Here is a 113,828-nt window from a genome sequence, read left to right as displayed (position 1 = left end):
GATGGTGGCGGGCAGTGCCCATGGCGCCACGGCCTTCAGTTCCGGCTGGTTCGCCGACAAGGGCGCGTCCCAGGCCGCCACCGCCGCGCGCACCAACGGCCAGGTTCCGGGGATCCCACCGCTGTCCCAGCAGACCCGCGCCAACCAGCAGTTGCAGCGCTCCCTGAGCAACCTCAATTCCAGCGTTGCCGCCATCGCCGCCCAGCAAGCGGCCCAGGCTGCCGCACGCCAGGCCGCATTCGGCACGGTGAGCACCATTCCCGATGGCCTCGGCGAAGGCGGGCTGAAGGTCGACAACAGCCTGACCCAGGGCTGGCTCAATGCCAAAGGGCCGGTGCAGAGCCAGTCCGGCGGCAAGACCACGGTGACCATCGAGCAGACCGCCGACAAGGCCATTCTCAACTGGGAAACCTTCAACGTCGGGCGCAACACCACCGTCGACTTCCAGCAGCAGTCCAACTGGGCGCTGTTGAACAAGGTCAACGACCCCAATGGACGGCCCAGCGAAATCCAGGGCCAGATCAAGGGCGCCGGTACGGTGATGATCATGAACCGCAACGGGGTGATCTTCAGCGGCACCAGCCAGGTCAATGTGCGCAACCTGGTGGCAGCCGCGGCCACCATCAGCGACGAGCAGTTCACCCAGCGCGGGCTCTATGTGGACGCCAACGGCACCCAGCCGACCTTCAGCGATGCCCTGGGCAAGGTCCAGGTGCAGCGCGGTGCGCTGATCCAGACCCACCCGGCGGCCACCTCCACCGAATCCGGCGGCTATGCCTTGCTACTGGGCTCGGAAGTGGAGAACGCCGGCACCATCGTCACTGCCAAGGGCCAGACCACCCTGGCGGCCGGCGACAGCTTCTACATCCGCCGCGGGGTCGGCACCAGCGGCAACCAGCACTCCACCACCCGGGGCAATGAAGTTGCCACTTCGCTGAAGGCCGGCAGCAGCGCCGGCAAGGTCAGCAACAGCGGCCTGATCATGGCCTCCACGGGCGATATCACCCTCACCGGGCACCAGGTGGCGCAGAACGGCGTGGCCCTGGCCAGCACTTCGGTGGACACCCGCGGCACCATCCATTTACTCAACTCCGCCAGCGACAGCACCGGCAGCGTGACCCTGGGGCAGGGCAGCACCACCGCAATCCTTCTGGACAGCAGTGGCAGCAGCGCTCTGGACAGCCAGCGCAACAACGGCCTGATCAACCTCGACGGCACCCCGACCAACCTGATCACCGGCCAGTTCAACAACCTCAGCAGCGTGGTCGACCGCAGCGACCAGTCCCGGGTGGAGATCGTCAGCGGCGGCACCGTGGATTTCCAGGACGGCTCCATCACCCTGGCCACCGGTGGCCAGGTGGCGGTCAGTGCCGGGCAGCGCAGCCTGGTGCGCGATGGCGCGGTGATCGATGTGGCCGGCGCTGTCGGGGTCAAGGTGGCGATGGAGTCCAACAACATCAAGATCAACGTCCAGGGCAACGAGCAGCGCGATTCGGCGGGCAACCGCGACAGCGGCCAGTTGATCAACAACGACGTCTGGGTCGACCTGCGCGAGCTGGTGTTCGTCCCGGCGGGCACCAACGGCTACGCCACCGATCGCTGGTACACCGCCGGCGGCCTGCTGGAAGTGGGCGGCTACCTGGGCACCCAGGGCCACAACATCGGCGAGTGGATGGCCCAGGGCGGTACCCTGACCTTCACCGGCAAGGACGTGGTGACCCAGTCCGGCGCCCAGTTGAACCTCTCCGGCGGCACCGTCGATGTGCAGGGCGGCTACATCCAGCAGACCTGGCTCAAGGGCGCCGACGGGCGCTTGTACGAGCTCTCCAGGGCGCCGGGGGACCTGCTCTACACCGGCATCTACAAGGGCTATGTGGACAGCAGCCCGCGCTGGGGCCGCACCGATTACTACTACAACCCGCTGATCGCCCAGCAGCGCCGCTACGAGGCCGGCTACAGCGTCGGCCGCGACGCCGGCAAGCTGGTGATCGGCACCAGCAACGCCGTGCTCGAAGGCCAGCTGGTGAGCGAAGTGTTCAAGGGCGACCGCCAGACCCAGGCGCCGAACATCAACCTCGACGGCTACCAGCAATCGCACAAGGCCGCGGCCCAGCGCGCGCAACTGATCATTGGCAACTACACGCCGATCTACAACAAGACCAGCGGCACCCTGCGCTACGCCCTGAGCCCCAGCGTGGACAAGGTGCTGATCGAGGCCAACCAGCAGAAGATCGCCGACGGCCTGGACCTCGCCACAGCCCTGCCGGCCAACCGCCAGGGCCAGCTGGTGCTGGACAGCGACCAGCTCAACGGCTTCCAGCTGGGGGCGATCAAGGTCGGCGCCAGGCAGCAGGTCCAGGTCAACGGTGCGCTGAAGGTGGCCGATGGCGGCGACATCACCCTGTTCGGGCCAGAGGTCAAGATCAACGCCAACCTCACCGCCCACGGTGGCAGCATCAACGCCGGCAACGTGCTGAACCAGGTGGATGTGAACCGCAATTTCGTGGTCGGCGATGTGATCCTCGCGCCCACCGGCGGCGCCCAGGCCCGGGTCGATGTGGCCAGCGGGGTCAAGCTGGATGCCAGCGGGCGCTGGAACAACCTGGCCCTGGACCCCTCGGACAGCAGCGGCCTGGCCTTTATCAACGGGGGCAAGGTGTCGCTGCGCAGCAGCGGCGACCTCAACCTGGCCAACGGCACCCTGGTGGATGCCAGCTCCGGCGCCAGCATTGCCTATGACGGCAAGACCAGCGGTGGCAAGGGCGGCGACGTGACCCTGGCCGCCGACGGCAAGCTCGACCTCGATGGCGAGCTGCGCGGGTATGGGGTCAACGGTGGCGGCACCCTGGCCCTGCAGGCGCACAAGGTGCTGATTGGCGCCCATGATCCGGCCCCCGAGGCCGGCACCCTGCAACTGGCCGGGGATTTTTTCAACAAGGGCTTCGGTGCCTACGACATCACCGGCAACGAAGGGCTGACCGTGGCCGAGGGCGCCCAGGTCGAGGTCAACATGCCGGTCTACCGCTACGGGGCCCAGGCCAGCAGCAGTGCCACTGGCAGCGACCCGGCCACGGTGCTGGAGCGCTGGTTGCCGCAGCTGTACCAGCAGGATGCAACCAGGGGCGTGCTGACCCAGCGCCGTGGCGCCGGCCTGACCCTGAGCGCCGGCAACCAGTACTCCACGGCCGCCCAGTTGGCCACCACGGCGCTGAGCGTGGGGCAGGGCGCGGTGATCAGTGTCGACCCGGGGCAGGCCATCAACCTGCGCAGCGTCGGCCAGTTGACCCTGAACGGCACGCTCAATGCCTGGGGCGGCAGCGTCAGTCTGGGCGGCCTGACGGTGGCCAGTTCCGAGGCCGCCAATGCCGCCGGTCACGGGCGCTCGATCTGGGTCGGCGAGCAGGCGGTGATTGATGTGGCGGCGCGGGCGGTGAGCGCCGTGGACAACCGTGGCCGCCGTTACGGCCAGGTGCGCAATGGCGGCAAGATCGCCATCGGCGGCGAGATCGACCTGGCCACCGGTATCGCCAAGGCCAGCGACCTGTTTGTGGTGGTGCGCGAGGGGGCGCGTCTCGACGCTTCCGGCGCCCAGGCGGCCCTGGACATTCCCGGCCAGGGCCGGGTGCAGGTGGCCAGCAACGGTGGCAGCATCAGCTTCGCGTCCAACAACGGCCTGTACCTGGATGGCAGCTTCGTCGCCCGGGCCGGAGGCGCTGGCGCTGCAGGGGGCACCTTGTCGCTGGCCCTGGAAAGCCCGTACTACATCAAGAACGCGGTCAACGACCGGGTGCTCAAGGCCCGGGAACTGGTGCTCAGCCAGACCCACCAGGGCAGTGCGCTGCCCGCGAGCGCCGACGCCGCGGCCGCCAGCCTGGAGTATGGCCACGGCCGCCTCGGGGTGGATCAGGTCACCGCCGGCGGCTTCGACAACCTGGCACTGCTGAGCAACGGCCTGTTGAGCTTCGATGGCGATGTGTCGCTGAACATGGGCCAGAGCCTGCGCCTGTACAGCGGTGCCCTGAACCTCAGCGAAAGCGCTGCGGCCAATAGCCGGGTCGACCTGTCGGCACCCTACCTGCTGCTGGCGGGCATCCTCGCGCCGCTGGAAGCCAAGGACCAGTACGTGCGTCCGGTCTCCACCGGCACGCCGTCGCAACAGGCCACCCAGGCGCAGTTCAATGCCAGCGGCAACCTGATCGATGTGCGTGGCAACGTGGTGTTCGGCAGCAAGGGCACGTTGCGCCAGGCCGACAACAGCCTGCTCGGCGTCGAGCGCCGCGGGTTCGACCATGTGCAACTGACCAGCCAGGGCGACCTGCGCTTTCTCGCCGGGGCCGGGGCCGATGTGATCGCCAAGGGCATCAGCACCCAGTTGCTGACCCAGGGCGACATGACCCTGCGGGCCGCGCAGTTGTACCCGGGCACCGAGGTCGGGGCCCGAGTGATTGCCGGCTACCTCAACGATATTTCCGGCACCAGCATCAACTTCGACCCCACGCGCACCCTGGCCATCGGCCGCACCGGCCAGGGCGAGGCGCCTGTGCCGTACTCGGCCTTCGGCCGCTTGCAGCTGGGCGCGGCCAACATCCAGCAGGGCGGGGTGGTCCGTGCGCCCCTGGGGCTGATCGAGATCGGCAACCTGGGCGCGAGCAAGGTCGAGCTGCTGCCCGGCAGCCTGACTTCGGTCAGCGGCAAGGGCCTGGTACTGCCTTACGGCGGCACCGTCGATGGCCAGGTCTACAAGTACAACGGCAAGACCGTGACCTTCCTCGGCCAGGGCGCCCTGGTGAATGAGAACAGCGACCTGAGCGTCGGGGTGATCCTGGGCGGCAAGTCGGTGCAGGTACAGCCCGATGCCACCGTGGACCTGTCCGGCGGTGGCGAACTGCTGGGCGCCGGGTTCATTTCCGGGCGCGGCGGCTCCACCGATGCGCGCTACAGCCCGCTGGTGCAGATCGGCGCCAACGGCAGCTTCGTCCTCCCGGGCCTGGGCAGCAACCCGATCTACGCCATAGTGCCCGGGGTGCAGCCGGGCTATGCGCCAGTGGCACCGGAGGGTGGCGCGGTGGACCCGCTGATCGGCCAGCAAATCACCATTGGCGCCGGGGTTCCGGGGCTGGCGGCGGGCACCTACACCCTGATGCCGTCCACCTATGCGCTGATGCCGGGGGCCTTTCGCGTGGAGATCAACGGCCTCGCCGGGCTCGGCACCGAAGGCGCGACCCAGCCGTTGCGCAATGGCTCCTGGTCCACCGCCGGGCGCCTGTCGATCGCCCATACCGGGATCAGCAACAGCGTCGCCAGCCAGTTGATCCTGACCTCGGCCGACACCCTGCGCCGCTATTCCCAGTACAACGAAACCGGCTATGCCCAGTTTGCCCTGGCCGATGCCGCCAAGCTCGGGGTGCCACGGCCGATGCTGCCGGTGGACGCCAAGACCCTGAAGCTGGCCCTGGAGCCGGGGGCCGGTGCGGATGCCTTCTCGTTCAAGGGCATTGGCCGTTTCGATGCCGCTGCGGGGGGCTATGGCGGCACCGTCGCGGTGTTGAACATGGGCAGTGGCAACATCGAAGTGGTGGCGGCCGGCAAGTCGGCCACCCAGGGTTTCAACGGCGTTACCCTGGATGCCGACAGCCTCAACGCCATGGGCGCAGCGCGCCTGATGCTGGGCGGCCTGACGCTGGTCAAGTACGGCCAGGGCGGCAACTACATCACCGTGGCCGAAGGCGTGAACACGCCCAAGGGCTCGATCACCTTGCGCGAGGGCGCCAGCCTGGCCGCGCCGGAAGTGTTCCTGGTGAGCAACACCGGCGAGATCGTCCTGGAGCAGGGCGCCTCGATCAATACCCTGGGCCGAGGCAAGGCCAGCTATGACGCCCGTGACGGTTTCACCTACCAGGTGGCCAATATGCTGGCGGTGTCCAACGGCTTGCTCAACGTGATCAGCAAGGCCCAGGCCGGCGGACAGACCAGCGGCGGCATCCGGCTCGGGGTGTGCGCCAGCGCGCCGTGCAGCGGGCAGACCGCACTGTATTCCGATGGCAGCATCGTTGCCCTGACCGACAACGCCTTCGAGCTGGGTGACCAGGTGCGCTACGGCACCCGCCACCTGAACCTGGGCCTGAACAATATCAACGTCGGCAGCCCGGAGGCGCTGGCGGCAGCCGCGGCGGGCAATCGCCTGCCCAGCGGCATGACCCTGACCCAGCAACTGCTCGACCGCCTGCTGCGCGGCGATACCCAGGTCGGCGCCCCGGCCCTGGAGACCTTGCAGCTCTCGGCCCGGGACGGCTTCAACTTCTACGGCAGCGCCAGCCTGGACACCTACGACCCGGCGACCGGCAAGTCGCTGCTGAGCAACCTGATGCTCTCCACCCCGGCGATCTACGGTGCCGGGGGCGCCAATGATGTGGCCAGCATCCACACCGCCAACCTGATCTGGCAGGGTTCCGAGACCCCGGCAGGCGCGGTGGTGGCCGGCGGTGCCGGAACCGGCAGCGGCCGCCTGCAAATCAATGCCGAACGCATCGAGTTCGGCTACGGGGCCTTTGCCCAGCCCAGCACCACCAAGAGTTTCGACCGCCTGGCCCTGGGTTTCGCCAACGTCGACCTCAATGCCAGCCAGCGCATTACCGCCAACCACAAGGGCAGCCTGTCGGTCTACCAGAGCCAGGGCGCCTTCGATCCGCTCAAGGGCTTTGCCTACAGCGGCGGCAACCTGAATATCCTCACCCCACTGATGACCGGCGAGGCCGGTTCGGTGAACCGCATCACCGCTGGCGGCGCCATGGATATCGGCGCCTCGGCCGGCCCTCGTGGCCAGGCCAATGGCCAGGGCGCGGAACTGTCTCTGCAGGGCGACAGCATCCGCCTGGCCAGTGCCGTGGTGCTGCCCAGCGGCAAGGTGACCCTGGGGGCCCGGGGTGATGTCAGCCTGACCGATGCGGCGCTGATCGATGTGGCTGGCCGCACCATCGCCTTCAATGACCTGAGCAAATACGGCGCCGGCGGCGAAGTGCTGCTGCAGAGTGCTACCGGCAATGTGCTGCAGGCCACGGGCTCGACCATCGACCTTTCGGCCACCCATAACCAGGCCGGCAAACTGCGGGCGGTGGCGCTGGACGGTGCGGCCGGGCGGGTAGACCTGGCGGGCAAGGTCCTTGGCGGCAGCAGCGGCTACTACGATGCCGGCGGCACCCTGGTGCCGTTCCTCGGCGCCACGGTGGAAATCCAGGCCCAGCACCTGGGCAGCAGCGGCACCCTGGACGAGCAGTTCGCCGCCCTCAACCAGCGCCTGAACCAGGGCCAGGTCTTTGGCGCACGCAGCTTCCAGCTCAAGCAGGGCGACCTGACCATCGGCGACGGGGTCAGGGCCAGCACCGTCAACGTCTCGGTGGACAACGGCAGCCTGCGGGTTACCGGGCGAGTGGACGCCAGCGGCGAACGGGTCGGCAGTATCAACCTGGCGGCCGGCAAGGGCCTGACCCTGGACGGCAGCGCGGTGCTCGATGCCCACGGCAGCAAGCTGCGGGTGGACAGCTACGGCAAGATCATCGACTCACCGAACCGCGCCAGCGTGGTGCTCAGCTCGGGCCAGGGCCGCCTGACCCTGGCCGACGGTGCGCGCATCGACCTGCGCCACGGCACCGACGTGGCTGTGGGCAGCGCGGCGGGGCAGAACGACGGTCGCAGCCGCGGCACCCTGGAGCTGAACGCGCCGCGCCTCGTCCAGGCGGACCAGAGCAGCAACGACATCGACATCGATGCCCGCGGCCCGCTGGATATCCAGGGCGCGCGCTCGATTGCGGTCAACGGCATGCTCCGCTACGACGATGCTCCGGAAAAAACCGACGCCACCGCCAGCGGCCGCCCTTACCAGGAAATCACCCAGGCCTACCTGGATGCCAAGCATGCCCAGAGCACGGCCTTTATCAACGCGGCCCTGCAAAACAGCGACCTGCTGCAGAACAAGCTGGCCGGCCTGAACAACGCCAGCTATGCCGACGCCTTCCATCTGCGGCCCGGGGTCGAGATCGTCAGCAAGAGCGCAGACGGCGACCTGGTGGTGCAGGGCGACCTGGACCTGTCGGGCTATCGCTATGCCAGCCTCAACCCCCACAGCCAGAAGACCTCGGTCTACGGTTCCGGCGAGGTCGGCAGCCTGACGCTGCGCGCCGGGGGCGACCTGAATGTCTATGGCAGCATCAACGACGGCTTCGCGCCGCCGCCTGCCACCGTGGACGACAAGGGCTGGGTGCTGCTGCCGGGTGTGGACTTCACCGGTGGCACTATCATCGTGCCGGGCAACGGCGTGACCCTGGCCGACGGCACCGCCTTCCCGGCGGGCAGCACCCTCAACTACGACCTGCCGATCAAGGGGTTGACCGTGGCCGCGGGCACGCGCCTGCCGGTCACGGCGACCCTGGACCAGACCCTGGTACTGCCGGCGGGTACGGTACTGGCGGCGGCGATTCGCGATGCCTCGGGCAACCTGCTGTTCGCCGCCGGCACCCTGCTTGGCGAGCCCAGGACCCTGGTCGCCGGCACCCGTCTGGAGGCCGGGACGCTGTTGACCCAGGGCACCCAGCTGCGGTCCATGACCTGGCCCAAGGGCGTGCCGCTGCCGCAAGTACACCTGGCCAATGTGAACAACAACATCGTCATGCTCGACGGCAGCAAGGCCTTGCCCAAGGGCGGCCTGATCCCGGCCGGCACCAACGTCAAGCTGCCGAGCGGCGTCGACTCGGTGCAGTTGCGGCCCGAAGACGTCGGGCGCCAGGGCAAGCTCTGGGCCATTGCGCCGATGCTTGCCGAAGGCTCGCAATCCTGGTCCCTGCGCCTGGTGGCCGGGGCCGATACCAGCGCAGCCGACAGCCGCATCGTGCAGGCCAACCCACGCAGCGGTGACTTGCATCTGGCGGACAGCCATTACGGGATGTTCGCCAAGGAACTGCCCAGCCAGGTGGTGCGGACCTGGACCCAGGTGGCGGTGGATGACCTGGCCGGCGTAGGGATAGTGGTCAAGGCCGGTGATCCGATCGACGAACAACTGCTGGTGGATCTGGGGCAGACCTCGATCGAGCAGTTCTGTGCCGACAGCCCGGCCTATTGCGCGATCAAGGCCAGCTACGCCTGGACCCAGTTGGCGGTGGACGAGCTGGCGGGCGCCGGGGTGGTGGTCAAGGCCGGCGATCCGATCGATGAGCAACTCCTGCTGGACCTGGGGCAGTCGTCCGTCGCGGCCTTCTGTGAAGAGTCACCCGCCTTCTGCATGGCCCTGGACAGCAAGACCTATGGCGCAACGCCGTCCAGCAGCCGCTTCAGCGTGATCCGCACCGGCACCGGCGACCTTGAACTGCTCAGTGCCGGCAACCTGAGCATGGACTCGCTGTACGGGGTCTACACCGCCGGTACTTCCTCCACGGCGACGACGGCCGGCGATCCCTACAACCAGCCACGGGCCCTGGGAACGGGAGCCACGGTGCTCAATGACCCGGGCAGTTACTTCGAACAGTTCGTCAATGGCAGCGGCACCAGCCTGTACCGCGCCTGGTACCCGGAGGCGGGGGGCAACCTGCGGGTCAGTGCCGGTGGCGACCTGACCGGCAATATCAGCAGTACCGCCAACGACAGCCGTGCCTGGCCCAACCCCAAGGACAACGGCCAGGACTCGGCCGAAGTGGGCAACTGGCTGTGGCGCCAGGGCAGCGGCGATGTCGCCACCGGCGGTTCGGCGCAACCCGGTGCCTGGTGGATCAACTTCGGCACCTATGCGGCCAACGGCAGCGCCGACCGGATGCTGGGCTTTACCGGGTTCGGCACCCTGGGCGGCGGCAACCTGGAGCTGAATGTCGGCGGTGACGCGGGCATCCTCCAGCGCCTGACGGACAGCGCCGGCGCCTCCACCGTGGCGCCCCGCAGCCAGGGGCTGGTGCTGGCCGTGGGCAGTACCGGCCGGGTCGCCAGCGATGGCAGCCTGCAACTGACCGGCGGTGGCGACCTGCGGGTGAACATTGCGGGCGCCTTGAACCCGGCCAGCAACCTGGTCATCGAGCATCGCAACGGGGTGGTGGTCAACCTGCGTGGCAGCAGCCATTTGCAGAGTGCCTCCCTGGGCAGCATCGACCTGCACTATGGCGGCACCGCCGTCGACCACAACCCCAGCGAAGCCCGGGCCTTCGACCCGTTGCGCGCCACCCGTGGCCTGGCCCAGGGCGGCCTGACCCTGGTGCCCGGCGATGCCACCTTCAACCTGCAGAGCCGCAGCGACCTGGTGGTGCAGAACGTCGAGGACCCGGGCCGGGTCCGCCAGTTCAACACCGCGCTCTTCAGCCGTGGCAGCCAGCAAGGCAGCGGCCGGAGCTGGTTCACCCTGTGGACCGAGCGTACCGCCATCGACCTGATGTCCCTGGGCGGCAACCTGACCCCGCTCACCAGCCCTGGCAGCACCGATCTGGCAGTGGTCTATCCGTCGATCCTCAGGGCCGTGGCAGCCAGCGGCAGCCTTTACTATGGCAAGGCCGCCAGCGCGCAAGTCGGCGACCTCAACTACCGGGTGCCGCTGTTCCTGGCGCCGGGCGCCGCAGGGCAGTTGCAGTTCCTGGCCCAGGACTCGATCTACGCGGGCGGTTTCACCGTCAGCCAGTCGGGCGCCGCGGCCGCTTCGGTGGCCACGCCCTGGCGTCCGGCATTTGTCGGCAGCATCGAGGGTGAGGTGGTGGCCAGCAACCTGTCGGTCAACGGCAACCCGGTCATCGGCTCGATCCTGCCGTTGTTCGCCTTCGGTTCCGGCAGCGTCTCCGGGCTGGTTGCCGGCCCGGCCGATCCGGCGCGTTTCTATGCGGTGAACGGCGACCTGATGGGGGTCAACAGCGGCCGGATCATCACCTTCGGCCAGGCCGCCTCCCAGTTGCACTCGGGGCAGACCTGGTACGAGGGCAGCCGCCCGGTGTGGATGATGGCCGGGCGCGATATCGTCAGCAGTGGCCGGACCTTCGGCGTCGAGGACCCGGTCAATGGCTCGACCTCCCAGGGCAACCTGTTTGTGCACAACAACCCCAGCGACATCTCCGTCGTCAGCGCCGGGCGCGACATCCTCTACAGCAACTTCAACGTCGCCGGCCCCGGCACCCTGGAACTGACCGCGGGGCGCAACATCCTCATGGAGGACAAGGTCAGCGTCACCAGCATCGGCGCCGTGGCGCCGGGGGACCGCCGGCCTGGGGCGAGCATCGTGATGCAGGCCGGGTTCGGCCCCAACGGCCCGGACTACCGGCGCTTCGTCGAGGCTTACCTGGACCCGGCCAACCTCGCCCAGCCGGGCGAAAGCCTGTCGGGCGCCCGGGTGGCCAAGACCTACGAGGGCGAACTGCTGGACTGGCTGGCCGAGCGCTTCGGCTTTGTCGGCGACAGCGCCCAGGCCCGGGCCTATTACGCGGCCCTGCCCGCGGAACAACAGCGGGTGTTTGCCCGGAATGTGTATTTTGCCGAGCTCAAGGCCGCCGGCCGCGAGTACACCGAGGAAGGCGGCATGCGCCAGGGCAGCTATGCCCGTGGCCGTGCGGCGATTGCCGGGCTGTTCCCGAGCACCGACGTGGCGGGCAACCCGATCACCTACCAGGGCGATATCACCCTGTTCGGCGGTGCCGGGGTGCACACCGACTTTGGCGGCAACATCCAGATGCTGACCCCCGGCGGCAACCAGACCTTCGGCATCGAGGGCACGGCGCCACCGGCCTCGGCGGGGATCATCACCCAGGGCGCGGGGGACATCCAGCTGTACTCCCTGGGCAGCATCCTGCTGGGCCAGAGCCGGATCATGACCACCTTCGGCGGCTCGATCATGGGCTGGTCGGCGGCGGGCGACATCAACGCCGGCCGCGGTTCCAAGACCACCGTGGTCTATACACCGCCCAAGCGGGTCTACGACAACTGGGGCAACGTCAGCCTGTCGCCGTCGGTGCCCAGCACCGGGGCGGGGATCGCCACTCTCAACCCGATACCCGAAGTGGCGGCCGGCGACATCGACCTGATCGCGCCCCTGGGCACCATCGATGCCGGCGAGGCGGGGATCCGGGTCTCGGGCAACGTCAACATTGCCGCTCTGCGGGTGGTCAACGCGGCGAACATCCAGACCCAGGGCAAGTCCAGCGGGGTGCCGGTCACGGCGGCGGTCAACACCGGCGCCATGACCTCGGCCAGCGCCGCCGGCTCCGCCGCGTCCCAGGCCGCGGAAGATGCGGCCCGCAACCAGCAGGCGGCGGCCAAGCAGGGCCGGGCGTCCATCGTCACCGTGGAAGTGCTGGGCTTTGGTAGCGAACCGGTGCAACGCCCCCGTGAAGACGCCAGCCGCGCCCCGGGCTACAACCCCGACAGCCCGGTGCAGGTGCTGGGCGCCGGGCCCTTGAGCGACCAGGCCCGGGCGCGTTTGACCGACGAGGAGCGCGGGCAACTGACGCTGTAGGTTCTCTCGTGGTAGCAAGGCTTGGGGGCGATCGTCGATCGCCCATTTTTTTGGGAGCAGGGGAGGTTCTATTCCAGACGGGAATACAATGAATAAAAACAATGAATTTTAATTATCAAACCGCAGGGCCTAGCCTGTCCCGATCCTTTGAATGGAGCCCTGCCATGACCTCATCCTCGGTAAACCCGGCTGAAAAATTCGACCGCTCGCGAGCCGACGAATACGCCCGCCAGAGCCGTATCGCCCTGGCGGGCTACGACGCCTGCCATGACCTTGCCGCCTGCATGTTGGCGGCCAGCCTGGGTGAGGGGCGTGCGGCCCACATCCTGGCCGTGGGGGCCGGTGGCACGGCCCAGGAGATTATCGCCATGGCTTCCCTGGAACCGGGCTGGCGCTTTACCGCTGTAGACCCCTCGGCACCGATGCTGGAGGCAGCGCGCCAGCAGTTGCAGGCGCAGGGTTTGCTGGAGAGGACCGAAGTGCGTCTGGCCACGGTGGACGAACTGGCGGCGGACGAACCCTTCGACGGGGCCACGCTGATCGGCGTGCTGCACCATCTGCCCGGCGATGAAGCCAAGCGGCAATTGCTGCGGGCCATCGCCCGGCGCCTCCAGCCCGGCGCGCCGCTGATCGTCGCCGGCAATCATTACGCCTACGCCAGCCAGCCCCTGCTGCTGGCGGCCTGGGGGCAACGCTGGCGCCAGCAGGGCGCGACGGCGGATGAGGTACACGCCAAGCTGGGGAAAATCCTTCAAGGCGCCGACCCGCCCCATTCCGAGGCGGCGGTGCAACGATTGCTCGAAGAGGGCGGTTTCAGCGCGGGAACACGTTTCTTCAGCAGCCTGTTCTGGGGCGCCTGGCTGAGCCGCAAGAGTCGCTGAGGTCCGTTGGTCGCGGTTGTGTCTTGAACCGTCACTGGCGATCTCGGCAGCCCTGGCGCGGATCGCCGCGCGCCTGGGCCTGCCCCTTGGGCGATGATCACGTGCCGCTCCTGGCGGTGTTCCTCACGGACTCCAGGTTGGCCGCGCCCAGCCAGTAGAACAGCCCGCCGGCAATGATGAACGCTCCCAGCATGTAGAAGATCCAGTGCGCCGGGTGGCTGGCCAGGACCATGCCGCAGAGTATCGGGCCCAGGGCGCCGCCGAGGTTGGAGAGGTTCTGCGCGCCGTAATACAGGCCTCGCAGGTGTTCGGGGGCGATCAGGTCGATGAACATGTACTCGGCGGGAAACACGATGATTTCCCCCAGGGTGAACACCACCATCGACAGCACCCACAGCGCCAGGCTGGTGGCCAGGCCGAAGCCGCTGACCCCCAGCAGGAACAGGCCCAGCCCCAGCGCCAGCCAGCGGCTCAGGTGGCGCTGGGTAATCCTGCGGCCGATGGCGTATTGCAAGGCGATCACCAGCAGCGCATTGGTCGCCACCAGGGTGCTGATGATGCGGTAGGTGGCCTCGGCCGAGGTGGTGACCACCAGGTACTGCGACAGGTATGCCGAGAACTGGCCAAAGACCACGGCGCTGAGCAGGCCGCCCAGGGTGAAGCACACCAGGCGGTAATCCCGTAGCAGCTGTTTGCCCAGGGCCGCGAAGGATAGCGGCGCTGGTGTCGGGCCGGCGGCGCTCAGCTGTCTGTCGCCCCAGCGCACATGGATCGCCAGGAACCCGGCGCCCAGGGCGGCGGAGATCAGGAACGGCAGGCTGATGTCCAGGCGCGCCAGCCCGGCGCCGAGGAACGGGCCCACGGCGTAGCCGATATTGGTCAGGGTGTATTTGATCGAGAAGGCTTCGCTGCGCTGTTCCACCGACAGGCGCTGGGCAAAGCCGGCCTTGATCGCGATGTCGATCACCGCATAGGCCAGGTTGACCAGCACCAGGCACAGGTAGAACAGCCACAGCTGGCGGGCACTGAAGGCGCCGATGAAGCCCAGGGTGAACAGCGCGCAGCAGGCCAGGATCAGCCGGTAGCTGGGCGTGCGGTCCACCAGGAAACCACCGTAGAGGCTCAGCAGCGAGCCGAGGATCATGCTGCTGCCGATCACCAGGCCGATGTCGCTCACTTGCAGGCCGAAAGCACTGCTCAGGTAGATCACCAGGTAGGGCAGGGTGATTGCCCGGGCCAGGGTCAGCACCAGGGTGCCGGCCAGCAGCAGGTTGATTGCTTTCGGGTAGCTTTTCAGGGTGCGCAGCATCCGTGCCTCATCGGTCTGTAACGGCGTTTTTGAGAAAGGCAGCCAGCTTACTGGGGAATATGGTTCTGTTTTATGATGTTTTTTACCCAGTGAATGGAATCAGATTCATGAATAAGAGGCGCCAATGTTTTCTTCCGAACGCTTGAAGGGGATCGATGTGTTTGTCTGCGTGGCCGACTGCGGCAGCTTCAAGGCCGCCGCCGAACGGCTCAACCTTACGGCTTCCGCCGTCAGCAAGGCCATCGCCCGGCTGGAAGGGCGCCTGCAGGCGCGGCTGTTCCAGCGCACCACCCGCAGCCTGGCGCTGACCGATGCGGGCACGGCCTTCTACCGCACTTGCAGCGGGGTGCTGGCAGACCTGGAAGAGGCCGAGCTGGCGCTGAACGCGGAAAACTCCGAGCTGCGGGGGCGGGTGCGCATCGACCTGCCCGGGACCTTCGGCCGCTCCCAGGTGCTGGGCGCCGTCCTGCGCTTTGCCCGGGAGCATCCGGGCTTGCAGCCGCACATCACCTTTTCCGATCCCGGTGTCGAGCCGCTTGAAGCCGGTGCGGACATCGCCGTGCGCCTTGGCGGCTCGGGGCAGTGGCCGGCGGCGCTGGGGCACCGCTGCCTGGGCCGCGAATGGCACCTGTTCTGCGCCTCGCCCGACTACCTGCGCAGCCATGGCGTGCCGCTGACCGACCAGGACCTTGAGCGCCATCAGTGCATTGCCTATGGCTGGGTGGATGGCCGGGTCAGCCCCTGGAACTTCGCCAGCGGCCGCCCGGGCGAGAGTGAGCGCCGGGTGATGTCCGCCAGTTGCGTGGTGGGCGATGGCGAGGGACTGTTGATGGCGGTGCAGCAAGGCTACGGCATTGCGCAACTGCCTTCCTGGCTGGTCAAGCGCCAGTTGGAGGACGGAAGCCTGGTGGAGGTGCTGCCGCAATGGGCCAGCGAAGGGCAGGCGATCCATCTGCTGTGGCTGAAAAGCCGGCAGGGGTTGCCCAAGGTCAGTGCATTGCTGGAGATGCTGGAACGGAATCTGCGGGGATAACGATGAGAAAAAATGGCAGGGGCGGCTGGATTCGAACCAACGCATGGCAGGATCAAAACCTGCTGCCTTACCGCTTGGCGACGCCCCTGTAGCTGTTGCGACGTTACTTGCCTGAACTGCCGGCCCGGGGAGGGCCGCTGCAAGAACGGGCGCAAATTTATCAACTTATCGGCGGGCTGGGAAGCCCCCTGGTAAAAAAAATGAGTTTGAAAACAGCTGCTTAGTCTTTTTCAGGGCGATTTTATCCGTCCCGGGGTTCAAGGGACCAGGTAGCCGGGCTGTGAATCCTTAAGCGGCCGGGCCATGTCCAGTGCGCGGCGGATGGCCCGCAACTCCGCCCCTTCAAGGGCGCGCCGGCCAAATTGATAGTCGTCGCCCCCCGGGCCCAGGTGCACCGAAAGCAGCCCGAACAGCTGCTCGCCCACTGCTTCGATGAACATTTCCATATAGCTTTCGTAACGGCCGTAGGCGCACAGGTAGATCAGCCCCTGGACCTCGGCGCGCTCGCACTCGTGAATGTCATCCCAGGTCAGGCAACTGCCGTGTTCGCCACTGATCAGCGGCAGGTGCCAGGCGTTCGGTGCGAGCGGTTGGGCGCGCAGGGCCGCCGGTAGCGGCTGGCAGGACAGCACCTGGAAGCGGTACCTGAGCCTGCCGTGGTGGTTGGCATGCCGTGGCGCGGGCGGCTCGGCGGCCGGGCCGGTGATCCGCACGTGCAGCAGGTGGCTCAGGGCGATTTCCGAGGGTTGCTCGTTCCAGCCATTGAGGTCCGCCAGCGGCGGGCACCAGATCAGTTGCAGGGTTTCACCGAGCACGATGCCGTCCTGGCGTTGGAAGAAGGCTGAGCTTTGCTCGCCCACCACTGGCAGCAGGTCGCGCAGCTGCAAGGTCGGCGCGCCGTAGTCGATGCCAAGGTCGGTGGACCAGAACAGGGGGGTGCAGGTTCTCAGGGTTGCCGGCATGGACGCGAGCCTGTGATGGGGAGGGGGAGGATTCTTCGGTAACTGGCGCCCGATGTCACCTCTGTCTGACTCAATCGGCTACATCCGCTGGCTCAATGTGACCGTGACAGCCCGCTGCCGCGCACTAGTATAGGGAGCCTTGGGCAAGACCTATAAGAACAGCAGAAGGACACACACGCATGCGACGCTGGAACGGTTGGGGGGATGCATCCACGGTGGTCGAATTGCCGGCCCAGGGCGCGGGGTTTCTCGCCGAGCGCCTGGGGCCGGGACGCAGGTTGCCGGAGGCGACCCTGGAGCAGGCCCTGGCCCGGGTGCCGGCATCGCGCCTGCAAGCCCATGACTTGTACAGCATCAGTGCCGAGGACCGGCTGCTGCACGCCCGCGGCCAGAGCCTGGCGGACTGGCTGGCGCTGCGCGAGGGCGAGCTGGGGGCCTACCCGGACGCCGTGGCGTTCCCGGAAACCGCCGAACAGATCCGCCAGTTGCTGGCCCTGGCCGAGGACCGCGACCTGTGCCTGATTCCCTACGGCGGGGGCACTTCGGTGGCCGGGCACATCAACCCCGGCGGGTCCCAGCGGCCGGTGCTGACGGTGTCCCTGGCGCGCATGAGCCGCCTGCTGGACCTGGACGAAGACAGCCTGCTGGCGACCTTCGGTCCCGGGGCCAGCGGCCCTCAGGTGGAAAGCCAGCTGCGGGCCCGGGGCTACACCCTGGGGCACTTTCCCCAGTCCTGGGAACTGTCGACCCTGGGCGGCTGGGTCGCCAGCCGCTCCAGCGGCCAGCAGTCGTTGCGCTACGGGCGCATCGAGCAGCTGTTCGCCGGCGGCACCCTGGAAACCTTTGCCGGGCCAATGCCCATCGCCACCTTTCCGGCGTCCGCCGCCGGGCCGGACCTGCGCGAGGTGGTGCTGGGCAGCGAAGGGCGCTTCGGGATCATTTCCGAGGTCAAGGTGCGGGTCAGCCGCCTGCCCGATGACGAACGTTTCTACGGGGTGTTCCTGCCCGACTGGCAGCAGGCCCTGCAGGCGGTGCGCGCCCTGGCCCAGGCCCGGGTGCCGCTGTCGATGCTGCGCCTGTCCAATGCCCTGGAGACCGAAACCCAGCTGGCCCTGGCCGGCCACCCGACGCAGATCGCCTGGCTGGAAAAGTACCTGGCCCTGCGCGGCGCCGGGGCGGGCAAGTGCCTGTTGACCTTCGGCGTGACCGGCAACCGCCGGCAGAATGCCCTGTCCCTGCGCCAGGCGCGCCAGCACCTGAAGGCTTTCGGCGGGGTGTTCACCGGCACCCTGCTGGGCAAGAAATGGGCGCAGAACCGCTTTCGCTTTCCCTACCTGCGCGAAAGCCTGTGGAACGCCGGCTACCTGGTGGACACCCTGGAGACCGCCACCGACTGGAGCAATGTCGACCGCCTGCTGCAACGCATCGAGCAGAGCCTGCGTGACGGCCTGGCCGCCGAGGGCGAGCAGGTGCATGTGTTCACCCACCTGTCCCATGTCTATGGCGAAGGGTCGAGCATCTACACCACCTACGTGTTCCGCCCGGATGCCCAGTACCCGGCGACCCTGGCCCGCTGGCAGGCGCTCAAGCACGCTGCCAGCCAGACCATCGTCAACCACCGCGGCACCATCAGCCACCAGCACGGCGTGGGCAAGGACCATGCGCCGTACCTGCTGCGGGAGAAGGGCCCGCTGGCCATCGATGCGCTGCAGGCCCTGAGCCGCCACTTCGACCCGGCCGGGCGCCTCAACCCCGGCACCCTTTTGGAGCCCCGTGAACCATGAGCCAGGACTGGAATGCCCAGTGGCGCCAACAGGCGCTGCCCGGGCTGGCGGCGCAAGCCTGGGACCTGATCGTGATCGGCGGCGGCATCAGCGGCGCCGGCATCCTGCGCGAAGCGGCGCGGCGCGGCTGGCGCTGCCTGCTGCTGGAACAGCGAGACTTTGCCTGGGGCACCTCCAGCCGCTCCTCGAAGATGGTCCATGGCGGCTTGCGCTATATCGCCAAGGGCCAGTGGCGCCTGACCCGGGATTCGGTGCGCGAGCGCCAGCGCCTGTTGCAGGAGGCCCCGGGGCTGGTGGAGCCCATGAGCTTCCTGATGCCCCATTACCGCGGCAAGTTTCCCGGGCCCAGGGTGTTCGGCGGCCTGCTGAGTGTGTATGACGCCCTGGCCGGGCGGCGCAACCATCGCTTTCACGATGCCCGGCAGCTGGCTTTCCTGGCCCCCGGGGTCAAGGAGCCGGGGCTGTTGGGGGGGACCAGTTTTCTCGACGCCCTGACCGACGATGCGCGGCTGGTGATGCGGGTGCTGGCCGAGGCCCGGGCCGATGGCGCCCAAGTGTTCAACGGCGTTCGGGTCACCCGCCTTTTGCGCGAGAACGGGCGGGTCTGCGGGGTGCAGATCGAGGACAGCGAAGGCGGGCAGCCGCAGCAGGTGCGCTGCGCGGCCCTGGCGGTCGCTACCGGCGCCTGGGCCGAGCGCCTGCGCCCGGCGGACCGCGTGCGCCAGCTGCGGCCCTTGCGCGGCAGCCATCTGCTGCTGCCGGGCTGGCGCTTGCCGGTGGCCCAGGCCTTCAGCTTCATGCATGCCGAGGATGGCCGGCCGGTGTTCGTCTTCCCCTGGGAGGGCGCCACCGTGGTCGGCACCACCGACCTGGATCACCGCGATGACCTGGACCAGAGCGCCAGCATCAGCCAGGAAGAGCTTGAGTACCTGCTGGCCGCCTGCGCCCAGCAGTTTCCCCAGGCCCTGATCACTGCCGGCGACGTGCTGTCGACCTGGGCCGGGGTGCGCCCGGTGGTGGCCAGCAGCGACGGCCAGCAGGGCAAGCCTTCCAATGAAACCCGCGAGCATGTGCTGTGGCAGGAACCCGGCTGCGTGACCCTGGCCGGCGGCAAGCTCACCACCTTCCGGCCCCAGGCCATCGAAGTGCTGCAGGCCTGCGGGGCGATGCTCGGGCGTGAAGTGGTGGACGACGGCGCCCCGGTCTTCACGCCTGTGGCGCCCCTGGAGATCCCCGGCCTGAGCGGCGCCCAGGTGCGGCGCCTGGCTGGCCGCCACGGCCGCCATCTGCCGCGGCTGGCGCAGTGGGTGGCGACCCTGGGCGGCGATTGCGTCGGCGCCAGCGACACCCTGTGGGCCGAACTGGCGTTTGCCGCCGAGGCGGAAATGGTCCTGCACCTGGACGACCTGCTGCTACGCCGCACCCGCATCGGCTTGCTGCTGGCCGAGGGCGCCGCCCAGTACCTGCCGGCCATCCGCCGCCTGTGCCAGCCGCAGCTGGGCTGGGACGACGAGCGCTGGCAGGCCGAGGAACAGCGCTACCGGGCCCTGTGGCAACGCCATCACAGCCTGCCGCCACTCGCCTAACGATGCTCAACCAAGAGAGCCCCATGGATAACCACAACAACAATAAGCAGGACTACCTGCTGGCCATCGACAACGGCACCCAGAGCGTTCGTGCGCTGCTGTTCGACCTCAAAGGCAACCTGCTGGGCAAGGGCAAGGTGGAGCTTGAAGCCTATTTTTCCAGCCGGCCCGGCTGGGCCGAACAGCACCCGGACTACTACTGGGCCAAGCTCGGCGAAGCCTGCCAACTGCTCTGGCAGCAGACCGGCATCGACCGTTCGCAGATCCGCGGCGTGTCCCTGACCACCCAGCGCGGCACCCTGATCAACGTCGATGCCCAGGGCCGCGCGCTGCGCCCGGCGATCCTCTGGCTCGACCAGCGCCAGGCCGAGGTCGAAGGCAAGATCAAGGGGCCCTGGGGCTGGCTGTTCAAGTTGATCGGCGCCGAGGCCACGGTGGATTATTTTCGCGCCCAGGCCGAGGCCAACTGGGTGGCACAGGAGCAGCCCGAGGTGTGGGCCGCCACCGACAAGTTCCTGTTGCTCTCGGGCTTTCTCACCCATCGCCTGACCGGCAATTTCGTCGACTCGGTGGGCTGCTGCGTGGCCTACCTGCCGTTCGACTACAAACGCTTGCGCTGGGCCGCCCCCAGTGACTGGAAGTGGCAGGCCCTGGCGGTGCGCCAGGAGCAGTTGCCGACCCTGCTCAAGCCCGGGGAAACCCTGGGCCGGATCACCGCCGAGGCCAGCCGCCATACCGGCATACCCGAAGGCCTGCCGCTGATTGCCGCGGGTGCCGACAAGGCCTGCGAAGTGCTGGGCTCGGGCGTCCAGGACTCCACCACCGCCTGCCTGTCCTACGGCACCACGGCCACCATCACCACCACCCGTTCGCGCTACCTGGAAGTGGTGCCTTTGATACCGCCGTACCCGGCGGCGGTGCCGGACCACTACAACTGCGAGGTGATGATCTTTCGCGGCTACTGGATGGTCAGCTGGTTCAAGCAGCAGTTCGGCCTGCGCGAAGTGCAGCAGGCGGCGGAGCAGGGGCTGGAGCCGGAGCAGCTGTTCGACGCCCTGGTCCAGGCGGTGCCGCCGGGGTCCATGGGCCTGACCCTGCAACCCTACTGGTCGCCGGGCATCCGCGAGCCGGGCATGGAAGCCAAGGGGGCGATGATCGGCTTTGGCGACGTGCACACCCGGGCGCACATCTACCGGGCCATTCTCGAAGGCCTGGCCTATGCCCTGCGCCAGGGCATGGAGCGCATCGAAAAGCGCTCCAGGCTGAAGATCAGCCGCCTGCGGGTGGCCGGCGGTGGCTCCCAGAGCGACGCGGCCATGCAACTGACGGCGGACATCTTCGGCCTGCCGGTGGAGCGGCCCCATGTCTATGAAGCCTCGGGGCTGGGTGCGGTGATCGCCTGCGCGGTGGGCCTGGGGCTGTACCCGGACTTCGCCACGGCCATCAGTGCCATGACCCGGGTTGGCGCAGTGTTCGAGCCCCAGCCCCAGGCGCAGCAGATGTACCAGCGGCTGTACAGCGAGGTCTACCTGCGCATGTACCGCCAGCTCAAGCCGCTGTACCAGAGCATTCGCGAGATTACCGGTTACCCGGCGTGAGGGCGCGGGCCAGGAGGGGTAAGGGTTCCCGGTCGAAAAAAGCCGCTTGCGCGGCACGGCTCAACTATCGTCATCCAGGTGGACGGAACCCTACGACAACCTGAACCAGTGAGCCGAACATGAACCGCCAGGACGCGCTGAACATCCTCTGGAAGCGATTGTTCATCATCTTTGTGCTGCTGTTGGCGGCGTCCCTGGGGGCGGTCGCCCTGGCCGACGGTTACACCATTCCCTCGGTGGTGTTCATCGTCGGCAATATCGGCGGTTACGTGGGCTTTCACCGCCAACTGTCACACCTCAGCGAGGAGGAGATCGTCAGCCTGTGCAGCTCCTGGTTCAACGTGCTGTTGCCGTCGTTCATCGGCGGCATCCTCGCGGGCCTGCTGTATATCCTGTTCATCTCAGGCGTGGTGCAAGGTGAACTGTTTCCCCAGATCGTCGACGACAAGATCTGCCGGTACCCGGACAACAGTTTCTATGTGATTTTCTGCCAGCACGCGGACGGCTATGCGTCCTACGGCAAGCTGCTGTTCTGGTCCTTTGTCGCGGGTTTCAACCAGAACTACGTGGTCGATCTGATCGAGAACATCAAGGGCAGCAAAAAAGCACAGGGTGAAGCATGAGCAAAGGCCGCCGGGTAAAAGGGCCGGCGTCGTGCGGCCCTTCGATTGCTGGTCGCTGCGGTCACTCGATCTGAAGAATGCTAGGTGTGTGTGTTTTGTTGTGTGAGTATTTAATTATAAGTAGGTGTTGACACCTACTACTAGGTTAAATATTCTTCGTGACACATACACAAGAGATGCCTTCCAATGAATAGTCTCGTCAACGCCTACAAGGCGCTCGAAGTCCTCACCCAGGATGAGTTCAATCGTCGCTTTCCGCAAAAGCACACGCTGGGGGAAGTGGTGCTGGGCATGGGAGAACTGGTTGAGGTCTTGAAGAAAGACAACGGCCTGTCGCTGCGCAAGATTGCCGAAATCGCCGATGTTTCGGTGGCCGGTCTCGATCGCTGGCGCAACAACGGCTACGGCAGCAAGAAGCACTGTGAAAAACTCATCGCCTACTGCCAGCAATTGCTGGGCGAAACCCTCTTGCCACATCCGGTCGCCACGGCACCCGCTGCCAGTGTGGCGCAGAGCCTGCGCGCCTGTAGCCCGGCGCAGTTGGAGGCGGCCATTGAGCGTGCCTTGCAGGCACAGCTGGGGTTCCCCGATTCGCTGGAATGCACCCTGGTCAGGATGGAGGCCGGCGCTGACGGCCACCGTCTGGAAATTCTGCTTCGCTGAGCCACGGCCCCGGTGTTTCCCGGGCTGCGGCTGGCGCCATTGAGCTTCAAGGAGAGTTGAAGATGAACCCTATGCAAACTTCGGCCTGGGACCAGGCCGCCATCGCCCTCAAACAGAATGCGGCCAAGCTGCCTGCCGGGTACCAAGGCAAGGTTCGCCAGATCATTGGGGAAACGCTGTGGGAGCCTTTGCAACGCACGACCCGTCATCGCTTTGGCAAGCATGTACGAGCCAATCTTGAACACTATGGGTTGGTGTTCGTGGGCAAGGCGGGGACCATAGCGGTGTACAAGAAGTCGGCGGTCTGATCGGCCGGCTGACCGCGGGCCAAGCCTCGGTGAGGCCACCCGCCCTGTCCGCGTTGCAAAGCGCCGCCGCCCCTGGTCGGGCAGCGGCGTTTTATCTGTTTGAGCGCCGATTTCCCGCCGCCTGAATGACCTTGGCCAGATTGTCCTGTGCTCTGTTGGTTCTTTCCTGCGTCGCACCTTGCATTGCCCTCTTTCTGCCGGTCGGAGTTTTCTCGATGTCTTCCCCAAAATCCTTGCCCACGGTCCTGTTGGGCCTGGCCCTTGCCTGCCCGGCGCTTGCCGAAACCCGCGCTGTAGAGCTGGCACCGGCGCAGGTCCTGGGGCAGGAGCCGGTTGGCGAGGGGCAGGGCATGGAGGAGGCCGCGGCGCGGCTGGCCCAGGTGCCCGGCGGCACCAATGTGGTGGACATGCGCCGCCCGCTGCAGGGCCGGGTGGCCAGCAACCAGGATGTGCTGGCCTACCAGCCCGGGGTCTATGCCCAATCGGCGGGCAACGAAGGGGTGAAGATCTCGATCCGCGGCTCGGGCATCAACCGCGCACCGGGTGCCCATGCCTCGGGGCTGTATACGATGCTCGACGGCTTGCCCCTGACCGGCCCCGGTGGCACGCCCTATGAATTGCTGGAGCCCTTGTGGGTCGACCACGTGGAAGTGCTGCGCGGCGCCAACGGGTTCGACCGTGGCGCCCTGGCCCTGGGCGGGGCCATCGATTACGTCAGCCATACCGGCTATGACGCACCGCTGTTGCAGGTGCACTACGCCACCGGCAGCCACGGTTATCAGCAGCGTCAGGTCAGTTCCGGGCAAGTGCTGGGGGATTTCGACTATTACGTGTCACTGACCGACTCCAATGCCGACGGCTACCAGGATCACACCCGCAGCCAGAGCAAGGGGCTGATCGGCAACTTCGGCTACCGCTTCAACCCGAACCTGGAAACCCGCTTCTACCTGCGCTACCGCGAGACCGACAACGATCTGGCCGGGCGCGTGACCAAGCGCTCCATCGAACACGACCCGCGGGCGGCCAACCCGGCCTACGTCAGCCGCGACGACCGGCGCAAGCAGCCGGGCAGTACCTTTGTCGGCAACAAGACCACCTATTACCTGGACGACGATTCGAGTATCCAGGCCGGGCTGGTGTACCACGACTACCCCATGGACCTGCGCGAAGGCCCCAATCGCCTGAAGGTGGCCTACAGCGACGTCAGCGGCACCCTGGACTACAAGCGCCGCGACAGCCTCTGGGGCCTGGAAAGCCGCAGCACCCTGGGCCTGCGGGTGACCAAGCACCTGCCCAATGACGGTGCCAGCGAGTTCGTGCGCATTCCCACCGGCAATACCGCGAACTACGCGCCGGGCACGCGGATCCGCAACTTCACTTACCAGGGCTCGGACACCGTCCTGCACGTTGGCAATGACCTGGAGATCGCCGACGACTTGTGGCTGACCACCGGGCTGGCGGCCATCTACACCCGCCGCGAAAGCGCGGTGACTTACCCCGAGGGCGGCGGCAAGACCAGCCTTGGCGATTGGGACTACGCGCCGCGCCTGGGCCTGCGCTATCAGCTGAACCCGGATCTGCAACTGTTCGCCAACCTCAGCCGCTCGGTGGAAGCGCCACACCCCTGGTCGCTGATCTACAGCGCCAATCAGCGTTTTCCGGCCGGCAGCGGCGTCGCCACCGGCGCCCAGCGCGACCCGGTCAAGCTGCGCAATCAGACCTCTACCACCCTGGAACTGGGCGGGCGCGGCGACAGCAGCCTGGGCCAGTGGAGCCTGGCCTGGTACTACGCCCAGGTGCGCCACGAACTGCTTTCGGTGCTGCCGGACGCCAACGCCACCACGCCTTACGAGCTCAACGCCAGCCCCACCGTGCACCAGGGCGTGGAAGCCAGCCTGCAGAGCGAGCTGTGGTCGCGCCCGGGCGTCGGCCGCCTGAGCCTGCGCCAGGCCTATACCTTCAGTGATTTCCACTACCGCGACGATCAGCGTTTCGCCAACAACCGCCTGCCGGGCCTGCCCATGCACTACTACCAGGGCGAGCTGCGCTACGACTGGCCCCTGGGCTTCTTCGCCGCGCTCAATACCCAGCTGGTGTCCAAGGTGGCGGTGGATTACGCCAACAGCTACTACGCCGATCCCTATGCGCTGTTCGGCGCCACCCTGGGCTACAACGCGCCGAAGAACGACTGGCAGACCTGGGTCGATGTGCGCAACCTGACCGACAAGCGCTACGCCGCCACCGTGACCCCGGGCTATGACGACAAGGGGCTGGACGCGGCGCGTTCAACGCCGGGGGAAGGGCTGGGGGTGTACCTGGGGGTGTCCTGGAGCCTGCGCTGAAAGCAGGGCCGCGAGCGAGCCGACACCCCCCAATGAAAGTGCCCGCAGCAGCGGGCACCTGGTTCATGCCGGGCGGTGTCAGCCCGGGCGGCAGTGATTTACCACTGGCCCGAGAACACGCAGGTCAGCGCTTCGATGGCGCTGAACTTCCACAGCGAGTCGCCGCAGTCGCTGGCAAAGGCGTGGGCGTTGGAGGCGGTGAGGGCCAGGGCGATGGCCGAGGCATAGACGATTTTCTTGAGCGACATGGGAAAACTCCTTGTTATGAATCCGCACGTTCTTGTAGGCGCCGTCCTGAAGGGGGGGGCTGCTGCGGACTATAGGCCCGTGCTGCCCCCGGCACTATTAGCCCGAGTGTGCTAATGGCCCATGCGCATCACTGTGCCGCCCGGCCCAGGCTCAGTTGCGAAAATACAGCTCGTCCAGCTGCCGCCGGCGTATCACCAGGTACTCCTCCCAGACCTTGGGGAAATCCTCGTCCCGGGTCAGGGGGAAGGTCAGGTAGTAAGTCCGACCGCTGACACTGATGTACTCCCGCACCCGCTTGTACGCCGGCTGTTCCAGCAGCGAGATGTATTCGTCATAGGCGTAGTGGTAGTGGGAAATCGTCACCCGATGGGGCGCGATCATGCAGCGGGAGAAGTCGATCACCCAGCCATGGCTCATGTCGCTGCCCAGGTAGCCGTAGACCCCATCCTCGGAGAGGCTGATGGCTTTTCGTGCCTGTACCCCATCCTCATCGTTGACCAGCACGATCTGGCTTTCGAAGTAGCGGATGGCCTGTTGCTCGGGGCCGCGCAACTGCAGGTTCCAGCCGACGGCGCCCATGCGGAACTCGCCCTGCTCGGTATATTCGGCAGTCCAGCCGTTGGCAAGGGTAATGCTGTGTGTGGTCATTGTCGTCCTGGTGATGGCTGTCCCTGAAGGCTGGGGATTGTACGTCAGCCGCTGTGCGAAACGGCAGGGCCCGTGGCGCCCGGTCAGTCATGCCCGCATGCGAGCTGTCCTGTGGCTGTGGCCGTGCCCTGTGGCTAGTTCGCCAGTGCGTGGCGCAGATGCGCCAGGGCCCGGGTTTCGACCTGGCCCTGGTCGCTCCCCGGATTGAAGACCGCGCAGCAGGCGCTGGTGCCGGCGACGTTGGCGCGATAGACCGCCAACGTGCTGCCGGGGCCGCTGCCGGTGTGGCCGTAGAGCGTCAGGCCAGACTCGACAGTGCCCACCATCAGGCCCATGGCATAGCCGGGAGCGACCCAGGGCCGGCCGGCCATCGGCCCGCCCAGAAGCTGGGCCTGCTGCATGCCTGCCAGCAGTGCCGGGGGCAATAGCGCGCCGCTCAACAGCCGATCCAGCAGCAGCGCCGCCTCCGCCAGGGGCCCCACCAGCAGGCCGTGGTAGACCCAGCCGGGGTGGTAGTCGCCCAACTGGCCCAGGTCCACATCCCGCAGGTCTTCGCGGGTCACGGCGAGGCGCGTGCGAGACAGGCCCAGGGGCGCCAGTGCCCGTTGTTGCAGGGCAAGGTGCAGGGGCAGGTCCGTCGCCTGCTGGATCAGCTGCGCCACGAACAGGTAGCCCACATTGGAGTAGCGCCACTGGCTGCCGGGGGCGTAGCGCAGGCGGCTGGCGTCCAGGCGCTGCAGCATCTGTGCACCGGGCCATGCATCCTCGTTGCGCAAAACCGCGTCGTGGTAGTCGCTCAGCTCGCTGTAGTCCGCCAGCCCGGCCTGATGCCGCAGCAACTGGCGCAGGGTGAAGGGGCCCTGGGGCAGCGGCTCATCCAGCCCCAGCAGGCCGTCGCGCACCAGGGTCAGGGCCGCTGCGCTAAGCACGGTCTTGGTGAAGCTCCACCAGGGCACCAGTGGCTGGGGTTGCTGTGGGGCCAGCGGTTGGCCGTTGTGGATCAGGGCATGAAGCACGGAGGGGATGTCCTTGATGGGCTGTGTTGCCGCGCGCTGTTGGGCCAATCAGGTCGTGAGCGGCCCTGCAGGGTACGGCATAATGCGCGGCCGTTTGGCTAAACCTAGGAATTGATCAGGAGGATCAGGCTGGCTATGTACAGACTTGGGCACATGATAGACAACCAGTGGGTCGAGCACAGTTATCCGCCGGTATTCGTGGTGGCGCCTATTGGCGAGGGGCAGCGCGTGGTGGCGGGCGCCCCAGGCTCGGACCCGCAGGTCCTGCTCAGCCTGCTGGGCTGCCTGGCCGAGCCGCTGGTGCTGCTGTTCGTGCTGCACACGCCCCGGGACGAATCGCAAGCCGGACGCTACTGGAGCCCGCAGCTGTCGCGTGAGGACGTTCAGGATTTCATCTACGACTTCAAGCCACTGCTCTGTGGCGACAGCCGTTTCGACCTGTGGGTCCACTCGCCCGAGCAACAGGCCACCGTAGTCTGGGACCGGCACAACCTGATCTATGGCTACGGGCCGCTGGAAGACTACGCCACGGCCCTGCGCGCACTGGGCTTCGGCCATGGCGAGCCGCAGTTGCCCGTGCCCCATACCCACCACTACCACCCGCAGCTGGACGACCTGTGCCGGCAGTTGCTCACCCACTTCGATTGGCAGCACTCGCCATTGCGACCTGAGGATGAGCAGTGATGGTGCAATCAAGCCCACTCATGCTCGGTCAATCTTTTGAATTCAGTGCAGGCCTCGTCAAACTGTTGCCTGGAGAATTCGGCGCGTTGAGCGTTGCTGTTCCAGGCCACCGCAGTGACCAGTCCGTCGATCACTGTGACGGCTCGTCCAAAACGTTCCCAGATCAGCTTGTCTCCCCGTACCACCTGCTCGACCACGGCCACTGTGCAACTTAGATCCATGTCGTCGGGGCAGATCAGCAACGGGACGATGCTCGAGCAATCCTCGCTCGCGGGAGCCAGTAACTGCCAGGCAAGTTCTGCGTGCTCGTCATCGATCAGCCAGCCCTGGGCCGGTACCAACCCCTCGGTGCTGTCTGCCCCCGAGCCATCGTAGATGACCCCCTTGATCCAACTGTCCAGGGGGACGTCGTCGAGGGTGAAGACGGGGTGGGGGGCCTTGGTGTATTTCGATTGATGCATTGCAGCGCGAATGTGGTTCATGGGGTCTCGCCAACGGGTTGAGCGCAAAAGGTCATGCGCAAAGGGGACTCGAAGGGACGGCGTTGAGGAACGGGGCCGTTGCGGCCCCCGATCCGGTTTGTCACTGGCCGCTGTGCAAGGCCGGCGTGCGCGGTGGAATCAGGCGCTTGCTGCCGGTGGCCTCGAAGGCCGAAGCCAGGCCCAGCAGGCTCGAGTCGTCATAGGCGCGCCCGGCGAAGGTCAGCCCCACCGGCATGCCGATGTCCGCCATCACCCCCATGGGCACGGTAACGGTGGGCACCCCCAGGTGGCGGATGGCGAGGTTGCCGTTGGCCACCCACACGCCATTGCTCCAGGCGATGTCTGCCGACTCGGGGTTGATATCGGCATCGGCCGGGCCAACGTCGGCCACGGTGGGGAACAGCACGGCGTCCAGCCCCAGGCGGTCCATCCAGTCTTCCAGGTCGATGCGCCGGGTCTGCTCCAGGCCGCGCAGGCCGTCGGCCAGGGTGCTGATCTGGTCCCAGGTCTTGAGCCCGCGCTTGGCCATGTTCACGTATTCGTCCATGCCGGCGGCCAGGTCGTCTTCGCGGTTGGGCAGGGTGCCGGGGTCGTGGGGGAAGATCTGCGGCCCGTCGACATCCGCCAGGCGGTTGAGCTTGGGGTCGTCGTTGGCCCGCAGGAAGTCGTCGAAGGCCCAGCCCGAGAGCTCCCACAGCTCGTCGTGGAGGAACTCCTTGCTGACCAGGCCGCGGTTGTACACGGTCGGCGCGCCGGGGCGGTCGCCCTCGCAGTTGGACACCAGGGGGAAGTCCACTTCCAGCACTTGCGCGCCGGCGGCTTCCAGGGCCTGGCGCGCCTGCTCCCAAAGGCTGATCACCGAGGGCCGGGTATGGATGCGCTGGCCGGTGGGGCCGCCGATGCCCGGTTTTTCGCTGGTGCCGGCCTCAGGGTCGGCATTGATGTACATGCGCGGCACGCCAAGGCGCTTGCCCTTGAGCGCCGCGGCGCCGGCCGCCAGTTGCGGGTAGGAGGCCGGGCGCACCGAAGCGACGCTGGGGATCGGCACCCAGGGTTGCAGGCGCCACAGGTCGCCGCGGGTGTCCGGGTCTTCGGCCACCACCACATCCAGCACTTCCAGGAGGTCGGCCATGGTCCGGGCGAAAGGCACCACCACGTCCATGGTCGGGGTCAGCGGCCAGTTGCCGCGCACCGAGATCACCCCGCGCGACGGGGTGTAGGCGCACAGCCCGTTGTTGGAGGCCGGGCCACGGCCGCTGGACCAGGTTTCCTCGGCCAGGCCGAAGGCGGCGAAGCTGGCGGCGGTGGCGGTGCCGGCGCCATTGGACGAGCCCGAGGCGAAGGGCGCGGTCAGGTAAGCGGCGTTATAGGGGCTTTCGGCGCGGCCATACACGCCACGCTGCATGCCGCCGTTGGCCATGGGCGGCATGTTGGTCTTGCCCAGGCAGATGGCCCCGGCAGCCCGCAGGCGCTCGATGGTGAAGGCGTCGCGGTAGGCCACCAGCTCGGCGAAGGCCGGGCTGCCGGAAGCAGCCGTCAGGCCCTTGACCAGGTAGCTGTCCTTGGCGGTGTAGGGAATGCCGTCCAGCGGGCCCAGGGTCAGGCCCTTGGCGCGGCGCTCATCGGACGCCGCGGCTTCCTTCAGGGCTTCGGGGTTGCGCACCACCACGGCGTTGAGGGCGGTGGCGGTGTTCGGGCCGTCATAGGCCTCGATCCGCTCCAGATAGGCCTGGACCAGTTCCACCGAGGTGGTCTGCCCGGATTCCAGGGCGGCGCGCAGGTGGGCAATGGTGACTTCGGTGACTTCGATCATGCTGCTACCGCCGTTGGCTGGTGGGTGATGAGGTGCAGAGGGCGCAACGGGGCGCGGGTTTTCGGGTATTGGCTGTGCATGGTGATTCTCGTGGTACGGCTGGCACGACAAGGGTGGCATGGGAACGCTGGGGGCCTTTTTAGCATCTAGTGCCGGGCAGAGGAATCGGCTTGATGGATTATTGCTTCAGGCCAACTGCGCCAGGGCCTGCGGGCTCCACGTTGAACTCGCCAAGGTAGTCCAGGGTTGCCGTGCTTGCGGGCTGGCGTTGATTGGCGCCGCCGGAGATCGATTTGTGGTCACCGTAAATCGACTCGCAGCCAACGATGATGAAATGGCTGTAGCCGGAGTCGATGCGCGTGCGCAGCTGCTTTTTTTCGGCGTCGCTGCGGATTAGCGATTCCAGGTATTGCGGGCCGTCTTCACTGTCGATCAGCTCGACGAAATCGGAGTCCATGTAGTACCCCAGCTCCTGTTTGAGGCCCCAGCTGGGGTTGCGTGCTTCCCAAGCGCTGAACTCGGCGTCGCTGGCGTCGGCCGCGGGGGCGGGCTCCCACTGTTCGAAGGCAAACCGTTCGGCCTCTGCCTGGTCCGGGAACCGGGCAGCGAACAGGTAGAAAGGAAAGTAGGCATCGGCTTCTGACATGGACGGCTAGGCTCCTTGGTTCAGATCAGGCTGGCGCGCTGCAAATGGCTGACATGAGCATGGCCGGCGGCGCTCAAGCGCATGGCCAGGTCTTCCCGGGCCTGGGCCCCGCCGCTGCGCACGTACTCCAGCTCCGCGGCGGTGATCAGCACCACCGGCACCAGGGTCACGGGGGACAGCGGCATGTCTTCCAGGCGTGTCGGGAAGTCCGGGGCCGGGCCGCCCACCAGTACTCCGGCGCAGTCGTCGGCGCTGATGAAGTGCGCTGGCAGTTGCTCGCTCATGGCGCGGGACTGGCTGACGCCGGGCAGTTCCAGGGACAGCACCCCGTAGCGCTGCAGGCGTGCAGTGAGGCCACCGGCATCGGCCGTGGTGTTGGCCACGCAGCGCAGCAGTTCGAAAGCCCAGCTATCGGCGAACGGGTAGACATCACCCACCGCGCCCTGGGCATGGGGTGGGATGTCCGGGGTTTCGACGAACAGTTCCATCTCGAAACCATTGCCCAGATCATCGCCTGTGACCCCATCGAACGGATCGGACAGGCCCTCGGTGGCGAGAATGATGCCGTTGTTGCGACGCACGATGCGATAGGCCTGGCGCGTGGAGGGCCAGTGCGAGCCGCCCATGAAACTGGGGCTGATGGCGAAGCCCAGGACGTCTTGCTCACAGTGGCCGACTGCTTGCCAGTGGCGATCGAGGCAGGCGGCACCGGCCTCCATCAGGGCAATACCGGCCAGCTCTGCTTGGGTTGGCTGGTACTGGGCGTAGGGCTCTTCCGCGGCGGCCGGCTCGCCGGCGGGCAGGGTGGGCTCGGCCTTTTGTGGCGCCGGCTTTTTGAAGACGCTGAGCAGTTTTTCCAGGAAATTCATCGGGCGATCCTTGCGGGGCAAGTGCGTTGCACAAGGCGCACAGCACAGGGGTAGAGAGAGGGGGCACATTGTGACGGGTTTGCCGTGCCCATGGAAACCGACGGATGCAAGTTGCACGAAGCCTTGCCTTGCCGGTGTGGCTGCCCGAGAATCCGCCCCGGTCCGCTATCAAGGAAAGTGATCAGCATGTCTTACCCGAAGAAGCTAAGTCCGGAGTTTTCCGGGGCACTGAGAACCTTCAGTTTCTGGGTCGCCAACGGCACCTTGGGCTATCCGTTGCTGGAAGGCGTCGACTACCGCAGTTGCCTCGGGGACGAGCCGAGCATGCTGGAGATGGCCTATGCCATTTTTGCCAATGTGCTGGAGCTGGACGAGCAGGGCGTACCGGTGAATGCCAAGTACGCCGAGCACCGGGCGGCGCAGTACATCCGCCAGTATTGCGATCCGGGCTACCAGGCACGGCCGGCGTTCGAGGACTGGGAGCAGGAGCTGTACGGCCCACCCGACCGGGACGACAGCAAGCCCTGGCCAGCCGGCGTGGCCTAGGTTTTTCGACGGCTGGATACAAGCCTCGGGCACTACGGCTTCGAAACGACGAACCCCCTCATCAAGGATTATGAATGTCGCTGATTTCGCAACGTGTAGAACTGGCCCGACAGGGTGCCAACGACAAGGTGATTTGCCGCATGGCCTCGGGCTGGGCGGTGATGGGCGATGTGCAGTTTCTTGAGGGCTATTGCCTGTTGTTGCCGGACCCGGTGGTGGCCAGCTTGAACGACCTGGATGCCCAGGCCCGGGCCACCTACCTGCTGGACATGGCCCGCATCGGCGATGCGCTGCTCGAGGCCACCGGAGCGCTGCGCATCAACTATGAAATCCTCGGCAACTCGGAGCCTGAGTTGCATTGCCATATCTTTCCCCGCTACGCCTCGGAGCCGGAAGGCAAGCGCCGGATGCCGGTGTGGTTCTACGACTGGAAGACCGCGCCGCCCTATGTCGAGGCCGAGCACGGCCCATTGCGCCAGCAGCTTGCCCGGATACTGGCTGGCCAATTGTAGGAGCGAGCTTGCTCGCGATGCTCGTTAACGAAAAACGCCGCGTTCACTGGGGGAGCGCGGCGTGCTTGAGTGCTTCGCGAGCAAGCTCGCTCCTACAAGGGGCTGTTGATCAGCGGTTTGCTGCGCTCCACTTGGCTCGCGCTGCGTGCAGCTTCTTGTAGCTGTCGATCAGCCGCAGGTGGCGGTCCAGGCCTTCGAGCTGCAGGTTGGTCGGGGTCAGGCCGTAGAAGCGCACGCTGCCTTGCACCGAGCCGATCACCGCGTCCATCCGTTCGTTGCCGAACATGCGCCGCAAGTTGCCCTCGTAGTCGCCCAGCTCCAGCTCGTCGTCCAGCTCCACTTCCAGCACCGCGTTCAGGGCCTGGTAGAACAGCCCGCGCTCGACGGTGTTGTCGTTGTATTGCAGGAACATCTCCACCAGCTCCTTGGCCGGGTCGAACTGCCCCAGGGCCACGTGGATCAGCAGCTTCAGCTCCAGGATGGTCAACTGGCCCCAGGCGGTGTTGTCGTCGAACTCGATGCCGATCAGGGTGGTGATGTCGGTGTAGTCGTCCAGTTCGCTTTCTTCCAGGCGCTCCACCAGCGAGCGCAGGCCGTCTTCGTCCAGGCTGTGCAGGTTGAGGATGTCTTCACGGAAGAACAGCGCCTTGTTGGTGTTGTCCCAGATCAGGTCGTCCACCGGGTAGATTTCCGAGTAGTCCGGCACCAGGATGCGGCAGGCCGTGGCCCCCAGGTGTTCGTACACCGCCATGTAGACTTCCTTGCCCAGGCCCTCGAGGATGCCGAACAGGGTCGCGGCCTCCTCGGCGTTGGCCGCCGCTCTTTCACCGCTGCTGCCCTGGCTGGTGAAGTCCCACTCGACGAATTCGAAATCCGCTTTGGCACTGAAGAAACGCCACGACACCACGCCGCTGGAGTCGATGAAGTGCTCGACGAAGTTGTTCGGCTCCATCAGCGCCTGGCTTTCGAAGGTCGGCTGCGGCAGGTCGTTCAAGCCTTCGAAACTGCGGCCCTGGAGCAGTTCGGTGAGGCTGCGCTCCAGCGCCACCTCGAAGCTCGGGTGGGCGCCGAACGAGGCGAACACGCCGCCGGTGCGCGGGTTCATCAGGGTCACGCACATCACCGGGAACTCACCACCCAGGGACGCATCCTTGACCAGCACCGGAAAGCCTTGTTCTTCCAGGCCCTGGATGCCGGCCAGAATGCTCGGGTACTTGGCCAGCACTTCCTGAGGCACATCCGGCAGGGCCATCTCGCCTTCGAGAATCTGGCGCTTGACCGCCCGCTCGAAGATCTCCGACAGGCACTGCACCTGGGCTTCGGCCAGGGTGTTGCCGGCGCTCATGCCGTTGCTCAGGTACAGGTTCTCGATCAGGTTGGAGGGGAAATACACCACCTCACCGTCGGACTGGCGCACATAGGGCAGGCAGCAGATACCGCGCTCGATATTGCCCGAGTTGGTGTCGTACAGATGCGAGCCGCGCAGCTCGCCATCCGGGTTGTAGATGGCCAGGCAGTGCTCGTCGAGGATCTCCTTGGGCAGCTCATCCTTGCGCCCCGGCTGGAACCAGCGCTCGTCCGGGTAATGCACGAACTCGGCGTTGGCGATCTCTTCGCCCCAGAACTGATCGTTGTAGAAGAAGTTGCAGTTCAGGCGCTCGATGAACTCGCCCAGGGCCGACGCCAGTGCGCTTTCCTTGGTGGCGCCCTTGCCGTTGGTGAAGCACATCGGCGACTGCGCATCGCGGATATGCAGCGACCAGACGTTGGGCACGATATTGCGCCACGAAGCGATTTCGATCTTCATCCCCAGGCCCGCGAGGATCCCGGACATGTTGGCGATGGTCTGCTCCAGGGGCAGGTCCTTGCCGGCAATGTAGGTGCCTTCGCTGGAGCCCGATTGCGGCATCAACAGCGCCTGGGCATCGGCGTCGAGGTTTTCCACTTCCTCGATGATGAATTCGGGGCCGGTCTGCACCACCTTCTTCACCGTGCAACGGTCGATGGAACGCAGGATGCCCTGGCGGTCCTTGTCGCTGATGTCCGCCGGCAGCTCGACCTGGATCTTGAAGATCTGGTTGTAGCGGTTTTCCGGATCGACAATGTTGTTCTGCGACAGGCGGATATTGTCGGTGGGGATATTGCGGGTCTGGCAGTACAGCTTGACGAAGTACGCCGCGCACAGCGCCGATGAAGCCAGGAAATAATCGAACGGCCCCGGCGCCGAACCATCGCCCTTGTAGCGGATAGGTTGGTCGGCCACCACCGTGAAGTCGTCGAACTTGGCTTCAAGTCGAAGGTTGTCGAGAAAGTTGACCTTGATTTCCATGGGGGGCACCGGCGTGACGAGGCAAAAAAATGGGGGGCATTATCCGGGTTTTTACCGGGTTGTGGGGTGGTTTTTGTGCGGGGAGGGTGCATACGGTCGTTATGCAAAGATGATGGCGTATTAATATTTGATAGCCATCCTGCGTGGTGGCGGTTTGGCTTCTACACTGCTGTGGCGGATCGGCGGCGGTCTTGTGCTGAGCCTTCCAGGTACCTCGCTGGCGCGGCGCTGGGGGATCCTGAAAAGAGCATTCGGGGATGTTTCATGGCTCAGGGAGAACACAAATGCAGAAACGACATTCGCGTGTGGGTTGCCTAAGTGTGCGCATAGCGCTGTTCATGTCTCTCGTTGGATCCTCCACCATCGCCTCGGCGTATCAGATAGGCCCTCTGGAAAACAAATACTGGCAGTCCAACTACCGCTCTATCTCGGAGTTGGTCAGCGAGCCTGTGCATGAGGAAATCACCAATAGGGCACGCGCCTGTGCAGCGCTTGCTGTCAGTGTAACCACCGCGCCGCTGACCTGTATCACCGCCGGCCCGACACCGGCCGGTACGGCAAGGGGCAACAAGTACGACTCACTGATTCGTGGGGTGTGGTGGAACGACGATCCGAATCAGTTGCTCTTCACCCAGCCCATGACCTGGGCGGTGTGGATGAAGGACGCCAACCGCATCGCCAAGAGAGGCCAGAACCTCAGAGGTCAGGCCCGGACCATCACCCCGCACTACTACATGCAATATCGCAGTCATTACGGCGACCTGCAGTTCCTGCACTCGATGGCGAGTGCCGATGGCGATACTGCACACGCCACCCGCCAGAACATCCTGGGCTGGGCCGAGTTCGCGTATGCGGTTGCCACCCGTCAGATAGGTTCTCAGACCCTGCTGAACCAGGTGGGCACCAGCCATTTTCAGGATTACTTCAAGAACCAGTCGGGCTGGACAGTTGCCTATCTGTTCGGCCCGCAATACCGATTGACCAATGACCATCACTTTCAGGACATGGCGCTGGGCTCTCTGCTGCACCTGGTTCAGGACTCCTACTCGGCTGCCCATACGCAGCGAAGCCTGGATGCATCGGCGAAGTGTCCGGCCGGGCGGGTGACTCAATTCCATGCCTATGGCCATCAGGTATCCAGTCTGCACGGAGTTGCGGACACGCGCAGCTCCTGGAAGGAACAGACCTTCTCACAGGAACAGGACCCGGTGAATGTCAGTGCAACCCTTCTTCACTTCGCGCAGCAGCGCACTGCCTGGCCGGTGGTCGAGAGTTACCTGAGGGATACGGTTTTCTGTCTTGATGCTGACGCCCAAGGGGCGGGGCCGGGGCGCTATGTTCAACGCTAGCGCGCCACCTCGGGCGCCGGTAGATATCAAAGACAGGACAGGAGCTGAACCATGGGCGTTTACAGGATCGTTGGCAAAAAACTGGTACCAGAAGCGGATTTCCGCCAGTTGGGGGACGGAAAAGTAATACCCGCGCAGCCTGAACTCGCTCAAGCCGGAGGGATTACTCCGTTCGTACCGGTAGGCATCGGCAAGCCGCTGACTATCAAGATCCGGCACGTCTATACCGGTAGCTATCCGAAGCGACGCGCCTTCGGAGGATCGAAGGATGTCGCCGTTGTCTCGGGAGTGAAGGACTACTCGGTGTTCGCCGCCACCACTCGGGCACTCAATTTCATTCAGCGCGGGCATACCGCCCATACAGCGATCAGGACCCCTTCAGCCTTCACCGAAGGGACGTCAATCATCGCCTACTTCCCCTCGCTCACCGCTGAAAGCCTGACGCTGTCGCTGGAACTGGCGGTGGACGATTTTCCGCAGGAGTTCGTCGATAAGGTTGGCACTGCATTTCGCTCCCTTGGTGGGATACCGCTGTTGTTGCCCCATGCCGGGTATCTGTTGGCCGCAGGAGAAATTATCAGGTTGGCGGGTAGCCTCGGCAATGGTCTGTTCGACGGCAAACCGGAGTTTGAATTCACCGTCCCGCTCAATTTCGACTCGCCTGGCGACCTTGTGATCAATGCCGACTTTCGCCTACTGGCCAACTCCGAGACGCTGCGCCTTGAGTACGAATACGATAACGAGCGGGGGATGGTTCATCGCCAGACCCAGAAGGTCTATGACGGCGATGATCCTTATGTGGTGATCAGCCTCGATGGTAGGGTGCGCCCGGACCTCGCTGAATTTGCCCCGACGGCAGCCAGTGCATCGGTCCTCAAGGGCTTCTTCAATATGGGCGAAGACGTCAGTACTCGAATCGACACCCTGGTCGAAGGCATTCGGCTTTTGTCGGACATGCGCTTTCGCAACAAGGCGCTGGAAATCACCAAGGCCCTTGAGCATCTACCGGCAGACAGCCCCGATCGGGCTCGGTTGCAACAGCAGTACGATGCCTTTGTGAAGAATATTGTCAACGATCTGTTCAAGCCTGCATAACAGGAAAGCCAGGGTGCTGTCGCTTCGAATGCCCCAGCACCCGAAACGCCGCCAGCGGCTGCCCGCGTTCAGCGTAGAGGGCTGGGCAAGCTTCACATTCATGGTGATCTTTGCCGTGAACACCTTTACACCACCCTCGTCGTAGATATCCACCGGGACCCTCTTGTCACCGGCGCTTGTCCGATAAACGTCGCTACCGTCCGCTACCGCACGGATACTCGACTTGGCCTTTGCCAGATATTCCACGGTCATGCTTTTGGGGATTCACTTGGCGCCCGCAGGGATGGAGGCATCGGTCATGTACTGCTATACCGGCTGCCATGCTCGTTGCCGTACCTCATTCCACGTAGCGCAGCCACAGGTGAGTGCGACCGCGAACAGCCTCGACAACCGTTGAAACCACGGCTTGTCGATCCTCCTCGGGGGTGTCGTAGAGCGCACAAAAATCCCTCGCCACCGCGCTGGCGACGCAAAGGTCGGCAGGCCCTGCACGCAGGAAGCCGAGGTAGGACGCGCCCACCCCGATCAACTCATAGCCATGGGCCTGGGCGAAGTGGCGGGCCACCGCAAAGTTCTGCGCGGGGCCCAGGTCGCAACTGAAGTAGCCGTTGGGAAAAGCGGCGAGCGCCTGATAGGACTGCTCGACGGGCACCAGGAGTGCCGAGAGGGGCTGGTCGAGCAGTGATACCGGGTTTTGCTGATAGTCCACCCATTCGCGCAGGGCTGGCTCATCAAGGGTCAGGCCGTGGGCGCAAGCGTCTTCGAACGAGCTGCCTGCCACCAGGTCAGTGAAGTTGCGCAAGCAGATCGCGAACTCGGCCTTGGTGGTGGGGTAGCCCAGGTATTCACCCTGTTCGAAGCACTCTGCAGGTAGCAGGGCGATCTCCTGCTCCGAGGCATCGTCCAGCCCCAGGTTGTTGCGGGCATGCCCGGAGGTGTAGCGGGCCTGGGGCAGATCGTCCAGCGAGAGAAGGGGCTGGAAACCCGGGTGGTCGCCAGCGATCTTGCGGTAGGCGTCGATCAGCTCATCCAGGCTGGAAATGGCGCTCAGGCTGTATTCATCGCAGGTGCCAGCGGCGGGGTTGCCAGGCATTGCGTTACCGCGAAATTGGATATCCATCGAATGGCTACCGGCTCCATGTGGGTGTTCAGGCGAATGAGCAACGCTCGGTCGAACGTACGTGAGCCTGCTGGTGCTCTCGCTGTTCGTGCCAGGCCCGTGAGTTCATTTCAGGCCCGGGGCCTAGCTTAAAGAGAGCACATCCTGCCTGGGCATGAAGAAGCGTGCAAAGAGTTCGGACTGTGACTTGATGTTCAACTTGGCGTAGATGTTGCGGCGGTGCACTTTGATCGTCTCTGTGGAGAGGGAGAGCTTTCCTGCGATTTCCTTGTTGGAAAAGCCACTGAGCAGCAGCCTGAGCACATCACTTTCCCGCGTGGTTATCTGGGTACCAAACTGGGTGATCGTTTCCGGCCATTGCGGCGGTTCGCTGAGGCTTTTTTCCACATCGACTTCGAAGCACATGCGCTGATGCATGAGTGCCGTGACCCACGGCTTGATGATGTCCAGCATGGTGATGTGTTCCTGGCTGAAATGGGCGTTGCTGCCAATGGAAATGCACAGTGTTCTGTCAGCATCGAGCTGGATGTTGTATTGCACTTCATCTACGCAAATATATTGTGCAAAGTACTTGTGGTAGTACTCGGTTTCAACAAAGTACTCCGGCGCTATATCCAGTAGATGAAAGAAGCCGCTCTGCGGGTTTTCCCGGTTGGCGATATAGAAGGGGTCCAGCAAATACAGGCCTTTTACATAGAGGTGAATGAACGCATCCACTTCTTCTGCATCTGCCACCTCGGGCAGGCTGACAACTTGCACTTGTTGATTGCTGAAGATCAAAACCACCCAGTTATCAATCTGCACATATTCATTGAGTGTGCGGATAAGTGAGCTCCAGAACTCTGGGCGATTCAACTGCAGAATCAGTTTTCCAATCGAACGGTGCCAGGCCAGGCTATGAAGATCGAGTGGCATTTTCTACCCCTTTAGGGTTAGGGAATGGTCGGCCGGAGCTAAGTAATCGTAGGTATTTACTATTGGCTGATGCCCGGTATATTCGCTGGCACAGGTTTACGACCGCCATGAGGGCACGTCGTCTGGACAAGGATGTTGCATGAGAAAGTCACGTTTGCGAACCATTTTTTCGGCTGCGTTTCTCTATGCCGGAATAAGCACAACGGCGGGTGCCGCAGAGCCTGCCATGTACCTCTACAACTGGTTCGGGCTGCTCGCACCAGAGACTCCAAAGGAGTTCGAACAGGCCACCGGCACCCGTATCCACATGGATGCCTTCGACAGCGCCGATATCATGCAGAGCAAGGTCATGGCCGGGCGCACGGGGTATGACGTGGTGGTGGCGACCTCCAATGTACTGCCCAGCCTGATCCAGGCCGGAGTCCTGCAGCCACTTGATTCAGGTCAACTGAGTAACCTGTCCCATGTCGATCCCGCCATCCTGGCGCAACTGGCGGTCAATGACCCGGGCAATCGCTACGCCGTGCCCTACTTGTGGGGCACCACCGGCATTGGTTATGACGTGGATAAAGTCAAGGCAGCCCTGGGCGACAATGCCCCGGTCAACAGTTGGGACCTGATCTTCAAGGAAGAGAACATCAGCAAGCTGCAGTCTTGTGGTGTGGCCATGCTCGACTCTCCCAGCGAGATCATCTCGATTGCCTTGAATTACCTCGGGCTGCCCAGCAATAGCAAGAACCCGGATGATTACCAGAAAGCTCAAGCGCTGCTGTTGAAGATTCGCCCCTATATCCTTTATTTCGACTCCTCCAGAATCGACACCGACTTGGCGGGCGGCAACATCTGTGTCGTTGTGGGCTGGGCCAATGGCGCCCTGGCTGCGCAGGCCGCCAATGAAAGTGCCAATACCGGGCGCAGGATCAACTACAGCCTTCCTCGTGAAGGTGCGCTGGTCTGGTCGGAAAACCTGGTGCTGTTGAAAGATGCCCCTCACCCCAAGGAAGGGCTGGCCTTCATCAACTATATGTTGCGCCCGGAAGTGATTGCCAAGACCTCGAATCACACGCTTTATCCTAATGGCAATAAAGATGCCACCGAGTTTGTCGAGCAGAAGTTGCGCGATAACCCCTGGATTTATCCAGACAAGCAAACCATCGCCACATTGGTTCCGCTTGAGCCGCTGCCTTTGAAACTGGAAAGAATCCGTACTCGGGTCTGGACCAAGGTGAAGAGCAGTATCTGAACTGATTTGACTCTTCGCTTGCTGCTTCATGCACATCGTTATTGTGTGTGAGCGCATTGTTCAAACACTCGGAGACATGTATGCGTCTTGTGCAAGATGAACTTTTGCGCAAGGCGCTGCACGACCGTGCCCATTCAACAGGTTATGCAATAAGAGAACAGTGGATGTTCAGCCCAGCCAATGCACCCCGGTTCAGCCTGACAATCGACGGTTTTGCGCACGACTTAAAGGTGCGCGCGTTCACCGGAGAAGAGGCGATCAGCAAGCCCTATTTCTTCAATGTGGAGTGTGTGAGCGAACGGCCGGATCTGGATCTGCAATGCCTCTTCAATGTGCCGGCTTTTCTGGCATTCGACACTTGGGGCAATGGCATTCATGGGCGCATCTATCACATTGCGCGAGGCCCGGACGCTCAAGGCTTGACGCACTACAACCTGGCCCTGGTGCCGCACCTGTCCTACTTGCGTCACCGTATCAACAAGAGGATCTATCAGCAGTTCTCGGTGCCCGCTATCGTCGCCCTGGTCCTGGAGGAGCATGGGATTCTGGGGGATGCCTACCGCTTTGAGCTCGGGGCGAGCTACCCCGAGCGTGACTGCTGCACCCAGTACGATGAAACCGATCTGCATTTTATTCAGCGCCTGTGCGAGGAAGAGGGAATTCACTTCCACTTCCAGCACAGCGCTCAAGACCACGTGCTGGTCTTTGGCGATCAGCAGGCAGTATTCCCCCCGATCGGGCCGACCACGGCTTTTGCCCCCGGGCACGATGGGCTCGCCACCCTGTTACCGGTCGGTCACGGCACGCCGACAAGCCTGCGTGCCAGGGAGTCGCGCCAGGTTGAAGGGCAAGGTACGCAGAGCGGGCTGCTCAGTGGTCATGTCCTGGAAACCTCGGGCCAGGGCAGCGACCTCTGGCTACTGACTCAGGTCATTCATGAGGGCAAGCAACCACAGGTTGCGGATGAGAGCGTCGCCAATGGCCACACTGACAACCAGGATCAACTGCGCCAGGGTTATCGCAACCGTTTCACCGCGCTTGCGTTGGACCTTTGCTATCGCCCGCCTTTGGCTCATGAGAAGCCTCTGGCGCCAGGCAACCAGACGGCGCTGGTCATCGCCCTGGAAGACCAGGCGAACTCGCGTGGTCAGCGCTTCGAAAGGGTCAAGGTCAAGTTTCCCTGGGACCGCGAAGGTCGGTTCGACGACAAGAGCAGTTGTTGGCTGGCCGGTACTGCCAATTGGCGTTGTGAACTGACGCCGCTGCGACCCGGTGTGGAGGTCAAAGTCGCGTTTCTTGAAAACGACCCCGATCAACCGCTGATCAGCGGTTGCCTGTGTTGCGGCTGATACGCCATTGCCCTGAACGCGCATCAAGCCGCCAGGGAGAAGGCCCGGACCACACTCGATAGTGAATCGTCGGTTGCCATCATTGGCCTGATCCCAGGCCTCGGTCCTGACGCCAGGGCTTTCTCATGAGTGTCTGGCCGCGTAGGTCTGGCCCGTCAGCAGGATGACGCCTTCTTTCGAGCAGACGCGGGTGATGCTGTTGATCACGACTTCAAGGCCGCTTGAATGCGGGAACAGCGAAAACAGCAACTCGAAATACAGGTAGTCCTGGACCAGGCGCGCCGCCAGATCGGGATGGTCCTTCAACAGCGTCCTGAAGCTTGGGTAGCCCAGCTCTGCAAGCTCCGGGAGGTCGACAAAACCCTGGTCGATATCGTCGGTTTTGCATTCGGCGGCAAAGGTCTCCGCGGATTCAAGAAAGCGTTGCGGCAGATCGCCGTGGTGGATGCGCAGTTCATAGGGCGTTACCGGGATCGTCAGTGCCTCGCCAAAGCCCAGGCTGCGATAGCCGACGGTTCGTGGGTCGATGATTTGGCCGGCTGAGGTGAACTTCATGATGGGCTTCCGGGGTGCTCGGGGGGTGAAGGACTGTCGCTATCTTCGAGCGTGCGCGCTTGGGATCTAACGGTTGCGACGTAATAAAGGATATAGCCCGAATACACCAGCGAGCCTGCTGCCACTTCTTGGTCGAAGCACTGCTTTAGTTCATCCTCATCCGTAAAACCGTATTCCACGAGCCTGTTCTCGGCAAAACCGGCCAGCCTCGATAGGGTTACGCCGTCGATTTCGCCCTGCTCGCCAAAGTCAAAGCTCACCGTTGCCGTTGGCAGGTGAACGGCGCAGCCATAGCCGTGCTTGAAGTAGCGAATACCGCCAGCCAGTTCTCCTTGATCCGGGATATCGGTTCCCACCCAATCGGCGTTGCTGGCAGGGAGGGGAATGGCGGATTGTTGCATCAGTTCGACAGCCGTGCGGATGCTGGCTTGGTAGTCGGAAACAAGATGGGCGAGGTGCGGGTTCATGGGAATTGGCATCGTGGGCAAGGGGGCAGAAGATTTCAGAGATTGCGGCGCGATACAAGCGGCGAGTGTGCTGGATGCGCGCCAGTGCGTAGATATCGGTATATTCGCCCGGACAAATTTCGGAGCCGAAAACATGGGGTTTTCCACCACTGTCTGGGAATGGTACGGGCAGGATGAGTACAAGCGGGTGTTGGCGGTGGGCGAGGCGCAGTTGCGCCCCTTTCTGGAGGAACTGATGGTGGATTGTGGACGTGCGGTGCGTGGCGTGAAGTCTTGACCCAAGTATTGGCCAGAGGCTGTTAACGAATGCGGCAACCTGTGATGGAGTGGACAGAAACGGATGTTTGACGAGCTGATATTTACCGGTGAAACGCCTGCAAAAGAGGATGCCTATGCCGGTGGTGGGGCCTGCCTGCCCACGGAGCTGGCTTGGCCCTGTTCGCCTGATGGAGTGCCGCTGACACACCTGATGGCCTTTCCTGGACATTGGTTTTCAGAGGCCCTGATCGACAGGAGTTATTGGGTTTCGGTTTTTGTACCGTACTTGCCGGGCGAGGTCGGCCACTATCGAAAGTTGCGTGCCGTCCAGGGGCGCTCGCAAGCGGTTGTCATGGGCTATGTTCGAGCCGGTTCCGAGCGGAATGAGGCTGTTCAGCCGATTTCAGATCGCGGGGCGGTACGGCTGGGGGTGAACTGTGAGGTGGACGATGACGAGAACCTGGCCTCGAAGCTGGATGGCGTGGACGCTTGGCTGCAGGCGCCTGTTTTAGCGGGGACAGGGCGCAGAAGGGTATCCATTTATGGGGGCGATCTGGATAGAGCGCTGCCTGAGCACAAAGGCGTGCTCTCGGATGGCATGGGGTATCTGTTTCTGGATGAGGATTTTTCAGAGCGGATAGGCGCGGGGATTGGTCGGTTTTTTTTGCAGTTGGGGTAGGGGAGATGGCGTTAGCGTACGGAACTCAGAACGGCAGGATGGAAACGCGCTATCCCTTGGTCGGAGCTTTACCCAAGTGTCTGCGGCTCTTGGACGCTACCCGTTTGGATTCACCTGCGTCGGCACCTTTCACTGGGAGTAAGTTCCGGGAGATGTTGCTAGTGCGGTAATAAGCTGAAGTCTGTTTAGCCTTCGTCCGAACGGTTTCGAGTGGCGCCGCCTTTCCCGAGGCTGCCGATACGAACGCCCTAGGCTCCATCGAAAATCGCTCTGCCAGCGCGTATGCCATCTTGTGACTGATGGGGCGTTCTCCACTGAGTACCTTGGACACCGCTGTTTTATCGCCAATTTCAGGGAGGTCAGAGCCCGTGAGCCCGAGCGTTTCCATCAGATCCTTGATCAACTGCACGGGGGTGCAGGTCGCCTCAAATGCAGCGTTCGATTCGCGAAACTGCTCGGAGTGGCGCTGGTAGGCCAGGATTTCATCCTCGAGTTCGACAAGAACTTTCTCTTCGACCTTGCTCAGCTCGCGCCCGTCAGTGAGTTCATCGAGCAGGTTGGTCGCACGCTCATAGTCGGCGGGGGTCTTGATGCCGTGCACAAACTCACCACGCAGGCGCTCCAGTACCGCGTGCAGTTCGCCAAGCGTTGCGATCACGGTTTGAAGTTCGTTTCGGGCTGTGCTCATCGTTTTACCCCTTGGTTGCTTGCATACCAGGCGTTGGCAAGGTCGTAGTCAGCATGTGTGTAGATGTGTTTGACGTAAAACTTCTGTCGGGTGTAGTTGACGCCGCCGATCACCCTGAGATTGTTTCCGCCTACGTCGATCACGACCCAGTTCGCTGCGGCTCTCGGTTTGAACAAGTCGATCCCTTGCGTACCGAAAAGCTTTTGCAGGTCTGCGAATCCTTTTGGGCGTGCCATCCTCAAAATTCGCAGGCAACGATCGAGCCCGGCCTTGTCGTTCGGATACAAAATCGCAGCATCGGTAAAACGTGATGGCGTGAGAATGTCCATAGGCTTCCCTGTCTTCGAGCCAATGCTACTCTGGTTGTGTTTTTTCACAACTGCGGTTTGTCGACAGCTTGAGACTTAATGGTTCCTCCTTGCGAGGGGGCCATTCGGGCTATTCCTCCAGCAAGTTGCGACCGTCGCGCAGAGTCATTTCAGCGACCTTGGTGATGTGCTGCCGGTTGGTGTCGTCAGCATTTTTTCGGTGCGCGAGATGCGCTCGAAACGCGGGTTGGCGAACCGAGAGAGACTATGGGCGTTGGGTCCCGGAGGGGACAAGTCAGACGCGTCTGCAAGTTTTGTAGGATTGCGGAGGGGGACTTGGCGGCCTGCGAGCCAGCCAGTTTTTCTGGGTGGTTGGGTTCATATCCGCTGCTGCGGTAACGACCACTTAAGGTTTCACCCTTACGGCGAGTGCCTTTTTACAGTCGTCTGAAAAGTAACCAAAAACGCTTGCCCCCGCGTTCTGCCTTCGCGGCGCTCAGGTTCCCTCGCTCCGGTGCCCATCAGGGGGCATCGTTTCCAGCGATGGCCTCGACTTTGTCGAGGGACGCTGCGCGCCCGTCCCCTGATGAACACCTGCACTCAGCCTGCCGAGGGGCGGGTGGGTCAAGATCAACAGCCAAATCAACAGCAGAAGCAAAAGCCAGAATAATTTTGGTCATGTATTGAGGTGCCTGGCTGCGCTCTTTGCTTGGTCCAGCCAGCCCGGGACTGTTGCTTCTTGTGCTGCATCAAGTGGATTCAAGGGTTCTTCTGGCGCAGCGTTTGGTGCGTTGGCTTGTGCTGCCAGGGCTTGGGCGGCTTTGAGGATGGTTTTCAAGTCGTCGGTGGTGGCGGTCTGTTCGTTAAGCGCCGCAGGCATTGGCAGTGCCTGTGCTTGTTTCAGTACGCTGCCAGGATCGTGAGTGAAGACGCGCAGGGCTTCCATGCCTTCAAGCATCGGCAGGGCGAGGCCGGTAACGGTGTCGAATGCGCGGATCTCTGGTAAGCCGGCTTTGCCTCGAAGGACCGGGATGCCCAGGGACGGAATAATCAGCCCCACCAGCAAGCGTGGGTCGCGGCGTTTGATGCTCAGGCCAATGCTGCTCACAGCCACGGCTACGCCGATGACTCGGGTGGCGGTCGCCAGCAGCGACAGTTGCTTGTTCGATTCGTTGTCGAAAAAGACGCAGCGGTAACGGAAGTAGTCGCTGAAGAGTTCGCGTTCGTTGAGGTTGGAGTTCATGAACCAGGCACGGGAGTCGTGTACCTGCTCGTCGAACAGCCTGATGATTGCCTTGGCCTGTTCGTCCAGGGGCTGGCCATTGGAGTCGAACAGCATTGCGTAATGATGGTTTCCGGCGCAGCGCAGCTTGGCGTAGTCCTCGGCCTCGTCCTGGTCGTTGGTCATGTAGACGATGCCACCCAGGAGGATATTGGGCAGGCTGCCCAGACTGAAGCCGTCGCCTTCGCTCAAGCCCCATTCGGGGATGTAGTCGCGGCGAAAGTCGGTCATGGCGTTTTCCAATTGCCGGTGGTCCAGGCTCGGTTCGAACACTTTGCTGGTATTGAGCTCGACCGGGGAGGCGGCTCCTGTGCGGCGTTCGTACTCCTGTTTCACCCGTTCATGTTCTTGCCGGGTTTGCTGCTGGCGCTCCGACCATTCAGGCAGCGGTTGATTGGCCCGGACGGCGGCGTCTTCTTCGAGCTGCATTCGGTGCAGGGCTTCGAAGGATTCGATTTCCCTGGCGGTCATGTCGCCACCGCGGGGGTGGCCGCTCTTCATCACTTCGCCATAGGAGGGAGTGTGTCTGAGGCGGTAGTTGGCATAGCGGTTGATGCGCCAGCCGGTGATCAGGCCGGCCTGGCGTTCCATGACGTCTTCCAGTGGGCCATTTTCTACGGATTTGAGCCAGGTGTTGAAGCGCTTGATTGGGGTGGGGCCGATGTCGAATTCGTTTTCTGTTTCAACATCCATTTCCAACCAGGGCCACTCCTTCTTCCAGACACCGAGTGCCCGGGACGGTACCTGCAACGGCGCACCAACCTTGAATGCTTCGGCGTACATATGGTGCAAGGCAATCTGCGATAGCAGTTCATGGCTACCGGCGAAGGCTTTGCCCTGATCGCCAGGCGGGTAGCCGCCACCGACATCGGAGTGCATGCCGGGGTAGAGGTATTCAGCGGTGCCATTGCGATAGGTGGAAGGGCAGTCGGGGTCGTCCGGGTCGGCTTTGCGCCGGATCGAATCCAGGGGGAAGCAGCCCCGTTGTTCGTGGGCGGCGACCAGGTGCACACAGTGTTCGAGAAAGGCTTCGGAGTCCGGCAGGCGCAGCGAGCCGTCGGCCCAGCCCATGTGCCCGGCGGCGAAGGGCACTATGTAGGGAATGCCCACCGAAGCCACGGTGTCGAACAGACCCATGAACACGATCTTGATGGGCAGCCCGGCGAACAGGTAGCAGGTTTCGCCGTTCACCTCGACCCTGGTCAAGGCTTCGAGCCAGGTGGCGAAGGCCCGGGCTTCGGCGGCGCCACGGGAGAAGCCGTATATGAACAGGCGCACTGCTTTGATCCTGGCGATGGACTTGGCGGCGTGGGCGGCATCTATTTCGCTTTTCAGGGTTGCCAATGGCTCTTTCAGCGCTTCCTGACGGCGGGCGTGGCTGTCTTTGAACAGGGATGCGCCGAGCAGATCTTCGGTGAGGCTGGTGCCCATTTTTTCGACGAGTTGACAGGAGTCTTCTACCGTTAGCGGTTCTTTGCCGCAGGCTCTTTTGAGTGCATCTATAAGACGTGTCAGGCCCCAGTTAATCCGCTTTTCGCCGCCCATCGACATTTTTAGACCGTCAGCATCGGGCTTGAACTCACCTATTTCCTTGAACTCGGTGCCGACACCTTGCATGTAATATGCATAAAAGCCCTGCTGCTCTATTGACTCCTTTGAGGTGCGTCCCAGGCTCGCATGGTATAGGCGAGCCACATTGGTAGTGGTAGAAGGTCGGGCGATGCTATCGCTGGGCTCGTGGTTATTGGTGCCGTCAAAACACAGAGTGATGCTCAGAATTTTCATGCAGGGCGAACCAATGTAAACGTTTCCTGCGGCTTGGGCTGCGCGCTGCGCCGCGAGCTCAAAGGGGGCAAAGGCTTTGTGTTGTTCTCGGCGGTTGTGTGCCACTTGCTTGGGTGTCTCAGGTAGCAGTCCACCGTCTCTGAATTCGGGTGTAGGGGTGAGCCATTGTGCTTCTGGCCGGGAGTGAGGTGGAGTTAGGGCTTCGGGCATGTCTTGGGCTCCTGCATCTTTTCAGGGAAATTAAAGGGATAGTCCGGGCGGCTTGGATAGGTGGTCCCAGCCGACACTGCGACTTGGTTGCAAGGTAGAAAATGCACATTGACCAGCCCCAACTTTTCATATGGAGCTACAAGCACTACTGCACGGTGGCGTGTGTAATTGGCGGCATGTTTTTTGTACTCGGCTCTGTAACCATCAGTGCCTAGGGGAGGCCAATTTGCGGATGCATGAGGATCGGGATCTTTTTCCCATTCGACGACTACGGTTAATCCCGGATGCCACCTGACCGGAAGTGCAGCGCAACAGTTTTGTTTTCCTCCACCTCCATAAGGGCTGATGTTAGGACCTCCACTCCCATTGACTGAGAAGCGGTTAATGGCTGCCGAGGTATGGCTGAAGCCCTCTATCGGGGCTCCAAGTACGCGGGTTTTTGGTTCAGCGCAGCCTTGCACAGCGATGCAACTGATTAACACAAAGAGCAAAAAGCGAGTCATGGGACAGCCTTGTCGTGAGCGAGCTTCCGGGGAAGCGGAAGTTGGATCGTTACTTGTGGTCGTTAGCTGCTTCGCTAGCGGCCGATCAGGTGGAATGCGCAATTAGGGCTTCGGACATGCATTTGGCTCCTGCATTTTTTGAGGGAAGTTAAAGGGATACCCAGGTTGGCCTGGCAACTCCGCCACGGCGGATACCGCGACTTGATTGCAGGGCAAAAAATGAACGTCGATAGCTCCGGGTCGTTCATACGGCGCAACAGCCACCACCGCGCGATGACGGGTGTACTTGGCTGCGTGAATCTTGTAGGCCGCCCTGTAGCCATCAGTCTCTAGTGGTGGCCAATTTGCAGATGCGTGAGGGTCAGAGTCTTTTTCCCACTCTACGACCACGGTCAAACCAGGATGCCACTTGACCGGAAGTGGTGCGCAGCACATCTGGCTACCCCCACCTCCATAGGGGCTGATATTCGGGCCGCCATTGCCATTGACCGAAAAGCGGTTGATGGCCGCCGAGGTGTGGCTGAAGCCCTCGATGGGCAATCCAATCATGTCGGCTGTTTGTCCTGCGCAGCCTTGCAGGGCGAGGGCGCTGACCAATGCCCGGAGCAGCAGGCCATTCCTGCGCTGTGCCTTGCCCTGCGCGAGGCGTTGAACATCCATGGTTCCTCCTGTCGTAACAGTGTTTTGGCGTGGCCGTCCGCCACGCTGAAAGCTGCCGGCCTTATAGCCTGAATGCACTGCGCAAGGGCTTGCGCACCGGGCTGTAACGCAGGCTGGGGCTGGCGAGAATTAATTCACGACCAAATATTTCGCGAAGCAGCCCAGGCCTGCCCATCCGGTAATGGGCTGTGTGCACGCTCCACTTTCGGAGGTCGTGGTTTCACCGTCCGTTGGCCTTTGTGAATGAAGCTTTTATGACAAAAGTTCGGTAGCACATGGCCACGCGCGTCTTGGGTATGTAACGCGCTTGAGGGGGCCGCCAGGCCACTTTTTTAAGCCGAGGCGGGACGCCGGGAGTGAGGCTATGGGGACTATGGAACGCTACTCGAAAGTGGGCATGCAGGAGCTGGATCAACGGCTGTCGAAGATTGTCGAGGCCGCGCGCAAGAAGCCGGTGTCGGTCTATCGCTACGGCGCGCCGTGGGTCTGGATCGTCTCCCAGGATGACTGGCAGGGCGCCTTGAAGGAGGTGGCCAGCTATATCCCGCCGGGGCATTCGCTGGTGCTGCTGCGCCCGCAGATCGATGAGTTGCTGGATCAGCACCGCGACCTGCTCCAGGGCCTCAACGCCGAGCCGGGGATGCTGATTGCGCCGCGCACGGTGATGCACATTCTGTTGTTGCAGTTGCTGTATTCGGTGCCCAGCGAGCAGCAACTCTATGAGCAGCTCAGCTACAACCTGTTGTTTCGCTGGTTCATCGGCCTGGACCTGAATCAGAAGGTCTGGAGCTTCAGTGTCCTCAGTCGCGATATCGCCACGCTGTTGAACAACCCGCGGGCGGTGCAGTTGATCCAGAAAATCATCGGTGAAGTGTTCTGCGGTGCCTTGCTGCAAATGCCCGAGTTCTCGTTGAACTTCGCGCTGTTGCATACCTGGCTGGCTCGCCACGAAAACACCTCGATCACCAGCAATTGAATCGGCCAAACGCTGTGCAGACGGCGACGGCAATGCGCGCGTGCGCGCCAATTTTCAGACTTCTAGGGGGCGGTGTGGAGCATCTGGGCAAATCAGGGCGACCGGGCAGTGGCGGGCGCTGGTGGCCGTTGTGCGGCTGGTTGGCGCTGGCGGCGCTGGTGCCGGCGGTGCAGGCCGAGGAGGGCCAGCCGGCCCCGGTCGAAGCCTCGGCGGCGGCGCGGTTGGTGGACGTCAATGAATACTTCGTGCGCGGCAATACCGTGCTCGATGCCCGGGCCATCGAGGAGGCGGTGTATCCCTTCCTTGGCCCGCAGAAGGCCCTGGCCGATATCGAAGGCGCCCGGGATGCGCTGCAGAAGGTCTATCAGGAGCGCGGCTACCAGTCGGTGTTCGTCGAGCTGCCGGAGCAGAAGGTCGAGGACGGTATCGTCTACCTGCAGGTCAGTGAAACCAAGGTCGGCCGAGTGCGGGTGGTGGGGGCCAAGCATTATTCGCCGGTGGAGATCCGCGACCAGGTGCCGGCGCTGAAAGAAGGCCAGGTACCGGATTTTGCCACGGTGCAAAGCCAGCTGGCCGGGCTCAACCGCGGCGCCGGGCGCCAGGTCATGCCGCTGGTGCGTGAAGGCCAGCGCCCGGGGACCATGGACGTGGACCTGCAAGTGGAAGACCAGAACCCCTGGCATGCCAGTGTCGGCCTGAACAACGACTACAGCGCCGACACCGAGAAGCTGCGTACGGTGGTCAATGTCGGCTACGACAACCTCTGGCAACTGGGCCACAGCATTTCCCTGACCTATTTCACCGCGCCCCAGGACACCGACAACGCCAAGGTCTGGTCCGGTTCCTACACCGCGCCGCTGAGCGATCGCTGGGCCTTGCAGTTCTCCGGCTACCAGTCCGACAGCAACATCGCCACCATCGGCGGCAGCAACGTGCTGGGCAAGGGCCATTCCTACGGGGTGTCGGCGATCTACACCTTGCCCGCCGCGGGCAACTGGGCCAACTCGCTGTCGGTGGGTGTGGATTTCAAGGACTTCGACGAAGAGATGCGCTTTGGCCGCAGCAGCGACCAGATTCCGCTGAAGTACGCCCCCATGACCTTTGGCTACAACGGTTACCGCTACAGCGAAAAAGCCCAGCTGGGCCTGGGCCTGAACCTGATCGTCGGCACCCGGCGCTTCTTCGGCTACGGCAGCGATGCCGAGGAGTTCCAGTACAAGCGCGACGAGGCCAGTGCCAGTTTCTCGGTGCTCAAGGGCGACCTGAATTTCACCTACACCTTCGCCAACGACTGGCAGTCGGCGTCCAAGGCGGCGTTCCAGCTGGCCTCGGGGCCGCTGGTGTCCAACGAGCAGTATTCCGCCGGCGGCGCCACCTCGGTGCGCGGCTATCTGGCCGCCGAACGCACCGGGGACGAGGGCTACCTGTTTTCCCAGGAGCTGCGCACGCCGTCTTTGGCCAAGTTCCTCGGCAGTTACGTGCAGGAGTGGCGCTTCTATGCCTTTGCCGAAGGCGCGCACCTGTCGCTGCACGACCCGCTGCCCGAGCAGGAGGACGAATACAGCCTGGCCAGTGTCGGCCTGGGCACCCGCGCCAGTTTGAGCAAGTGGCTGTCCGGCAGCCTGGACTGGGGCTACCCGCTCAAGGACGGCCCTAACACCCAGAAATACGACCCGCGCCTGCACTTCAGCGTGCAAGCGACGTTCTGACTTTTTACGGAGACCCTTCACATGCAACGCTTATTCCTGAGCCTGTTGATCTGCCTGGGCTTCGTGCTCCCGGCTACGGCCCATGCCTGGTGGCAGGACGACTGGCATTACCGCAAGCAGATCAGCGTGGACACCACCCCGCAAGGCGCGGCCATCAACGAGGCCCTGGGCCGCACCGCGTTGCTGGTACGCCTGCACACCGGCAACTTCACCTTCGACGGGGTCAAGGAAGACGGCGCCGACCTGCGCTTTGTCGCCGCCGATGACAAGACCCTGCTCAACCACCAGATCGAAAGCTTCGACCCGCTGATGGGCATGGCGCTGATCTGGGTCGATGTGCCCAAGGTCGAGGGCGGCCAGCGCCAGGACATCTGGATGTACTACGGCAACCAGAAGGCCCCGAGCACGGCCAATGGCCAACTGACCTTCGACCCCAGCTACACCGCGATCTACCACTTCGACGGCAGCAACGGTACGCCGGCCAAAGACACCACCGCCTACGGCAACACCGCGCAGAACGCCACCGGCGCGGCGATCGACGGGGTGATCGGCCGGGCACTGCAGTTCAGCGGCCAGCCGTTGTTGCTGCCGGCCAGCCCGTCGTTGCAGCACAACGCCGGCGGCGCCTTTACCTTCAGCGCCTGGGTGCGCCTGGACCAGGCCAGCGGCGAACAACTGCTGCTGGCTCGCCGCGAAGGTACCGGCAGCCTGCTGATCGGCATCAACCAGGGCATGCCCTTCGTTGAAGTGGACGGCCAGCGCGCTGCCTCCACCCAGCCGCTGAACCCGGGGCAGTGGCAGCACCTGGCCCTGAGCGGCGAGGGCAGCCGACTGGCGCTGTATGTCAATGGCCGCGAAACCGCGAGCCTGGCCCAAGCCATTCCAACCTTCAATTCGCCGTTGGCCATCGGCGCCGACTTGCCAGCGGCCGCCGGGGCCGAGGCCAGTCACTTCCAGCCCTTCACCGGGGCCCTGGACGAGCTGCGCCTGTCCAAGGTGGCGCGTCCGGCGGCGCTGATCCTGGCCGATGCCAGCGCCCAGGGCGCGGAGTCGAAGCTGGTGGCCTACGGCGTCGATGAAGAACAGTCGGGTTTTGGTTTTGGCAGCCTGGGTTTCCTGCTCAAGGCGGTGCCGGTGGATGCCTGGGTGATCATCCTGGTGCTGGTGGGAATGATGATCCAGTCCTGGGTGATCATGCTGCGCAAGAACCGCATGGTCGGCCGGGTCAGCGCTGCCAATGCGCTGTTCCGCGAGCAGTTCGCCAAGGTCGGCACCCGCCTGGAGATGTTTGCCGACGACCAGGTGCTGGCCAGCCGCCTGGAGCATTCCTCGCTGTGGCGCCTGTACCTGGTGGCGGTGAAAGAGATCCGCACCCGCCGCGAGCAGGGCGCCGATACCTCGTCGGTGTCGGCGGCCACCATCGAAGCCATCCGCTGCTCCATGGATGGCGTGCGCACCCGGGAAAACCAGCAGCTGAGTTCCAAGCTCTCGACCCTGTCCAACGCCATTGCCGGCGGCCCCTACATCGGCCTGCTGGGCACGGTGCTGGGGATCATGGTGGTGTTCCTCGGCACCGCCATGGCCGGTGACGTCAACATCAACGCCATCGCCCCGGGCATGGCCGCGGCCTTGCTGGCCACGGCCATGGGCCTGTTCGTCGCGATCCCGGCGCTGTTTGGCTACAACCGCCTGATCACCCGCAACAAGGAAGTCGGCGCCGACATGCGGGTATTCGTCGACGAGTTCATCACCCGGCTGGCGGAGCTGCATGGCGAGAGCCAGCACAGCGAAAACGCCCACTGGCGGGTCAGCCACAGCAACGCGTCGGTTCCGGCCTGAGGAGAACTGCCATGGCTTCCGTGAATGCCTCCCATGACGACGAAGACGATGCCGCCGTCGACAGCATCAACATCACGCCCCTGGTGGACGTGCTGATGGTGGTGCTGGTGATGTTCATCCTCACCGCCACCGCCCAGGTCTCGGGCATCCAGATCCACTTGCCCAAGGCCAGCGCCTCGGTGTCGCTCTCCGAGGCCAAGACCAGGGCCATTTCGGTGAACGATGGCGGCCAGGTGTTCCTCGACGCCTACCCGGTGACCCTGGGCGAGCTGGAAGAGCGCCTGCGCATCGAGAAGGCGCAGAACCCGGACTTCCCGATCATCGTCCGCGGCGATGCCACGGTGCAGTACCAGAAGGTCATCGAAGTCCTCGACCTGCTGCGCCGCCTGGAGTTGTCCCAGGTCGGCCTGGTCACCGGCAAACCGAGCCAGGGCTGAGCCATGAGCGCACAACAACCCATCGAACTGCCTCCGGTGCAGAACAAACCGCGAGCCGTGCAGCTGCTGAAGTGGGGCGCCGGATTGCTGCTGGGAGCCGTGGCCGCCTGGTTTTTGTGGCAGTGGGCCAATGACATGGCCGGGGTGCGCCGGGAAGCGCCGAAGGTGCCGACCATCATCCCGCTGCCGCCTCCGCCGCCGCCACCCCCACCGCCGCCGGAACAACCCAAGGAGCCGGAGCCGGTGGAAGAAAAGATCCCGGAGCCCGAACCCACGCCCACCCCGGAGGAGGTCAAGCCGGAGGAGGAAGCCCCGCCATCGCCGGCGGACGATCTGGCCAACCCGATGCAGATCGATGGCGACGCCCAGGCCGGCAATGACGGCTTCAACGTCGGCGCCGGCAAGGGCGGCGGCATGGCCGGCGCCGGTGGCGGCGGGCTGGGCACCGGGACCTACAAGCAGTACCTGGCAGCGACCTTCCAGCGCGCGCTGCGCGAAGACCCGGAGCTGCGCAAGAAGGCTTATGCGCTGCAGGTGGACCTGTGGCTGGGCGCCGACGGGCAGGTGACCCGCGCCGAGCTGGCCGGCTCCAGTGGCAACCCCGAGACCGACCAGCAAGTGCTGGCGGCGCTGCGGGCCACGCCGCGCCTGAAAGAGCGCATGCCGGCCTCCCTGACTTTGCCGGTACGCCTGTCCCTCAAGGGCCGGCGACCGGAATGAGCAAACCCCTATTTGCAGTTTCTACAGGAGTTGTGTGCAGATGATTTCCACCGTGAATCGATTGACCCTGGCGCTCGGCATGGTCGCCCTGACCCTGGCCGGACAGGCCACGGCCGCCGCGGCCGCGCCCTCGGAGAACGCCACGATCAACCTGATCCGTCTGTTGGTGCAGCAGGGGGTATTGAAGCAGGAGCAGGCCGACGGGCTGATCGCCCAGGCCGAGAAAGAAGCCCAGCAGGCCCGCGCGGCCACCGCCGTGGCGGCAACCGGCCCGGCTGCGGCGCCCGGTGATGTGCGGGTGCAATACGTGCCGGCCATCGTCCGCGACCAGATCCGCGATCAGGTCAAGGCCGAGGTCATGGCCACCGCCAAGCAGGAAAACTGGGCCCAGCCCAACACCTTCCCGGACTGGATCTCGCGTATCAGCTTCGACGGCGACATCCGCCTGCGCGACGAGTCGCGGTTCTTCGCCGACAACAACAGCAACGAGATCGTCGACTACGCCAAGCTCAACGACAGTGGCCCCTACGACGTCAACAAGGACACCAACAGCAAGCTGCCGCCGCTGCTCAACACCCGCGAGGACCGCGACAACCTGTTCCGCCTGCGCGCGCGCCTGGGGATGAAGGCGGTGATCTCGCCGGAATGGACCGCCGGCATCCGCATCGGCACCGGCTCGGACAACAACCCGGTGTCCACCACCCAGACCCTGGGCGGCGGCTTCGGCAAGAAGGACATCTGGCTCGACCAGGGCTACCTGACCTGGAAGGCCACCCAGGACCTGACCCTGACCGGCGGGCGGATCGCCAACCCGTTCTATGCAACCGACATGCTGTACTCCAACGACCTCAACTTCGACGGCGTGGCGGCGATCTTCAACCACAAGCTGAGCAGCGACTGGGGCCTGTTCGGCACCCTCGGCGCCTTCCCGGTGGAGTACACCAACGACACCGCCACCAGCAACGGTTTCGACAAGAACGAGAGCGACACCAAGTGGCTGTTCGGCGGGCAGGTCGGCGCCAACTGGAAGATCAACCGCAGCAACAGCCTCAAGGGCGCCTTGGCCTACTATCGCTTCGATGACATCGAGGGCCAGCGCTCCAGCCCTTGCGCGCCCTGGGCCGGGGCCCCGGGCTGCGACACCGATGGCTCGCGGGTCGCCTTCATGCAGAAGGGCAACAGCGTGTTCCTGCTGCGCGACATCACCCCCAACCCGGCCACGCCGGGCCTGACCCCGCAGCCGCAGTTCGTGGGCCTGGCCTCGAAGTTCGACGTGCTCGACCTGAACCTGGCCTGGGACACCGAATTGCCGGACGACCTGCGCCTGCGCAGCCAGACCAACTTCATTCGCAACCTGGCCTACGACAAGGGCGAGATGCTCAAGCGCAGCGAGGGCGAGATCGTCAACAACATCAACAGCCAGGGCCAGTTCGAAAGCGGCGGCAACGCGCTGATGGTGCAGTTCACCCTGGGCAACGCCCTGGAAATGAAGAAGTCCGGGGACTGGAACCTGCTGGCCGGCTACAAGTACATCCAGCCCGACGCCTTGCCCGACGGCTTCAACGACTCCTCGTTCCACCTGGGGGGCACCAACGCCAAGGGCTATTTCCTGGGCGGCAACTACGGCATCGACAAGAACATCTACGCCACGGCCCGCTACATGAGCGCCTCGGAAGTCTACGGGCCGCGCTACGAGGTGGACGTGATGCAGCTTGAACTCAACACGCGCTTCTAAGTGCAGGGAGGAAGGTTATGAACAGCCGAGCGAGGGCAGGGGCGGCGCGCCTGTTGCTGGTCTGGGGCGTGCTGGCCAGTGTCGGCGCAAGCGCCGAAGGCATGGAGGAGCGCCTGCGCACCCAGTTGCGCAGCACCACCCAGCAGCTGCAGGCCCTGCAAAGCGAACAGGCCCAGGCCGCGGCGGCGCGGGTCGCCGCCGAGAACGCGGCCAGGGAGGCCCAGGCCCAGGTCAAGCAACTGACGGCCGAGCTGGCCAAGACCCGTGGTGTGGCAGAGCAGTTGGCCGGCCAGCAGCAGAGCCTGCACAGCCAGGCCCAGGCCCAGGCGGCCGCCAGCAGCGAGCAACTGGGCAAGTTCAAGAAGGCCTATGAGGACCTGCTGGTGCTGGCCCGGGGCAAGGAAGCCGAACGGGCCAGGTTGCAGGCGCAATTGAGCGAGCGTGACACACAAGTGCAGCAATGTGCGGTCAAGAATCAGCAGATGTACGGCATCGCCAAGCAGATCCTGGCGGCCTACGAAAACATCGACGTGGCCGAGGTGGTGAAAATCCGCCAGCCCTTCGCCGGCAGCGCCCGGGTCAAGTTCGAGGAACTGGCCCAGGGCTTTGGCGACGAGCTTTACCAGACCCAGTTCGACGCCCCGCGGGCGGCGAGCACCCACTGATCACCAGGGAAGAGATGACCATGACCTTGATTAACAGCGTCACCACCGAAAGCCTCACCGACCTGCTGCAAGGCGCCGGCTACCGGGTCAACCAGACCGAACAGAACGGCATCGTGCAACTGCTCAGCGCCAGCCAGGGCATCGGCTACGCCGTGCGCTTCGGTAACCCGGGCAGCGAAGCCGGGCACTACGTGGACTTCACCTACAGCTGCGCGCTGCGGGTGCAGGGCGAATTGCCGGCCGGGCTGGCGGAGCTGTGGAACGCCTCGCGGCGCTTTGCCCGGCTGTCGCTGCAGGGCGAATTCCTGGTGATGGAGATGGACGTGGTGGTGGCCGGCGTCGGCGAGACCCACCTGCGCAGCCAGCTGGAGCTGTGGGATCGGTTGCTGCAGGAGTTCATCGTCTACCTGCGCGAATACAGCCAGCAGGCGGCCCAGTTGCAGGCCCAGGCCGAAGCGCCCCAGGCGGCGCAAAGCCAACCCCGGGAAGAGGCGGCCACCCTGTGAAAAAGCCCACCCTGGTGGTCGGTGCCGGGGCACTGACCTTGCTCGGCCTGGCGTTGGGCCTGGCCCTGCGCCCGGGCAATGACCCGGTGGCGGCGCAGCAGCCGGCCCCGACCCTGCTGCAACAACAACTGGCGTCTACGCCCGCTGTGGCGCGCCTGGGCAATCAGCAGGTGGCGGCCGAGGAGCTCAAGAGCCTGTTCGCCAGCCTGCCCGAGGAATCCCGGGGGCAATTGCGCGGCAATCGCCCGGCGCTGGAAGCCTGGATTCGTTCACGGCTGGCGGAAAAGGCCGTGCTGGAGCAGGCCGATGCCCAGGGCTGGCGCCAGCGCCCGGAGGTGGAGCAGCAGACCCGCGCCGCCACCGAACAGATCGTGTTTCGCGACTATCTGCAGTCGGTCAGCCAGGTGCCGGCGGACTACCCCAGCCCGGCGGAGTTGCAGCAGGCCTATGACAGCGGCAAGTCGGCGTGGATGACGCCGCCGTTGTACCGGGTCAGCCAGATCTTCCTCGGGGTCGCCGAACCCCAGGCGGCCGAACAGGTACGCCGCCAGGCGCAGGAACTGAGCCGCAAGGCCCAGGCCGCGCCGGGGGAGTTTGCCGCCTTGGCGGCGCAGTACTCCCAGGACCGGGACAGCGCCCAGCGCGGTGGCGACTCCGGCCTGCAGCCCTTGCAGCAACTGCTGCCGGAGGTGCGCAGTGCGGTGGCTCGGCTCAAGGTGGGCGGGGTGTCCGAGGTGGTGCAGAGCGCGGCGGGTTTCCACGTGCTCAAGCTCACCGAACAGCAGCCAGCACGGACCGCCAGCCTGGACGAACTGCGTGATCGCCTGACCCAGGCCTTGCGCGCCCAGCGCCAGGAGCAGATCGCCAAGGCCCACCTGGAAGGCATGCTCAACACTGCGACCCTGAGCATCGATGGCGCGGTGTTGAACCAGGTCCTGGAGGACAAGCTGTAGGAGCTGGCTTGCCCGCGAAGGCGATCCCACGGCCCCGCCGTCCGCCCGCCAAGGAAGCAACATTCAACAAGACAGGGAGTCACCGATGTCATTTCTCGAACCAGCTCCACTCCAGGGCTTTGCGCCATACACCGCGCCCCAGGAACCCCGGGAAGCCTGGCTGGCCCTGGCCGCCGGCATCGAACCTGCGGTGGCCCAGTATTTTCTGGTCAGCGCCCGTTGCGGCTGCTTCATGCAGGCGGCCCGCAGCCTGAACATCAAGGCCACGCTGCTGCGCAAGCAACTGGCGCAGTTGGAGGAGCACCTGCGCCGTTCGCTGTTCTGCTACCACGGCAATGCCTTGAGCCTGAGCCGCGAAGGCCTGCAACTGCAGGCCCAGCTGATTGCCCTGGCCCACCAGCGGCGGCTGCCGGTGATCGAGCAACCCCTGATCCGCGTGGCCGTGGCGGAAACCATCCTCCACGACATCCTTGGCCGTGACCTGATCGCCTTGCTGCGGCGCAACGCCAGCGCCCGGCTGGAAATCATCTCCATCGACAGCGACCTGTCCCTGCAGGCCCTGAGCGCCGACCTGGTGCTGTGGCTGGCGGCCGAGGATTCACCCCTGCCGGGCCCCAGCTTCGCCACCCGCGAGCCCATGCCCCTGGCGCGCATCGACTACCTGCCGCACATCGCCAAGCGCTATTCCCGGGTCGCGGCCCGCCCCGACAGCCTGGACGACCTGGCGGACTACATGCTGGTGCAGTGGCAGCACGACCGTCATATCGAGCCGTTCCGGCCCTGGAACAGCCTGGTGGAACAGCGCCTGGCCGGGGTGGTGCAGGTGCATTCCTATGAACTGATGCTGGAGATGATCCGCTGCAGCGCCTGCATTGGCCTGCTGCCGCAGTACATGAGCCGCTTCGACCGCGGCCTCACCGCCTTGCCAGGCCTGTTCGAGGAAAGCATGCAACGCCGCGCCTGGCTGGCGGTCAATGCCCAGGTGGAGCATGAAGAGCAGGTACAGCAACTGGTGGAACTGATCCTCAACACCTTCAGCGAACGCCAGGACTGGTTTGTCTGAACGGACCCGCCCGCTCTTGCAGAGATTCACCCCCGCGCCCACGAGCGGGCACCCACCGCGACTCCATGCAGGAGCCGGCTTGCCGGCGAAAGGGCCCCGCAAATCCTGCGTCGGCTCCGGAAACGCCTTCGCTGGCAAGCCCGCTCCTACGGGTGTGCCTGCGCGACGGTTCCTTGGCGGCGAACGAGCACCAATCCCCTCGTCATCCAGAGCCGCATGCCTTTACACTCGATGGCCACTTCGACTTCAAGGATGACCTCGCCATGCCCAACGTCCATCCCACCATCGTCATCGAGCGGTGCAACGAAGCCCATATCGACGGCCTGACGGCGCTGTACAGCGAACCCAGTGTGGCGGCCCAGACCCTGCAACTGCCTTACCAGTCCCGCGAGTTGTGGCGCAAGCGCGTCGGGCAGGGGCAGGAAAACGAGGGGCTGGTGGCCCTGGTTGCCCTGCACCAGGGCGCGGTGATCGGCAGTTGCAGCCTGCTGCAGGTGGCGCGGGTGCGCCGGGCCCATTGTGCCGGTATCGGCATGGGCGTATCCCCGGCCTGGCAACGCGAGGGCATCGGCAGCCGCCTGCTGGCGGCGGTGCTGGAGGTGGCCGACAACTGGATGAACCTGCGCCGGGTGGAGTTGACGGTGTATGCCGACAACCAGGCCGCCATCGGCCTGTACCGCAAGTTCGGCTTCGAAACCGAAGGCCAGCTGCGCGACTACGCCGTACGCGACGGCGGTTATGTCGATGTGTTGAGCATGGCGCGCTTGCGTCGTTGAGGCCGGGTTCGTGTAGCCGCTGCCGCAGGCTCGGGCCGCGTTCGGACGATCGGCTCCGCAGCAGATGCAGGGCTCCTGAGGCCGCCCGAGGTTCGACAGGCGATCGCCATGCAAGGCCCTGCGGGCCCTGACGTTCACTCCAGCAAAGCGAAATCCACCGCCGCCCGGGCATGCAGTTCGGTGGTGTCCAACAGGGGCAGGGCGCTGTGTTCGGGCTTGAGCAGCAGGCCGATTTCCGTGCAGCCGAGGATGATCGCCTCGGCACCACGGGCCTGGAGCCCGTCGATCACGTGTTGGTACAGCCGCCGCGAGCTCTCGCTGACAACGCCCACGCACAGCTCCTCATAGATGATGCGGTGCACCGCCTGGCGCTGCGCTGCATCGGGCACCAGCACCTTCAGGCCCTGGTCTTCCAGGCGGCCTTTGAGGAACGCCTGCTCCATGGTGAAGGCTGTGCCCAGCAGCCCCACGCTCAGGGTGCCGGCTGCATGGGCGGCCTGCACCACGGGGTCGGCAATATGCACAAAGGGCACTCCAATGGCGGCCTCTATCTGCCCGGCGACCTTGTGCATGGTGTTGGTGCAGAGCACCACGCATTCGGCGCCGCCGGCTTCCAGGCGCCGGGCTGCCTCCACCAGGATCGCCGCCGCGTCGTCCCAGCGCCCGGCATGCTGGGCCTGTTCGACAGGCCCGAAGTCGACGCTGTACATTAACAGCCGTGCTGAACGCAGCGGCCCCAGTCGATCGCGAACCTGCTGATTGATCAGGCGATAGTATTCGGCGCTGGACTCCCAGCTCATGCCGCCGATCAGGCCGATGGTGCGCATGGGCAACTCCTCTGTGGTGCGGTTGGGTAAGGCTTAGTTTCACGCCGCCACGGGTGGCGATCTATCAGGAAATTTCACATGCCCCAGGTGCTCGAACATCGTCTGCTGGACGGCCGCCTGCTGCTGCAATTGCTGCCGGCCGCGGCCTACAGCGCACGGGATCCGGCCCAGTGGCAGACCTTGGGGGTGACCCTGGAACGTCAGCGCGGGGTGCATGCCATCGACTCCGACCGCCGCGAGGATTTCGATACCTGGCCCGGCACCCTGGCCCTGACGCCCGCAGGCATTGAAGTGTTTTCCGAATCCGCCATGGGCGGCGAATACCTGCTGCTGCGCTGGCAGGGCGCGACGCCGCTGGTTCCTGGCCAGCGCCGGATGCAGAGTCCGGGGCATGCCCGCGCCCTGGCCCTGGGGCGCGAAGCCAGGCGCCTGCTGCTGGCGCCCGAGGCCGATGAGCTGGCCCTGGAGCAATGCGCGCTGGCGTTTCTGGGGCTGGCCCAGCCCGGTCGGGCGGCGCCAGCCCCGGCCCCGGAGCTGGGGCAGGTGCTGCAACAGATGGCCGATGAATACGCCCGGCCCCTGTCACTGGCGCAACTGGCCCTGACCTACGGCCACAACGAACTGCGCCTGCTGCGCGACTTTCGTCGTGCTGTAGGCATCACGCCCCATGCCTGGATCACCGAGGTGCGTCTGCAAGCGGCCCGGCGGCTGCTGGAGCACACGGACCTGCCCCTGGCGGCGGTTGCCCAGGACTGTGGTTTTGCCCATCAGTCCCACCTGGGCAGCGCCTTGCGCCAAACCACCGGCCTGACGCCGCGTCAGTACCGGCTGCAGTTTCAGCGCCGAGCGGCGGATACCGCGCTGTAGATTTTGCCTGGTAATGCCTCGCCGGTGATCGCCGCCAGCGGCCCGCGGGATCATCATCGGTGGGCGCAGCTACAGGGCTCGGCGAGCCGGCGGGCAAACAACTCAACGCCCGACACCGGCATCTGCCATGCTCAGGGCCGGCGACCTGCTGTTCTCAAAGGTCGAAGCCAGGGACACAGCACAATGGACGATATCCAGCAACTGGGCGAGATGCTGCGCCACTACGCGGCCAGTGAAGCCCACAAGAAGCAGCTGTTCGACAGCCAGTCGGTGGTCTGGGCGCGTCGCATTCATCAATTGTTCGGGCAGATCGAAGACTGGCTGGCGCCGGTATTGCTGCCGGACCTGCTGGCGTTGCAGCGCGAGCCCTATGTGGCCTTCAGCCCGGCGGTGCCGCTGGAGGTCTCGACCTTCAAGAGCGAGAAGCTGACCATCCATATCGCCGGCAAACCGGTGGAGTTCGTGCCGGATGTGATGGGCCCCCAAGGGCAGATTTCCCTGGCGGTGATCGGCCTGACTGCGGCGCGGCTGGGCAGCGTGTCCCTGGTCGGCGAGGCTTCGGGCGGCTGGCAATGGCGCAAGACCAACGGCTTGAAGGACCCTGACGTCTTTGCCTTTGACGGCAATTTCCTCGCCGCTCAGTTGCAGAGCCTGATCCCCCGCGAGCGCGCCTGACCCGGCCAATACCCCCACTGTAGGAGCTGGCTTGCCAGCGAAAGCGATGCCCGGGATTGCGCGAGGCGTGCTGGCCCCTTCGCCGGCAAGCCGGCTCCTACAGGGGATTGCTGGCGCTGGCTTGCCAGCCAAAGCGCTCTACATATCCAGGTTGATCCAACCCGGCTTGGCTTCCTCCGGCGCCACGGCGTTGATTTTCTTGCCCGTGGCCAGCTCCACCCGGCGGGCTACGTCGGGGTCGTCGGCGAAGGGGATCAGGCTGGCGTCGTCCAGGCTCTTGGCACTCTGGTGACGCAGGCAGTACTCGATGCAGAGGTAGAGAAACGCCACCCCCAGCAGGTTGAGCAGTATATCCATGGGTTTTCAGGCTCCCTGAGACGCAACACGCCGGCCACGGGGGCCGGCGTGGGGCAGGTGGGTCAGGCGATCCGGGCGTCGCTCAGCGCCAGGCGCTCATCGGCAACGCGCACGGTGCGCCAGGTGTTGTAGGCCATCAGCAGCATGCCGCTGAGGAAGAACACGCCGCCGGCGAAACGCACCACGAACCCCGGATGGCTGGCCACCAGGGCCTCGACGAAGGAGTAGGTGAGGGTGCCGTCTTCGTTCACCGCCCGCCACATCAGGCCCTGGGTGATGCCATTGACCCACATCGAGGCGATGTACAGCACGGTGCCGATGGTGGCGAGCCAGAAGTGCAGGTTGATCAGCGGCACGCTGTACATCTGCTCGCGGCCGAAGACCTTGGGCACCATGTGGTAGATGGCCCCGAAGGTGATCATCGCCACCCAGCCCAGGGCACCGGCGTGTACGTGGCCGATGGTCCAGTCGGTGTAGTGGGACAGGGCGTTGACGGTCTTGATCGCCATCATCGGGCCCTCGAAGGTGGACATGCCGTAGAACGCCAGGGACAGCACCAGGAAGCGCAGGATCGGGTCGGTGCGCAGCTTATGCCAGGCCCCGGAGAGGGTCATCATGCCGTTGATCATGCCGCCCCAGCTCGGGGCCAGGAGGATCAGCGACATGGCCATGCCCAGGGACTGGGCCCAGTCCGGCAGCGCGGTGTAGTGCAGGTGGTGCGGGCCGGCCCAGATGTACAGGGTGATCAGCGCCCAGAAGTGCACGATGGACAGGCGATAGGAGTACACCGGGCGCCCGACTTGCTTGGGCACGAAGTAGTACATCATCCCGAGAAAGCCCGTGGTCAGGAAAAAGCCTACGGCGTTGTGCCCGTACCACCACTGGACCATGGCGTCGGTGGCCCCGGAATACACCGGGTAGGACTTGAACCAGTCCACCGGGATCGACAGGTGGTTGACCACGTGGAGCATGGCGATCACCAGGATGAAGGCGCCGAAGAACCAGTTGCCGACGTAGATGTGCTGGCTCTTGCGCCGCACCACGGTGGTGAAGAACACAATCGCGTAGGCGACCCAGACCACCGCCATCCACACGGCGCCGGCGAATTCGATCTCGGCGTATTCCTTGGTGGTGGTGTAGCCCAGGGGCAGGGTGATCAGCATGATCACGATCACCGACTGCCAGCCCCAGAAGGTGAAGGCGGCCAGGGTGTCGGAGTACAGCCGCACCTGGCAGGTGCGCTGGACCGCGTAGTAGCTGGCGGCGAACTGCGCGCTGCCGGCGAAACCGAAGATCACAAGGCTGGTGTGCAGCGGCCGCAGCCGGCCGAACGTGCTCCAGGGCAGGTCGAGGTTCATCTCCGGCCACACCAGCTGCGAGGCAATCCACACCCCCATGGCCATGCCGATCACGCCCCATACCACTGTTGCGACGACGAATTGGCGAACCACCTTGTAGTTGTAGGCCTGTCCGATTGTTGCTGAGTTCATGGTCAATGCTTCCACGGTTGCAAAGTCTTGCCAGGCCACCCGGTCTGGCACGGGGTGCACTGTAGGAATCAGCGGGGAAACAAAACAGGCTCAGAAAAACCACATTAATACGGATCAGATTTTCCTCATGCCTACGGTGGTGCAGCCTTGGCTGATATGGTTTTTTAGTTTTTACCTGAATCTGTAACGCTCTGCGCCGTACGCGCATAGTCGCCCCCTCACAACACGCGCCGTTTAGAGCACGATCAGCTTCGATGAGGTAGGGACATGTATCAGTACGACGACTATGACCGGGCCCTGGTGCTTGAGCGGGTGGCGCAGTTTCGCGACCAGGTCGAGCGCTTCATGGGCGGCCAACTGAGCGAGGAGGAGTTCCTGCCCCTGCGCCTGCAGAACGGCCTGTATATGCAGAAGCACGCCTACATGCTGCGGGTGGCGATTCCCTACGGCACCCTCAGCGCCCGGCAGATGCGTACCCTGGCCAGCATCGCCCGGGACTTCGACCGCGGCTACGGCCACTTCACCACCCGGCAGAACCTGCAGTTCAACTGGATCGAGCTGGCCCAGGTGCCGGATATCCTGCAGCGCCTGGCCGAAGTGGAGATGCACGCCATCCAGACTTCCGGCAACTGTGTGCGCAACATCACCACCGAAGCCTTTGCCGGGGTGGCCGGCGACGAATACCTGGACCCGCGCCCCCTGGCGGAGATCCTGCGCCAGTGGTCCACCATCAACCCGGAATTCCTATTCCTGCCGCGCAAGTTCAAGATCGCCATCTGCTCGGCCAAGCAGGACCGCGCGGCGATCATGATGCATGACATCGGCCTCTATCTTTACCGTGCCCGCAACGGCGAGATGCTCCTGCGGGTGATAGTCGGCGGCGGCCTGGGGCGCACGCCGATCCTCGGCCTGCAGATCCGCGACGGGCTGCCCTGGCAGCACTTGCTGTCCTATGTCGAAGCGGTGCTGCGGGTCTACAACCGCTACGGCCGGCGGGACAACAAGTACAAGGCGCGGATCAAAATCCTGGTCAAGGCCCTGGGCATCGAGGCCTTCGCCAGGGAAGTGGAGGAGGAGTGGCAGCACCTCAGGGACGGCCCGGCGCAGCTCACCGAGGACGAATTCCAGCGGGTGGCCAGCGCCTTTGTGCCGCCGATCTACGAGCGCCTGGCGGACACCGACCTGGAGTACGGCAGCCACCTGGCCGAGTCCCCGGCCTTCGCCCGCTGGGTGGCGCGCAACGTGCACCCGCACAAGGTGCCGGGCTACACCTGCGTGGTGCTGTCGACCAAGCCGGGCCCGGCCTCGCCACCCGGTGACGTCACCGGCCAGCAGATGGAAGCGGTGGCCGACTGGTCCGAGGACTACGGCTTTGGCGAGATCCGCATTGCCCACGAACAGAACATCGTCCTGCCGGATGTGCCCAAGTCGCGCCTGTTCGAGCTTTGGCAGCGGGCCTGCGAGCATGGCCTGGGGACCGCCAACGCAGGGTTGCTGACCGATATCATCGCCTGCCCGGGCGGTGACTTCTGCGCCTTGGCCAACGCCCGTTCGATCCCCATTACCCTGGCCATCCAGCAGCGCTTCGACGACCTGGACTACCTCCACGACCTGGGGGACATCAGCCTGAACATTTCCGGCTGCATGAACGCCTGCGGCCATCACCACATCGGCAATATCGGCATCCTCGGCGTCGACAAGAACGGCAGCGAGTGGTTCCAGGTCACCCTGGGCGGGGCCAAGGGCCGTGACAGCGCCCTGGGCAAGGTGATAGGCCCGTCCTTCAGCGCCGAGGAAATCCCCGAGGTGATCGAACGCATCATCGCCACCTTCGTACGCTACCGGGAAAGCGACGAACCCTTCGTCGAGACCCTGCAGCGCATCGGCCTGGAGCCGTTCAAGGAGCGGGTCTATCCCAAGGCCCTGGAGGCGCTGGCATGAACAACCTGCTGCGTTTGCACGAAGGCGAAGCCCAACGTGTGGAAGACGATGCCTGGAGCCTGGTGCGCGGGGTCGACGACGCATTGCCGGACGGGCCGCTAATTCTGCCCCTGGCCCTGTGGCTGATGCGCCGCATCGAGCATCACCCGGCCCGGGACGGCGTATGGATAGGTCCGGACGACGAGGTGGAAAGCCTCAAGCCCTGGCTCAAGCTGATCCCGCTGATCGCCGTGGACTTCCCCAGCTTTCGTGATGGCCGGGGTTACAGCCAGGCCTACCTGCTGCGTACCCGCCTGGGCTGGATGGGCGAATTGCGAGCGATTGGCGATGTGCTGCGCGACCAGTTGAGCCATATGCGCCAATGCGGTTTCGACAGCTTTGCCGTGCGTGAAGACAAGTGCGCGCTGGACGCACTCAAAGGGTTGGCGGGGATGAGCGTGCTCTATGGCCGCTCGGTGATCGAGCCGCGACCGCTGTTCCGTCGGCGCTGAAGGTGGCGCGCGGTTGCGCTGGTTAATGTAATTTCTAGAATAAATTGTCGTTTAAAATCAATAGATTAAAATTGATAGTTAATCCTGTTTGATTGGTTTTAGTGGGGCTCGGGTAACCGAGCCCTCCTTGCCACCCTGCCTATTGCAACGCCGGGTCCCCGGGGTTGAGCTGCTTCCATTGCTGCATCAGTGCCTGGGCCTTGGGTTCCTGGCCGCTCTCCAGGTAGTACTGGATCAGGCTCAGGCGCGCATTGCGCTGGGTCGGCTGGCGCTGCAGCAGCGCTTGCAACTGACGGTTGGCAGCGTCCTGCTGGCCACTGTCGTGCAGGGCCACTGCCAGCACATAGGCGTACTGAGGATTCTGCGGTTCCAGCTCGGCGGCCTTTTTCAAGGCGGCCATGGCCCGGGCAGTGTCGCCCCCACGAATCAGGCTCAGGCCCCGGGTGTGCTGCAGCAGCGCCGACTCCGGGTGCTGTTGCAGGGCCTGGGCCAGCAGTTGCTGCGCCTCCTGGCTGCGGCCATTGGCTTCCAGCCACTGCCCCAGGGTCACCAGGGCAGGGAAGAAGTCGCTGTCGCGGCGCAAGGCTGCGCGCAGGTAGGGTTCGACCTCGGCACCGCGCCCGCTGGCCTGGTAGAGCATGGCCAGGTTGAGGTTGGCTTCGGCCCGCTCCACGAGGCTCAACTGCACCGCTTCATATTCGCCAAGGGCTTTGTCCCAGGCCCCTTGAGCCGGGCCCAGGCCACTGCGCGCGGCGCCCAGCAGGTCGCGAGCCGCGGTGATCCGCACGGCCTTGACCGGGTCTTGCAGCAGGGGCACCAGCAGCGGGCCACGTTCGGCTGGCGGCACCAGGGCGCTGGTGGCTCGCACCGCGCTTTCGCGCACCTGGGGGTCCGCATGCCCGAGGGCCTGGGTAGCCAGTTGCAGTGCCTGGGCACTGGGATAGTTGGCCAGCTCGGCCAGCAGGGTGGCACGCCGGATCGGTGGCAGATCGCTGCGCTGCAGTTGTTCCTGCAACGCCTGGGCTGCTCCTGGGTGGCCGCCGCGGATCAACCACAGGCTGTCGTCGTAGCGTGGTGGCTGGGGTGGGCTGTTGGCGGTCCATAACTGGAACTGCCGGCTGATGCGTTCGCCGGCCTGTTGCCCCTGGTGGCAGCTCAGGCAGGCATCGGCCGTGCCAAGCTTCTGCGCCCGCAGCGGGTTGGGCAGGCTGAAGCTGTGGTCATGGCGATAGTCATTGCCCATGTAGACCTTGCCCGGCATATGGCAGTCCACGCATTGCGCACCGGGCTGGCCGGGGGGGTGCCGGTGATGGTCGGGGGAATCGTAATCCTTGGCCTGCAACCCGCGCCCGTCGATGCCGGCTGCCGCGCTCTTGCCGGCGGGGTTGTGGCATTGCAGGCATACGGCGTTGCCCGGGGCCTTGAGCTGGGTGCTGTGGGGGTTGTGGCAATTGCTGCAGCGCACCCCCTTGTCGAACATCTTGCTCTGGGCGAAGGAGCCGTATTCGAACACCTCGTCCTTGATCTTGCCGTCCAGGGCGTACAGCTCCCGGGTCAGGGCGCTGGGCAGGTAGTCATCCATCAGGCGCTGGCCGACGTGGTAGCCGTCGCCCAGGGGCGCGCGCCGGGCGTGGCAGCGGGCGCAGGTCTCGATCTCCTGGGTGGCGCTTGCGGCCTTGAGGTCCACGGCGAAGCCGGCGTTGGCCAGGGTGGCCTTGCTGGCCGTGGCCTGCAGATGGTTGGAGGCCGGGCCGTGACAGGCCTGGCAGCCAACGCCGAGGCTGTTCCAGCGGCTGTCGAAGCGCTCCTGGCTGGCGCTGAAATTGCGCTGGTAGCCGGTGGTATGGCATTCCACACACATGAAGTTGGCGTTCTGGCTGGGCTTGCTCCAGTGCAGCGGGTTCTTGAAGTTAACGCCCTGGCCCGGATACAGGTGGAACCACTGCTGCTTGCGGGTATCCCAGGCCACGCCCAGGGCCTGCAGGCGTCCCTGGCCGACCTCGATCAGGTATTGCTGCAAGGGCTCGATGCCGAAGGTGTAGGCCACCTTGAAGTCCGCGGGCCTGCCGTCGGCTCCGGGGGTGTTGACCCAGAACTCGGTCCCGCGGCGAAACAACCGGGTGCTTTCGCCTTCGGCCTTGAAACGCTGTTCATTGAAATTGCCCAGCACCGTCTGCGGGTTGGCCTCCTGCATCGCCAGTTGATGGTGCGAGCCTTGCCAGTCCCTGGCCTGGGCCTGGTGGCAACCCTGGCAGGCCTGTTCATCGACGTACTGGGCGGCCGGTAGCGCCGGCACGGCCTTGGGCTGGGCGGGGGGCGGGGCCGCAGCCACCTGCGGCGCCGCCAGCCGGGGCGGTTCGGCCAGCAGGAACCAGACGAGCCCGCCGAGCACCAGCAGCAACAGCAGGGCGCCGAAGGGGAACAGATAGCGGTGGGGCGAAGGTGCAGTTGAAGCAGGGGGTGTCGGGCGTGGGTTACTCTTCTTCGGCTTGGGCATTGCGACGTCCGTATCCAGAATGCGGTGCCTTGATCGGCACTCTCAGGCTCGATGGAGCTTTGACGGCAGCTGCCGGTCTGTCAAATCCGGGCTGTGAATCAGCCCGCAAGCCGTGACAAACAACCCGCGCCGGCGGGGCAAAGCGCCGGCTTTTGGCTATACCTTAATTTCCCCTAGCCAGTCCCTGGCTGCTGCACCTACAGGAGTTACACATGAAGCTTGCTCTGACCCTCAGCACGCTGTGCCTTGCCACCCTCGGGATGGTGGGCTGTTCCAGCAAAGTGCCCCAGCCTGACGAGTACTCCGGGTTTCTCAGCGACTACAGCCAGCTCAAGGAAGCCAAGTCGCCCTCCGGCGTGGAGGTGATGCGCTGGATCGATCCCAAGCTCAAGCTGAGCAACTACAGCAGCGTGTACATCGAACCGACCCAGTTCTACCCGCAGCCGCAGCCGACGGCGAAGATCCCCCAGAGCACCCTGACCGCCATCACCCGTTACTACGACCAGGCACTGCAGCGCGAGGTGAGCAAATCCCTGCCACTGGCCACCGGCCCGGGCCCGGGAGTGATCGTGGTGCGCGCGGCGATTACCGCAGTCACCAGCAAGACCGAGGGCCTGAAGCCCTATGAAATCATTCCCGTGGCCCTGGTGGCGGCGGCGGTGAGCACCGCCAGTGGCATCCGCGACCAGGAAACCACCCTGGCCACCGAGGCGGCGTTCCTGGATGGCAGCACCCACGCGGTGATTGCCGAAGTGGTCCGCAAAGGCACCGGCAAGCCCCTGGAAAACGACACCCAGGTGATGCAGGCCAGCGACGTGAAGAACGTCATCGACGGCTGGGCCTATGACATGCACCAGTCCTACCTGCAACTGAAGAAAAAGTGACCGACCGTTGATGGCCGCGGCATCTTGAAAGGTGCCGCGGCCATCGTTCGGTTTCAGTACTGGCTGCGCGCCAGTTTGTTGTAGTGGTAGAGCATCTGGTCGTAACCCTGGGTCACTGCGTGGTAGTCGTCGCTCAGGCGTTGCGGCTCGGCATGTTGCTGCCAGTCGCGGTGCAGGGTGTCCAGCGCCTTGAGGTACTGTTCGCCGGGCTGGGCGATCAGTTGCCAGAGGTACAGCACCTGCTCGGTGTTCTTGTCCGGCTGGCCTGTTTTCAGGTACTGCTGCCGAGCGTCCCAGGTCTGGCGCAACTGCCGGGTGACCTGCGTCAGTTGGTCCGGGGTCAGGCTTTGCTGGCGTACGCCTGCCTCGACAAACTCCACAGTGCTGCGGGCCTGGATCATGTAATCGAGCAATGCCCAGTGGGCATTGCGCCCCAGGCGTTGCTCCAGGCGCAGCAGTTGCTGGCTGCGCGGTTCGATATCCAGGGCCGGGAGCAGCCGGCGCACGGCATTGGAAGCTTCCAGGTAAGCCTCGCTCTGTTGCGCCAGTTGGCGGGCAAACTCATCCAGTTGCGCCTCGGTCAGGGGCCGCCCGATGCCCATTTTGCGCATGAAGGAATCCTTGGTGAGGGCCGCGAAGGGCCCGAGCACTTGCAGATAGCGCACGGTGGCGGGGAGCAAAGGGCTGTCCGGGGCCAGGACCTGCAATTTATCGGTGATCCTGCCGGGGCAGTTGAGGCGGTACAGCGCGTCGATGTCCTGGTGGCTGTAGGCATACAGGTCGTAGGCTTCGGGCGCCTTGGCCCGGGGCGCACCCTCGGCCATGAAGGCCTGGTGGGCCAGGCGCCAGGGTACATCCACCTGGTTCATGCAATTGACGATCGGTGCCAGGGCATTGGCCTGGGCGGTGCTCGGGCTGTCCTGGTGGTCCAGCCACAGGTCGAGGCGCCCCAGGGGCTTGCTGGCCCCGGCCAGGCCGACCAGCGTCAACCCCAGAACCAGGCCGATGGGCAGCAACCAATTGGGGTTCATGGCTGCCCCTCCTGGCCGTACCACTGGCGGGCGGTGGCCGGGGCCGCGCAGCCCTCGGCATTGGCGGGCATGCGCGCGCACAGGCGTTCGCTCCATTGCTGCAGGCCCTGGTTGGGGTTGAGCGCGCGCTGGCTGGTGAACAGCTGGAGGCTGCCCAGGCCTGCCACCAGCACCATGCAGCCCAGGCCGATCAACAGCCGCCGGCGCCAGGGAGCGGGTTTTTCCCAGGAAGCCTGGGCCTTGAGTTCGCGGCGCCGCAGGCTCGCCACCCCCAGCAGCACGGCCAGGTAAGTGGCGGCGCTGACCGAGCCGCAGAAATATCCCAGGGCACCGCTGATCAGCAGGGCCGGCAGCAGGTCGCGCAGGACCAGCACCTCACGATCCGGGTCGAGCCAGTGCGGCAGGCGTGCGCCGAGTGCCTGGTCGCGTACCCAGAGGCGGTGAGCCAGAGGCTGCCAGAGCCACCCCAGCAGGGCCCCGGCGCCGGCAAAACAGGTGCTCCAGAACAGCGTCACGCCAATGATTTCCCCCAGGCTGCCGGCTTGCGGCGCATAGCGGGCCACGGCCCCCGCCAGGCAGGCGAGGACAATGCCCAGGTACATGGGCCAGGCGTTGAAAGCGAACTCCCAGTCGCGCCAGAAGAACGGCGTGCCGCCGGGCATGCCGGCCGATACCTCGGGGTGATTGGCGTGCAGCCGCGAGCTCAGTTGGCGGCAGCAGGCCCAGTCATCGGGGCGCAGGCGCCGGGCGAAGTTGCGCCGGCGGGTGAAACTGATGGGCGCCAGCAGCAGGTAGGCGGCGCGCTGTTGCGGGCTGGCCGGCGCCTGGGTGGCCAGGGCCTGCTGGCGGGCAATGAATACCGGTGCTTCGTCACGGGCTTTGAGGCGCTCCCATTCCAGCGCCGGACAGGCGTTGTCCGCACCGTTGTGCCAGCCCTGGCCGGCACACACCGCGGCGAACCCCGGGCTGGACCAGTAGGGGCTGTTGAGCAGCAGCTCCACCAGTTGCAGGTTGAACCACTGGCCCTGGTCCAGGCTGTTCAGCCAGGGCTGCTGCTGGCGTTGCGCGTAGGCCTGGAGCAGAGCCTGGTCGTCGCGCTGGGCCAGGGCGTCCTGCAGGGGCTGCAAGAGCTTTTCCTGGCACTGTTCCAGCAATGCATCGATCAGGTACTCCGGCAGTTCCAGGCGCTGCCAGGCGCTGAGCCAGTGGAACGTGGCAAAGGCCCAGGCCAGCAGCTGTTGCGACTGGTCCGGGCGTTCCACGCAGTCGCGCAACAGGCCCAGCTCGAACTCCAGCAGGCAGTCGCTCTGGATCGCCTGCTGATAGCGCAGGTCCAGTTGCTCGATGCGGATGCCCTCCAGCAAGGGGGCGACTCGCTGCGCCGGCGACAGCGGCTTTGGGCCCTGCGGCGCCTGCCCGGCCAGCGGCATCGGGTCTTCGCTCGGGTGTGGCTCCTGCTCCTGCATGCCCAGCCACCGGGCTTGCTCCAGCGCCGATTCATAGGCTTCGCGCAGGCGCTGGAACGCCACCGGGTCTTCATCCGGGCGGGTCTGCTTGAGCAGCCTGGCGTAGTGGCGTTTGATGGTGCGGGTATCGGCGGTGGCCGGCAGGCCGAGCAGGGTCCAGCAACTCATTGGGCGGTACGACTCCATGAAAGACCGCCGCGCCCGGGCAGTGGCGCGCTGAAACTGCGCACCCTACCGGTTTCCTGAAAAAAAGTCCCAGGCCGCATGCAACGGCCCGGGATGGGCGCTTCAGCTCACTGGCCGACGAACCAGCGGTAGTAGGGGTTGCCGCCATCCACCTGGAGCAGTTCGCGGATCTCCCGGGCCCAGGCTTCGCGGTCGCCCTCATAGGCGTGCAGGCTGGCGCGGTAGAACTGCATCAGGTTGCGGCTTTCCTGGTTCATCCGCTGGCGAAACTCGGGGCTGACATTCACCAGCACCGGTGGATGGCGCAGGTTCAGCAGCTCCGGCAGAACCCGGTTGATCTCCCTTGGCCGCACCCAGGGTGCGTACTCGATGCGCGGCCGGTCATCGGTGACCGCCGGGGCATCGCCGGCAAAGCGCTGCAGGCCGTCGCGGTCGCTGACCCAGGTGGCCAGCAGCGCCTGGGCGGAATTGACCCCGACTTCCCCCAGGGCGCTGCGCACGCTGTCCTGGGCAAAGCGCCGCTCGATCCTGGCCGCGTCCAGCTCGATGGGGTCCGGGGAACCCACCAGCAGCATCTCGTGGAACTCGCTGGTCCACAGGGTGGCGTAGGGGAAGACCTCGAGGAAGCTCTGCACCAGGGCGCGGGAGTCTTCGGTGTTCTGGGTCGGCAGGGGCAGCCACTGGGCCACCAGGCCCTGGGTGTTGAGGCGCCGCGCGGCCAGTTGGTAGAAGTCCCGGGAGTACAGGTTGACCACCCCGGCAGCGGAGGGCGGCGGCGGTTCCAGGGTGATCAGGTCATAGTTCTGCGGGCTGCGCAGCAGTGCCTGGCGCCCGTCCTGCAGGCGGATCTGAATGCCCGGGTCGCTGGCGGCATTGAAGCTGCCCTGGAACAGCGGCGCGGCGTCCAGTACCGCCGGCAGCAATTCCGCCACCACCCGCTGTTCCAGCCCCGGGTAGCGCAGCAGGGCCCCGGCGGTGATCCCGGTGCCGAAGCCGATCACCAGCGCCGAGCGCGGCTCGCCGTTGTGGATCAGCAGCGGCAGCAGGGCCTGGATGCGCATGTAGCGCAGTGACGGCATGGCATCGCCGGTGTTCGACACGCCCTGGATATACAGGCGATGGAAGCGCCGCTCGGGCTGGCCCTGGGTCACCACCGCCACCGTGGCGCCGCGGCCTTCCTGGTAGAAACTCAGTTCGGCGTGGCGGGCCCCGGGCAGGAGTTGCGCCAGGCGCTGGGGCGGGGTCAGCAGGGCCACGGCCAGGGACAGCAGCCCCAGGGCAATCACCCCCTGGCGCCGGCCCTTGTTCACCCCGGGGCCCTGGCGCACGGCAAGCAGGCCCACCAGCGCTGCGATCAGCGCCAGCAGCCCCAGGGTGCGCACCAGCCCCAGCCAGGGGATCAGCACGAAGCCGCACAGGGCCACGCCAATGATCCCGCCCAGGGTGTTGCAGGCCAGCACGGCGCCAACGTCGCGGCCCACTGCGCGGCCGTCACAGCACAGGCGCAGGGCCAGGGGAAAGGCCGCCCCCAGCAGCAGGGTGGGCACGAACACGATGCACAGCGCGGCCACGGCAAAGCGCCCGCTCATGCCCAGCAGCGGGCTGCCCCCCAGGCTGAGGATGAGGGCTTCGACCTGGGTCTGGGCGAGGATCAGCCAGCGCCCCAGCAGCGCCATTTCCAGCAGGGCCAGCAGCCCGGCACCGGTAATCAGCAGGCCGAACAGGCCCCAGGGATCACGCACCCGGTCGGCCCGCGGGGCCATCAGGCTACTGCCCAGGAACAGCCCGCCCAGGTAGGTGGCCAGCACTACGGCAAAGGCGTAGGTGCGGGTGCTCATGAACGGCACGATGGACTGCGACCAGACCACCTCGTAGCCCAGGGCCACGCCGCCGGCGAGGCTGTACAGCAGCAGGGCCAGGCGTGCCGGTCGCGGGTTGCGGGCCAGCTTTGCCGGCGCGCTGGCGGGCAGGACCTGCTGTTGTTGCAGGGCCAGGGCACCGAGGGCCGCCAGCAGGTTCAGCAGCGCGGCGGCCAGGGCGCTGCCGCGCACGCCGAGGGTGGCAATCAGCACAAAGGCGCTGAGCAGGGTGCCGGCAATTGCCCCGGCGGTGTTGGCTGCGTACAGCCTGCCACCGGCGCGGCCCAGTTGCCCCGGGTCGGCCGCCAGGGCTCGCACCAGCACCGGCAGGGTGCCGCCCATCAGCACCGCCGGGGCGCCCACCAGCAGCAGTGGCAGGCCCCAGGCCAGCAGGCCCAGGTGCAGGGCCAGTTCAGCGAAGGGTGCGGCGGCGCCGGCCAGGGCCAGGGTCGCGCCCACGGCCGTCAGCGCCACCAGCAATTCCAGCAGCGCGTACAGGCGCCAGGGATTGGCCACCCGGTCGGCCAGGCGGCCGAACAGCCAGCCGCCCAGGGCCAGCCCGGCGAAGAAGGCGCTGATACCAGTGGTGATGGCATAGACCTCGACCCCCACCACCAGGGACAGTTGCTTGATCCACAGCACCTGGAAGATCAGCGCCGCAGCGCCGGAGACAAATAACAGCAGTGCCGGAAACCACTGCGCGCGGGTATCGAGGCCGTGGCTGGCAAGGTGTGGCCGCGAGAGGGGAGAACTCATGTTCCATGGCCTTATGCAGAAATCGAAATGCCCTACGGATGGGCAGGTGCCGGAGTCCCGGCGAATGCGGACTCAAGCGTAGTACAAGACTGGCGGACGTCTTCGTCGGCAAGCCGACTCCTACAGGGAATATGCGTACCCGTCCGTAGGAGCTGGCTTGCCAGCGAAGGCGTTGGCGAGGATGACGCAGGGCTTGCGGGCCTCTTCGTCGGCAAGCCGACGCCTGCTGTGTGGGGGGAGAGGCCGCCCGGTGGGCCGGGCGGCGTCGGGTCATTGGGCCGGTTGAGCCTTCATTTTCTCGGCGATCTTGGCATCCACCGCGGCGCGGATCTGGTCGATGCTGAAGCTCGCCGGTTTCTGGCTCGGTGGGTATTCGATGAAGGTCTCGAGGAACTTCGCCGACTTGGTCACCGCGACCCCGGCCAGGTAGACATTCTTGGTGTTCCAGTCATAGAACTGGTCGGACACCACGTCCGCCCGCTCGTAGGGGTCCATCCGCAAGTTGAGGATCTTCGGTACCCGCAGGCATACGAACGGCTCGCTCCAGACCCTGAACCCGCCGGGCTGGCGCTGCTCGCAGAACACCACTTTCCAGTTGTCGAAGCGCATCGACACCAGCACCCCGTCATCGTTGAAGTAGTAGAACTCGTGGCGTTCCCCCTTGGGCTGCTGGCCAGTCAGGTAGGGCAACTGGTTGAAGCCGTCCAGGTGCACCTTGAAGCTGGCGCCACCGGTGGTGGGGGCCCAGCCCTTGAGCAGCTTGTCCTTGACCCCGCTGTCGCCGGCCGCCGCCAGCAGGGTGGGGAACCAGTCGAGCCCCGAGAACATCTCGTTGGAGACTTCCCCGGCCTTGACCTTGCCCGGCCAGCGAACCATCGCCGGCACCCGGTAGGCGCCTTCCCAGTTGGAGTTCTTCTCGTTGCGAAATGGCGTGGTCGCTGCATCCGGCCAGGAGAACTGGTTGGGCCCGTTGTCGGTGGTGTAGACGACGATGGTGTTGTCGGCGATCTTCAGGTCGTCGAGGGTCTTGAGCAGTTTGCCCACATCGTTGTCGTGCTCGACCATGCCGTCGGCGTATTCGTTGCCGGGCATGCCGCTCTGGCCCGCCATGGACTCGCGCACATGGGTGAACACGTGCATGCGCGTGGTGTTCATCCAGACGAAGAACGGCTTGTCGGCCTTGGCCTGCTTCTCGATGAAGGCCTGGGCGGCGGCGGTGGTTTCGTCGTCGATGGTCTCCATGCGTTTCTTGGTCAGGGCGCCGGTGTCCTCGATCTTGCCGTCGGCAAAACTGTGGATCACCCCGCGTGGCGAGTTGGCCTTGACGAAGTCCGGGTCGTCCTTGGGCCAGTAGGGGCGCTCGGGCTCCTCTTCGGCGTTGAGGTGGTAGAGGTTGCCGAAGAACTCGTCGAAACCGTGGGCGGTGGGCAGGTACTCATCCCGGTCGCCCAGGTGGTTCTTGCCGAACTGGCCGGTGGCGTAGCCCTGGGATTTCAGCGCCTGGGCGATGGTGATGTCGCGTTTTTGCAGGCCCACCGGGGCCCCGGGGATGCCCACCTTGGACAGCCCGGTGCGCAGCGGCGTCTGCCCGGTAATAAAGGAAGAGCGCCCGGCGGTGCAGCTGTTCTCCGCGTAGTAGTCGGTGAACAGCATGCCTTCCTTGGCGATGCGGTCGATGTTCGGTGTCTTGTAGCCGACCACGCCCATGGAATAGGCGCTGATATTGGTCTGGCCGATATCGTCGCCGAAGATCACCAGGATATTGGGTTTCTCTGCCGCCCCGGCAGTTGCCGAGAACGCCATCACCGCGGTCGCCACCAGGGCGGCCTTGGGTAGCCACTTGCGTATGCGAGTCATCTGACTTGCTCCTTTTTCGGGTTCGCTCGCCTGGGGCGAGCCACGTTGAGTGCTGTCCTGCCTTGCGTCTGTTGTTGCTTCTCCTGTGGTCATTGCGCTTGCTCGGGTGCCAGGGGCTCGAAGGGGTAGATCCGCCGCCATTCGGCGGCCATGTCCACCAGCGTCCAGCCGTGCTGCTGTGCTTGATCCAGGGCCTGGTCCAGGCGCCCGACCTGGGACTTGCGGTCGTAGGCCCACTCGCGCGCTGCGTCGGTGTGGTGCACCAGGGCCATGAACCGCTTGCCACTGCCGGCGGCGGTCCACTGCAGCATCTGCAGGTCGCCGTCGGAGTTGCCGAAAGCCAGCAGCGGGCGCCGGCCGATGATCCCGTCGATGCTTTCCGGCTTGCCCGGGCCGTCGTCGTTGTGGGCCAGCTTGGCGGTGCGCAGGATCGACGGCTGGCCGTCCTGGAACTGCCACTGGGTGACGAAGTTGCTGCCGATCACCTGTTCCGGCGGGATGCCGTAGGCGCTTTCGGCGAAGGCGCGCATGAAGGCGGTGTCGCCGCCGGAGACGATGTAGGTCTTGAAATCCTGGCTGCGCAGGTAGTCGAGCATTTCCAGCATGGGCTGGTAGATCATCTGGTTGAACGGCCGCCCGGTCTTCGGGTGGCGGGCCTCGGCCAGCCAGCGCCGGGCATTGTCGATAAAGGCCTCGCTGCTGATGCCGGTATGGGTGGCGCCGATGATCTGCAGCAGGCCGTGCATGCCGCTGGCGGCCAGGGCCTGGTGATCACCTTCGAGCACGGCCTGGAACGGCTGGCGGGTCTTCCACTCGGGGTGCTGGGGCGCCAGGCGCTTGATTTCGTCGAAGGCGAACAGCACCTCGAAATAGGCCGGCTGCTCGCTCCACAGGGTGCCGTCGTTGTCGAACACGGCAATGCGCTCGGCGGGTTTCACGTAGTCCGGGCCGCCCTGGGTGGTCACCGCCTGGACGAAGGCGAGAATGCCCTGCTTGCTCGGGCCGTCCTTCCACGAGGGCAAGGGGTCGCTGTTGGCCAGGGCCAGCAGCGGGGCGGCCAGCAACAGCAGCAGGAGGGGCAGGTGGCGCACGCGCCAGGGGGCTGGAAGTGTCATGGGAAATCCTTCTCGTGACGGGGGTTGAGGGGGCGCAGGCCGTGGCCTTGAGGAGGGGCTTGCGGCGTACCTTCGGCGTGCAGCGCCGGCAGCGCCTGGCGCAGTTGCTCCAGCGCCGCGCCGGCGTGGGGCGCCGGGCCATAGCAGGCCTGCAGCAGGGCGCGCAGGCGCGGGCCCTGGCTGGCCAGATCGAGGCGGCCGCTGCTGCGCCGACACCACAGGTACAGGGCACCCAATTGCGGCGGCTGCTGCTTGAGCTGGCCCGGCACCTGTTCCCAGGCCCAGGCGGCGGAGTGCTCCCTGGCAGCCTGGCGGGCGGCCCGCCAGTGTTGCCAGGCCTGCTGCCCGCGTTGCCACCAGGGGCGGCCCAGGTACAGAGCCAACATGCTCAGCGCCAATAGCAGGGCCAGGCCGACCAGGTACTGGGAAATGCGCCAGGGGTTTTGCCGGCCCAGGGCCTGGAGATCGTCGCGGATGGAAAACACCGGTTGATAGCGGCTGGCGGCCGTGGCCTCGAAACTCAAGGCCGGCAACTCGCTGACCTGGGCCCGATGCGCCTGGCTGTTCCACCATTTGATCCGCAGCGCCGGCAGTTGGTAGTGCCCGGGGCGCTGGACCCTGAAACTCAGGCGATCGATGCGCTGGCCACCGCTGATATGCCCGCGACCGTCATCCAGGTTGCTGATGCGCGGAGCCACCGGGTAGGCCTCCAGGCCGGCCACGGCGGCCGTGTGCGGCGGCGGCAGGGACAACCCCGGCGGGCCGTCGGCCTGCAGGGTCAGTTCGCGGACCAGAGTGTCGCCCACCGCCGCTGGTGTCGTGGACAAGCGCAGGGTCTGGGTCAGGCGCAGATCATCGGCCACCAGCACCGTTTCCCCCGGGGCGAAGCCCGGCGGCTGGCTGGCGCTGAAGGCCAGGGGCGGGGTCTGCGCCGACTGTTCGGCGCTGGCCTGGGCCGGGGTGGCGCGCACCACCAGGGGCGGGATCTGGAACGAGCGGGCCTGTTGCGGGGTGATCCGGTAGCGGTAGCGCATGCCGAAGAACGGCTGCCCGTCGAGGGTCTGGTTCAAGTGCTCGGCTTCGCCGTCGGGTGCCAGCACCAGGGCCCCGGGCAGTTGCAGCTCCGGCAGGGTCGCGGCCTGGGTGAACCAGGTATTGGTCAGCACATCGACCTGCAACTGCAGGGTTTGCCCGACCATCACCGAGGTATCGGGCTGCAACTGGGCCTGCACCCGCAACTGCGGCTCTGCCGCCAGCGCCTGCCAGCCCCAGAGCATCAACCCAAGCGTCACTGCCCACAGACCTCTCAACGCTACAGGGTTCATGGCGTCACCTGCGGCGTGGTGTTGTCGAGATCCTGCAGGCTGAACTTCTGCCGCAGGAACGCCGCCGGGGAGGTGCTGAGGTTCTGCAGCCAAAGCTCGTCGCTGGCGGCCTGCTGGGTCTCGACCTTCTTGCTCTGGCCCTTGCCCGCAGGCTTGTCGAACTTGATGGCATCGGGCTTGACCTCGGGGGCGTTCTGCTGCGCGCTCTCGGTGTCTTTTTTCAGCGCCTGGGCCAGGGCCAGGTTGGCGCGGGCCTCGGCAAACCGGGGCTGCAACTTCAGGGCTTGCTGATAGGCGGCGATGGCCTCGTCGAACTTGAAGCGCCGCACATGGATATTGCCCAGGTAGAAATACGCCGCGGCGCTGTCCAGGCGGGCGAAGCTGGCCAGGGCCAGGTCGAAGTCCGCCGCTTTATAAGCCGCGATGCCTTTCCAGTAGGGGTCGGTGAACAGCGCGGCGGCGGCCGGGTAGTGGCCTTGTTCGAAGGCCCAGCGGCCTTGCTGGTCGGCGCTGAAGAAGGCGTCGGCCAAGGTATTGGCCCGGGCCGTCGGCGCTTGCAGGCTCAAGCCCAGGCCCAGCAGTAGGGCACCCAGCCAGTTCAGGCTCCAGCCGCGGCGCACGCAGCAGAACGCCAACAGCAGCAGTGGCCAGCACAGCCAGTAGCCGGCGTCTTTCCATTGCAGTTGCCGGTCGGGGGCGCTGGCCGCGGTGAAATGCTGCTGGGCATGCAACTGCACCCAGTCCAGGTCGTCGTCATTCAGGGTCAGGCTGCCCAGGGGCGCGTCGCTGGCGGCGGCCAGTTGCTTGAGCGCGGCGCTGTCGAAACGCCCCAGTTGCGGGCGGCCGTCACTGTCGGTGAGCGGCTGGCCGCTGGCGTCGCGGATGATCCCGCCGTCGCTGCTGCCGGCCGCGAGGATCAGTACCTGCAAGGGGCTGCCGGCCAGTTGCTGTTTGATCGCCGCCAATTGCGAGGTGTCGGCGCCGTCGCTGATCAGCAGCAGGCTGCCGGGGCTGTGCTCGGCCTGGAGCAGGCGCTGGGCTTGCCGGATCACCCCCAGCACATCCTTGCCCGGGCGCTGGATCAGCTCGCTGCCCAGCGCCTGGATGAAGCTGTCGAGCAAGGCCGGGTCGTCGCTGGCCGGCAGTACCAGGTGGGCGCTGCCGGCGTAGGCGATCAGCCCGGTGCGGGCGCCACGGCGTTGCTGCACCAGTTGCTGCAGCTTGTGCTTGGCGGCCTCCAGGCGGCTGGGCGGCAGGTCGCTGGCGTTCATCGAGGGGGACAGGTCGAGGGCGATGATCAGCGGTGCGCGGTTGTGCAGGAAATCCGGGCGGTCCTGTTCCCAGGTGGGGCCGGCAGCGGCCAGGGCGCCCAGCACCAGCAGCGCGCTGAGCAGATGCACCGGCCGCAGGCGCTGGGAGTCCTGCGGGGTGACCAGCAGGTGCGTCAGCAGGTGTGGGGCAATGGTGCCCCGCAGGCGAGCCTGCAGGTCATGCCGGCGCTGCCAGAGCCAGGGCAGCAAGGCCCCGGGAATGATCAGCAGCAGCCACAGTGGGCGCAGGAGGTGCAGGTCGCTGAGGTTGATCTGCATTTCAGGCCTCCTGCGGCGGGCGAACCCGGCTCGGGCGCAGGCGCGGCGCCAGCCAGGCCAGCAGGTGATACAGCACCAGCAGGCCCAGGGCCGCGCCCAGGGGCCAATGGAACAAATCGCGCTTGGGCTGGTGGCGCAGGGTCTGCACTTGATGGGGGGTGAGGCGGTCGAGGGTGGCGTAGACCTGGTCCAGGGCGCTGCGGTCCTCGGCGCGGAAGTAGCGGCCACCGGTGGTCCGGGCGATCTGCTCCAGGGCCGACAGGTCGACCTTGGCTTCACCTTCGGCGCTGGGGTCCCCGATGCCGATGGTATGGATCACTACGCCTCTGGCTGCGGCCATGGCGGCGGCGTGTTGTGGGGTGATGGCGCTGCTGGTGTCGTTGCCGTCGGTGAGCAGGATCAGCACTTTTTCTGGTTCATTGGCCTGTTCCAGCAGCTTGAGCGCCAGGCCGATGGCGTCGCCAATCGCGGTGTTGGGCCCGGCCATGCCGATCCCGCTGTCTTCGAGCAACAGGCTCAGGCTGGCGTGGTCCAGGGTCAGGGGCGCCTGGGCAAAGGCGCCGCTGCCGAACACGATCAGCCCCAGGCGATCGTCCTTGCGCCGCTGGATAAAGCCCTGGACCACTTCTTTCACTGCGCTCAGACGGTCGATCCGCTGGCCGTTGGCGTCGTTGAAATCCTGGGTCTGCATCGATTGCGAGAGGTCGATGGCGAGCATCAGGTCGCGTACCGGCCGCTGCTGTTCGAGGGGAGGCTCGACCCACACCGGCCGCGCCACCGCCAGCACCAGCAGGGCCCAGACCAGCAGGTTGAGCAGCAACTGCCCGCGGTTGCGGCGGCTGCCGGACGGTTGCGGCGCCTGGCCGACCGCGCGGCTCATGGCGGCGAAGAACGGTACCCGCACCGCGCTGCGGGCCTCGCGGTAGACGGGCAGCCAGCGGTAGCCGAACCAGGGCAGCGGCAGCAGGAGCAACAGCCAGGGAGAGTCAAGCTGCCACATGATGCTGCTCCACCCAGGTGCGGCACTGCTCGAACAGCTGTTGTTGCTGGGCGGGCGACAGGGCCTGCAATTGCGCCTGGGGGGCGTAGGCCAGCAGGGCCAGTTGCTGGCTGAAATCCTCGGGCAGCGGTAGCGGGCAATGCTGTTGCAGAAAGGCCTGCCAATCCGCCCCTCGCAGCCCCGTCACCCCCCGCGGGCCAGCAGGCGCCGGCTTGCCCGTGAAAGCGCGGGTGGCTGTGGCAACGGCTTCCCCGGCAAGCCGGCGCCCACGGGATGCGTGGGGGGCAGGGGGCATGGACAGGGCCACGCGCTTAAGCAGTTCGGGCAAGGCGCGCAGGGCATGGATGCGCTCGTCGCTGGCTTGCAGCCGGGCCAGTTGCGCCAGCGCTTCGCGCCGATAGGCATCCCGGCGCCAGCGCCAGTAGCGCCGGGCGCCCCAGGCCAGGGCGCCGAGCAGCAGCAGGGCCAGCAGCACGGCCCAGCCCCAGGTCTGCGGCAGGTAGGCGGGCGGTGGTGGCAGGGGCATTTCCTGCAACTGGTCGATGCTGGGGAGGGTCGGGTTCATCGCCGCGGCGCTCCCAGCCTGCCCAGCTCGCTGCGCAGTTGCCCCAGGGCCTCCTGGGCCGTGCTGAACATCATCAGCGGTACCTGGCTGCGGCGCAGCAGGCTGGCCACGTCCTTGAGCCGGCCGCTGAGGAAGTCCCCCAGGGGGCGGTGCACCTGGCGCTGCTCCACCGCCAGTTCCACTTGCAGTTGGCCCTGGGTCACCAGCAGCCGGCCGTTGTGCGGCAGTTCCAGGGCCAGGGGGTCGTAGACCTGCAGGGCGATCACGTCGTTGTGCCGGGCCAGTTGGCGCAGGTACTGCAGGGTGCGCGGGCTGGTGCCGGCGAAGTCGCTGACGATACAGACCAGGTGGTCGTGGGCGGCGAGGTTCAGGCATTGCTGCAGCACCCGGTCCAACTGCGCGTCGCCCTCATGGTCGGGGTTGCCGGCGTGCAGTTGCTGGTTGTGCTGGACGATCCGGCTGCACAGGGCTTCCACGCGCTTGCGGCTACGCAACGGGGCGAGGCTGTCGATGCCCTGGTCGTTGAACACCAGGCCGCCGACCCGGTCACCGGCCTGGAACACCATCCACGCCGCCAGCGCCGCCAGTTCTGCGGCCAGGGCCGACTTGAAGGCCCGCCGCGAGCCGAAGAACATCGACATGCGCTGGTCCACCAGGATCAGCGCCGGGCGGTCGCGCTCTTCGGTGAAGGTACGCACCACCGCCTTGCCGGTGCGCAAGGTGGCGCGCCAGTCCAGGTGACGCAGATCGTCGCCGGGCTGGTAGCGGCGCAGTTCGTCGAAGTTCAGGCCGCGCCCGCGCAGGCGCGAGGCGTGGTTGCCGGCGAGGATGCTGGCTTGTGGCTGGCGGGCGACAAAACTCAGGGAACGGGCCTGGAACTCCAGGGCCATCAGCTGGCTCAGGGCGACATAGACCTGCCCGTCGGCTTCGTGCAGTGGCGTTGCCATGGCGGTTCTCCTCAGGCCGGGATGGCCACGCTGTCCAGCAGCAGGTCCAGCACCTGGTCGGCGCCGACGCCGTCGGCCACCGCGTCGTAGCTCAGTTGCAGGCGGTGGCGCAGCACCGGGTGCAGCACCCTGCGCACGTTGTCCGGGCTGACGAAATCCTCGCCCTGCAGCCAGGCATCGGCGCGGGCGCAGCGATCCAGGCCGATGCCGCCCCGGGGGCTGGCGCCGATGGCGATCCAGCGCCCCAGGTCCGGGTGATAGTCGGCGGGGTGGCGGGTGGCGTTGACCAGGTCGATCAGGTAGCGGTCGATGGCCGGGGCCACGGCCACCGCGCCGACTTCGCGGCGGGCATCGAAGATTACCTGCTGGGACAAGGCAAAGCCCGGCACCCCGGGCGTGGCGCTGCCCAGGGCCTGTTCCTCGGCGCGCAGCAGGCGCAGCACCTGGCTTTCGTCCTCGGGCTGGGGGTAGTCCAGCAGCACCTTCATCAGGAAGCGGTCCATCTGCGCTTCCGGCAGGGGGTAGGTGCCTTCCTGCTCGATGGGGTTCTGGGTCGCCAGGACGATGAACAGCTCGGGCAGGGCATGGCTGGTGCCGGCCACGGTGATCTGCCGTTCCTCCATGGCTTCCAGCAGCGCTGCCTGGACCTTGGCCGGAGCGCGGTTGATCTCGTCCGCCAGGATCAGGTTGCCGAACAGCGGCCCGGGCTGGAAGCGGATCTGGTTCTGCCCCTGTTCCTGGTGCAGCACTTCGGCGCCGGTGATGTCCGAGGGCAGCAGGTCGGGGGTGAACTGGATGCGCCGCATGCTGGCCTCCAGGTGCCGGGCCAGGGCCTTGACCGTACGGGTCTTGGCCAGCCCGGGCAGGCTTTCCAGCAGCAGGTGGCCGTTGCCTAGCAGGCCGATGACGATCTGCCGGATCACCGCTTCCTGGCCCAGCACCGCTTCGCTGATGCTGGCTTGCAGGGCCTGTATATCGTTACGTGCGCTCATGCTCGGTTCCTTGTGCATAGCCATTACCAGGGGGCCGCCACGACCACGTAGCGCAGGCTGCCGCCGATGTATTGCGGCTGGTACCAGGTGTTGCCGCAGTGTTGGTAGGCCACGCCGCTGGCCACCACCGAAACGCAGTCCGGCGGCACGTTGTCGACCTGGGTGCCGATGGCGAATGCCGCGGCGGTGGTGGCGCCGACCACCGCCGCTGCGGCCCAGGGGTGGTACCAGTCGTCGCCGTGATCGGGTGGTGGTGGCGGTGGCCCGGGCGGCCCCGGATAAGGCTGGGGCCCTGGCCCTGGATAGGGGTGTGGCTCAGGGCCCGGGCCGGGATAAGGATGCGGGCCGGGCCCTGGTCCCGGCCCGGGATGGGGCTGCGGATAGGGATGGGGCTCGGGATGCGGCCCCGGTTGCGGTGGCTGGGGCATGGGGTGCGGCATCGGCCGCGGCTGGGGCATGGGCCTCGGCGCCGGGCCGCCCCCACCGTGGGGCACGACGAAGGTGCGGGCACCGCCGCCACCGCCGCGCAATTGCCAGGCCTGGGCCGCCGACACTTGCAGCAGGCCAAGGGTCAGGACGCTGCACAGCAACCAGTGATTGCGCTTCATGGCTGTACCTTCCCTTGTGCTGCGCTGCGCTCCAGGCGCCGCAATGGCACCTGCGTGGCGCCGGCCGGGGGCTTGAAGGCGAAGCTTGCGGCACTTGGCGCCGGCTTGAGTTGCCAGCGGTAGTCGACACTGTGGCGCGGCTGCTCGGGGCTGTCGCGGCGGCTGATGACCAGGCGGCAGGGCAAGGGCCGGGGCCCTTCGCGCAGCCACAGCTGCCAGTCGATGTCGCTCTGGCGGAAGGCGTAGTGGGCGCAACGCTGGTCGCCCAGGGTCTCGCTGGCGATGTACAGCGCCGACGTCAGGCCGACCTTCTGCGCGGTGTCGGCGTCCCAGCGGAACAGGTCCGCCAGGGGCAGTTCGATGCCGTAGCTGTCGCTCAGGCGCTGTACCAGAGCGTCGATGCTGGCGGGCGCCGGGGCTCGGGCATAGTAGGGGCCGCGGCTGTCGTAGAGGGTGAAGGCTTCGCCGTCGTAGTACAGGCTGCGCCGCGCGCCCTGGCTTTCGACACTAACCCGCAGCCTGTCGGGTCGCTGGGCCAGCAGTTCGGTGTGGTGGCGAAATTCCACGGCCTGGCCGCTTTCCAGCAACTGGTCGGTGACGCTGTCGGCCTGGATCGCGAACTCGCGCAGGCTGCGCAGGTAGCTGCCCATCTGCTGCAGGGCGCCGAGGGCACGAGGTTCCAGCTCATCGGCGGCGTGCAGCGGGGCACCGGCCCAGAGCAGGCCGAGCAGGGCGGCCAGCACAGTAGAGAATCGGGCACGGTCGGACATGGCGGGCTCCGTTCAGAACATGAAAGTGGGAATGACCGGGATAAAGGACAGGCGAAAATTCCAGCGGCTGCCGATCTGGTCGTCGGGGTGGATCGCCGAGTACTGGACTTCGCCGGAGATCCTCACCGGCAACTTGCCGACGTTGAAAATGCGCCCGGCACCCAGGCCGATGGGGAAGGTCACCTTGTTGCCGCCGTCGGCCTTCCAGTTGACGGTGACATTGGGGGTCATGCCGATCCGCCATTGGGCCGGCCCCGGCAGGGCGCGCTGGATGAAGTACTGGATGTTGCTCAGGCTGACGTCCTTGCGCCGTCCGTCGCCGGCCACCGACCACCAGTGCTGGGGAAACACCCCCAGGGTCCAGTCCGGGCCCAGGTAGGCGGCGACGAAGGCCGGGCCCAGGGAGTATTTGCCGGTGCCCAGCACGTCCTGCTCGGCGGTGGGAAACATCGCCGTCGGCCCCACGCCCCAGACCAGCTTGCCGCCGCCGGCAAAGCGCAGTGGCTCCTTGGGGGAGAACACCCCCACGTAGGCCAGGTCGCCGAAGCCGCTGGTGCGCTGGAAGGGGTCTTCGATCAGCGCTGGAAAGTCCCGGTCGCTCAGCACTTCATAGGGGCTCAGGCCCATCAGGTTGCCGGCCTTGCGGTTGACCGGGGCGCTGACATAGCTGATGGGCAGGCGGTTGATCAGGTTCCAGTCTTCCCCCAGGGAGATCGGGAAGGTGGGCATGAAGCTGTATTTGCCCAGGTAGCGCGTGCCGTTGCTATGGGGGCCCTTGAGGGCGGTGTAGTCGAACTGGTTGAACAGCAGCACCAGGTTGCCCACCGGGTTGTCCATCAGTTTGGCGATCTGCTCGGTGGAGGGTTCGCAGCCTGCCTTGACCACTTGCTTGAGGTCGATATCGAAGTTTTCCTGCAACTGCCGGCAGGTCTCGGGATCGCCCTTGGCCGCCGGGCGCTTGCCGTCTTCCCCCAGGGCTGGCAGTTCGCTGGCAAGGGCGGCGAGGCTGCCCAGCAGGGTGGAGCACAGGGCCAACTGGCAAGCGATACGCATTGGCGTGCTCCTAGAAAAAGGCCAGGGTCAGGTTGACGCTGACGCCGTTGCCCTCGGGGCGGTTCTTGGTGTCGAACTCGGGGATCCAGCGCGCGCTGATGTTGGCCTGGGCATCGGCGAACTTGCCGCTCCAGCCCAGGGTCGGCCCGGCGCCCACGGAGCGCCCGCGATAGCCGTTGAGTTTGTCTGCGGTGGGGCCCTGGTCGTCGCTGATCTGCTGGATGTAACCGACCACCAGCCCGGCGTTCCAGCCGCTGCCGAAGCCGTGGGTCCACAAGCCATCGAGGCGCAGGATGTCGCCGTTGCGGTAGTCGGCGGCGTCGTTGCGGGTGTAGAACTCCAGAGCGCCCATCAGGCTGAATTCGCCGCCCTTGCCGTCCAGATGGGTGAAGGCGATGGTCGGCATGAAGGTGTAGTTGTTCTGCCCGGGGTTGGCCAGGCGGTTGTCGTTGTAGGCCCCGGTGGGCACGTAGATCGGCAGCGACAGGGCGATATGGTCGCGCTCGTTGATGTGGTAGCCGGCGGCGATCGGCGTGACCAGCAGGTCGGCGAACTGGGTGCCGCTGTCCTGGGTGCCCACCGTGCGCCCGCGGGGGCCGGTGAGGCTGGCCTGGATGTCGGTGTACTGCACCGGCACGCCGATGGCCGAGGCGTAGTTCCAGCGGCCCTTGCCGGTGTCCCAGACCCGGGTGAAGTTGCCCATGGTGTAGGACACCTTCATTTTCAGCCCCGAGCTGAGATCGCCGATGATCGGCACCTGGCCGCTGCCCTTGAGCTCGCCGTCGTAGTAGATGCTGGTCAGGGACATCACCCAGCCCGGTTCCGGGGGGATGATCCCGGCATTGGAGTAGATCTGCTGGCCGGTGATGGGCCGGCCGACCCCGCCTTCGGCGGCATGCAGCAAGGGGCTGGCCGCCAGCAGGCAAAGGGCCAGGGATGAACGCAGGGGCGAAGGGCTGGGCATGACGGGCTCCGCTTATTGTTGTTCAGGGGCGACCGGCGTCAGCGGCGGCATCTTCCACTGGCCGTTGCTGACGTCGGGTTTGGGCAGGTAGATCCGCAGCACCCCGTAGAAGGGGCCGTCGGGGGCCGGCAGCCAGTTGCTTTGCAGCTCCTTGGCCGGCGGCTGGTGCTGCACATGGAGGGTCAGGCCGCCGTCGGCGTCGGTTTTCAGCGAGGGCAGCATGCGTGAGTTGATCAGGTAGCGTTGCAGCGGGTTGGCCACCAGCAGCTTGCTCTTGCCGTCGTACATCGTCAGCGACCAGAAGGCATTGGCCGGGGGCAACTGGCCCTTGGCGAAGTGCAGGCGGTAGCGGTGCTGGCCGGCGTTGAGCGGTTGGCCCTGGTCATCGACGAAGTAGCCGATATAGCTGGCCTCTTCGGCGGAGTTGCCGAAGATCCCCATGTTGGCCCCGGCGTAGCGGTACAGGTAGTTGTCCTGCAGGTGCTGGCGGCTGCCGAACAGGTCGCCACTGGTGATCTTGTGGGTATCGACCTGTTCTTTCTTGAAGGCGGCGAATTCGGCCTTGCCGTCGCTGATGCCGTCTTCCAGGGCCTGCTTTTGCGCGCTGCCCAGCTCTTTGAGGGGGAAGGGTTGGCCGGGAATGATGCCGATACTGGCCAGGCGTGCCAGCAGGTCCTTTTCCTCGGGCTGGGGCTGGGCGAAGGCCAGCATGAAGTTCAGGTAGCCGAACAGTTCCGGGCTGTCGCTCATGGTGGCGGTGGGCGGGGGCCAGTGGATCGCTGCCGGTGCCGGGGGCGGCGGCCGGCCGAGGAACTGGCTCAGCGCCTGGACCTGGTAGCTCTGCTGGATCTTCTGCACCTGCTCCAGGTCTTTTTCATCGAACAATTGGGTGCGGTACAGGGCGTAGACGATGTTGCTTTCACTGTGCAGCACCTTGTCGATACCGGCTGGCGTGGGGCCTTGCCAGTCAGGCCCGGCGATCAGGTAGTGGCCGCCCTGGTTGCCGGTGCTGCGGGTGCCCAGGTAGTCGAAGTTCTGGGTGTAGAGGTCGATCAACTGCACCGAGTAGTAGCGCTGGGCATCGATGGCCGGCAGGCTCAGTACCTGGGGTTCGGCCCGCAGGTCGAGCCAGGCGAAGGAGTAGGGGGTGTCCGAGTTGGGGGTGACGAAGGCCGTGTCCTTGGGGCTGAAGACCTGGGCGGTACCGCCGATGCGGTTGAACGGTGCCTTGAAGTTGGGCCCCCCCTGATCCACGGCCTGGGTGTAGAGGGTCTTGTACATCTCCACCACCGGAAAGCCGTAGAGGTAGGCCTGCTTGGCGATACCCCGGGCCTGCTCCGCGGTCGCGCTGAAGGCGCCCAGGGACGGGCCGCTGAGGGCCAGCGTCAAGACCCCGAGCAAGCTGGGCATCACAGCCTTGATGATCATCGTTCGAATCCTTGCGCCAAAGTCAGGGGGGCAGGCGTTACTGCACCAGGGTGATGTCATCGAGTTTCCAGCGCTTGTCGAAGTAGGCCTCGGTGGGGGCGTAGAGCCGGAAGTAGCTGAACCAGTGCTTGCCCGGCAGGGTCTGCACCCAGTTGCTTTCCAGGCCCTTGGGGGCGCTGGGGCCGAAATACAGGTCCAGGGAGCCGTCGGGGTTTTTCTTCAGGTCCTGGCGCGAGGACAGATCGGCCTTGCGCTGCGGGTTGTCGATCAGGCAGCGGCTGGCACTGTCGTAGACGGTCAGCGACCAGAACTGCCTGGCCGGCGGGTTGCTGCCCAGGTGCAGGCGATAGTGCTTGCCGCCGTCCAGCCACTGGCCGTTGTGGTCGGTGTAGGCGCCGAGGTAGGTCTGGCCCAGGCCCGGGGTCTTGGACACCATGCCCTTGGTGTTGGTGACCGCTTCGTAGAACCAGGCGCTGCGTTCCCACAACTGGTCGTAATAGGCCACGCGCTGGGACGGGTCGGCGATGTTCAGCACCTTGTCCCATTGCCGGTCTGGCCAGTACTGGGCATCGGCGAAGCGCTTGGCGAAGGTATTGGCCTGGGCGATCAGCTCACCCATGCGCGCGCCCTGTTCCAGGGCCTGGCGCTGGTGCTCGTTGGGGTTGAAGGGCTTGTCCTTCTCGATGCCGAGGCTGGCGAGCATGGCCATGTAGAAGCGGTCGCGCTCGTTGACCGGCTCCTGCTGGATGATCTGGTGCAGGCGCTCCCAGTAGGCCATGCCCCGCGGCTGGGTGCCGGACCAGGGCTTGCCGCCGGGGGACAGCAGGCGGGTCGCCGGCGGCGTCGCGCGCTGGGCGTAGGGGTACATCTTGAATTGCTGCACCAGCGCCTTGCCCTTGGCCGGGTCCGGGTCGAGCACGCGAAAGCCCACCAGCACGTTCATGGTTTGCGACTTGGCCAGGTAGTATTGGTCGGCGTCGGAAGGTTCCGGATGGCCCGGCGGCAGCACCAGGTACTTGCCGCCCTTGCCCTGGTCCGGGCCGGTCTGGCCCATGTCGGTGATCGCCCGTTGCCAGAAGTCGCCGACTCCACCGGCGGTGGGGCCGGGGGGCAGCTCGACGACCATCGGCCCGGTCTGGTTGAGGTCGACAAAACCCAGGATGTAGGGCGTGGTGGCGTTGGCGGTGATCACCCCGAGCTTGTCTTCGTAGCTTTCCAGGACCATCAGGTCGCCATTGCCGGCGTGCAGCTTGTCGCGAAACTCCCCCTGCCACTGGGCGTAGGACACCAGCGGCAGGGCCCACAGGTAGCTTTGCGTGGCCTGCTGGAAGTCCAGCTCGGCAAACAGCCCGGCAATGGCGGCCCGGGCCGGCAGTTCGCCATCCATCTTGATCGCCGTCAGGCGGCTGTTCTGCGGCTCGGTCTGGGCGCCGACCCCGCAACTGGCGGCCAGGAGCAACAGGCTGAAACCGGCAGTGCGCAGTAGTGGCTGCATGGCGCGTCCTTATTTTCCGAAAGTGACATTGATCCCGGCGAACAGGGTGAACTGGGGCAAGCCGTCGCCTTTGCGCTCCACGGTCCACTGCGGCTCGACGAAGGCGTTGAGAATGTTGTCACCGGCTTTCCAGGCCTTGCCCACCCCCAGGCCAATGGGGATGTAGTGGGTGTTGTTCTTCAGGTCGAAGGTCCAGGTGCCGGTGGAGCGCAGGTACCAGCCCCGGGGCAGGTTGTGGATGATGAAGGGCTGCAGGGTGGCGCTTTCGACATGGGCGCGGTCATGGTCGCCGGCAAATGAACTCTGGTACTGCACCAGGGCCCCCAGCAGGCCCCGGGGCGAGGCATCGATGGCCACTGCGGCCAGCCCGGCTTGCCATTTGCCGGTGCCCAGTTCGTCCTGTTCGGCGGTGGGTGCGGTGATCTGCGGGCCGATGCCCAGCTGCACGCCGTCGGTCTTGAGCAGAAAGATATCGAACAGGTTTAGGTCGCCGATGCCGGTGCTGTAGCCGTGGTGCGGATCGGGGCGGGTACTGACCGGCAGGGTGGCACGCAGCAATTGGGGGACGCCGATGAAATCCGAGGGGGCGATGGGCAGGGTGCCCCGCAGCAGGGTGTCGTTGGTGTGGGCATTGCTGTCGTACAGGCGCGGGGTGTAGTAATCCTGCAGGTTGAGGCCGGGTGCAAGGTTCAGCGGGTTGTTGCTTTTGTTGGCGGTTTCCGCGTTGTCGGCCAGGGCCGGCAGCGATGAGCTCAGGGCGACTACGGCCCAGACGGCGGGCGCAAAAAATGCTCTGGACATGCAGGTTCAATCCTTTTGCGAACGGTCACCGAGCGGCACTTCTTGAGCCGTGGGTCAACTGATAGTGTTTCTCTCTAATACCCGTAGGAATTGTTTGATGACGCTAGCAGCTAACTTTCGCTTAGCCAGTCGAAAGGATTAATTCGTTGGTTTTTGTGCACAGGATCACTGCCGGGCTGTGGACAGGCAGTGCGTGGCGGGCGGCCCTTTGAAGGTGAGCGCCGGCGAATCTCTCTTAAAGTGCTTTGTGATCATTTCAATGTAATTTGTATGGTTATAGTGATTAATTTTTTATGTGTATAAAAATTATTAAAAACAATAACTTATTTGTTTTTAATGAAGTGGTTTGTAGGTTTGTGTGGGTGCCTTCTCAACAGAATCAGCAAGGATGAACCAGAATGCCCGTGGTCGAACGCACGACTTTCCTGGCCGGATACAGCCCGCAGCAGGTGCTGGATTTCTGCCTCGAAGGCGCCAACTTTCCGAAGATTTTCCCCGAGCGTGTCACGCCCTTGGGGGGCCTCGATATCAATGACCTGCGCATCAGTGTCGGGCGTCAGTTCAGCTTCCTGCACTGGATGTTCGGTGTCATACCGGCGAAATGGACGGTGGTTATACGTGAGGTCGGCGATCGGCATTTTGTCGACGAGATGCTCAAGGGGCCGCTGCGGGCCTTTCGTCATGAGCACCGGGTCGAGGCCGCCGAAGGGGGCACCCTGTACACCGATCGGGTGACCTACAGGGCCATCGGTGGTGCACCTTTGGAGTGGTTGATGGTCAACGCCTACATGGCGCGGATTTTCGATGCCCGGCACCGCAACATGCTGCGGTTGCTCGGTTGATTGACGTGCCTTGCCCTGTTTTCCAATGCCAAGGAGCATGCCCATGAGCAAGAAGATACTGGTGGTCCTGACCAGCGTGGCCAAATACCCCAACCTGGCCCGCGCCACTGGCCTGTGGCTGGGTGAGGCGGTGCATTTCGTGAAGAAGGTCGAGGCGGCGGGCTTCGAGGTGGACTACGTCAGCCCCAAGGGGGGCTACGTACCCATCGACCCCCATAGCCTGGCCATGGCAGACGACACTGACTGGCAGTGGTACCAGGACAGCGCCTTCATGAGCCGCCTGGGCTCGACCCTCAAGCCTTCCCAGGTCAGGGCCGGGGACTATGTGGCGATCTATTACGCCGGTGGCCACGGCGTGGTCTGGGATTTTCCCGATAACCAGGAACTGCAGGCCCTGAGCCGGGAGATCTATGAGCAGGGGGGCTATGTCAGCTCGGTGTGCCATGGCGCGGTGGGCTTGCTCAACATCAAGCTGGGCGACGGTAGGCTGCTGATCGCCGGCAAGCAGGTCACCGGTTTCTCCAATGAAGAGGAGAAACTCGCCGAACTGGACCAGTACGTGCCCTACCTGACGGAAACCGAACTGGTCAAGCGCGGTGCCCTTTACCAGAAGGCCGCTGCACCCTGGGCGCCGTTCGCGGTGGAGGATCAGCGGGTGATCACCGGGCAGAACCCGGCGTCCGGCGGCCCGGTGGCCGATCTGCTCCTGGCGCACCTCAACAAATAACCGTAGGAGCCGGCTTGCCGGCGAAGGGGCCCTTGAGGCTTGCGCAAGGTTTGAAAGCGCCTTCGCTGGCAAGCCAGCTCCTACAACCGGTAATGCCGGTGTCGGGGCGGGTTGTTGGACAATTTCCCCCATAGGGCATAGGTGCCCGGGCCGTTTCATGCTTAACTTCGGCCTCTCAGGAATTTCTCATTGCTGTTCCATCATCACTGTTCAATAAGGACTCCGTTCATGGCTCAAGTCACTCTCAAAGGCAACCCGGTGCAGGTTAATGGCCAACTGCCGCAAGTCGGTTCCAAAGCTCCAGCGTTCACCCTGGTGGGCGCAGGCCTGGCCGATGTTTCCCTGAGCAGCCTCGCCGGCAAGCGCAAGGTGCTGAACATCTTCCCAAGCGTCGACACCCCGACCTGCGCCACCTCGGTGCGCAAGTTCAACGCCCAGGCCAACGAGCTGGCCAACACCGTGGTGCTGTGCATCTCTGCCGACCTGCCATTCGCCCAGGCACGCTTCTGCGGCGCCGAAGGCCTGGAAAACGTGCAGAACCTGTCGACCCTGCGTGGCCGCGAGTTCATCGAGAACTACGGCGTGGCCATCGCCGACGGCCCGCTGGCCGGCCTGACTGCCCGCGCCGTGGTGGTGCTGGATGAAAACGACAAGGTGCTGCACAGCGAGCTGGTCAAGGAAATCGCCGAAGAGCCGAACTACGACGCGGCCCTGGCCGTGCTCAAGTAACAGGTTTTACAATTATTCACGGCCTGGCTCTGTCCAGGCCGTTTTTATTTGTGCTTCAGTGGCTTAGCACCGCTCCTTGAAACGTCAGTCAAAGGTAAATTGCCGGTAAAGGCGCTTTGCTAAAACGGTTCCAGTGCTTATCTTTCAGCCTTCTCAAAGAAGCCTCCCACGCGCCCAATGGTTGATCACTCCATGCAATCCTCTGTCTCCCGCAACTCCCGTCGCTGGCTGTTCGGCCTGTTCGTCCTGCTGCTGGTCGCTGGCCTGTGCTGGAAATTCTGGCCGGCCAGTACCCACCAGGAGGCCGCCGGGCAGAAAGCCGCGGCCGGGCATACCGGGCGCAGCGGCAGCATGCGCCCCGGTTTCGGCGGCGCCAGCGGGCCGATCCCGGTGCGGGTGTCACCGGTGACCCAGGGGGATTTCGCGGTGTACTACAAGGCCCTGGGCACGGTGACGGCACTGAACACCATCAACGTGCGCAGCCGGGTGGCGGGGGAACTGGTCAAGGTCAACTTCGAGGAAGGGCAGATGGTCAAGGCCGGCGACCTGCTGGCACAGATCGATCCGCGTCCGTACCAGAACGCCTTGCTCCAGGCCGAAGGCACCTTGCTGCAGAACCAGGCCCAGTTGAAGAACGCCCAGGTCGACCTTGAGCGTTACCGCGGCCTGTACGCCCAGGACAGCATCGCCAAACAGACCCTGGATACCGCCGCGGCGCTGGTGGGGCAGTACCAGGGTACGGTCAAGACCAACCAGGCGGCGGTCAACGACGCCAAGCTCAACCTGGAATTCACCAACATCCGCGCGCCGATCGCCGGCCGCCTGGGCCTGCGCCAGCTGGACGTGGGCAACCTGGTGGCGGCCAACGACACCACCGCGCTGGTGATCATCACCCAGACCCAGCCCATCAGCGTGGCCTTCACCCTGCCGGAAAACAGCCTGGAAACCGTGCTCGCCCGCTACCACAGCGGCGCCAGGCTGGCGGTGGAAGCCTGGGACCGCGGTGACGTGAAGCTGCAGGCCACAGGCGTGCTGCAGAGCCTGGACAACCAGATCGACACCACCACCGGCACCCTGAAGTTCAAGGCGCGCTTCGATAACCGCGACCAGGGCCTGTTCCCCAACCAGTTCGTCAATGTGCGGCTGCTGGCCGATACCCTGAAGAACGTGGTGCTGGCGCCCTCGGCGGCGATCCAGTTCGGCACCAACGGCACCTTCGTCTACGCCCTGGATGGCGACAACAAGGTGAAGATCCGCCAGCTCAAGGTGGGCGCCAGCAACGGCGACTCGACGGTGATCCAGGACGGCCTCAAGGCCGGCGACCGGGTGGTGATGGAAGGCACCGACCGCCTCAAGGACGGCAGCGAGGTGGAAGTGGTCAACGACAGCATCGAGGTGCCCACCACCCCCACCGAACACCTGCAGGGCCAGCCCGCCGGGGCACCGGCCGCAGACGGCAAGCCGGATGATGGCAAGGCGCAAAAGGTCGGCGCATGAATTTCTCGCGGCTGTTCATCCTCCGTCCGGTAGCCACCACCCTGAGCATGCTGGCCATTGTCCTGGCCGGCCTGATCGCCTATCGCCTGCTGCCGGTGTCGGCCTTGCCCCAGGTGGACTACCCGACCATCCGGGTCATGACCCTGTACCCCGGGGCCAGCCCGGACGTGATGACCAGCGCGGTCACCGCGCCCCTGGAACGCCAGTTCGGGCAGATGCCCGGCCTGACCCAGATGGCCTCCACCAGTTCCGGCGGGGCCTCGGTGCTGACCCTGCGCTTCAGCCTCGACATCAATATGGACGTGGCCGAGCAGCAGGTGCAGGCGGCGATCAACGCTGCCACCAACCTGTTGCCCAAGGACCTGCCGGCGCCGCCGGTGTACAACAAGGTCAACCCGGCGGATACCCCGGTGCTGACCCTGGCCATTACCTCCAAGACCATGCTGCTGCCCAAGCTCAATGACCTGGTGGATACGCGCATGGCGCAGAAGATCGCCCAGATCAGCGGCGTGGGCATGGTCAGCATTGCCGGCGGCCAGCGCCAGGCGGTGCGGATCAAGGTCAACCCCGAGGCCCTGGCGGCCAACGGGCTGAACCTGGCGGACGTGCGCGCCCTGATCGGCGCCTCCAACGTCAACCAGCCCAAGGGCAACTTCGACGGCCCGACCCGGGTCTCGATGCTCGACGCCAACGACCAGTTGACCTCGCCCAAGGACTACGCCGAGCTGATCCTGGCCTACAACAATGGCGCGCCGCTGCGCCTGAAGGATGTGGCCGAGATCGTCGATGGCGCGGAGAACGAGCGCCTGGCGGCCTGGGCCAACGAGAACCAGGCGGTGCTGCTCAATATCCAGCGCCAGCCCGGGGCCAACGTGATCGAGGTGGTGGACCGGATCAAGGCGCTGCTGCCGAGCATCACCGACAACCTGCCGGCAGGCCTGGACGTCACCGTGCTCACCGACCGTACCCAGACCATCCGCGCTTCGGTCAAGGATGTGCAGCACGAGCTGTTGATCGCCATCGCGCTGGTGGTGATGGTGACCTTCCTGTTCCTGCGCCGGGCCAGTGCCACCATCATTCCTTCGATTGCCGTGCCGCTGTCGCTGATCGGCACCTTCGGGGTGATGTACCTGGCCGGCTTCTCGGTGAACAACCTGACCCTGATGGCCTTGACCATCGCCACCGGCTTCGTGGTGGACGATGCCATCGTCATGCTGGAGAACATCTCGCGCTTCATCGAGGAGGGCGACAGCCCGATGCAGGCGGCGCTCAAGGGCGCCAGGCAGATCGGCTTCACCCTGATCTCCCTGACCCTGTCGCTGATCGCGGTGCTGATCCCGCTGCTGTTCATGGCCGACGTGGTGGGCCGGCTCTTCCGCGAGTTCGCCATCACCCTGGCGGTGGCGATCCTGATTTCCCTGGTGGTGTCCCTGACCCTGACCCCGATGATGTGCGCGCGGCTGCTCAAGCGTGAGCCCAAGCCTGAAGAGCAGGGGCGCTTCTACCGCGCCAGCGGGGCCTGGATCGACTGGCTGATCGAAAGCTACGGGCGCAAGTTGCAGTGGGTACTCAAGCACCAGTTCCTGACCCTGATGGTGGCCATCGGCACCCTGGGCCTGACCGTGTTCCTTTATATGGTGGTGCCCAAGGGCTTCTTCCCGGTGCAGGACACCGGGGTCATCCAGGGCATTTCCGAGGCGCCGCAGTCGGTGTCCTTCGCCGCCATGAGCCAGCGCCAGCAGGACCTGGCCAAGATCATCCTGCAGGACCCGGCCGTGGAAAGCCTGTCGTCCTACATCGGGGTGGACGGCGACAACGCCACCCTCAACAGCGGCCGCCTGCTGATCAACCTCAAGCCCCACAGCGAGCGCGACCTTAGCGCAGCCCAGGTGATCGCGCGGATCCAGCCCGAGGTGGACAAGCTGCTGGGCATCCGCCTGTTCATGCAGCCGGTACAGGACCTGACCATCGAGGACCGGGTCAGCCGCACCCAGTACCAGTTCAGCCTGTCGTCGCCGGATGCCGAGCTGCTGAGCCTGTGGAGCAATCGCCTGGTGCAGGCCCTGGCCCAGCGTCCGGAGCTTACCGACGTGGCCAGCGACCTGCAGGACAAGGGCCTGCAGGTGTTCATGGTGATCGACCGTGACGCCGCGTCCCGGGTCGGGGTTTCGGTGTCGAACATCACCGACGCCCTGTACGACGCCTTCGGCCAGCGCCAGATCTCCACCATCTACACCCAGGCCAGCCAGTACCGGGTGGTGCTCCAGGCCCAGGCCGGTGAGCGCATCGGGCCCCAGGCCCTGGAGCAGATCCACGTCAAGACCACCGACGGCGGCCAAGTGCGGCTGTCGAGCCTGGCCCATGTCGAGGAGCGCCAGGCGCAACTGGCCATCGCCCATATCGGCCAGTTCCCGGCGGTAATGATGTCCTTCAACCTGGCTCCGGGCGTGGCCCTGGGCAAGGCGGTGGACGTGATCGAGCAGGTGCAGCAGGAAATCGGCATGCCGGTGGGCGTGCAGACCCGCTTCCAGGGCGCGGCGGAAGCCTTCCAGGCCTCGCTGTCGAGCACCTTGCTGCTGATCCTGGCGGCGGTGGTGACCATGTACATCGTGCTCGGCGTGCTCTACGAGAGTTACATCCACCCGATCACCATCCTCTCCACCTTGCCCTCGGCGGCGGTGGGGGCCTTGCTGGCGCTGATCCTCAGCGGCAACGACCTGGGCATGATCGCCATCATCGGCATCATCCTGCTGATCGGCATCGTCAAGAAGAACGCGATCATGATGATCGACTTCGCCCTCGACGCCGAACGCCACCAGGGCATGGCCCCGGAACAGGCTATCTACCAGGCGGCGCTGCTGCGTTTCCGGCCGATCCTGATGACCACCCTGGCGGCGCTGTTCGGCGCCGTGCCACTGATGCTGGCCACCGGTTCCGGCGCCGAGCTGCGCCAGCCCCTGGGCCTGGTGATGGTCGGCGGCCTGCTGGTGAGCCAGGTGCTGACCCTGTTCACCACGCCGGTGATCTACCTGTACTTCGACCGCCTGGGCCGGCGCTTCGGCAAGCGTGAAGACGCCCAAGAGGTGGAGGCATGAAGGGCCGCAGCCTGCCTCAAGCCTGGAGCGTGTCGGCATGAACCTCTCCGGCCCCTTCATCAAGCGCCCGGTGGCGACCATGCTGTTGTCGCTGGCGATCATGCTGCTGGGCGGCGTCAGCTTCGGCCTGCTGCCGGTGGCGCCGCTGCCGCAGATGGACTTCCCGGTGATCGTGGTCCAGGCCAGCCTGCCAGGGGCCAGCCCCGAGGTCATGGCCTCCACCGTGGCCACGCCCCTGGAGCGTTCCTTCGGCGCCATCGCCGGGGTCAACACCATGAGCAGCCGTTCCAGCCAGGGCTCGACCCGGGTGATCCTGCAGTTCGACCTGGACCGCGACATCAACGGCGCGGCACGGGAGGTGCAGGCAGCCATCAACGCCTCGCGCAACCTGCTGCCCAGCGGCATGCGCAGCATGCCTACCTACAAGAAGGTCAACCCGTCCCAGGCGCCGATCATGGTGCTGTCGCTGACTTCCGATGTGCTGGAGAAAGGCCAGCTCTACGACCTGGCCTCGACCATCCTGTCCCAGAGCCTGTCCCAGGTGCAGGGCGTGGGCGAAGTGCAGGTCGGTGGCAGCTCCTTGCCGGCGGTGCGCATCGAACTGGAGCCGCAACTGCTCAACCAGTACGGCGTGGCCCTGGACGACGTGCGCAATGCCATCGCCAATGCCAACCAGCGCCGGCCCAAGGGCTCGGTGGAGGATGACCAGCGGCTGTGGCAGATCCAGGCCAACGACCAGTTGGAAAAGGCCCGTGACTACGAGCCGCTGATCATCCACTACAACAACGGCGCGGCCCTGCGCCTGAAGGACGTGGCCAAGGTCAGCGACGGCGTCGAGGACCGCTACAACAGCGGCTTCTTCAACGACGACGCGGCGGTGCTGCTGGTGATCAACCGCCAGGCCGGGGCCAACATCATCGAGACGGTGAACGAGATCAAGGCTCAGTTGCCGGCGTTGCAGGCGGTGCTGCCGGCCAGCGTCAAGCTCAACCTGGCCATGGACCGCTCACCGGTGATCAAGGCCACCCTGCACGAGGCCGAGATGACCCTGCTGATCGCCGTGGCCCTGGTGATCCTGGTGGTGTACCTGTTCCTCGGCAATTTCCGCGCCTCGCTGATCCCGACCCTGGCGGTACCGGTATCCCTGGTGGGTACTTTTGCCATCATGTACCTCTACGGTTTTTCCCTGAACAACCTGTCGCTGATGGCGCTGATCCTTGCCACCGGGCTGGTGGTGGACGATGCCATCGTGGTGCTGGAGAACATCTCCCGGCACATCGACGAAGGCATCGCGCCGATGAAAGCGGCGTACCTGGGGGCCAAGGAGGTGGGCTTCACCCTGCTGTCGATGAACGTGTCGCTGGTGGCGGTGTTTCTCTCGATCCTGTTCATGGGCGGGATCATCGAGAGCCTGTTCCGCGAATTCTCCATCACCCTGGCCGCGGCCATCGTGGTATCGCTGGTGGTGTCCCTGACCCTGACCCCGATGCTCTGCGCGCGCTGGCTCAAGCCCCACACCCCGGGCCAGGAGAACCGCCTGCAACGCTGGAGCCGGCGCAGCAACGACTGGATGATGGGCAAGTACGCCACCAGCCTGGACTGGGTGCTGCGGCACAGGCGCCTGACCCTGCTCAGCCTGCTGCTGACCATTGGCGTCAACGTGGCCCTGTACGTGGTGGTGCCCAAGACCTTCATGCCCCAGCAGGACACCGGCCAGTTGATCGGTTTTGTCCGCGGCGACGACGGCCTGTCCTTCAGCGTGATGCAGCCGAAGATGGAAATATTCCGCCGCGCCGTGCTCAAGGATGCGGCAGTGGAGAGCGTGGCCGGCTTCATCGGTGGCAACAACGGCACCAACAACGCCTTCATGCTGGTACGCCTGAAGCCGATCAAGGAACGCAATATCTCTGCGCAGAAGGTCATCGAGCGCCTGCGCAAGGAAATGCCCAAGGTGCCCGGCGCGCAACTGATGCTGATGGCCGACCAGGACCTGCAGTTCGGCGGCGGCCGCGAGCAGACCACCTCGCAGTATTCCTACATCCTGCAAAGCGGTGACCTGGGCGAGTTGCGCCAGTGGTACCCGAAAGTGGTGACGGCGCTGCGCGCCTTGCCTGAGCTGACCGCCATCGACGCCCGGGAAGGCCACGGTGCCCAGCAAGTGACCCTGATGGTGGACCGCGACCAGGCCAAGCGCCTGGGGGTGGACATGGACATGGTCACCGCGGTGCTCAACAACGCCTACAGCCAGCGGCAGATCTCCACCATCTACGACAGCCTCAACCAGTACCAGGTGGTGATGGAGGTCAACCCGAAATACGCCCAGGACCCGATTACCCTGAATCAAGTGCAGGTGATCACCGCCGACGGCGCGCGGATTCCGCTGTCGGCCATCGCCCACTATGAAAACAGCCTGGAAGACGACCGGGTCAGCCATGAAGGGCAGTTCGCCTCGGAAAGCATTTCCTTCGACATGGCCGAGGGCGTGACGGTGGAGCAGGGTACCGCCGCCATCGAACGGGCGATCGCCAAGCTGGGCATGCCCGAAGACGTGATCGTCAAGATGGCCGGCACCGCCGATGCCTTCGCCGCCACCCAGAAGAGCCAGCCGTTCATGATCCTCGGCGCGCTGCTGGCGGTGTACCTGGTGCTCGGGGTGCTCTATGAAAGCTACATCCACCCGCTGACCATCCTCTCCACCTTGCCCTCGGCCGGGGTTGGCGCCTTGCTCTCGATCTATGTGCTGGGCGGTGAGTTCAGCCTGATCTCGCTGCTGGGGCTGTTCCTGTTGATCGGGGTGGTGAAGAAGAACGCGATCCTGATGATCGACCTGGCGCTGCAACTGGAGCGGCACCAGGGCCTGGACCCGTTGCAGTCGATCCGCAGCGCCTGCCTGCAACGCCTGCGGCCGATCCTGATGACCACCCTGGCGGCGATCCTTGGTGCGCTGCCCTTGCTGCTGGGCGGCGCCGAAGGTTCGGAAATGCGCCAGCCCCTGGGCCTGACCATCATTGGCGGCCTGGTCTTCAGCCAGGTCCTGACCCTCTACACCACCCCGGTGGTCTACCTCTATCTCGATCGCCTGCGCCACAAGTTCAACCACTGGCGTGGGGTCCGTACCGATGCTGCTCTGGAAACGCCGCTATGACCGACCAATCGTCCCGTCCCGTTACTCTGCTGTCCGCCCAGCGCCTGGCCATGGCCCGTGGCTCGCGGGCCTTGAGCCTGGGCCTGTGCGTGCTGCTGCTCAGCGCCTGCGCCATCGGTCCCGACTACCAGCGCCCGCAGGTGGCCGAGCCGGTGCACTACAAGGAAGCCGAAGGCTGGCGCCAGGCCAACCCCAGCGACGCCCTGGCCCGTGGCGCCTGGTGGGAGCTGTACGGCGATGCCCAGCTCAATGGCCTGATCGACAAGCTCAACAGTTCCAACCAGAGCGTGGCCCAGGCCGAGGCGCAGTTCCGTCAGGCCCGGGCCCTGGTGCGCAGCTCCCGGGGTTCGTTCTTTCCCAGTGTCGACCTGAGCGCCGGCAAGACCCGCGCCAGCCAGGGCACCGGCAGCAGCAGTTCGGCCCTGAGCAGTTCCAGCAGCGGTATTCGCGACACCTACAACACCCAGTTGGGGGTGAGCTGGGAAGCGGACGTGTGGGGCAAGTTGCGCCGTGACCTGGAAGCCAACGAGGCCAGCGCCGAGGCCAGCTTCGCCGACCTGGCGGCCATGCGCCTGAGCCAACAGTCCGAGCTGGCGCAGAACTACCTGCAACTGCGGGTGATCGATGAGCAGAAGCGCCTGCTGGAGGCCACGGTGGCGGCCTATCAGCGCTCCCTGACCATGACCCAGAACCAGTACCAGGCCGGGGTCTCCGGCAAGGACGCGGTGGCCCAGGCCCAGACCCAGCTCAAAAGCACCCAGGCCGACCTGATCGACCTGATCTGGCAGCGGGCGCAGTTCGAGAACGCCATCGCCGTGCTGATCGGCGTGCCGCCGGCAGAGTTCAACCTGGCCGAGAGCAAGACCATCCCCGTGCTGCCCCAGGTGCCGTTGGGCGTGCCGTCGCAACTGCTGGAGCGGCGCCCGGACATCGCCTCGGCGGAGCGTTCGGTGATTGCCGCCAACGCCAAGATCGGCGTGGCCAAGGCCGCCTATTACCCGGACCTGACCCTGAGCCTGGCCGGCGGCTACAGCAGCAGCACCTACGCCGACTGGATCAGCCTGCCGAACCGCTTCTGGTCGGTAGGGCCGAAACTGGCTATGACCCTGTTCGACGGCGGCCAGCGTTCGGCGGAAGTGGACCGCACCGAAGCGGTGTACGACCAGACCGTGGCCAAGTACCGGCAGACCGTGCTCGACGGTTTCCGCGAGGTGGAGAACTACATGGTCCAGCTCAAGGTCATGGAGGACGAGGCGGGGGTGCGCCAGCAGGCCCTGGATTCGGCCCGCGAGGCCCTGCGCCTGACCGAGAACCAGTACAAGGCCGGGCTGATCGCCTACCTGGATGTGGTCACCAGCCAGACCACTGCCCTGAGCAACGAGCGTAGCGTGCTCAGCCTGTTGCAGAGCCGGCTGATCGCCAGCGTGCAGTTGATCGCCGCCATGGGCGGTGGCTGGGATGGCCAGCTGCAGGCCAGCGAGCAGAAATAGGCCCTTGAAGGCCTTGCAGCAAGGTGGCTGCAAGGCCTGCTCGACAGCCGCAGGCAGGGCGCATCCGGAGCCGTTTGCAACTGCTCGCGACTTCCCGCAAAGCCCATGCCCACAGGGCTTGTAGGGGTATGAGACAGCCGAAAACGGCGTTCTGTCCGACTAATGGCTTTTTGCTAACTTTGTAGATGCGTTCTTCCACGCAATCAGTACAATCTGCGGTTTTGCCCGCCGCGCAGGGATGTCGGCACAACGGCCAAGAGACGCCTCATGCTCATCGGTAGCTACTCCTCCGCACTGGTCCTGATCTCCATTTTCGTGGCGATCCTCGCTTCCTATACTGCCCTCGACCTGACCGGGCGCATTGCCACCACCACCGGCCGTGCCGCTTATCTATGGATGATGGGCGGAGCCCTGGCCATGGGCGTCGGTGTGTGGTCCATGCACTTTATCGGCATGCTGGCCTTCAGCCTGCCCATCGACCTGGGCTACGACATCCAGCTCACCGCCTTGTCGCTGCTGATCTCGATCCTGTCCTGCGGCTTTGCCCTGTGGCTGGTGAGCCAGCCGCGGCTGCCGCTGTGGCAATTGCTGTTCGGCGCGCTGATCATGGGCTCGGGCATCAGTGGCATGCACTACACCGGCATGGCGGCCATGCGCATGCAGCCGGGCATCGACTACGACCCGAGCCTGTTCGGCGCCTCGCTGCTGATTGCCTTCGGCGCGTCGCTGGCGGCGCTGTGGATTGCCTTTCGCCTGCGCCAGAACACCCCCTACGTACGCCTGGCCCGGACCGGCGCGGCGATTGTCATGGGCTTTGCCATCGTCGGCATGCATTACACCGGCATGGCCGCGGCGCGTTTCGCCGATGGCAGTTTCTGCGGCGCCCTGGGCAACGGCCTGAGCGGCAAGGGCCTGGACAACCTGGTGCTGATCACCACCCTGGCGGTGCTGATCATCGCCTTGCTGACCTCGGTGCTGGATGCGCGGCTGGAAGCCCGCACCGCGGTGCTGGCGCAATCGCTGACCGAAGCCAACAAGGAACTGACCCAACTGGCGTTGCACGACACCCTGACCGGGCTGCCGAACCGCATTCTGCTGGCCGACCGCATTGACCAGGCGATGCACCGGGTCACTGCCCATGGTGGCTGTTTTGCGCTGATGTTCATCGATCTGGACGGTTTCAAGCCGGTCAACGATGCCTTTGGCCACCACATGGGCGACCAGTTGCTGCGCGAAGTGGCCCAGCGCCTGCGCGAGGATTTGCGCAGCGAAGACACCCTGGCGCGGATCGGCGGCGATGAGTTCGTGCTGCTGGTGCAACTGGCCGAGCCGGACGATGCCCTGCGCCTGGCGGCACGCCAGGTGGGGCTGGTATCGCGCTCGTTCCGGGTGGCCGAGCACGACCTGCAGATTTCCGCCAGCATCGGCATTGCGGTGTACCCGGGCAATGGCCTGAGTGCCCAGGAACTGCTGATGAACGCCGATGCGGCGATGTACCACGCCAAGGGCACCGGCAAGAATGGCTACAGCTTTTTCGATGCCTCGATGAACAGCAATGCCCGGCGCCAGCTGCAATTGCTGCAGGATCTGCGCAATGCCCTGGAGCATCATCAGTTCCGCCTGCACTACCAACCCAAGTTCGACGCTGCCAATGGCCTGCCGGTGGGGGCCGAGGCGCTGCTGCGCTGGGAGCATCCCCAGCATGGCCTGTTGCTGCCGGACAAGTTCATCGAACTGGCGGAGAAGACCGGGCTGATCATTGCCATCGGCGAGTGGGTGCTCAACGAGGCCTGCCGGCAGATGCGCGAGTGGTACGTCCAGGGCTACACCGACTGGCGCATCGCGGTGAACCTATCGGCCTTGCAGTTCTGCCATGCCGGGCTGGTCAGGAGCGTGGCCAATGCCCTGGAACGCTACCACCTGCCGGCCAACAACCTGACCCTGGAAATCACCGAAACCACGGCGATGAGCGACGCCGATGTCAGCATGCTTGTCCTGCAACAGCTGGCGGACATGGGGGTGGACCTGTCCATCGACGATTTCGGTACCGGCTATTCCAGCCTGATGTACCTCAAGCGCCTGCCGGCCAACGAGCTGAAGATCGACCGCGGCTTCGTCCGCGACCTGGAGCACGACAGCGACGATGCCGCCATCGTCTCGGCCATTGTCGCCCTGGGCCAGGCACTGGGCCTGCGGATCGTCGCCGAGGGCGTGGAAACCGGGGTGCAGCAGACCTTCCTCACCCAACTGGGCTGTGATTCCCTGCAAGGCTATTTCCTTGGCCATCCGCTGCCGCCCGAAGGTTTCATGCAGGGCATCCACCGGGGCGAAGAAAAAGCCTGAGCCTGGCGCCTTGCCGGCTGCGGTCGCGATCTGGCGGCAGTTCGCAGGGATATGGCCGCCGCCGTGTCCCCAGCCGGTTTGCGCCGTCGGTGCGCGGGGCTACCGTGCGCTTCTACTGGCTTGATGTGGCACATTTGCGCAGTTTTCATCGCCGCCCGCGCGGTGTTTAATGGCTCGCGTTGAAATGTTCAGTGAGGGAGTCGGCAGCATGGATAAAGTCATCGTCATCACCGGTGGCGGACGGGGTATAGGCGCCGCCACGGCAGTGTTGGCCGCGCAGCAGGGATTCAAGGTGTGCATCAACTACCAGGCCGACGAGCAGTCCGCCCTGCAGGTGCTCGAACAGGTTCGCGCCCTGGGCGTGCAGGCCATCGCGGTGCGCGCCGACGTCAGTATCGAGGATGAAGTGATCGGTCTGTTCCTGCGGGTCGACAGCGAACTGGGGCGGGTCACGGCCCTGGTCAACAATGCCGGGACCGTGGGCCACAAGTCGCGGCTGGATGAAATGTCCGAATTTCGCATCCAGAAGATCATGAAGACCAATGTCATGGGGCCGATCCTCTGCGCCAAGCACGCGGTGCTGCGCATGTCGCCGCGCCATGGCGGGCAGGGCGGCAGCATCGTCAACGTCTCCTCTGTGGCGGCGCGCCTGGGTTCGCCGGGGGAATACGTCGACTACGCCGCCTCCAAGGGCGCCCTGGACACCTTCACCATCGGCCTGTCCAAGGAAGTGGCGGGCGAGGGCATCCGCGTCAACGCGGTGCGCCCGGGCTATATCTACACCGACTTTCATGCCCTGAGCGGCGATGCCGACCGGGTCAGCAAGCTGGAATCGGCAATCCCCATGGGTCGTGGCGGGCGTCCTGATGAAGTGGCCGAGGCGATTGTCTGGCTGCTGTCGGACAAGGCCTCCTACGCCACCGGCACCTTCGTCGACCTGGGCGGCGGCCGCTGAGCCCCTGCAAGTCCGCGGCCTATCCCGTAGGAGCCGGCTTGCCGGCGAAGGGGCCCTCAAGCCTTGCGCCGCGCTTGCGAACGCTTTCGCTGGCAAGCCAGCTCCTGCGGTTTCCTCAACGGGCGCGGCGGCGGCCGGGGCCGATCTGCAGGGCCAGCAACAGCCCCAGTACGTTGATGCCAAAGCTCATCAACTGTGGCATCAGGAACCCCTGGGTTTCCCCCGGGCGGTTGCAGCTGTAGCCATATCCATCGCCTTGTTCATGGGCCCAGACGCCCGGTGTGGCGCTCACGTCCACGGGCGCCGAAGGTGCGGGTTCCTCATTGGAGATCCCCAGGTTCGAATGGCTCGCGCTGCGCCTTTCCAGCTGTTCGATGGCCTGCAACTGGGCGTCGTTGCAGCGGTTCTGCGCCCAATTGCCGACCACCACCAGGACGGACAGCAGAAGCAGCAGCGGCACCGGGTAATAACGCCGGGTCCGCAGCAGGGGCGCCACCACCAGCCCGGCCAGGAAACCCGCCAGCAGCAGATTGACCCAGAACCACGGGCCGCCTTCCCAGCTCGGTGGTATCAACTGCACCAGCAGCGGGGGCAGCACAACGCGGGCGAACAGCAGGCACAGGGCGGCTGCGAGCAGGGTGATCAGCAGGGTCTTGATCCAGGATTTCATGGGCAATGCATAACCTTTAAGAAGGAGCGGTAAACGGGGGCTATCAGTGCTGCGCCAGCTATTGGGGCATCGGCGGCGGGGTAAAGCGCCGGGCGTATTCGAGCATCTCCCGGGGGAAGACCATGTGCGTTACCGCGCTGTCGTCCAGGCCGAACAGGTAGGCCACTGCCGCGGCTTCAAAGGCCCAGTAGCCGAAGTAGGAACCCTCGTCGCCGTCCAGGTGGCTGTCGTGCCATGGGGCCTGTTCGAACGTCTCGTACCACTGGTTGCAGTACTCCACCAGCAGTTCCCGGGGTTCCTTCGGATCTTCGGTGTAGATGGCCCGGATCAGGGGCGTGGAGACGTCGTGGAACCACTGATCAACGTCTTCACGATCCGGCAGGTAGGCCTTGAGCAGGTCCTCGATCAGAGTGTCCTGGCCGCCAAAGCCGGCGCGGTCCTGCAGCAGCACCAGACGCGGCAGCAGGTCGCTGCGTTGCAGCAGGATGCACAGGCTGATCACCTGGACATATTCCTCGTACTCGTCGGGGTAGTCTTCGATGTTCAGCGGCGCGATATCCGGCCGTTCTTCATAAACCCCCATCTTGCGCTGGTAGTCCTCGTAGCCTTCGATCACCCCATCCAGCTCCCGGGCCAGTTGCTCCATGGGTGCACCGCCGGTGTAGCCCAGGATCAGGTGGTGCAGGCGCGCGCTGCGCACATTGGAAGCCTTGAGAGAGGCTTCCTGCTCGGGGCTGTCGGCCATCATCGAGTGGGTCTGCCAGTGGGCCTCTTCGCCGGCCAGGCTTTCGAGGAAGTCGTGGTACTGCTTGTGGCTGAGAAACACTTGTCTGCGGTTCATGTCGGTGCCTTGGCTCAGTACACGGGAATCAGGGTGAAGGGCGCCTTGCGCTGAGAAGTTTCCAGCAGCAGGGTCGGCAGGTCGACTTCGGCGGGCTCCAGGTCAAGCTGCTCCAGCTCTTCTTCCAACTGCTGTGCATCCGCGGGCAGGGCAACGATTGGCCGGCGCAGGTAGGGCCGTGGGTCTTCGCCGTAATAGACCTTCACCGGGCCCTCGGGGATGCCTTCCAGGCGGGCAAAACCTTCCTGGTCGAGGTTGCCCTCGGCTTGCGAGCCGTCACTGAACACCGCTCGGTAGGCGGCGCCGGAGACCGGCTCCAGGTTGGGGTAGTGCAGGTTCAGTTCCAGCCAGTGGCCCTCACCGGTGAGGTGTTCCAGGCCCTGGTTGATGTCCTGGGCGAGGCTTGCGGCGTCGTGGGCCCCGGGTTGCGGCGCGGCGGTGAGGGTCGTTGGGCGCGGTTCCAGGGACGACTGCGGCTTGGGCGCCAGGGCCGGGCCGCGGCTGTGGGCGGCGGCCGAGTTGTTGCGTTGCTCGGCGATCCAGGGGGCGATGCGCTCTTGCACCGAGACCATGAGGAACTCGGTGTGTTCGCAGGCTTCGTTGAGGTTGTGCAGCACCAGGCGCTGCTGCTGGGGCGTCAGGCCGTTGAAGGTGCTGGAGGCGCTCACGCCGCGGATGATCTCGGGCAGTTCCTCGGCCAGGCGCACGGGGTCCAGGCACTTTTCCAGCAGCTGTTCGGGGCTGGTTTTCAGGCGGCAGGCCAGCAGGGTGTGGCGGATCAGGTCGAAGAGCTTTTCGGCGTGGCGCTGGGGGGCGCGGTTGATCAGGCGCAAAAGGATCTTCAGGCCTTGCCCGGGGCCGGGAATCCAGCCGATCAGGGCCAGGGCCAGGTCGAAGAAGGCGTCTTGCTCGTCCTTGGGGTTGTTGATGGCGTCCAGTTCGAAGATCGCCTGGATGCAGTCGTAGGCGTTGAGTTCCTGGGTCAGCAGTGGCAGGCGGCCGCGTTCGATGGCCTTGATCAGTTCGGCCTTGGCCTCTGGGTAGTCGTCGTAATACAGGTCTTCGACCATGACGTGTTCCTTTCCCTGGAAAATTGGAGCGCGGATGCTGAATGAGTTGAGGGGAGGTGGCAAGGGGATTTGGTTCTGTCATGCGGCGCGTGGGATGGGGTACATATCCATTCCGGCGGGTGCGGCTACTTGCGGTTCCGCTCTTGCAGCGACTCACTCGGCCTGGAGATTGCGCGGTGTGTACCGCCCCGTAAGAGCTGGCTTGCCAGCGAAGGCGTCCGCTCAGGCGCTGCATGGCTTGCGGGCCTCTTCGCCGGCAAGCCGGCGCCTACAGGTGCGGGTGGTGCGGTTGTGCTTAAAAGGACCGAATGATCCGTCCCAGGGTTTCCATGGCCTTTTCCGCGGCTTCGTTCCACGGGCTGCCGTAGTTCAGGCGGATGCAGTTGCGAAAGCGCTGGGTCGGCGAGAAGATCGGTCCGGGGGCGATGCTGATGCCTTGGGCCAGGGCCATCTGGAACAGTTTCAACGAGTCCATCTGCGGCGGCAGCTCCAGCCACAGGAAGTAGCCGCCGGCCGGCTGGCTGACCCGGGTCTGGGCCGGGAAGTAACGGGCGATCGCCGCCAGCATGGCGCTCTGCTGTTCTTCCAGGGCATAGCGCAGCTTGCGCAGGTGGCGGTCGTAGCCACCGTGTTGCAGGTAGTCGGCAATCGCCGCCTGGGCCGGCATCGAGGCACACAGCGAGGTCATCAGTTTCAGCCGTTCGATCTTCTGTGCATAGCGCCCGGCCGCGACCCAGCCGATGCGGTAGCCCGGGGCCAGGCTCTTGGCGAAGGAGCCGCAGTGCATCACCAGGCCCTCGGTATCGAAGGCCTTGGCCGGTTTCGGCGCCTGTTGGCCGTAGTACAGCTCGGCGTAGACGTCGTCTTCGATCAGCGGCACCTGGTGCTGGCGCAGCAGCTCCACCAGCTCCTGTTTCTTCGCCTCGGGCATGCTCGCGCCCATGGGGTTCTGGAAGTTGGTCATGCACCAGCAGGCCTTGATCGGGTGCCGCTCCAGGGTCTGGGCCAGCACCCCGAGGTCGATGCCGTCGCGCGGGTGCACGGGGATTTCCACCGCCTTGAGCTTGAGCCGCTCCAGCACTTGCAGGCTGGCGTAGAAGGCCGGAGCCTCGATGGCCACCAGGTCGCCGGGCTCGGTCACCGCTTGCAGGCAAAGGTTCAGCGCCTCCAGGGCGCCGTTGGTGATCAGCAACTCCTCCATGGGCAGCATCAGCCCGGCCACCATGTAGCGCAGGGCGATCTGCCGGCGCAGCTGCGGATTGCCCGGCGACATGTCGGTGACCACCACCCGCGGGTCCATCTCGCGGCTGGCGCTGGCCAGGGAGCGCGACAGGCGCTGCAGGGGGAACAGGGTCGGGCTGGGGAACGCCGAGCCGAAAGGCACGGTGCTCGGGTCCTTGATCGAATCGAGCACCGAGAACACCAGTTCGCTGACATCGACTTCGGTGGATTCATTGACTTCGCTGCTGATCACCGGCTCCGAGAACGGGCTCGGCGCGTGGGCATTGACGAAGTAGCCGGAGCGCGGGCGGGCGCGGATCAGGCCGCGACGCTCCAGCAGGTAATAGGCTTGGAACACCGTCGACGGGCTGACCCCGTAGGTCTGGCTGGCGTAGCGCACCGAAGGCACACGCTGGCCCGGCCCCAGGACCCCGGAGCGGATCAGTTCGGCGATGTCATCGGCGAATTTTTCGTAGCGTTTCATCTGCGGTTGAGGATCCAGTCTGGTCATCGGGTCGACATATCTGCGGTGGCGAGGGAGTGACGAACGCCGCCAGCGGGCTGGCGGCGGGTGTCCGGTTCATTGGCTCCGGGGCCGGCCCCGGGGGGAGCCGGCTCCCTCGCCAGGGCATTCTAGAGGCTCAGCGGTTCATCGGCGCGACAAAACGACTCTTGGCCACGGCGTAGACGCCGGGGTCATCGCTGTCGCTGACCTTGAAACTGATGGCCTGGGAGCTGCTCTGCGCCTTGTCCTGGGTCATCGCCACGGACACCGGCAGGTCGGTGATTTCACCGGGGGCCAGGCTCAGCTCGGTCTTGCCCTGCAGCTCGAAGCCTTCGCCATCCACCAGGGCCAGGTGGTACTGCTGGCGTTCCTGGGTCTTGTTGATGATCTTCAGGCTGTAGATGTTCTCGATCTGGCCCAGAGCGTTCTCGCGGAACAGGCCGCGGTCCTTGCTCACGTCCAGGGACACCATCGGCCGCTGCACCAGGGCCAGGGCCAGGGCGCCGATCATCACCAGCAGCACCAGGCTATAGCCCACCAGGCGCGGACGCAGCAGGTGGGTCTTGCCGCCTTGCAACTCGTGTTCCGAGGTGTAGGCGATCAGGCCGCGGGCGTAGCCCATCTTGTCCATGATCGAGTCGCAGGCGTCGATGCAGGCAGCGCAGCCGATGCACTCCATCTGCAGGCCGTCGCGGATGTCGATGCCGGTAGGGCAGACCTGTACGCACAGCTGGCAGTCGATGCAGTCGCCCAGGCCGACATCGGCAGGCTTCACATCACGCTTGCGCGGGCCACGGCTTTCGCCGCGCACCGGGTTGTAGGAAATGGTCAGGGTGTCCTTGTCGAACATCACGCTCTGGAAGCGCGCATAAGGGCACATGTGCATGCACACCGCCTCGCGCAGCCAGCCGGCGTTGATGTAGGTGGCCGCGGCGAAGAACAGCACCCAGAACAGGCTCAGGCCGCCGATCTGCAGGGTCAGCAGTTCCTGGGCCAGGGGGCGGATGGGGGTGAAGTAGCCGACGAAGGTCAGGCCGGTGAGCAGGCTGATGCCCAGCCACAGGGTGTGCTTCATGGCCCGGCGGGCCAGTTTGTTCAGGCCCCAGGGCGCGGCCTGCAGCTTGATCCGCTGGTTGCGCTCGCCCTCGGTGACCTTTTCGCACCACATGAACAGCCAGGTCCACGAGCTTTGCGGGCAGGTGTAGCCGCACCAGACGCGGCCGGCGAACACGGTGATGGCGAACAGGCCGAAGGCGCAGATGATCAGCAGCGCCGAGAGGAGGATGAAGTCCTGGGGCCAGAAGGTTGCGCCGAAAATGTGGAACTTGCTTTCGGCCAGGTCCCAGAGCACGGCCTGGCGGCCGCCCCAGTTGAGCCACACGGTGCCGAAGAACAGCAGGAACAGGAAACCTGCTCCGCTCATGCGCAGGGTACGGAACAGGCCGCTGAAACTGCGGGTGTAGACGTGTTTGTCAGTGGTCTTCGTCTTCATCTGTGTAGGGCGTGAAGGTTCGAAGGTTTCTACTAATCGGACGGGGATTCTTTCGCTCATGGTCGTTCGCTCATCAGCCTCCATCAGGCCGGGCAACTATGACCACGGATCTGTTTGCATAACAGACTCAGGTATTTGATAAAAAACCGGATCAGATGGCCCTTTGAAGCGCCCCTGCG

90 protein-coding genes, 1 tRNA gene and 1 pseudogene (1 of these 92 cut by a window edge) are annotated in these 113,828 nt (G+C 65.1%); 44 read left to right on the top strand and 48 right to left on the bottom strand.

The features are described 5' to 3' along the window. Positions 1-12,463 carry the 3' portion of a filamentous hemagglutinin family protein gene (locus AC1RL5_RS05415; RefSeq protein ID WP_492588818.1) on the top strand. The gene continues 101 nt to the left of window position 1, outside the view, so 12,463 of the gene's 12,564 nt are visible here — the last part of the coding sequence; its start codon lies beyond the left edge, outside the window; its stop codon occupies positions 12,461-12,463. Positions 12,464-12,627: 164 nt separating this feature from the next. Beyond that, positions 12,628-13,344 carry an SAM-dependent methyltransferase gene (locus tag AC1RL5_RS05410; protein ID WP_492588820.1) on the top strand — a complete coding sequence of 239 codons (717 nt, stop codon included), beginning with the start codon at positions 12,628-12,630 and terminating at the stop codon, positions 13,342-13,344. A gap of 97 nt (positions 13,345-13,441) precedes the next feature. On the opposite strand, the gene AC1RL5_RS05405 is transcribed toward AC1RL5_RS05410, so the two are convergent. Then, a complete protein-coding gene (locus tag AC1RL5_RS05405) occupies positions 13,442-14,653 on the bottom strand; it encodes an MFS transporter (protein WP_492588822.1) in 1,212 nt (403 codons plus the stop codon). A 124-nt stretch (positions 14,654-14,777) separates the two neighbouring features. Between AC1RL5_RS05405 and AC1RL5_RS05400 the strand changes: the two genes are divergently transcribed. Then, entirely contained in the window at positions 14,778-15,686 is a 909-nt protein-coding gene (locus AC1RL5_RS05400; RefSeq protein WP_011061057.1) for a LysR family transcriptional regulator, read from the top strand. Between the two features lie 13 nt (positions 15,687-15,699). On the opposite strand, the gene AC1RL5_RS05395 is transcribed toward AC1RL5_RS05400, so the two are convergent. After that, positions 15,700-15,774: transfer RNA gene (locus AC1RL5_RS05395), tRNA-Gln, on the bottom strand. A 169-nt stretch (positions 15,775-15,943) separates the two neighbouring features. After that, positions 15,944-16,648, bottom strand: a complete 705-nt coding sequence (locus AC1RL5_RS05390; protein WP_072442041.1) for a hypothetical protein — start codon at positions 16,646-16,648, stop codon at positions 15,944-15,946. Between the two features lie 179 nt (positions 16,649-16,827). On the opposite strand from AC1RL5_RS05390, the gene AC1RL5_RS05385 reads away from it, so the two are divergent. The 7 genes from AC1RL5_RS05385 (at position 16,828) to AC1RL5_RS05355 (ending at position 25,552) form a co-directional block, all read left to right on the top strand. Then, complete coding sequence (locus AC1RL5_RS05385; RefSeq protein WP_103291136.1) at positions 16,828-18,432, top strand: FAD-binding oxidoreductase; 1,605 nt, start codon at positions 16,828-16,830, stop codon at positions 18,430-18,432. Next, positions 18,429-20,018 carry a glycerol-3-phosphate dehydrogenase/oxidase gene (locus AC1RL5_RS05380; RefSeq protein ID WP_103407829.1) on the top strand — a complete coding sequence of 530 codons (1,590 nt, stop codon included), beginning with the start codon at positions 18,429-18,431 and terminating at the stop codon, positions 20,016-20,018. Before AC1RL5_RS05385 ends, AC1RL5_RS05380 begins: the two co-directional genes overlap by 4 nt. Before the next feature lie 23 nt (positions 20,019-20,041). Continuing rightward, on the top strand, positions 20,042-21,616 hold the full coding sequence (locus AC1RL5_RS05375; RefSeq protein ID WP_011061061.1) for an FGGY-family carbohydrate kinase: 1,575 nt from the start codon (positions 20,042-20,044) through the stop codon (positions 21,614-21,616). A 119-nt stretch (positions 21,617-21,735) separates the two neighbouring features. After that, positions 21,736-22,239, top strand: a complete 504-nt coding sequence (locus AC1RL5_RS05370) for a hypothetical protein (protein ID WP_072450542.1) — start codon at positions 21,736-21,738, stop codon at positions 22,237-22,239. Positions 22,240-22,425: 186 nt separating this feature from the next. Further along, positions 22,426-22,902 carry a hypothetical protein gene (locus AC1RL5_RS05365; protein WP_047336647.1) on the top strand — a complete coding sequence of 159 codons (477 nt, stop codon included), beginning with the start codon at positions 22,426-22,428 and terminating at the stop codon, positions 22,900-22,902. A 62-nt stretch (positions 22,903-22,964) separates the two neighbouring features. Then, entirely contained in the window at positions 22,965-23,210 is a 246-nt protein-coding gene (locus AC1RL5_RS05360) for a hypothetical protein (protein ID WP_047336648.1), read from the top strand. Positions 23,211-23,425: 215 nt separating this feature from the next. Then, a complete protein-coding gene (locus AC1RL5_RS05355; protein ID WP_492588824.1) occupies positions 23,426-25,552 on the top strand; it encodes a TonB-dependent receptor family protein in 2,127 nt (708 codons plus the stop codon). A gap of 98 nt (positions 25,553-25,650) precedes the next feature. On the opposite strand, the gene AC1RL5_RS05350 is transcribed toward AC1RL5_RS05355, so the two are convergent. The 3 genes from AC1RL5_RS05350 to AC1RL5_RS05340 all read right to left on the bottom strand — a co-directional run bounded on the left by AC1RL5_RS05350 (position 25,651) and on the right by AC1RL5_RS05340 (position 27,483). Continuing rightward, positions 25,651-25,800, bottom strand: a complete 150-nt coding sequence (locus AC1RL5_RS05350) for a hypothetical protein (RefSeq protein ID WP_015635448.1) — start codon at positions 25,798-25,800, stop codon at positions 25,651-25,653. A gap of 151 nt (positions 25,801-25,951) precedes the next feature. Next, positions 25,952-26,449, bottom strand: coding sequence for a hypothetical protein (locus tag AC1RL5_RS05345; protein ID WP_019094881.1), 498 nt, complete (start codon positions 26,447-26,449; stop codon positions 25,952-25,954). Positions 26,450-26,583: 134 nt separating this feature from the next. Then, the gene (locus tag AC1RL5_RS05340) at positions 26,584-27,483 is read right to left on the bottom strand and encodes a serine hydrolase domain-containing protein (RefSeq protein WP_492589120.1); all 900 of its coding nucleotides are present in this window, start codon (positions 27,481-27,483) and stop codon (positions 26,584-26,586) included. Between the two features lie 135 nt (positions 27,484-27,618). Between AC1RL5_RS05340 and AC1RL5_RS05335 the strand changes: the two genes are divergently transcribed. Continuing rightward, positions 27,619-28,149, top strand: coding sequence for a hypothetical protein (locus tag AC1RL5_RS05335; protein WP_072450540.1), 531 nt, complete (start codon positions 27,619-27,621; stop codon positions 28,147-28,149). An 8-nt stretch (positions 28,150-28,157) separates the two neighbouring features. On the opposite strand, the gene AC1RL5_RS05330 is transcribed toward AC1RL5_RS05335, so the two are convergent. The 4 genes from AC1RL5_RS05330 to AC1RL5_RS05315 all read right to left on the bottom strand — a co-directional run bounded on the left by AC1RL5_RS05330 (position 28,158) and on the right by AC1RL5_RS05315 (position 31,959). Further along, the gene (locus AC1RL5_RS05330) at positions 28,158-28,631 is read right to left on the bottom strand and encodes a hypothetical protein (RefSeq protein WP_011061069.1); all 474 of its coding nucleotides are present in this window, start codon (positions 28,629-28,631) and stop codon (positions 28,158-28,160) included. A 100-nt stretch (positions 28,632-28,731) separates the two neighbouring features. Beyond that, positions 28,732-30,444 carry an amidase gene (locus AC1RL5_RS05325; protein ID WP_492588826.1) on the bottom strand — a complete coding sequence of 571 codons (1,713 nt, stop codon included), beginning with the start codon at positions 30,442-30,444 and terminating at the stop codon, positions 28,732-28,734. A gap of 178 nt (positions 30,445-30,622) precedes the next feature. After that, positions 30,623-31,090, bottom strand: a complete 468-nt coding sequence (locus AC1RL5_RS05320) for a hypothetical protein (protein WP_492588828.1) — start codon at positions 31,088-31,090, stop codon at positions 30,623-30,625. 20 nt (positions 31,091-31,110) lie between these two features. Then, positions 31,111-31,959, bottom strand: coding sequence for a Suppressor of fused protein (SUFU) (locus AC1RL5_RS05315; protein ID WP_375538543.1), 849 nt, complete (start codon positions 31,957-31,959; stop codon positions 31,111-31,113). A gap of 186 nt (positions 31,960-32,145) precedes the next feature. Between AC1RL5_RS05315 and AC1RL5_RS05310 the strand changes: the two genes are divergently transcribed. Together AC1RL5_RS05310 and AC1RL5_RS05305 are read left to right on the top strand one after the other, a co-directional pair. Continuing rightward, entirely contained in the window at positions 32,146-32,505 is a 360-nt protein-coding gene (locus AC1RL5_RS05310; RefSeq protein ID WP_015635455.1) for a DUF7677 family protein, read from the top strand. 74 nt (positions 32,506-32,579) lie between these two features. Further along, positions 32,580-33,017 (top strand): HIT family protein, encoded by a 438-nt coding sequence (locus tag AC1RL5_RS05305; RefSeq protein WP_011061074.1) that lies wholly within the window; start codon positions 32,580-32,582, stop codon positions 33,015-33,017. Between the two features lie 109 nt (positions 33,018-33,126). On the opposite strand, the gene AC1RL5_RS05300 is transcribed toward AC1RL5_RS05305, so the two are convergent. Continuing rightward, the gene (locus tag AC1RL5_RS05300) at positions 33,127-35,346 is read right to left on the bottom strand and encodes an OsmC domain/YcaO domain-containing protein (RefSeq protein ID WP_210456734.1); all 2,220 of its coding nucleotides are present in this window, start codon (positions 35,344-35,346) and stop codon (positions 33,127-33,129) included. Positions 35,347-35,630: 284 nt separating this feature from the next. Here AC1RL5_RS05300 and AC1RL5_RS05295 point away from each other — a divergent pair, with 284 nt between their 5' ends. After that, complete coding sequence (locus AC1RL5_RS05295) at positions 35,631-36,695, top strand: hypothetical protein (protein ID WP_492588830.1); 1,065 nt, start codon at positions 35,631-35,633, stop codon at positions 36,693-36,695. A 51-nt stretch (positions 36,696-36,746) separates the two neighbouring features. Then, positions 36,747-37,790, top strand: coding sequence for a hypothetical protein (locus AC1RL5_RS05290; RefSeq protein ID WP_492588832.1), 1,044 nt, complete (start codon positions 36,747-36,749; stop codon positions 37,788-37,790). Positions 37,791-37,874: 84 nt separating this feature from the next. Here AC1RL5_RS05290 and AC1RL5_RS05285 read toward each other — a convergent pair. The 3 genes and pseudogenes from AC1RL5_RS05285 to AC1RL5_RS05275 all read right to left on the bottom strand — a co-directional run. Beyond that, positions 37,875-38,090: pseudogene (locus AC1RL5_RS05285) on the bottom strand (DUF4442 domain-containing protein); the annotation flags it as partial. Positions 38,091-38,127: 37 nt separating this feature from the next. Then, a complete protein-coding gene (locus AC1RL5_RS05280; protein ID WP_492588834.1) occupies positions 38,128-38,910 on the bottom strand; it encodes a hypothetical protein in 783 nt (260 codons plus the stop codon). A gap of 123 nt (positions 38,911-39,033) precedes the next feature. Continuing rightward, entirely contained in the window at positions 39,034-39,825 is a 792-nt protein-coding gene (locus AC1RL5_RS05275; protein ID WP_011061102.1) for a response regulator transcription factor, read from the bottom strand. Between the two features lie 139 nt (positions 39,826-39,964). Between AC1RL5_RS05275 and AC1RL5_RS05270 the strand changes: the two genes are divergently transcribed. After that, positions 39,965-41,068, top strand: coding sequence for an extracellular solute-binding protein (locus AC1RL5_RS05270; RefSeq protein ID WP_015635473.1), 1,104 nt, complete (start codon positions 39,965-39,967; stop codon positions 41,066-41,068). A gap of 164 nt (positions 41,069-41,232) precedes the next feature. Continuing rightward, positions 41,233-42,417, top strand: a complete 1,185-nt coding sequence (locus AC1RL5_RS05265; RefSeq protein ID WP_492589121.1) for a contractile injection system protein, VgrG/Pvc8 family — start codon at positions 41,233-41,235, stop codon at positions 42,415-42,417. Positions 42,418-42,540: 123 nt separating this feature from the next. On the opposite strand, the gene AC1RL5_RS05260 is transcribed toward AC1RL5_RS05265, so the two are convergent. Then, entirely contained in the window at positions 42,541-42,972 is a 432-nt protein-coding gene (locus AC1RL5_RS05260) for a hypothetical protein (RefSeq protein WP_207239146.1), read from the bottom strand. After that, complete coding sequence (locus AC1RL5_RS05255; protein ID WP_072450532.1) at positions 42,969-43,439, bottom strand: DUF6896 domain-containing protein; 471 nt, start codon at positions 43,437-43,439, stop codon at positions 42,969-42,971. The genes AC1RL5_RS05260 and AC1RL5_RS05255 overlap by 4 nt, the downstream gene beginning before the upstream one ends. Between AC1RL5_RS05255 and AC1RL5_RS05250 the strand changes: the two genes are divergently transcribed. Both AC1RL5_RS05250 and AC1RL5_RS05245 read left to right on the top strand, forming a co-directional pair. Next, positions 43,438-43,716 (top strand): hypothetical protein, encoded by a 279-nt coding sequence (locus AC1RL5_RS05250; RefSeq protein ID WP_072441992.1) that lies wholly within the window; start codon positions 43,438-43,440, stop codon positions 43,714-43,716. The genes AC1RL5_RS05255 and AC1RL5_RS05250 overlap by 2 nt on opposite strands. Before the next feature lie 63 nt (positions 43,717-43,779). Further along, complete coding sequence (locus tag AC1RL5_RS05245; RefSeq protein ID WP_072441990.1) at positions 43,780-44,376, top strand: hypothetical protein; 597 nt, start codon at positions 43,780-43,782, stop codon at positions 44,374-44,376. Positions 44,377-44,425: 49 nt separating this feature from the next. Here the strand turns inward: AC1RL5_RS05245 and AC1RL5_RS05240 are convergent, their stop codons facing one another. The 5 genes from AC1RL5_RS05240 to tli1a (AC1RL5_RS05220) form a co-directional block, all read right to left on the bottom strand. Then, positions 44,426-45,064, bottom strand: coding sequence for a helix-turn-helix domain-containing protein (locus AC1RL5_RS05240; protein ID WP_093402978.1), 639 nt, complete (start codon positions 45,062-45,064; stop codon positions 44,426-44,428). Next, the gene (locus AC1RL5_RS05235; RefSeq protein WP_019095970.1) at positions 45,061-45,393 is read right to left on the bottom strand and encodes a type II toxin-antitoxin system HigB family toxin; all 333 of its coding nucleotides are present in this window, start codon (positions 45,391-45,393) and stop codon (positions 45,061-45,063) included. Before AC1RL5_RS05235 ends, AC1RL5_RS05240 begins: the two co-directional genes overlap by 4 nt. Before the next feature lie 655 nt (positions 45,394-46,048). Then, positions 46,049-48,649, bottom strand: a complete 2,601-nt coding sequence (locus AC1RL5_RS05230; protein WP_492588839.1) for a T6SS phospholipase effector Tle1-like catalytic domain-containing protein — start codon at positions 48,647-48,649, stop codon at positions 46,049-46,051. Next, positions 48,634-49,152: a Tli1a family immunity protein gene (tli1a, locus tag AC1RL5_RS05225; protein ID WP_072450528.1), complete on the bottom strand. Its 519-nt coding sequence runs from the start codon at positions 49,150-49,152 to the stop codon at positions 48,634-48,636. The genes AC1RL5_RS05230 and tli1a (AC1RL5_RS05225) overlap by 16 nt, the downstream gene beginning before the upstream one ends. 102 nt (positions 49,153-49,254) lie before the next feature. Continuing rightward, entirely contained in the window at positions 49,255-49,812 is a 558-nt protein-coding gene (gene tli1a, locus AC1RL5_RS05220) for a DUF3304 domain-containing protein (protein WP_492588841.1), read from the bottom strand. 373 nt (positions 49,813-50,185) lie between these two features. Here tli1a (AC1RL5_RS05220) and AC1RL5_RS05215 point away from each other — a divergent pair, with 373 nt between their 5' ends. The 11 genes from AC1RL5_RS05215 (at position 50,186) to AC1RL5_RS05165 (ending at position 61,191) form a co-directional block, all read left to right on the top strand. Then, positions 50,186-50,788, top strand: a complete 603-nt coding sequence (locus tag AC1RL5_RS05215; protein WP_072450526.1) for a transposase — start codon at positions 50,186-50,188, stop codon at positions 50,786-50,788. Between the two features lie 74 nt (positions 50,789-50,862). Next, positions 50,863-52,497: a ShlB/FhaC/HecB family hemolysin secretion/activation protein gene (locus tag AC1RL5_RS05210; RefSeq protein WP_375538544.1), complete on the top strand. Its 1,635-nt coding sequence runs from the start codon at positions 50,863-50,865 to the stop codon at positions 52,495-52,497. A 21-nt stretch (positions 52,498-52,518) separates the two neighbouring features. Beyond that, positions 52,519-54,336, top strand: a complete 1,818-nt coding sequence (locus AC1RL5_RS05205) for a DUF2341 domain-containing protein (protein WP_072450525.1) — start codon at positions 52,519-52,521, stop codon at positions 54,334-54,336. An 11-nt stretch (positions 54,337-54,347) separates the two neighbouring features. Continuing rightward, on the top strand, positions 54,348-54,773 hold the full coding sequence (locus AC1RL5_RS05200; protein ID WP_492588843.1) for an ExbD/TolR family protein: 426 nt from the start codon (positions 54,348-54,350) through the stop codon (positions 54,771-54,773). A 3-nt stretch (positions 54,774-54,776) separates the two neighbouring features. Then, complete coding sequence (locus tag AC1RL5_RS05195) at positions 54,777-55,493, top strand: energy transducer TonB family protein (RefSeq protein WP_492588845.1); 717 nt, start codon at positions 54,777-54,779, stop codon at positions 55,491-55,493. A gap of 40 nt (positions 55,494-55,533) precedes the next feature. After that, positions 55,534-57,228 carry a putative porin gene (locus tag AC1RL5_RS05190; protein WP_072450522.1) on the top strand — a complete coding sequence of 565 codons (1,695 nt, stop codon included), beginning with the start codon at positions 55,534-55,536 and terminating at the stop codon, positions 57,226-57,228. A 17-nt stretch (positions 57,229-57,245) separates the two neighbouring features. After that, complete coding sequence (locus tag AC1RL5_RS05185) at positions 57,246-57,893, top strand: DNA repair protein (protein WP_145712148.1); 648 nt, start codon at positions 57,246-57,248, stop codon at positions 57,891-57,893. Between the two features lie 20 nt (positions 57,894-57,913). Continuing rightward, a complete protein-coding gene (locus AC1RL5_RS05180; protein WP_011061117.1) occupies positions 57,914-58,399 on the top strand; it encodes a YbjN domain-containing protein in 486 nt (161 codons plus the stop codon). Next, a complete protein-coding gene (locus AC1RL5_RS05175) occupies positions 58,396-59,352 on the top strand; it encodes a peptidylprolyl isomerase (protein WP_492588846.1) in 957 nt (318 codons plus the stop codon). The genes AC1RL5_RS05180 and AC1RL5_RS05175 overlap by 4 nt, the downstream gene beginning before the upstream one ends. 85 nt (positions 59,353-59,437) lie before the next feature. Then, positions 59,438-60,415 carry a LysR family transcriptional regulator gene (locus AC1RL5_RS05170; protein WP_072450518.1) on the top strand — a complete coding sequence of 326 codons (978 nt, stop codon included), beginning with the start codon at positions 59,438-59,440 and terminating at the stop codon, positions 60,413-60,415. Positions 60,416-60,678: 263 nt separating this feature from the next. Then, on the top strand, positions 60,679-61,191 hold the full coding sequence (locus AC1RL5_RS05165) for a GNAT family N-acetyltransferase (RefSeq protein ID WP_072450570.1): 513 nt from the start codon (positions 60,679-60,681) through the stop codon (positions 61,189-61,191). Between the two features lie 134 nt (positions 61,192-61,325). On the opposite strand, the gene AC1RL5_RS05160 is transcribed toward AC1RL5_RS05165, so the two are convergent. Continuing rightward, positions 61,326-62,018: an aspartate/glutamate racemase family protein gene (locus tag AC1RL5_RS05160; protein WP_072450515.1), complete on the bottom strand. Its 693-nt coding sequence runs from the start codon at positions 62,016-62,018 to the stop codon at positions 61,326-61,328. A gap of 78 nt (positions 62,019-62,096) precedes the next feature. On the opposite strand from AC1RL5_RS05160, the gene AC1RL5_RS05155 reads away from it, so the two are divergent. Next, positions 62,097-62,885 (top strand): helix-turn-helix domain-containing protein, encoded by a 789-nt coding sequence (locus tag AC1RL5_RS05155; protein WP_093402996.1) that lies wholly within the window; start codon positions 62,097-62,099, stop codon positions 62,883-62,885. A 183-nt stretch (positions 62,886-63,068) separates the two neighbouring features. Next, on the top strand, positions 63,069-63,560 hold the full coding sequence (locus AC1RL5_RS05150; RefSeq protein WP_015635490.1) for an SET domain-containing protein: 492 nt from the start codon (positions 63,069-63,071) through the stop codon (positions 63,558-63,560). 138 nt (positions 63,561-63,698) lie between these two features. On the opposite strand, the gene AC1RL5_RS05145 is transcribed toward AC1RL5_RS05150, so the two are convergent. Both AC1RL5_RS05145 and ccoN read right to left on the bottom strand, forming a co-directional pair. After that, the gene (locus tag AC1RL5_RS05145) at positions 63,699-63,917 is read right to left on the bottom strand and encodes a hypothetical protein (protein WP_011061124.1); all 219 of its coding nucleotides are present in this window, start codon (positions 63,915-63,917) and stop codon (positions 63,699-63,701) included. A gap of 62 nt (positions 63,918-63,979) precedes the next feature. After that, positions 63,980-65,407 carry a cytochrome-c oxidase, cbb3-type subunit I gene (ccoN, locus tag AC1RL5_RS05140; RefSeq protein WP_011061125.1) on the bottom strand — a complete coding sequence of 476 codons (1,428 nt, stop codon included), beginning with the start codon at positions 65,405-65,407 and terminating at the stop codon, positions 63,980-63,982. A gap of 267 nt (positions 65,408-65,674) precedes the next feature. On the opposite strand from ccoN, the gene AC1RL5_RS05135 reads away from it, so the two are divergent. Continuing rightward, complete coding sequence (locus AC1RL5_RS05135) at positions 65,675-67,348, top strand: nitrite/sulfite reductase (protein WP_011061126.1); 1,674 nt, start codon at positions 65,675-65,677, stop codon at positions 67,346-67,348. Further along, complete coding sequence (locus tag AC1RL5_RS05130; RefSeq protein ID WP_011061127.1) at positions 67,345-67,839, top strand: DUF934 domain-containing protein; 495 nt, start codon at positions 67,345-67,347, stop codon at positions 67,837-67,839. The genes AC1RL5_RS05135 and AC1RL5_RS05130 overlap by 4 nt, the downstream gene beginning before the upstream one ends. Before the next feature lie 139 nt (positions 67,840-67,978). Here AC1RL5_RS05130 and AC1RL5_RS05125 read toward each other — a convergent pair whose 3' ends face one another. Continuing rightward, positions 67,979-70,336 (bottom strand): tetratricopeptide repeat protein, encoded by a 2,358-nt coding sequence (locus AC1RL5_RS05125; RefSeq protein WP_492588848.1) that lies wholly within the window; start codon positions 70,334-70,336, stop codon positions 67,979-67,981. Between the two features lie 212 nt (positions 70,337-70,548). Here AC1RL5_RS05125 and AC1RL5_RS05120 point away from each other — a divergent pair, with 212 nt between their 5' ends. Continuing rightward, the gene (locus tag AC1RL5_RS05120) at positions 70,549-71,220 is read left to right on the top strand and encodes a DUF3313 domain-containing protein (RefSeq protein WP_011061129.1); all 672 of its coding nucleotides are present in this window, start codon (positions 70,549-70,551) and stop codon (positions 71,218-71,220) included. Between the two features lie 53 nt (positions 71,221-71,273). On the opposite strand, the gene AC1RL5_RS05115 is transcribed toward AC1RL5_RS05120, so the two are convergent. The 18 genes from AC1RL5_RS05115 to AC1RL5_RS05030 form a co-directional block, all read right to left on the bottom strand. Then, positions 71,274-72,251, bottom strand: a complete 978-nt coding sequence (locus AC1RL5_RS05115; protein WP_072450512.1) for a DUF3829 domain-containing protein — start codon at positions 72,249-72,251, stop codon at positions 71,274-71,276. Continuing rightward, complete coding sequence (locus tag AC1RL5_RS05110; protein ID WP_492588850.1) at positions 72,248-73,885, bottom strand: molecular chaperone DnaJ; 1,638 nt, start codon at positions 73,883-73,885, stop codon at positions 72,248-72,250. The genes AC1RL5_RS05115 and AC1RL5_RS05110 overlap by 4 nt, the downstream gene beginning before the upstream one ends. Before the next feature lie 125 nt (positions 73,886-74,010). After that, the gene (locus AC1RL5_RS05105) at positions 74,011-76,518 is read right to left on the bottom strand and encodes a spermidine synthase (protein ID WP_492588852.1); all 2,508 of its coding nucleotides are present in this window, start codon (positions 76,516-76,518) and stop codon (positions 74,011-74,013) included. Positions 76,519-76,788: 270 nt separating this feature from the next. Further along, the gene (locus tag AC1RL5_RS05100; RefSeq protein ID WP_011061132.1) at positions 76,789-78,375 is read right to left on the bottom strand and encodes an arylsulfatase; all 1,587 of its coding nucleotides are present in this window, start codon (positions 78,373-78,375) and stop codon (positions 76,789-76,791) included. 89 nt (positions 78,376-78,464) lie between these two features. Beyond that, positions 78,465-79,490, bottom strand: a complete 1,026-nt coding sequence (locus AC1RL5_RS05095) for an HAD family hydrolase (RefSeq protein ID WP_123430842.1) — start codon at positions 79,488-79,490, stop codon at positions 78,465-78,467. After that, entirely contained in the window at positions 79,487-80,815 is a 1,329-nt protein-coding gene (locus tag AC1RL5_RS05090; protein WP_492588853.1) for a BatD family protein, read from the bottom strand. Before AC1RL5_RS05090 ends, AC1RL5_RS05095 begins: the two co-directional genes overlap by 4 nt. Further along, the gene (locus AC1RL5_RS05085) at positions 80,812-82,404 is read right to left on the bottom strand and encodes a VWA domain-containing protein (protein ID WP_492588855.1); all 1,593 of its coding nucleotides are present in this window, start codon (positions 82,402-82,404) and stop codon (positions 80,812-80,814) included. Before AC1RL5_RS05085 ends, AC1RL5_RS05090 begins: the two co-directional genes overlap by 4 nt. 1 nt (position 82,405) lies before the next feature. Beyond that, positions 82,406-83,404, bottom strand: coding sequence for a vWA domain-containing protein (locus AC1RL5_RS05080; protein WP_072450499.1), 999 nt, complete (start codon positions 83,402-83,404; stop codon positions 82,406-82,408). Then, complete coding sequence (locus tag AC1RL5_RS05075; RefSeq protein WP_492588856.1) at positions 83,391-83,969, bottom strand: DUF4381 domain-containing protein; 579 nt, start codon at positions 83,967-83,969, stop codon at positions 83,391-83,393. The genes AC1RL5_RS05080 and AC1RL5_RS05075 overlap by 14 nt, the downstream gene beginning before the upstream one ends. After that, entirely contained in the window at positions 83,966-84,916 is a 951-nt protein-coding gene (locus AC1RL5_RS05070; RefSeq protein WP_019095215.1) for a DUF58 domain-containing protein, read from the bottom strand. Before AC1RL5_RS05070 ends, AC1RL5_RS05075 begins: the two co-directional genes overlap by 4 nt. Positions 84,917-84,927: 11 nt before the next feature. Beyond that, complete coding sequence (locus tag AC1RL5_RS05065) at positions 84,928-85,908, bottom strand: AAA family ATPase (RefSeq protein WP_072441949.1); 981 nt, start codon at positions 85,906-85,908, stop codon at positions 84,928-84,930. 23 nt (positions 85,909-85,931) lie between these two features. Beyond that, positions 85,932-86,516: a hypothetical protein gene (locus tag AC1RL5_RS05060; protein ID WP_072450494.1), complete on the bottom strand. Its 585-nt coding sequence runs from the start codon at positions 86,514-86,516 to the stop codon at positions 85,932-85,934. Further along, a complete protein-coding gene (locus tag AC1RL5_RS05055; RefSeq protein WP_123577784.1) occupies positions 86,513-87,286 on the bottom strand; it encodes a DUF2092 domain-containing protein in 774 nt (257 codons plus the stop codon). The genes AC1RL5_RS05060 and AC1RL5_RS05055 overlap by 4 nt, the downstream gene beginning before the upstream one ends. A gap of 12 nt (positions 87,287-87,298) precedes the next feature. Then, on the bottom strand, positions 87,299-88,339 hold the full coding sequence (locus AC1RL5_RS05050; RefSeq protein ID WP_093403028.1) for a transporter family protein: 1,041 nt from the start codon (positions 88,337-88,339) through the stop codon (positions 87,299-87,301). Between the two features lie 10 nt (positions 88,340-88,349). After that, the gene (locus AC1RL5_RS05045; protein ID WP_011061142.1) at positions 88,350-89,303 is read right to left on the bottom strand and encodes a SphA family protein; all 954 of its coding nucleotides are present in this window, start codon (positions 89,301-89,303) and stop codon (positions 88,350-88,352) included. 12 nt (positions 89,304-89,315) lie between these two features. Further along, entirely contained in the window at positions 89,316-90,713 is a 1,398-nt protein-coding gene (locus tag AC1RL5_RS05040; protein WP_239692726.1) for a DUF1254 domain-containing protein, read from the bottom strand. Positions 90,714-90,768: 55 nt separating this feature from the next. Then, complete coding sequence (locus tag AC1RL5_RS05035) at positions 90,769-92,226, bottom strand: DUF1254 domain-containing protein (RefSeq protein ID WP_492588857.1); 1,458 nt, start codon at positions 92,224-92,226, stop codon at positions 90,769-90,771. Between the two features lie 9 nt (positions 92,227-92,235). Further along, positions 92,236-93,027, bottom strand: a complete 792-nt coding sequence (locus tag AC1RL5_RS05030) for a hypothetical protein (protein ID WP_065363978.1) — start codon at positions 93,025-93,027, stop codon at positions 92,236-92,238. Positions 93,028-93,425: 398 nt separating this feature from the next. On the opposite strand from AC1RL5_RS05030, the gene AC1RL5_RS05025 reads away from it, so the two are divergent. The 9 genes from AC1RL5_RS05025 to AC1RL5_RS04985 all read left to right on the top strand — a co-directional run bounded on the left by AC1RL5_RS05025 (position 93,426) and on the right by AC1RL5_RS04985 (position 107,850). Next, a complete protein-coding gene (locus AC1RL5_RS05025) occupies positions 93,426-93,869 on the top strand; it encodes an SRPBCC family protein (RefSeq protein ID WP_072441941.1) in 444 nt (147 codons plus the stop codon). A 43-nt stretch (positions 93,870-93,912) separates the two neighbouring features. After that, entirely contained in the window at positions 93,913-94,596 is a 684-nt protein-coding gene (locus AC1RL5_RS05020; RefSeq protein ID WP_072450485.1) for a type 1 glutamine amidotransferase domain-containing protein, read from the top strand. A 228-nt stretch (positions 94,597-94,824) separates the two neighbouring features. Next, on the top strand, positions 94,825-95,325 hold the full coding sequence (gene tpx, locus AC1RL5_RS05015; RefSeq protein ID WP_011061148.1) for a thiol peroxidase: 501 nt from the start codon (positions 94,825-94,827) through the stop codon (positions 95,323-95,325). 177 nt (positions 95,326-95,502) lie between these two features. Continuing rightward, complete coding sequence (locus AC1RL5_RS05010) at positions 95,503-96,822, top strand: MdtA/MuxA family multidrug efflux RND transporter periplasmic adaptor subunit (protein ID WP_492588858.1); 1,320 nt, start codon at positions 95,503-95,505, stop codon at positions 96,820-96,822. Beyond that, positions 96,819-99,917: an MdtB/MuxB family multidrug efflux RND transporter permease subunit gene (locus tag AC1RL5_RS05005; RefSeq protein ID WP_072450481.1), complete on the top strand. Its 3,099-nt coding sequence runs from the start codon at positions 96,819-96,821 to the stop codon at positions 99,915-99,917. Before AC1RL5_RS05010 ends, AC1RL5_RS05005 begins: the two co-directional genes overlap by 4 nt. A gap of 37 nt (positions 99,918-99,954) precedes the next feature. Continuing rightward, the gene (locus AC1RL5_RS05000; RefSeq protein WP_015635503.1) at positions 99,955-103,062 is read left to right on the top strand and encodes an efflux RND transporter permease subunit; all 3,108 of its coding nucleotides are present in this window, start codon (positions 99,955-99,957) and stop codon (positions 103,060-103,062) included. After that, positions 103,059-104,552, top strand: coding sequence for an efflux transporter outer membrane subunit (locus AC1RL5_RS04995; protein ID WP_019095227.1), 1,494 nt, complete (start codon positions 103,059-103,061; stop codon positions 104,550-104,552). Before AC1RL5_RS05000 ends, AC1RL5_RS04995 begins: the two co-directional genes overlap by 4 nt. Before the next feature lie 267 nt (positions 104,553-104,819). Further along, positions 104,820-106,895 carry a putative bifunctional diguanylate cyclase/phosphodiesterase gene (locus AC1RL5_RS04990; RefSeq protein WP_011061153.1) on the top strand — a complete coding sequence of 692 codons (2,076 nt, stop codon included), beginning with the start codon at positions 104,820-104,822 and terminating at the stop codon, positions 106,893-106,895. A gap of 208 nt (positions 106,896-107,103) precedes the next feature. Then, positions 107,104-107,850: an SDR family oxidoreductase gene (locus AC1RL5_RS04985; protein ID WP_011061154.1), complete on the top strand. Its 747-nt coding sequence runs from the start codon at positions 107,104-107,106 to the stop codon at positions 107,848-107,850. 115 nt (positions 107,851-107,965) lie between these two features. Here the strand turns inward: AC1RL5_RS04985 and AC1RL5_RS04980 are convergent, their stop codons facing one another. The 5 genes from AC1RL5_RS04980 to ccoG all read right to left on the bottom strand — a co-directional run bounded on the left by AC1RL5_RS04980 (position 107,966) and on the right by ccoG (position 113,709). Then, on the bottom strand, positions 107,966-108,520 hold the full coding sequence (locus AC1RL5_RS04980; RefSeq protein WP_492588859.1) for a hypothetical protein: 555 nt from the start codon (positions 108,518-108,520) through the stop codon (positions 107,966-107,968). A 58-nt stretch (positions 108,521-108,578) separates the two neighbouring features. Continuing rightward, positions 108,579-109,361 (bottom strand): PoNe immunity protein domain-containing protein, encoded by a 783-nt coding sequence (locus tag AC1RL5_RS04975; protein WP_145712123.1) that lies wholly within the window; start codon positions 109,359-109,361, stop codon positions 108,579-108,581. A 14-nt stretch (positions 109,362-109,375) separates the two neighbouring features. Continuing rightward, positions 109,376-110,431 (bottom strand): hypothetical protein, encoded by a 1,056-nt coding sequence (locus tag AC1RL5_RS04970; protein ID WP_011061156.1) that lies wholly within the window; start codon positions 110,429-110,431, stop codon positions 109,376-109,378. Between the two features lie 295 nt (positions 110,432-110,726). After that, the gene (gene mapR / locus AC1RL5_RS04965; RefSeq protein ID WP_011061157.1) at positions 110,727-112,136 is read right to left on the bottom strand and encodes a GntR family transcriptional regulator MpaR; all 1,410 of its coding nucleotides are present in this window, start codon (positions 112,134-112,136) and stop codon (positions 110,727-110,729) included. Positions 112,137-112,293: 157 nt separating this feature from the next. Then, positions 112,294-113,709 carry a cytochrome c oxidase accessory protein CcoG gene (gene ccoG / locus AC1RL5_RS04960; protein WP_011061158.1) on the bottom strand — a complete coding sequence of 472 codons (1,416 nt, stop codon included), beginning with the start codon at positions 113,707-113,709 and terminating at the stop codon, positions 112,294-112,296. Positions 113,710-113,828 lie beyond the last annotated feature (119 nt).

Source organism: Pseudomonas sp. GW822-FHT06D10, from assembly GCF_058799535.1.
The sequence above is the reverse complement of the archived record's forward strand: the minus strand, read 5'-3'. Positions and strand labels throughout refer to the sequence as shown.

What these genes read in the sequence shown, in the direction of transcription:
- AC1RL5_RS05050 (WP_093403028.1), bottom strand. Translation starts at nt 88,339, where the DNA reads ATGCGTATCGCTTGCCAGTTGGCCCTGTGCTCCACCCTGCTGGGCAGC.
- tli1a (WP_072450528.1), bottom strand. Translation starts at nt 49,152, where the DNA reads ATGACTCGCTTTTTGCTCTTTGTGTTAATCAGTTGCATCGCTGTGCAA.
- AC1RL5_RS05045 (WP_011061142.1), bottom strand. Translation starts at nt 89,303, where the DNA reads ATGCCCAGCCCTTCGCCCCTGCGTTCATCCCTGGCCCTTTGCCTGCTG.
- AC1RL5_RS05260 (WP_207239146.1), bottom strand. Translation starts at nt 42,972, where the DNA reads ATGAAGTTCACCTCAGCCGGCCAAATCATCGACCCACGAACCGTCGGC.
- AC1RL5_RS05405 (WP_492588822.1), bottom strand. Translation starts at nt 14,653, where the DNA reads ATGCTGCGCACCCTGAAAAGCTACCCGAAAGCAATCAACCTGCTGCTG.
- AC1RL5_RS05265 (WP_492589121.1), top strand. Translation starts at nt 41,233, where the DNA reads ATGTTCAGCCCAGCCAATGCACCCCGGTTCAGCCTGACAATCGACGGT.
- ccoN (WP_011061125.1), bottom strand. Translation starts at nt 65,407, where the DNA reads ATGAACTCAGCAACAATCGGACAGGCCTACAACTACAAGGTGGTTCGC.
- AC1RL5_RS05380 (WP_103407829.1), top strand. Translation starts at nt 18,429, where the DNA reads ATGAGCCAGGACTGGAATGCCCAGTGGCGCCAACAGGCGCTGCCCGGG.
- tli1a (WP_492588841.1), bottom strand. Translation starts at nt 49,812, where the DNA reads ATGGATGTTCAACGCCTCGCGCAGGGCAAGGCACAGCGCAGGAATGGC.
- AC1RL5_RS05080 (WP_072450499.1), bottom strand. Translation starts at nt 83,404, where the DNA reads ATGTGGCAGCTTGACTCTCCCTGGCTGTTGCTCCTGCTGCCGCTGCCC.
- AC1RL5_RS05320 (WP_492588828.1), bottom strand. Translation starts at nt 31,090, where the DNA reads ATGTCAGAAGCCGATGCCTACTTTCCTTTCTACCTGTTCGCTGCCCGG.
- AC1RL5_RS05030 (WP_065363978.1), bottom strand. Translation starts at nt 93,027, where the DNA reads ATGTCCAGAGCATTTTTTGCGCCCGCCGTCTGGGCCGTAGTCGCCCTG.
- AC1RL5_RS05125 (WP_492588848.1), bottom strand. Translation starts at nt 70,336, where the DNA reads ATGCCCAAGCCGAAGAAGAGTAACCCACGCCCGACACCCCCTGCTTCA.
- AC1RL5_RS05330 (WP_011061069.1), bottom strand. Translation starts at nt 28,631, where the DNA reads ATGAACCACATTCGCGCTGCAATGCATCAATCGAAATACACCAAGGCC.
- ccoG (WP_011061158.1), bottom strand. Translation starts at nt 113,709, where the DNA reads ATGAGCGAAAGAATCCCCGTCCGATTAGTAGAAACCTTCGAACCTTCA.
- AC1RL5_RS04980 (WP_492588859.1), bottom strand. Translation starts at nt 108,520, where the DNA reads ATGAAATCCTGGATCAAGACCCTGCTGATCACCCTGCTCGCAGCCGCC.
- AC1RL5_RS05155 (WP_093402996.1), top strand. Translation starts at nt 62,097, where the DNA reads ATGCCCCAGGTGCTCGAACATCGTCTGCTGGACGGCCGCCTGCTGCTG.
- AC1RL5_RS05005 (WP_072450481.1), top strand. Translation starts at nt 96,819, where the DNA reads ATGAATTTCTCGCGGCTGTTCATCCTCCGTCCGGTAGCCACCACCCTG.
- AC1RL5_RS05150 (WP_015635490.1), top strand. Translation starts at nt 63,069, where the DNA reads ATGGACGATATCCAGCAACTGGGCGAGATGCTGCGCCACTACGCGGCC.
- AC1RL5_RS05280 (WP_492588834.1), bottom strand. Translation starts at nt 38,910, where the DNA reads ATGGATATCCAATTTCGCGGTAACGCAATGCCTGGCAACCCCGCCGCT.
- AC1RL5_RS05060 (WP_072450494.1), bottom strand. Translation starts at nt 86,516, where the DNA reads ATGAAGCGCAATCACTGGTTGCTGTGCAGCGTCCTGACCCTTGGCCTG.
- AC1RL5_RS05255 (WP_072450532.1), bottom strand. Translation starts at nt 43,439, where the DNA reads ATGAACCCGCACCTCGCCCATCTTGTTTCCGACTACCAAGCCAGCATC.
- AC1RL5_RS05315 (WP_375538543.1), bottom strand. Translation starts at nt 31,959, where the DNA reads ATGAATTTCCTGGAAAAACTGCTCAGCGTCTTCAAAAAGCCGGCGCCA.
- AC1RL5_RS05190 (WP_072450522.1), top strand. Translation starts at nt 55,534, where the DNA reads ATGATTTCCACCGTGAATCGATTGACCCTGGCGCTCGGCATGGTCGCC.
- AC1RL5_RS05055 (WP_123577784.1), bottom strand. Translation starts at nt 87,286, where the DNA reads ATGTCCGACCGTGCCCGATTCTCTACTGTGCTGGCCGCCCTGCTCGGC.
- AC1RL5_RS05385 (WP_103291136.1), top strand. Translation starts at nt 16,828, where the DNA reads ATGCGACGCTGGAACGGTTGGGGGGATGCATCCACGGTGGTCGAATTG.
- AC1RL5_RS05245 (WP_072441990.1), top strand. Translation starts at nt 43,780, where the DNA reads ATGTTTGACGAGCTGATATTTACCGGTGAAACGCCTGCAAAAGAGGAT.
- AC1RL5_RS05160 (WP_072450515.1), bottom strand. Translation starts at nt 62,018, where the DNA reads ATGCGCACCATCGGCCTGATCGGCGGCATGAGCTGGGAGTCCAGCGCC.
- AC1RL5_RS04970 (WP_011061156.1), bottom strand. Translation starts at nt 110,431, where the DNA reads ATGGTCGAAGACCTGTATTACGACGACTACCCAGAGGCCAAGGCCGAA.
- AC1RL5_RS05235 (WP_019095970.1), bottom strand. Translation starts at nt 45,393, where the DNA reads ATGGACATTCTCACGCCATCACGTTTTACCGATGCTGCGATTTTGTAT.
- AC1RL5_RS05300 (WP_210456734.1), bottom strand. Translation starts at nt 35,346, where the DNA reads ATGGAAATCAAGGTCAACTTTCTCGACAACCTTCGACTTGAAGCCAAG.
- AC1RL5_RS05360 (WP_047336648.1), top strand. Translation starts at nt 22,965, where the DNA reads ATGAACCCTATGCAAACTTCGGCCTGGGACCAGGCCGCCATCGCCCTC.
- AC1RL5_RS05250 (WP_072441992.1), top strand. Translation starts at nt 43,438, where the DNA reads ATGGGAATTGGCATCGTGGGCAAGGGGGCAGAAGATTTCAGAGATTGC.
- AC1RL5_RS05185 (WP_145712148.1), top strand. Translation starts at nt 57,246, where the DNA reads ATGAACAGCCGAGCGAGGGCAGGGGCGGCGCGCCTGTTGCTGGTCTGG.
- AC1RL5_RS05345 (WP_019094881.1), bottom strand. Translation starts at nt 26,449, where the DNA reads ATGACCACACACAGCATTACCCTTGCCAACGGCTGGACTGCCGAATAT.
- AC1RL5_RS05090 (WP_492588853.1), bottom strand. Translation starts at nt 80,815, where the DNA reads ATGAACCCTGTAGCGTTGAGAGGTCTGTGGGCAGTGACGCTTGGGTTG.
- AC1RL5_RS05065 (WP_072441949.1), bottom strand. Translation starts at nt 85,908, where the DNA reads ATGAGCGCACGTAACGATATACAGGCCCTGCAAGCCAGCATCAGCGAA.
- AC1RL5_RS05115 (WP_072450512.1), bottom strand. Translation starts at nt 72,251, where the DNA reads ATGAACCCCAATTGGTTGCTGCCCATCGGCCTGGTTCTGGGGTTGACG.
- AC1RL5_RS05325 (WP_492588826.1), bottom strand. Translation starts at nt 30,444, where the DNA reads ATGATCGAAGTCACCGAAGTCACCATTGCCCACCTGCGCGCCGCCCTG.
- AC1RL5_RS05410 (WP_492588820.1), top strand. Translation starts at nt 12,628, where the DNA reads ATGACCTCATCCTCGGTAAACCCGGCTGAAAAATTCGACCGCTCGCGA.
- AC1RL5_RS05195 (WP_492588845.1), top strand. Translation starts at nt 54,777, where the DNA reads ATGAGCGCACAACAACCCATCGAACTGCCTCCGGTGCAGAACAAACCG.
- AC1RL5_RS05365 (WP_047336647.1), top strand. Translation starts at nt 22,426, where the DNA reads ATGAATAGTCTCGTCAACGCCTACAAGGCGCTCGAAGTCCTCACCCAG.
- AC1RL5_RS05170 (WP_072450518.1), top strand. Translation starts at nt 59,438, where the DNA reads ATGTCATTTCTCGAACCAGCTCCACTCCAGGGCTTTGCGCCATACACC.
- AC1RL5_RS05145 (WP_011061124.1), bottom strand. Translation starts at nt 63,917, where the DNA reads ATGGATATACTGCTCAACCTGCTGGGGGTGGCGTTTCTCTACCTCTGC.
- AC1RL5_RS05040 (WP_239692726.1), bottom strand. Translation starts at nt 90,713, where the DNA reads ATGCCCAGCTTGCTCGGGGTCTTGACGCTGGCCCTCAGCGGCCCGTCC.
- AC1RL5_RS05085 (WP_492588855.1), bottom strand. Translation starts at nt 82,404, where the DNA reads ATGCAGATCAACCTCAGCGACCTGCACCTCCTGCGCCCACTGTGGCTG.
- AC1RL5_RS05165 (WP_072450570.1), top strand. Translation starts at nt 60,679, where the DNA reads ATGCCCAACGTCCATCCCACCATCGTCATCGAGCGGTGCAACGAAGCC.
- AC1RL5_RS05370 (WP_072450542.1), top strand. Translation starts at nt 21,736, where the DNA reads ATGAACCGCCAGGACGCGCTGAACATCCTCTGGAAGCGATTGTTCATC.
- AC1RL5_RS05130 (WP_011061127.1), top strand. Translation starts at nt 67,345, where the DNA reads ATGAACAACCTGCTGCGTTTGCACGAAGGCGAAGCCCAACGTGTGGAA.
- AC1RL5_RS05310 (WP_015635455.1), top strand. Translation starts at nt 32,146, where the DNA reads ATGTCTTACCCGAAGAAGCTAAGTCCGGAGTTTTCCGGGGCACTGAGA.
- AC1RL5_RS05270 (WP_015635473.1), top strand. Translation starts at nt 39,965, where the DNA reads ATGAGAAAGTCACGTTTGCGAACCATTTTTTCGGCTGCGTTTCTCTAT.
- AC1RL5_RS05400 (WP_011061057.1), top strand. Translation starts at nt 14,778, where the DNA reads ATGTTTTCTTCCGAACGCTTGAAGGGGATCGATGTGTTTGTCTGCGTG.
- AC1RL5_RS05275 (WP_011061102.1), bottom strand. Translation starts at nt 39,825, where the DNA reads ATGCCACTCGATCTTCATAGCCTGGCCTGGCACCGTTCGATTGGAAAA.
- AC1RL5_RS05180 (WP_011061117.1), top strand. Translation starts at nt 57,914, where the DNA reads ATGACCTTGATTAACAGCGTCACCACCGAAAGCCTCACCGACCTGCTG.
- AC1RL5_RS05110 (WP_492588850.1), bottom strand. Translation starts at nt 73,885, where the DNA reads ATGAGTTGCTGGACCCTGCTCGGCCTGCCGGCCACCGCCGATACCCGC.
- AC1RL5_RS05025 (WP_072441941.1), top strand. Translation starts at nt 93,426, where the DNA reads ATGCCCGTGGTCGAACGCACGACTTTCCTGGCCGGATACAGCCCGCAG.
- AC1RL5_RS05120 (WP_011061129.1), top strand. Translation starts at nt 70,549, where the DNA reads ATGAAGCTTGCTCTGACCCTCAGCACGCTGTGCCTTGCCACCCTCGGG.
- AC1RL5_RS05000 (WP_015635503.1), top strand. Translation starts at nt 99,955, where the DNA reads ATGAACCTCTCCGGCCCCTTCATCAAGCGCCCGGTGGCGACCATGCTG.
- AC1RL5_RS05075 (WP_492588856.1), bottom strand. Translation starts at nt 83,969, where the DNA reads ATGAACCCGACCCTCCCCAGCATCGACCAGTTGCAGGAAATGCCCCTG.
- AC1RL5_RS04975 (WP_145712123.1), bottom strand. Translation starts at nt 109,361, where the DNA reads ATGAACCGCAGACAAGTGTTTCTCAGCCACAAGCAGTACCACGACTTC.
- AC1RL5_RS05350 (WP_015635448.1), bottom strand. Translation starts at nt 25,800, where the DNA reads ATGTCGCTCAAGAAAATCGTCTATGCCTCGGCCATCGCCCTGGCCCTC.
- AC1RL5_RS05095 (WP_123430842.1), bottom strand. Translation starts at nt 79,490, where the DNA reads ATGACACTTCCAGCCCCCTGGCGCGTGCGCCACCTGCCCCTCCTGCTG.
- AC1RL5_RS05290 (WP_492588832.1), top strand. Translation starts at nt 36,747, where the DNA reads ATGGGCGTTTACAGGATCGTTGGCAAAAAACTGGTACCAGAAGCGGAT.
- AC1RL5_RS05035 (WP_492588857.1), bottom strand. Translation starts at nt 92,226, where the DNA reads ATGCAGCCACTACTGCGCACTGCCGGTTTCAGCCTGTTGCTCCTGGCC.
- AC1RL5_RS05105 (WP_492588852.1), bottom strand. Translation starts at nt 76,518, where the DNA reads ATGAGTTCTCCCCTCTCGCGGCCACACCTTGCCAGCCACGGCCTCGAT.
- AC1RL5_RS05070 (WP_019095215.1), bottom strand. Translation starts at nt 84,916, where the DNA reads ATGGCAACGCCACTGCACGAAGCCGACGGGCAGGTCTATGTCGCCCTG.
- AC1RL5_RS05010 (WP_492588858.1), top strand. Translation starts at nt 95,503, where the DNA reads ATGGTTGATCACTCCATGCAATCCTCTGTCTCCCGCAACTCCCGTCGC.
- AC1RL5_RS04985 (WP_011061154.1), top strand. Translation starts at nt 107,104, where the DNA reads ATGGATAAAGTCATCGTCATCACCGGTGGCGGACGGGGTATAGGCGCC.
- AC1RL5_RS05335 (WP_072450540.1), top strand. Translation starts at nt 27,619, where the DNA reads ATGATAGACAACCAGTGGGTCGAGCACAGTTATCCGCCGGTATTCGTG.
- AC1RL5_RS05295 (WP_492588830.1), top strand. Translation starts at nt 35,631, where the DNA reads ATGCAGAAACGACATTCGCGTGTGGGTTGCCTAAGTGTGCGCATAGCG.
- AC1RL5_RS04990 (WP_011061153.1), top strand. Translation starts at nt 104,820, where the DNA reads ATGCTCATCGGTAGCTACTCCTCCGCACTGGTCCTGATCTCCATTTTC.
- AC1RL5_RS04995 (WP_019095227.1), top strand. Translation starts at nt 103,059, where the DNA reads ATGACCGACCAATCGTCCCGTCCCGTTACTCTGCTGTCCGCCCAGCGC.
- AC1RL5_RS05305 (WP_011061074.1), top strand. Translation starts at nt 32,580, where the DNA reads ATGTCGCTGATTTCGCAACGTGTAGAACTGGCCCGACAGGGTGCCAAC.
- AC1RL5_RS05200 (WP_492588843.1), top strand. Translation starts at nt 54,348, where the DNA reads ATGGCTTCCGTGAATGCCTCCCATGACGACGAAGACGATGCCGCCGTC.
- AC1RL5_RS05135 (WP_011061126.1), top strand. Translation starts at nt 65,675, where the DNA reads ATGTATCAGTACGACGACTATGACCGGGCCCTGGTGCTTGAGCGGGTG.
- AC1RL5_RS05100 (WP_011061132.1), bottom strand. Translation starts at nt 78,375, where the DNA reads ATGACTCGCATACGCAAGTGGCTACCCAAGGCCGCCCTGGTGGCGACC.
- AC1RL5_RS05205 (WP_072450525.1), top strand. Translation starts at nt 52,519, where the DNA reads ATGCAACGCTTATTCCTGAGCCTGTTGATCTGCCTGGGCTTCGTGCTC.
- AC1RL5_RS05240 (WP_093402978.1), bottom strand. Translation starts at nt 45,064, where the DNA reads ATGAGCACAGCCCGAAACGAACTTCAAACCGTGATCGCAACGCTTGGC.
- AC1RL5_RS05230 (WP_492588839.1), bottom strand. Translation starts at nt 48,649, where the DNA reads ATGCCCGAAGCCCTAACTCCACCTCACTCCCGGCCAGAAGCACAATGG.
- AC1RL5_RS05020 (WP_072450485.1), top strand. Translation starts at nt 93,913, where the DNA reads ATGAGCAAGAAGATACTGGTGGTCCTGACCAGCGTGGCCAAATACCCC.
- AC1RL5_RS05390 (WP_072442041.1), bottom strand. Translation starts at nt 16,648, where the DNA reads ATGCCGGCAACCCTGAGAACCTGCACCCCCCTGTTCTGGTCCACCGAC.
- AC1RL5_RS05355 (WP_492588824.1), top strand. Translation starts at nt 23,426, where the DNA reads ATGTCTTCCCCAAAATCCTTGCCCACGGTCCTGTTGGGCCTGGCCCTT.
- mapR (WP_011061157.1), bottom strand. Translation starts at nt 112,136, where the DNA reads ATGAAACGCTACGAAAAATTCGCCGATGACATCGCCGAACTGATCCGC.
- tpx (WP_011061148.1), top strand. Translation starts at nt 94,825, where the DNA reads ATGGCTCAAGTCACTCTCAAAGGCAACCCGGTGCAGGTTAATGGCCAA.
- AC1RL5_RS05215 (WP_072450526.1), top strand. Translation starts at nt 50,186, where the DNA reads ATGGAACGCTACTCGAAAGTGGGCATGCAGGAGCTGGATCAACGGCTG.
- AC1RL5_RS05375 (WP_011061061.1), top strand. Translation starts at nt 20,042, where the DNA reads ATGGATAACCACAACAACAATAAGCAGGACTACCTGCTGGCCATCGAC.